This is a genomic window from Bradyrhizobium sp. BR13661 (assembly GCF_029892425.1).
In the GTDB taxonomy this organism is placed as follows: domain Bacteria; phylum Pseudomonadota; class Alphaproteobacteria; order Rhizobiales; family Xanthobacteraceae; genus Bradyrhizobium.
Genome location: NZ_JARXWB010000030.1, coordinates 1 through 100184 on the forward strand (window position 1 = coordinate 1; position 100184 = coordinate 100184).

83 protein-coding genes, 1 tRNA gene and 6 pseudogenes are annotated in these 100184 nt (G+C 62.4%); 40 read left to right on the plus strand and 50 right to left on the minus strand.

The genetic code is table 11. From position 1 onward, the window contains the following. Positions 1–1153 precede the first annotated feature (1153 nt). The 7 genes and pseudogenes from tnpB to M2427_RS33585 form a co-directional block, all read right to left on the minus strand. Positions 1154–1364: pseudogene (gene tnpB / locus M2427_RS33555) on the minus strand (IS66 family insertion sequence element accessory protein TnpB); the annotation flags it as partial. Positions 1365–1416: 52 nt separating this feature from the next. Further along, a complete protein-coding gene (locus M2427_RS33560; RefSeq protein ID WP_280711102.1) occupies positions 1417–1725 on the minus strand; it encodes a transposase in 309 nt (102 codons plus the stop codon). A 419-nt stretch (positions 1726–2144) separates the two neighbouring features. Next, positions 2145–2330 carry a hypothetical protein gene (locus tag M2427_RS33565; RefSeq protein ID WP_280711103.1) on the minus strand — a complete coding sequence of 62 codons (186 nt, stop codon included), beginning with the start codon at positions 2328–2330 and terminating at the stop codon, positions 2145–2147. A gap of 139 nt (positions 2331–2469) precedes the next feature. Further along, positions 2470–2646 (minus strand): annotated as a pseudogene (locus tag M2427_RS33570) (transposase domain-containing protein); the annotation flags it as partial. 175 nt (positions 2647–2821) lie between these two features. Continuing rightward, complete coding sequence (locus M2427_RS33575; protein WP_280711104.1) at positions 2822–3976, minus strand: O-antigen ligase family protein; 1155 nt, start codon at positions 3974–3976, stop codon at positions 2822–2824. 313 nt (positions 3977–4289) lie between these two features. Continuing rightward, a complete protein-coding gene (locus tag M2427_RS33580) occupies positions 4290–5540 on the minus strand; it encodes a polysaccharide biosynthesis/export family protein (protein WP_280711105.1) in 1251 nt (416 codons plus the stop codon). Positions 5541–6418: 878 nt separating this feature from the next. After that, positions 6419–6763 carry a transposase gene (locus tag M2427_RS33585; RefSeq protein ID WP_280711106.1) on the minus strand — a complete coding sequence of 115 codons (345 nt, stop codon included), beginning with the start codon at positions 6761–6763 and terminating at the stop codon, positions 6419–6421. Between the two features lie 193 nt (positions 6764–6956). On the opposite strand from M2427_RS33585, the pseudogene M2427_RS33590 reads away from it, so the two are divergent. After that, positions 6957–7114 (plus strand): annotated as a pseudogene (locus tag M2427_RS33590) (IS3 family transposase); the annotation flags it as partial. 408 nt (positions 7115–7522) lie between these two features. Here the strand turns inward: M2427_RS33590 and M2427_RS33595 are convergent. Together M2427_RS33595 and M2427_RS33600 are read right to left on the minus strand one after the other, a co-directional pair. After that, positions 7523–7693, minus strand: a pseudogene (locus M2427_RS33595) (transposase); the annotation flags it as partial. Between the two features lie 668 nt (positions 7694–8361). Beyond that, positions 8362–8739, minus strand: coding sequence for a hypothetical protein (locus tag M2427_RS33600; RefSeq protein ID WP_280711179.1), 378 nt, complete (start codon positions 8737–8739; stop codon positions 8362–8364). An 801-nt stretch (positions 8740–9540) separates the two neighbouring features. Between M2427_RS33600 and M2427_RS33605 the strand changes: the two genes are divergently transcribed. The 3 genes from M2427_RS33605 (at position 9541) to galE (ending at position 11514) form a co-directional block, all read left to right on the plus strand. Continuing rightward, positions 9541–9714 (plus strand): hypothetical protein, encoded by a 174-nt coding sequence (locus M2427_RS33605; RefSeq protein WP_280711107.1) that lies wholly within the window; start codon positions 9541–9543, stop codon positions 9712–9714. A gap of 230 nt (positions 9715–9944) precedes the next feature. After that, complete coding sequence (locus tag M2427_RS33610; protein WP_280711180.1) at positions 9945–10310, plus strand: VanZ family protein; 366 nt, start codon at positions 9945–9947, stop codon at positions 10308–10310. A 217-nt stretch (positions 10311–10527) separates the two neighbouring features. After that, positions 10528–11514, plus strand: a complete 987-nt coding sequence (gene galE / locus M2427_RS33615) for a UDP-glucose 4-epimerase GalE (RefSeq protein WP_280711108.1) — start codon at positions 10528–10530, stop codon at positions 11512–11514. Positions 11515–11621: 107 nt separating this feature from the next. Here galE and M2427_RS33620 read toward each other — a convergent pair. The 4 genes and pseudogenes from M2427_RS33620 to M2427_RS33635 form a co-directional block, all read right to left on the minus strand. Then, positions 11622–11989 (minus strand): annotated as a pseudogene (locus M2427_RS33620) (hypothetical protein); the annotation flags it as partial. A 64-nt stretch (positions 11990–12053) separates the two neighbouring features. Then, positions 12054–12338, minus strand: coding sequence for a hypothetical protein (locus M2427_RS33625; protein ID WP_280711109.1), 285 nt, complete (start codon positions 12336–12338; stop codon positions 12054–12056). Then, on the minus strand, positions 12331–12456 hold the full coding sequence (locus tag M2427_RS33630) for a hypothetical protein (protein WP_280711110.1): 126 nt from the start codon (positions 12454–12456) through the stop codon (positions 12331–12333). Before M2427_RS33630 ends, M2427_RS33625 begins: the two co-directional genes overlap by 8 nt. 850 nt (positions 12457–13306) lie before the next feature. Beyond that, a complete protein-coding gene (locus M2427_RS33635; protein WP_280711111.1) occupies positions 13307–13870 on the minus strand; it encodes a hypothetical protein in 564 nt (187 codons plus the stop codon). Between the two features lie 188 nt (positions 13871–14058). Here M2427_RS33635 and M2427_RS33640 point away from each other — a divergent pair, with 188 nt between their 5' ends. After that, positions 14059–14232, plus strand: a complete 174-nt coding sequence (locus M2427_RS33640) for a hypothetical protein (protein ID WP_280711112.1) — start codon at positions 14059–14061, stop codon at positions 14230–14232. Between the two features lie 58 nt (positions 14233–14290). On the opposite strand, the gene M2427_RS33645 is transcribed toward M2427_RS33640, so the two are convergent. After that, on the minus strand, positions 14291–14836 hold the full coding sequence (locus M2427_RS33645; protein ID WP_280711113.1) for an NUDIX hydrolase: 546 nt from the start codon (positions 14834–14836) through the stop codon (positions 14291–14293). 444 nt (positions 14837–15280) lie between these two features. On the opposite strand from M2427_RS33645, the gene M2427_RS33650 reads away from it, so the two are divergent. After that, positions 15281–16870: an EAL domain-containing protein gene (locus M2427_RS33650; RefSeq protein WP_280711114.1), complete on the plus strand. Its 1590-nt coding sequence runs from the start codon at positions 15281–15283 to the stop codon at positions 16868–16870. 1032 nt (positions 16871–17902) lie between these two features. Here M2427_RS33650 and M2427_RS33655 read toward each other — a convergent pair. The 14 genes from M2427_RS33655 to M2427_RS33720 form a co-directional block, all read right to left on the minus strand. Next, positions 17903–18349: a CHRD domain-containing protein gene (locus M2427_RS33655; RefSeq protein WP_280711115.1), complete on the minus strand. Its 447-nt coding sequence runs from the start codon at positions 18347–18349 to the stop codon at positions 17903–17905. A gap of 164 nt (positions 18350–18513) precedes the next feature. Beyond that, positions 18514–18798 (minus strand): hypothetical protein, encoded by a 285-nt coding sequence (locus M2427_RS33660; protein WP_280711116.1) that lies wholly within the window; start codon positions 18796–18798, stop codon positions 18514–18516. A 124-nt stretch (positions 18799–18922) separates the two neighbouring features. Further along, positions 18923–19369, minus strand: coding sequence for a hypothetical protein (locus M2427_RS33665; protein WP_280711117.1), 447 nt, complete (start codon positions 19367–19369; stop codon positions 18923–18925). A 148-nt stretch (positions 19370–19517) separates the two neighbouring features. After that, positions 19518–21239, minus strand: a complete 1722-nt coding sequence (locus M2427_RS33670) for a chemotaxis protein (RefSeq protein WP_348521961.1) — start codon at positions 21237–21239, stop codon at positions 19518–19520. A 5-nt stretch (positions 21240–21244) separates the two neighbouring features. Continuing rightward, positions 21245–22336 carry a chemotaxis response regulator protein-glutamate methylesterase gene (locus M2427_RS33675; protein ID WP_280711119.1) on the minus strand — a complete coding sequence of 364 codons (1092 nt, stop codon included), beginning with the start codon at positions 22334–22336 and terminating at the stop codon, positions 21245–21247. An 18-nt stretch (positions 22337–22354) separates the two neighbouring features. After that, a complete protein-coding gene (locus tag M2427_RS33680; protein WP_280711120.1) occupies positions 22355–23209 on the minus strand; it encodes a CheR family methyltransferase in 855 nt (284 codons plus the stop codon). A gap of 134 nt (positions 23210–23343) precedes the next feature. Beyond that, complete coding sequence (locus M2427_RS33685; RefSeq protein WP_280711121.1) at positions 23344–25149, minus strand: methyl-accepting chemotaxis protein; 1806 nt, start codon at positions 25147–25149, stop codon at positions 23344–23346. 61 nt (positions 25150–25210) lie between these two features. Continuing rightward, on the minus strand, positions 25211–25699 hold the full coding sequence (locus M2427_RS33690) for a chemotaxis protein CheW (RefSeq protein WP_280711122.1): 489 nt from the start codon (positions 25697–25699) through the stop codon (positions 25211–25213). Positions 25700–25730: 31 nt separating this feature from the next. After that, positions 25731–27662 (minus strand): methyl-accepting chemotaxis protein, encoded by a 1932-nt coding sequence (locus M2427_RS33695; RefSeq protein ID WP_280711181.1) that lies wholly within the window; start codon positions 27660–27662, stop codon positions 25731–25733. 83 nt (positions 27663–27745) lie between these two features. Beyond that, positions 27746–29443, minus strand: a complete 1698-nt coding sequence (locus M2427_RS33700; protein ID WP_280711123.1) for a methyl-accepting chemotaxis protein — start codon at positions 29441–29443, stop codon at positions 27746–27748. Positions 29444–29483: 40 nt separating this feature from the next. Next, positions 29484–29945 (minus strand): chemotaxis protein CheW, encoded by a 462-nt coding sequence (locus M2427_RS33705; RefSeq protein ID WP_280711124.1) that lies wholly within the window; start codon positions 29943–29945, stop codon positions 29484–29486. Next, a complete protein-coding gene (locus M2427_RS33710) occupies positions 29945–32038 on the minus strand; it encodes a chemotaxis protein CheA (RefSeq protein ID WP_280711125.1) in 2094 nt (697 codons plus the stop codon). The genes M2427_RS33705 and M2427_RS33710 overlap by 1 nt, the downstream gene beginning before the upstream one ends. Then, complete coding sequence (locus M2427_RS33715) at positions 32035–32400, minus strand: response regulator (protein ID WP_092300982.1); 366 nt, start codon at positions 32398–32400, stop codon at positions 32035–32037. The genes M2427_RS33710 and M2427_RS33715 overlap by 4 nt, the downstream gene beginning before the upstream one ends. Next, positions 32400–32723, minus strand: a complete 324-nt coding sequence (locus M2427_RS33720; RefSeq protein ID WP_280711126.1) for an STAS domain-containing protein — start codon at positions 32721–32723, stop codon at positions 32400–32402. Before M2427_RS33720 ends, M2427_RS33715 begins: the two co-directional genes overlap by 1 nt. A gap of 288 nt (positions 32724–33011) precedes the next feature. Here M2427_RS33720 and M2427_RS33725 point away from each other — a divergent pair, with 288 nt between their 5' ends. From M2427_RS33725 to M2427_RS33745, 5 genes are all read left to right on the plus strand, one after another. Further along, positions 33012–34151 carry an HD domain-containing phosphohydrolase gene (locus M2427_RS33725; RefSeq protein ID WP_280711127.1) on the plus strand — a complete coding sequence of 380 codons (1140 nt, stop codon included), beginning with the start codon at positions 33012–33014 and terminating at the stop codon, positions 34149–34151. Positions 34152–34336: 185 nt separating this feature from the next. Beyond that, positions 34337–35008 (plus strand): hypothetical protein, encoded by a 672-nt coding sequence (locus tag M2427_RS33730; RefSeq protein ID WP_280711128.1) that lies wholly within the window; start codon positions 34337–34339, stop codon positions 35006–35008. Positions 35009–35027: 19 nt separating this feature from the next. Further along, positions 35028–37178 (plus strand): adenylate/guanylate cyclase domain-containing protein, encoded by a 2151-nt coding sequence (locus M2427_RS33735; protein WP_280711129.1) that lies wholly within the window; start codon positions 35028–35030, stop codon positions 37176–37178. A gap of 196 nt (positions 37179–37374) precedes the next feature. After that, positions 37375–38523, plus strand: coding sequence for a cyclic nucleotide-gated ion channel (locus tag M2427_RS33740; protein WP_280711130.1), 1149 nt, complete (start codon positions 37375–37377; stop codon positions 38521–38523). A 96-nt stretch (positions 38524–38619) separates the two neighbouring features. Then, complete coding sequence (locus M2427_RS33745; RefSeq protein ID WP_280711131.1) at positions 38620–40539, plus strand: caspase family protein; 1920 nt, start codon at positions 38620–38622, stop codon at positions 40537–40539. Between the two features lie 11 nt (positions 40540–40550). Here M2427_RS33745 and pobA read toward each other — a convergent pair whose 3' ends face one another. Further along, complete coding sequence (gene pobA, locus M2427_RS33750; RefSeq protein WP_280711132.1) at positions 40551–41723, minus strand: 4-hydroxybenzoate 3-monooxygenase; 1173 nt, start codon at positions 41721–41723, stop codon at positions 40551–40553. 50 nt (positions 41724–41773) lie between these two features. On the opposite strand from pobA, the gene M2427_RS33755 reads away from it, so the two are divergent. Next, the gene (locus tag M2427_RS33755) at positions 41774–42676 is read left to right on the plus strand and encodes a helix-turn-helix domain-containing protein (protein WP_280711133.1); all 903 of its coding nucleotides are present in this window, start codon (positions 41774–41776) and stop codon (positions 42674–42676) included. Between the two features lie 9 nt (positions 42677–42685). On the opposite strand, the gene M2427_RS33760 is transcribed toward M2427_RS33755, so the two are convergent. After that, complete coding sequence (locus tag M2427_RS33760; protein WP_280711134.1) at positions 42686–43171, minus strand: winged helix DNA-binding protein; 486 nt, start codon at positions 43169–43171, stop codon at positions 42686–42688. Positions 43172–43283: 112 nt separating this feature from the next. Between M2427_RS33760 and M2427_RS33765 the strand changes: the two genes are divergently transcribed. The 4 genes from M2427_RS33765 (at position 43284) to tuf (ending at position 47309) form a co-directional block, all read left to right on the plus strand. Next, entirely contained in the window at positions 43284–43826 is a 543-nt protein-coding gene (locus tag M2427_RS33765; RefSeq protein WP_280711135.1) for a VOC family protein, read from the plus strand. A gap of 27 nt (positions 43827–43853) precedes the next feature. Continuing rightward, positions 43854–45491 carry an FAD-dependent oxidoreductase gene (locus M2427_RS33770; protein WP_280711136.1) on the plus strand — a complete coding sequence of 546 codons (1638 nt, stop codon included), beginning with the start codon at positions 43854–43856 and terminating at the stop codon, positions 45489–45491. Further along, positions 45488–45682 (plus strand): DUF2783 domain-containing protein, encoded by a 195-nt coding sequence (locus M2427_RS33775; RefSeq protein ID WP_280711137.1) that lies wholly within the window; start codon positions 45488–45490, stop codon positions 45680–45682. The genes M2427_RS33770 and M2427_RS33775 overlap by 4 nt, the downstream gene beginning before the upstream one ends. 421 nt (positions 45683–46103) lie before the next feature. Then, positions 46104–47309: an elongation factor Tu gene (gene tuf, locus M2427_RS33780; RefSeq protein ID WP_280711138.1), complete on the plus strand. Its 1206-nt coding sequence runs from the start codon at positions 46104–46106 to the stop codon at positions 47307–47309. A gap of 30 nt (positions 47310–47339) precedes the next feature. Here tuf and pcaG read toward each other — a convergent pair whose 3' ends face one another. Next, positions 47340–47966: a protocatechuate 3,4-dioxygenase subunit alpha gene (gene pcaG / locus M2427_RS33785; RefSeq protein WP_280711139.1), complete on the minus strand. Its 627-nt coding sequence runs from the start codon at positions 47964–47966 to the stop codon at positions 47340–47342. Between the two features lie 4 nt (positions 47967–47970). Next, positions 47971–48753: a protocatechuate 3,4-dioxygenase subunit beta gene (gene pcaH / locus M2427_RS33790; RefSeq protein ID WP_280711140.1), complete on the minus strand. Its 783-nt coding sequence runs from the start codon at positions 48751–48753 to the stop codon at positions 47971–47973. Positions 48754–48849: 96 nt separating this feature from the next. On the opposite strand from pcaH, the gene M2427_RS33795 reads away from it, so the two are divergent. From M2427_RS33795 to M2427_RS33805, 3 genes are all read left to right on the plus strand, one after another. Further along, on the plus strand, positions 48850–49776 hold the full coding sequence (locus M2427_RS33795; RefSeq protein WP_280711141.1) for a LysR family transcriptional regulator: 927 nt from the start codon (positions 48850–48852) through the stop codon (positions 49774–49776). Between the two features lie 81 nt (positions 49777–49857). After that, complete coding sequence (gene pncB, locus M2427_RS33800) at positions 49858–51162, plus strand: nicotinate phosphoribosyltransferase (protein WP_280711142.1); 1305 nt, start codon at positions 49858–49860, stop codon at positions 51160–51162. Between the two features lie 337 nt (positions 51163–51499). Continuing rightward, entirely contained in the window at positions 51500–52804 is a 1305-nt protein-coding gene (locus tag M2427_RS33805) for a GGDEF domain-containing protein (RefSeq protein ID WP_280711143.1), read from the plus strand. A gap of 15 nt (positions 52805–52819) precedes the next feature. On the opposite strand, the gene M2427_RS33810 is transcribed toward M2427_RS33805, so the two are convergent. Then, positions 52820–53440, minus strand: coding sequence for a TetR/AcrR family transcriptional regulator (locus M2427_RS33810; protein WP_280711144.1), 621 nt, complete (start codon positions 53438–53440; stop codon positions 52820–52822). A 51-nt stretch (positions 53441–53491) separates the two neighbouring features. Here M2427_RS33810 and M2427_RS33815 point away from each other — a divergent pair, with 51 nt between their 5' ends. The 3 genes from M2427_RS33815 (at position 53492) to M2427_RS33825 (ending at position 58242) form a co-directional block, all read left to right on the plus strand. Next, entirely contained in the window at positions 53492–53758 is a 267-nt protein-coding gene (locus M2427_RS33815; RefSeq protein ID WP_280711145.1) for a hypothetical protein, read from the plus strand. 361 nt (positions 53759–54119) lie between these two features. After that, complete coding sequence (locus M2427_RS33820) at positions 54120–57524, plus strand: acyl-[ACP]--phospholipid O-acyltransferase (RefSeq protein WP_280711146.1); 3405 nt, start codon at positions 54120–54122, stop codon at positions 57522–57524. Positions 57525–57534: 10 nt separating this feature from the next. Further along, complete coding sequence (locus M2427_RS33825) at positions 57535–58242, plus strand: alpha/beta fold hydrolase (protein ID WP_280711147.1); 708 nt, start codon at positions 57535–57537, stop codon at positions 58240–58242. Here M2427_RS33825 and tcuB read toward each other — a convergent pair. Together tcuB and tcuA are read right to left on the minus strand one after the other, a co-directional pair. Then, positions 58212–59312, minus strand: coding sequence for a tricarballylate utilization 4Fe-4S protein TcuB (tcuB, locus tag M2427_RS33830; protein ID WP_280711148.1), 1101 nt, complete (start codon positions 59310–59312; stop codon positions 58212–58214). The two genes, M2427_RS33825 and tcuB, sit on opposite strands and share 31 nt — an antisense overlap. Then, positions 59299–60690 (minus strand): FAD-dependent tricarballylate dehydrogenase TcuA, encoded by a 1392-nt coding sequence (gene tcuA / locus M2427_RS33835; protein ID WP_280711149.1) that lies wholly within the window; start codon positions 60688–60690, stop codon positions 59299–59301. The genes tcuB and tcuA overlap by 14 nt, the downstream gene beginning before the upstream one ends. A 156-nt stretch (positions 60691–60846) precedes the next feature. Here tcuA and M2427_RS33840 point away from each other — a divergent pair, with 156 nt between their 5' ends. The 3 genes from M2427_RS33840 to M2427_RS33850 all read left to right on the plus strand — a co-directional run bounded on the left by M2427_RS33840 (position 60847) and on the right by M2427_RS33850 (position 65291). Continuing rightward, complete coding sequence (locus tag M2427_RS33840) at positions 60847–61530, plus strand: GntR family transcriptional regulator (RefSeq protein WP_280711150.1); 684 nt, start codon at positions 60847–60849, stop codon at positions 61528–61530. Between the two features lie 354 nt (positions 61531–61884). Then, complete coding sequence (locus tag M2427_RS33845; RefSeq protein WP_280711151.1) at positions 61885–64899, plus strand: GAF domain-containing protein; 3015 nt, start codon at positions 61885–61887, stop codon at positions 64897–64899. Between the two features lie 2 nt (positions 64900–64901). Next, on the plus strand, positions 64902–65291 hold the full coding sequence (locus M2427_RS33850; RefSeq protein ID WP_280711152.1) for a response regulator: 390 nt from the start codon (positions 64902–64904) through the stop codon (positions 65289–65291). 402 nt (positions 65292–65693) lie between these two features. Here the strand turns inward: M2427_RS33850 and M2427_RS33855 are convergent, their stop codons facing one another. Next, positions 65694–65867 carry a hypothetical protein gene (locus M2427_RS33855; protein WP_280711153.1) on the minus strand — a complete coding sequence of 58 codons (174 nt, stop codon included), beginning with the start codon at positions 65865–65867 and terminating at the stop codon, positions 65694–65696. A gap of 80 nt (positions 65868–65947) precedes the next feature. On the opposite strand from M2427_RS33855, the gene M2427_RS33860 reads away from it, so the two are divergent. After that, positions 65948–66229 (plus strand): helix-turn-helix transcriptional regulator, encoded by a 282-nt coding sequence (locus tag M2427_RS33860; RefSeq protein WP_280711154.1) that lies wholly within the window; start codon positions 65948–65950, stop codon positions 66227–66229. A gap of 1500 nt (positions 66230–67729) precedes the next feature. On the opposite strand, the gene M2427_RS33865 is transcribed toward M2427_RS33860, so the two are convergent. Beyond that, entirely contained in the window at positions 67730–68677 is a 948-nt protein-coding gene (locus M2427_RS33865; RefSeq protein WP_348521960.1) for a LysR substrate-binding domain-containing protein, read from the minus strand. Between the two features lie 92 nt (positions 68678–68769). On the opposite strand from M2427_RS33865, the gene M2427_RS33870 reads away from it, so the two are divergent. The 6 genes from M2427_RS33870 to M2427_RS33895 all read left to right on the plus strand — a co-directional run bounded on the left by M2427_RS33870 (position 68770) and on the right by M2427_RS33895 (position 73422). Then, positions 68770–69516 carry a glucose 1-dehydrogenase gene (locus M2427_RS33870; protein WP_280711155.1) on the plus strand — a complete coding sequence of 249 codons (747 nt, stop codon included), beginning with the start codon at positions 68770–68772 and terminating at the stop codon, positions 69514–69516. 142 nt (positions 69517–69658) lie between these two features. Beyond that, positions 69659–70390, plus strand: coding sequence for an alpha/beta hydrolase (locus M2427_RS33875; protein WP_280711156.1), 732 nt, complete (start codon positions 69659–69661; stop codon positions 70388–70390). 82 nt (positions 70391–70472) lie between these two features. Further along, complete coding sequence (locus tag M2427_RS33880; RefSeq protein ID WP_280711157.1) at positions 70473–71219, plus strand: SDR family oxidoreductase; 747 nt, start codon at positions 70473–70475, stop codon at positions 71217–71219. 28 nt (positions 71220–71247) lie between these two features. Further along, on the plus strand, positions 71248–71418 hold the full coding sequence (locus tag M2427_RS33885; protein ID WP_280711158.1) for a DUF427 domain-containing protein: 171 nt from the start codon (positions 71248–71250) through the stop codon (positions 71416–71418). A gap of 25 nt (positions 71419–71443) precedes the next feature. After that, entirely contained in the window at positions 71444–72190 is a 747-nt protein-coding gene (locus M2427_RS33890; protein WP_280711159.1) for a glucose 1-dehydrogenase, read from the plus strand. Then, positions 72190–73422 (plus strand): MFS transporter, encoded by a 1233-nt coding sequence (locus M2427_RS33895; protein WP_280711160.1) that lies wholly within the window; start codon positions 72190–72192, stop codon positions 73420–73422. The genes M2427_RS33890 and M2427_RS33895 overlap by 1 nt, the downstream gene beginning before the upstream one ends. A 258-nt stretch (positions 73423–73680) precedes the next feature. On the opposite strand, the gene M2427_RS33900 is transcribed toward M2427_RS33895, so the two are convergent. Next, on the minus strand, positions 73681–76545 hold the full coding sequence (locus M2427_RS33900) for a winged helix-turn-helix domain-containing protein (protein WP_280711161.1): 2865 nt from the start codon (positions 76543–76545) through the stop codon (positions 73681–73683). Between the two features lie 183 nt (positions 76546–76728). On the opposite strand from M2427_RS33900, the gene M2427_RS33905 reads away from it, so the two are divergent. Next, entirely contained in the window at positions 76729–77718 is a 990-nt protein-coding gene (locus M2427_RS33905) for an alpha/beta hydrolase (RefSeq protein ID WP_280711162.1), read from the plus strand. A 222-nt stretch (positions 77719–77940) separates the two neighbouring features. Here M2427_RS33905 and M2427_RS33910 read toward each other — a convergent pair. The 9 genes and pseudogenes from M2427_RS33910 to mobB form a co-directional block, all read right to left on the minus strand. Continuing rightward, positions 77941–78817, minus strand: a pseudogene (locus M2427_RS33910) (NAD(P)-dependent oxidoreductase). A 113-nt stretch (positions 78818–78930) separates the two neighbouring features. After that, the gene (gene ybaK / locus M2427_RS33915; protein ID WP_280711163.1) at positions 78931–79404 is read right to left on the minus strand and encodes a Cys-tRNA(Pro) deacylase; all 474 of its coding nucleotides are present in this window, start codon (positions 79402–79404) and stop codon (positions 78931–78933) included. A 352-nt stretch (positions 79405–79756) separates the two neighbouring features. Further along, positions 79757–82525, minus strand: coding sequence for a formate dehydrogenase subunit alpha (fdhF, locus tag M2427_RS33920; protein ID WP_280711164.1), 2769 nt, complete (start codon positions 82523–82525; stop codon positions 79757–79759). Continuing rightward, positions 82522–84231 (minus strand): NADH-ubiquinone oxidoreductase-F iron-sulfur binding region domain-containing protein, encoded by a 1710-nt coding sequence (locus tag M2427_RS33925; protein WP_280711165.1) that lies wholly within the window; start codon positions 84229–84231, stop codon positions 82522–82524. Before M2427_RS33925 ends, fdhF begins: the two co-directional genes overlap by 4 nt. Before the next feature lie 158 nt (positions 84232–84389). Beyond that, the gene (locus M2427_RS33930; protein ID WP_280711166.1) at positions 84390–84677 is read right to left on the minus strand and encodes a hypothetical protein; all 288 of its coding nucleotides are present in this window, start codon (positions 84675–84677) and stop codon (positions 84390–84392) included. A gap of 90 nt (positions 84678–84767) precedes the next feature. After that, positions 84768–86423 carry an OFA family MFS transporter gene (locus M2427_RS33935; protein WP_280711167.1) on the minus strand — a complete coding sequence of 552 codons (1656 nt, stop codon included), beginning with the start codon at positions 86421–86423 and terminating at the stop codon, positions 84768–84770. A 318-nt stretch (positions 86424–86741) separates the two neighbouring features. Then, complete coding sequence (locus M2427_RS33940) at positions 86742–87005, minus strand: sulfurtransferase TusA family protein (protein WP_280711168.1); 264 nt, start codon at positions 87003–87005, stop codon at positions 86742–86744. Positions 87006–87050: 45 nt separating this feature from the next. Beyond that, complete coding sequence (gene glp / locus M2427_RS33945) at positions 87051–88307, minus strand: gephyrin-like molybdotransferase Glp (RefSeq protein WP_280711169.1); 1257 nt, start codon at positions 88305–88307, stop codon at positions 87051–87053. 9 nt (positions 88308–88316) lie between these two features. Continuing rightward, entirely contained in the window at positions 88317–88844 is a 528-nt protein-coding gene (mobB, locus tag M2427_RS33950; protein WP_280711170.1) for a molybdopterin-guanine dinucleotide biosynthesis protein B, read from the minus strand. A gap of 160 nt (positions 88845–89004) precedes the next feature. On the opposite strand from mobB, the gene fdhD reads away from it, so the two are divergent. Then, positions 89005–89895, plus strand: coding sequence for a formate dehydrogenase accessory sulfurtransferase FdhD (gene fdhD, locus M2427_RS33955; protein ID WP_280711171.1), 891 nt, complete (start codon positions 89005–89007; stop codon positions 89893–89895). Continuing rightward, positions 89882–90556, plus strand: coding sequence for a molybdenum cofactor guanylyltransferase MobA (mobA, locus tag M2427_RS33960; RefSeq protein WP_280711172.1), 675 nt, complete (start codon positions 89882–89884; stop codon positions 90554–90556). The genes fdhD and mobA overlap by 14 nt, the downstream gene beginning before the upstream one ends. Before the next feature lie 44 nt (positions 90557–90600). Here mobA and M2427_RS33965 read toward each other — a convergent pair whose 3' ends face one another. Both M2427_RS33965 and M2427_RS33970 read right to left on the minus strand, forming a co-directional pair. Next, a complete protein-coding gene (locus M2427_RS33965; protein WP_280711173.1) occupies positions 90601–92559 on the minus strand; it encodes a molybdopterin biosynthesis protein in 1959 nt (652 codons plus the stop codon). Between the two features lies 1 nt (position 92560). Then, positions 92561–93670, minus strand: a complete 1110-nt coding sequence (locus tag M2427_RS33970) for a molybdopterin-binding protein (protein WP_280711174.1) — start codon at positions 93668–93670, stop codon at positions 92561–92563. Positions 93671–94055: 385 nt separating this feature from the next. On the opposite strand from M2427_RS33970, the gene M2427_RS33975 reads away from it, so the two are divergent. Both M2427_RS33975 and M2427_RS33980 read left to right on the plus strand, forming a co-directional pair. After that, a complete protein-coding gene (locus M2427_RS33975) occupies positions 94056–94949 on the plus strand; it encodes a helix-turn-helix transcriptional regulator (RefSeq protein ID WP_280711175.1) in 894 nt (297 codons plus the stop codon). A 105-nt stretch (positions 94950–95054) separates the two neighbouring features. After that, positions 95055–96269: an ABC transporter substrate-binding protein gene (locus tag M2427_RS33980; protein ID WP_280711176.1), complete on the plus strand. Its 1215-nt coding sequence runs from the start codon at positions 95055–95057 to the stop codon at positions 96267–96269. A gap of 108 nt (positions 96270–96377) precedes the next feature. Here M2427_RS33980 and M2427_RS33985 read toward each other — a convergent pair whose 3' ends face one another. Continuing rightward, on the minus strand, positions 96378–97343 hold the full coding sequence (locus M2427_RS33985) for a TAXI family TRAP transporter solute-binding subunit (RefSeq protein ID WP_280711183.1): 966 nt from the start codon (positions 97341–97343) through the stop codon (positions 96378–96380). A 104-nt stretch (positions 97344–97447) separates the two neighbouring features. On the opposite strand from M2427_RS33985, the gene M2427_RS33990 reads away from it, so the two are divergent. From M2427_RS33990 to M2427_RS34000, 3 genes are all read left to right on the plus strand, one after another. Beyond that, positions 97448–98422 carry a tripartite tricarboxylate transporter substrate binding protein gene (locus M2427_RS33990; protein WP_280711177.1) on the plus strand — a complete coding sequence of 325 codons (975 nt, stop codon included), beginning with the start codon at positions 97448–97450 and terminating at the stop codon, positions 98420–98422. A 336-nt stretch (positions 98423–98758) separates the two neighbouring features. Then, a tRNA-Ile gene (locus M2427_RS33995) sits at positions 98759–98834 on the plus strand. A 484-nt stretch (positions 98835–99318) separates the two neighbouring features. Then, entirely contained in the window at positions 99319–99954 is a 636-nt protein-coding gene (locus tag M2427_RS34000; protein ID WP_280711178.1) for a hypothetical protein, read from the plus strand. Positions 99955–100184 lie beyond the last annotated feature (230 nt).

Genomic DNA, 100184 nt, shown 5'->3' on the forward strand with positions numbered 1-100184 from the left:
CGTACCGCACTAACAGGCCGAACACATGGCTGCTCCGACCAAGCTGCAAAGTGAAGATTCTCCTTGCCAACCAGGAGCCGTCCACACATGGCCCACTGCGTCTCCGGAGAAGGTCCGCGATTAGGCCGCCGTTGGTGGGTGACCGGACATTAGAGGGGCCGGCTGCTCAATGAGTATATGCCCGGCTGGCCTTAGCGATGTAGTCGACAAAGCCACTGATTGTCGCCAAGGCTCCGACGCCAAAGCCGGCCAGCGCAGTTAGTGACAGGTCGGAATTCGATCCGACCTTGGAAATAGCATCGCTAAGGGACTCGACAGAACTTGTCGTGCTGTCGATACCTTCGCCGCTCACTGTAATAGTTACCCGATATCGCCATTGAAATGTGGTGTCTCCCCTGCTAGAAGCCCCGCTCTCAAATTAGGAGCCTCCTCCATACCAAAGAAGACGAAGAAGATTGCCCGCCGCGAATGGACCGCAGCGGACGTGAAAGCGTTGCGTGCCCATTCCGAAGCCCGCACACCTGTTGCAATAATTGCGAAGCTCACGAAGCGAAGCGTGCCCTCTTTACGTATGAAGGCATCAAGCCTTTGTATCGGGCTCGGTCACCAGCGTTGACGCGTCCCGCCTACGACGTCGCCGCCAGAATCGTCCGTTTGTCACCGTTGCGATTCAGTTTAACAAACGTATCGAGGCTGGGAACGGGCTTTCTCGTTTCATAGTCGGCCTCACCGCCCCCGTAAGGCTTCGGCATTCGGGGATCTTGATCGCGGTCGCCATGACGGGGTCCATGGGACTTGTTCGTGCGGCGCCCTTGCCGTTCACGCGGTCCCATTGGGTGCGAAGTTCGGCGCGTCGAGAGAAGTATTCAGTCAAAATGTCACTCCCAAATGAAAAGGACAGCCATACCGGCTGCCCTTGCTGTGCGTGCAATTGCCCGTGCACGCGTCGGGCATTGTCTGCTATAGTGGAGCATGGGGCGCTTCACCGTATCGGTAGATGTCGACACTGACTCAGAATGGTATCTGACGTCGGCGTCGTTTGAAGTTTTTACGGAAGCCCTAGAACACGCAACCGGAATTGCGATATGGCTCCATGGAGAGGCCAGCAATCCACCCGGCATTTGGATTCACGGAAGGGCGTTAGACGAACCAGCATCGTACCCTCGCGAACAGGTGGCCAGGCGAAGCCCCCCTTCTCGAGCCACTTCGTCGCTAGAACCATTCCCGAGCCGTCAAAAACCAGTAGCTTCAAACGATCCGATCGCTTCGGATCGGAAGACATAAACGTCACCGCTGTAGGGCTTGCCGCTTAATCCCTCCGCTACCAGCGCGACCAGGCCATGAACGCCTTTGCGAAAGTCAATCGGCTGCGTCGCGACGAACCGACGAACACACGGACCATTGGACCAAACGAGATCATCGCGTCGACCTCACCGCCGCCAGCACGCGCTCCAGCGTCGCGGCGTCGACGCCGACGGGCACGCGCACCGTCGCGCCCGCGATCATCACCTCGATCCGCTCAGCCGGACTCACCAGAACATGCGCCTTATCGATCGCGTTCGGTTGCGCCTCGACGGCGGCGTCGAGCCTGACTTGCACGAACTGCGGAGCTTCGCTCGACGCGAGCCGCGCCTGGCGCCGCCACACACTTAGCAGTCCCCGGTTGACCCGGTTGCGTCGAGCCACCTCGGAAATGCTCGTCTCCGGATCGGCGCTCTCGGCCACGATCCCGCGCCTTCTCCGCATCGCTCCAACTGCGCCGTCGCCTCTCCCCCGTGATCACCTCAATCCGGAGATACGAGGCGGCATCATGCCTGTCTTGATGTCTGTCTTGATGCATGGAATGAGCGTCCCTCGCGTTGTCAAATCCACGCGCGAGTCTCGCTCATCCCGTCTACCTAAACGAGGTGGGGTCGTCGTACCGTTATCGTTGCAACTACCAAGCATCCGGTGACGACTTCACCGGACGGATACAACAGAGCAGAGACCCACTGCGCGCCAAGAAGTATCCGAGACACTTTCTGAGGCCGCAATGAGCGGTCACGATCTTGTAGAGACGCTTTCTTTGCTGCTGGGCTAGAGGGCGAATTCTCAACTAAGAACTGCTTCAGAAGCCACGAACAACAGCGCAACGCCCGAACGCCCTATTTTAAGTTCAGTTGCCTCAGATAGAAGCCCTGCCTTTCGACAGCAGATCTAATTTCGGCGCTAACGCTTTTGATGCGTTTCCTGCTTTTTCGCCACTTCAATGCCTGACCTAAAATCGAAGGCTTTGATCCGTTGCTTACAACTAGCAGCTCGCGCTTCTGGTTGATGTAGATATCGAACATGCCCCCTCCCCCAGCTGGACTTTGTAACTCCTTTGCGCCGGGAAAGGGTTGCAGATCTGCAACATGTTTGGTGCGGCGCGACGGACGCGTCCGGAGACGGCCCCTGGTTAGGTCATCTTGAGCGGACGGCTGACCGCGCTTATGCGGCGTGAGCCACGTTCTGCGGTCGCCAATTCCAGGGCATGAGTTCGCGGATGCGCTTGGTAGGGTGATCCGATAGGCGCGCCAGCACGCCGGCAAGCCAAGCCTGCGGGTCGATGTCATTGAGCTTGACGGTGGCGATGAGGCTGTAGATGGCAGCAGCACACCGGCCGCCCTCACCCGGCGAAGGTACGACGATTTCCACGTTACGATGGTTCATCGGCGGGTTCATTTTCATTCGTCTCTCGGACGCCTATCCGCTCGGGTATTCCCGGCCGTTAGCTTCAACGCTCACGACCGCGCGTCTTAAGGTAAGCCGCTTGAAGTGATTTGAGACCTCTCTTCTCTTTTCATTTAGAAATGGAAGAGCTTCGGTCGCTGAGCGGGTGGTCTGACTGATTTGGAAAAGCCGCTTCCCGGTCGCGCCGAGCGTTTGACACGGACGAAGAAGAAGCTCTCGCGAGCCCTAGCCCCATCAAAATCGCGAATGGGATGAAATATCCCGGGATCTGAAGAGAGAAATCCACGAGTGAATGAAGAAAACCAAGCACTGCAATGCCGTTGATTGCAGCCAACTTTGGTTCGGCTGATTTCGGCTGTTGAATGGCCGCGCGTGACAGAAGAATTATAGTCGCGAGGGCAGCCAGCGCGACCATCGCAGCAATCGGCACTCCCATTTCAACTGCGATTTCTAGGATGGTCGAGTGAGCATAATCCCAGACTCCCGAGCCAAAAAATGTCGGTGGTCGCAACGACGGAAAAATATCTTCGAAAGTCCCCGCCCCACTGCCAAACAATGGATGCCGTTGAATAGACTGAAAGCATAGCTCGTAGACGGACCACCTCTGCTCATCGATAAGGCCTTGGCTTGCAATTCTTCCGATTTGAAGAAGCCAAGCGAACAATGCGGCAGCGCCCGCCAAAGCGAAGAAGAAAAGCCCCCCTCGACCGATCTTCACTCGGCTGGCAACCATGAGAAGCACAAACGTTAGCAGCCCAGCGCACGAAGAAATAAGGGCGCCGCGAGACCCGCTGGAAAGAAGTGCAAAGAAGCAGACGAGAGCTCCGGCCGTACTGAGAAGCGCATCAAACAAAAGCTTCTCATATCCAGGATTCAGCAATAGCAGCCGGATAGAAGAGGTTCGAATGGCCTGCCAAGAAGACAGGGCGGAACTTGCCCAGAGGATTAGACCAGTGCCCGCAAACGTTCCAGCGGTGTTGTGGTTGATAAATGTCGTTGTGAAGCTGCCAATATAAGCGGACTTCGTCGCCCAGAGGATCGCAGTTGGCGTAAATACGAGCGCAAACAAGCCATAGGCTGCATAAGCTAGGATTGAAATTCGCGCAACCTTTAGTAGCGATACGCTACTCCTATACGATGTTCCTAGCAAAAATCCGCTGATGAAAGCGAGCGCAAAGGCAAAGAAGTGACCAATAGCGAGGTCGGGGATCTTTTCTCGACTAGAGATCCTAGCATTGACGCTAGGCCCGAGGAGCTCGTTCAATCGTCGCCAGCTCGGGTCATTTAGCTCATTCAGTCCAAGAGGGAGAACCTGAATCGCTGAAACAACCGCATAGCAAAGGTAAATGCCAAGCGCAGCTCGAAATATTAGCCGTTGCTGAGCATTAAGTGGAAAGCCAGCTCCCAACACGGCGGCAAACGAAAGGACAATCGTCCAGCAGACCACCCAAACCAGATCTACCGATCCGAAAAATAACGGCGCGAAAGCAAGGACAACTGACGTTGTCCATAGCTGAACCGATCTGAGCGTGACTAGGCCGAAATATCGTCCTGAAGACGATTGAAATATGCGTCCATTAGTTCGCCCCTCTGACAGATATTCGCGCGGCATTCACGTTAGAAACAGCATTCGCGGTGTTAGAGACACTATTAGCCGTATTGTTGATGAGTGCTAGGAGCTTGTAGTAGTCAACGACTTTTGCGTTCGCCACATACAGCACATCCTTCGAGTGCATCTGGAATCCAGCGGCTAGCAACATACCCGACGGATCTCGCAGATTCACCCGATAAATCGTCGGTATCCGATCGTAGACAAACCTCGATGTGTCAACACCAAGCTTCTCAAGAAGAGGGCGATCTTCGAAACGGTAGACGAAGATTTCGCTCGGATCCGATTGATTGTCGTTGAGTCCACCCGCCTTACCAATAGCTTGAGTCAGAGTGAGCGTTTCGACGTCAAAGCTAATATCCGAAATCTGGCCGAAGACGTTCTGGTTGAGAGCACCCAGCGCCGTGAAGGTTGGCGTCTCTCGCGTAATAAAAATAACGTCATTCGGCCGAACAAAGATGTTCTCGCGCGGATCGTGAACCACTCGGCTCATGAGTACTCTGACGCGTTTGCCATCCCTCTGCAGAGTTATGTAGCTCTCGATCGCTTCGAACTTTGGGCCGCCTGCCCGTGCGATTAAAGCGAGAAGCCGCTCTCCAACGCTATTGAGCGCCAAAACTCCCGGCGTGTTAACATCCCCCAACACACTCACGACGCTAGAGTGCTGCTGATTGAGACTAATAACAACTTGTGGCTCGATCGCGCGATTCCTCAAGCGGGCCACAACAGCCTGTTGAATCTCGGGGATCGTCCGTGCAGCTGCTGGAATCTCGCCCGCATAAGGAACGTAAATGCTACCTTTCTGATCGACGGCCTGCGCCGGCAGGTCGACAAAATTACCCGGACGGGCACCAGCTGCCTGGCCAGGCGTAAAAAGACCACCGGGCGCTGCCTCGAAGATAGAGATATTGAGCACATCTCCGACACCAACAACTTGGTTAGGCTTTGGGCGTTTGTCCGGGAACTGGCCCTTGAAACTTATTAAGTTTGGCTGGGACAGAAACCCGATCGTATCCGCGGAGACATCGACCAACGCGTACGGCAGAGATGCCGCCGACTGAAGCTCTGCTGTTGCATCAGCCTTAATGTCATCGCTCCTAGGCCCTGTATTCGGAAGGAGGCTGCAGGATGCCAAACCAACCGCAAAAATAGCAACCAGCAGCGAGGAAAACAGTCGCCCCATAACAGATACGCCCCAAAAAACGCTACGCTTGCTCATTACTCGCAACCCTGCGCACGTGCGCCGCAGCAAAAGCTGAGCGTCATCCGCCGAGGAACCGTCGCGAGTGCAAGCTTCAATTCGACCCCCTTCGCCCATCAATGGCCAAACGCATACAAATTGACCCCAATAGACTCGATCAAGCGGATAGAACCTACACGGCACGTTAAGGGTATCAAAGCTTGATTAGGCTGCTCGGCAGCGTTTTACCCCAATCGTGGCAGTAAGGTCACACTGCCCGCCAGCCACTTAAGTCTTTGAAAAAACTCGTATCTTTGTTTCTTCTCAACTGGCCAATCTCAAGCAATCGGGCAAAGCCGCTACGAGCCTACGCTCGTATGGTTGCTGATTTCCTACTGCGAAACTGAATTACGAGTTTGCATTACCTAACAAAGATCGCTGCCCAGCGGAGGGGTAAAGCTAGGCGGCAACGCTAAAGCGATCCGAACCAGCTATGGAAATAAGGGCCAGTGCCGGGCACACCCAATTGCTTGGCGAAACGATACATAATCATTATTGTGAAGTCGTCTGAGCGCGGCAAGCTGGGAAAGCTGAAGGGGTTAGGAATGTCGGGATTGGTGAAGTTATTGTTGGGGGTCGTTCTTGTCGTTTCCATTGGCGCAATTGCGAATGAAGCCGCCGCTCGAGGACGAGCATATCCTCTCACCCGTTGCGGTCCTGATCTAGCCTATTTGTGTCCAATTCGGGGTTATTTTGATCTCGTACCTTTTCATTATGACTTGGCCATCCATCCGCGCTGCATCCGAGAAGCTCCCATCGAAACAACCGGTGGAATCCGCCGCAGACTGGTTATCTTTTGTGGCTGACGGCGTAATCGTTGCACGAGCACTAACATTTCGAGCTCGACGAGCGACGGTCTAGCTCCCCACCGCAGTCGGCAGATAAAATTGAGCCTGCTCCCAAGTTTTGTCCCGTTCTGAGTTCGCCATTGCCGTTGGATTTGCCTGGTTGGGCGGTGGAAGCAACGGGGGCTGGCGCGTAGCCTTCGGCATAGCGCAGCGCCAGATCCCGGCGCTGGTGGCAGTCATCGCTAACTCGGACGGGGTTCTCCAGCCAAGCTGCGAGTGTGGTCGTGTGTCGTTGTCATCGACCCGCCAACGTCCAAGTGTGACGCGGGCTTGTGCCAGTGGCATGAACATCGTCTCATTCAACAGCTCATCCCGCAGCCGGCGGTTAAAGCTCTCGATGAAGGCGTTCTGCATGGGCTTGCCCGGCGCGATGTAGTGCCTTCGACACGGCTTTGTCGGCCCATACCAGGATTGCGTTGCGTGAGTTCCCTGCCGTTGTCGCTGACCACCACCCTGCGCTTGCCGCACTCGATCATCAGCCGGTCCAGTTCCTGCGTCATACGAACGCCGGAGAGCGAGGTATCGGCCACCACCGCCAGGCACTCACGGGTATCTGGTCAACCAGAAAAGCTCTTCCCGCTCCATCGGGCAGAGGAGCTGACGGTGCGTCGCCGCGGTGGCCGCAAGCCGGCGATCGGGACCACGACGCCGATGCTAGTTCCGATAATGCCGGAAGAACGGTGGTCGCCCGACTTTGTGTCGGACTAGCTGACCGACGGCCGCCGCTTTCCGCATCCTGACCGTCGCCGACGATTGTATCCCTCCCGCCTGAGCAGAAGATGCAGCCGTCGATACCCGAAGCGGCGGCGGGGCTCCTGGGCAATCGCCCTCATGATGGCGAACGCTAGCATCGTGAGCCTGGGTCGTCCGGTGTCTCAGGTTCATGGGGCAGCAGCCGATGGCTTTACACGCCCGCCGCCGTTCGCTCATCTCAAAATGTCTGGCGCAGATGCACGACAGCTTTCCGCTTCCATGCGGGCGTCAACACTTCTTTCCCACGAGGTCCTTCAACGCCGCACTGTCCAGCATAGCCTCATTAGCATAGCCTTGGCCAGGAGCCGCTTCAGCTTCGTGTTCTCATCCTCGAGCCTCTCAGCCGCTTGGCCTCGGCACGTCCATTCCGCCGAACCTCGCCTTCCATTTGTACATGCTGGCATCGCTGACGCCGTGCTCGCGGCATAGATCGGCCACCGAAACCCCGGCCTCGTGCTCCTACAAAATCCCGACGATTTGCTCTTCGCTAAAACGATTGCGCTTCGCGCTCTGGTCTTCGTCTTGGGACAGAACGAAATTCAAGCTGGAATAAGCCCGTGGGGTCACGGGCGCTCACCAATTCGAAGGATATCTCGCGCCGGTGTTGCTCAGATCTAATCGAAATTCCAATGAAAAAGTTCGTCAACGAATGTCTGGAGCCAAGTGCTCGCCTTAGTGGCGCAAGTGCCACACACTAAAGCGATTTCATCAATTAAGCACTTTTGACTCCAAAACACGGCAATTTTCTGCTTTCAAGGTTCCGGCGGGGCCTGGGGAACAGAAAGATGTTTAAGCCTAATCGAAAATCGCCAATCGAGTTGAACCAGCTCGAAGCAGCAATAACTACCGCGGTCCGAAGATCAGGTCCAAATTGTGAAGGATTTGTGGGTGTAGTCGTCGGTGAATGCCGCCCGCAATCTATACAAGATTCAAACTGGACAGTCCGCGGTATAAAGTTCGGAACTGCTGAACGAGATAGCTGCAATTCTGCCCTTTCGCTAATTGTAGATCGCTTAAAGCGCGAATTCGAGATTAAGGGATAATATAAACAGTCAAAAGTGAGTTTGGACCTCACGGCTGTGGCCACGGACATTCACGATGATCGCGCGAGATAACCGTCTCATTTGTTTTTAGGCACGCGATAATCTCGATTTGCTCGTATTGCGTGAGGCGAGTGCCGTTGGCCGCACCGCTGACCTTTAAGTGCTGTGACCGATTCGTAGTTCGGGAAACCGCGTTGAGAATACCGCGGTCAAAAATCGAAGATGGCCGATCGTCGCCTCTAGTTCGATAAGCCGCCGCTGACCGTTCAAGATCTCTTTGTCAAACAAACTTTGATGATGCTCATCCAGAGCTTCCCGGTGCAAATACTCATCATCGCCGTTACCGATTGTTACTGCTGCACGCTCGATCACGTCGCGTACCCTTTCATCGAGACCAGCGTACTCCCTCTCAGCGGCTGCAAGCGCAATCTCGATAGCTTCGATGATAGGGGCAAGACGGGCCCGATCGGTTTCAGCATCCCTCGCCGCTGAACGAGCTCTAAAGTGGGTCCGGCGCGGCCCAAGCTTCGACATCCGATGAATGCTGGCTCTCCAAGAAAACTGAAACATGCATTCATCTTTCGATATATGGCGCGCGATCGAAGCATCGCCAAAGGTAGTTAACAAAGACCTAGCGGCCAAGCCGCGGCTGGCGCGGGCAAGACGGAGGCATGAGACTGCCCGACTGCCAGGGGCGCGACTTTGCGACCGATGCGGCGGATTCAGGACTGGTGGCCAAGCTGCCTCAAGACCTGTCGATGGGCGAGGTCTGCATCGGCTCGACATCCTACCCCTCAGCGGGGTCGGCAACAGTATCACGCGGCAACCAGCGTATGAGGCGCGATGAAGTGAATCTCTCAGAGAACCTTTAACCAACGCTATCGCGACTATAGCCGCTGTCCAAATTTCCGGCTGGTTTTGGCTCAACGAAAGGCCTGGCTGCAATCCACTCATGGACAAAACATGCTGCGAGTTTAGTGACAAGCGGAGCGCGTTGGCGAAATATCTCGATCACTTGAGTATTCGACTACTATGCGCCAATCGCATCTTGCCTGACAAAACCCCTGATACTTGGGACGCGCCTAGGCGTCGGGCGCGTCCCCTAGCCACAACGCACTGCGCATCCTTGGCGTTTTGGGGCATCCCGTTACTCGCAGTAAGGTTGAGAGGTTAGCTTAATCTACGGTCGTTGTTGCGAACCCTCACACAACATCGATAATTCCTTCGCGCGCCGGTTTTTCCCCAAGGCCTGGTCCCACCCAAGCAAAGCCGTCGAGCGAATATGGGTCGCTTGGCGGCTTTGTCGTTGCGTTAATGCGAAAGGAATATTTGGCTATGGCGCGCAAGCCCTGGTCGTTCAAGGAGGACCGCCGACTCATGGAATTGGCGAAGTCTTCCGCTACGCTAGAAGAAGCGGCGAGGCAGCTCGGGCGAACTCCCGATGCGATCAAACGCACGGCTTTACGGCTGGGCCTGTCCTTGAAATCAAAAACCGCCAAGAAGGATTAACCTCCAAGAGTGGACGCCGTCACTACGCGCGAAGCTCAACCGTCGTCCGCCGTCTAAGTTTGCCGAAACGAGATCGCGACGAATAATTCTTTTGTCCTGATTTGGCTCGCCGCAGGGCCTCCTGCTCCCACAAGCGGCTAAACTGAGCAATTGAGCTAGGCCGGCGCAAGTTGTTTAACGATGTTATTCCCTTTCTAAGCCAACCGCCAATTAAAGCGCTACGCTTCCGTATGCGCCAAAAGCACCTCATCGCCGCCGCTGCGATTTGCCTTGCCCTCATCGCCTACGCCACTCTGACGAGGCTAGCAGGCAGGCCCGCCCTCATGGGCCATCACGAGGCCTACTGGGTCGTTGTAATCGAGCGTTTCAGCGCCTATGGGCTGCTTGGACTACTCTTCTCTCTTCTTCTGCCTGGGCGGTTCTTCTCAGCTTGCGCGCTCGTCGTTGCTGTCGCCACGGCGCTCGAAATCCTCCAAGCAATGACGCCCGATCGTGATCCGGGCCTTCTGGATGTGCTGCAAAAAGTGGCAGGAGGTACGGTCGGCGTCATACTAGCCCAAACGATCCTCGCCTTCTTACCCCGGCCGCCCTCCTGAAATCACATCGTTCGTATGGTTTAGACTCAGCATCCCGGTCTCAACCACATCCGTTTCAGTCGAATGAGCGCAGAATTTAGAATGCGATCGCACTGTCATCGAAATTGACTTCGACCTTGCCCGACGCAAATGTTGCGTGCACAATCGAAACTTAGATTTTGGACTCCAATTGTATTTCTCGTGTTGCTGATTGCTAGTTCCATTTGGAGAGCACATTATGACCGCGCCACCGACTGTTCTCGTCACGGGAGGCGCGGGTTATATCGGCTCGCATGCCTGCCGGGCCCTTACTGCGGCCGGCTATCACCCCGTCGTCTATGACAATCTCACGACGGGCCATCGCAGCTTCGTCGCCGGGGAGCTGGTGACGGGCGATCTGCTCGATGGCGCGACGCTGGCGCGCGCCTTTGCCGACCACAAGGTTACGGCGGTGATGCATTTCGCGGCAGCGAGCCTCGTCGGCGAGTCCATGACCGACCCGCAGAAATACTACATCAACAACGTCCAGGGCACGCTGTCGCTGCTCCAGGCGATGCGCAACGCCGCCTGCCACCGCATCGTGTTCTCCTCGACCGGTGCGGTCTATGGCAATGCCGATTCCAAGGCGCTGCCGGAGGATTTTCCCTGTGCGCCGATCAACCCCTACGGGGCTTCGAAGTGGATGATCGAGCGCATGCTCGGCGACTACCGCGCGGCCTACGGCTTCGGTGCATTCTGTCTGCGCTATTTCAACGCCAGCGGCGCCGATCCCGCCGGCGGCATCGGCGAATTGCGCGACAACGAGACGCACCTCATTCCGCGCGCCATGATGGCGTTGCAGGGCCATGTCGAGTTCGCCGTGTTCGGTGACGATTACGACACGCCCGACGGCACCGCGATCCGCGACTACATCCACGTCACCGACCTTGCGGCGGCGCATGTCGCGGCGCTGAAGCTGCTCGAAACCGGACATGCCGGCGGCAGCTTCAATCTCGGCACCGGCGCGGGCTTCTCGGTGCGCGAGATCCTCACCGCGATCAGGCAGGAGACCGGGCGCGAGGTGCCGCACACCGTCAAGCCGCGCCGCGCGGGCGATCCGACCTATCTCGTCGCCGATCCCTCGGCTGCGCGAAAGGTGCTGGACTTCGTGCCGCGCCATTCCGACCTCGCCACGGTGATCCGCACCGCCTGGGCCTGGCACCAGAAGGCACATCCGAACAAGTAGGCACGCCTAAGCCCCACTTTGGCAGACCGATTTGGCTGCCCACAGCAAAGGGGCGTCATGACTATAACTCTAATTTGCCTTAAGGTCGGGAAGCCGACTGAGTAGCCCGCCTTCAAAAACTTGAAGTGCGCGATCGACGGGCCAAGCTCCTTGAGCCGGTGCTGGCCGTTCAGGATTTCCTTGTCGAAGAGATCATGGTGATGACTGTCGAGTGGCTCGCGCTCGAGATATTCGTCATCGCCGTTTCCAAGGGTCACGGCAGCCCTGGCCAATACATCCTCCACCCGGCGGTTCAGGCCTGACTGCTCTCTCTCAGCCGCGTGCAGGGCGTCTTCGATCGCGACCAAGATGGTTTCGATCGGGATTGATCAGTTTCAGCGTCGCGCTCGGGTGAACGGGCACGGAATTCCTGGTCAGCCCGGCTGTGGCCTTTCAGGAAGTTGTGTGTGCGGGCCCGCAAGAACAGCTGAAACATGCGTGCATTTTCCGGTTGAAAGCGTCAAGGCCAAACGAAGACCAGAAAATGGGTCCAGGATGAGTTAATAAAGGCCAAAGCCGGCGGACGGCTCGGCCCGATTTTGGGCCATCCATGCTTTCCAAGCGCCTTCGTGCTTGGCGTACAATTCCTGCCAACGCTGTTCGACGACGACCAGCCGATGGATGCTGCCGTCGCGCACGATCCCGCCGTCTCCCCGGCCAACAAGCGCCTGGCTATCCAGACGTTCGAACTCGAACGTCTCCTCGAACGTCAGACCGATCAGGACCCGCCGCCCACCCGCATCGACGAAATATCGCCGCGGCGCGTTGTTCCTCGGCTCAATCACGACGCGCCGTCTCTCGCCAGATCCAGGAGCCGCTCAGTGCACGAAGACGACGACCATAAGCCCAAATAAACAGCGGCGCTCCAATCACCAGCAACAGCAAAGCAACGAGCCAGATCATGTACACAATCCCAACTTTGTCAGCACAGAAGCAACCAATGGCTTTTAAATCCCTACGCAGCTTAAGCCACCGGCGGTCCGGCACACAACGGTCGCCGCGATTTAACCTAACCGGACATGGTTACCTCGTCACCCCCAGGCGGATGCCATCAGAATGCCCTTCGTGTCGGCGGCCGAGAGCCGGATGACCCGTAGGGTGCGTAGAGTTGACGCATATACTTGCGCTTTTGCGATCGCGACGAACGCACCGCGTAGCCGGACGCGAAGCCGGCGAAGAAGATCAAGAGTACGATCAGGAAAGGCGCCATTGGGAAATCTTTCCATTTGCGGAACGTTTCCTTCTCCCTAGACGCAGCATTCTCATCGCTCAGTTGTGTCGAGATGATGATGAACGCCGCTGATTTCGTCAGCAAGCGCGAGAAATGTTGGGCAGCAATCTGCTTGAGGATTAGCCGTTCTCAATCAGCCGCAGAACCACAGAATCATTCTCACCAGCGACGGCGTGATGAAATAGACCAGCCGGCCATCGCGATCAGCACGACGCTGAAGAACGCACCGTTCTCTGATCTTGGAAAGAGGAAGCGCGGCCCAGGCCTTTTAAAGCATTTGCATATTCGTATCGATTGTTTGCGAGATCATAGACGAACGAATTCGACGATCTCGTGACGCGCCTCGCAGGAACCCAACTCGAGACGATTCACCAAAGCATTGTTTCATGCGTGCATCATGATTGGATTGTGAACCGGAGTTCTTACGTCCTTCACGATCTCGCGCGCAAAGACTCTGGTCGTATGGACAGGAATCAAGCTGCCGGACATCGCGGCAGAGACATCGATGTCTGCGCTCTTAAGCTAGTGCGGAGCTATCGGCACGAGGTCCGGCGTTTGGCTATCCGCTCCCGACCGGCCCCGAAACACGAAGAGGCCCTTATCCGTCGAGACAATGTCGCCTGGCTGCAGTGTGTCGTCGCCGAGCACGCGCTCCGTTGCAATCTTCTCCGGCGGATCCGGCTCGAGCGATCGCAGCGGGACATTGTGCCGCCAATCCCGCCGCGCCTGTTCAGCGCGCTTGCGGGCCTCGTCTACTCGGCGCTTCCACTCCTCGCGCGAAACCAGACTATCCGGGGAAGCAGCCACATCGCTGGTCTGCGCCTCCACGTTTGGAGGCGTCGACACCTCATCGCCGGCCAGCACCTGTCCGCTCCCGAGCTGGAGCGACACGACCAACACGACCACAGTTGCAAGATCTATCCTCATGCTGGTCATTATGCTCACGCGGCAATGCGCGCGCGATTCTATTTCATTGCCGCCGCAATGTCTGCGGGCGTCGAGGATGCCGTGGCGCGCGACGATCTTCGCGCGAATTGGGCTCAGCTTACGGAAACTCCCGTGGTTGTACGGAGCAGTAAGCACCAACTTCGTCGCGGTAAGGTTGAGGGGTTAGCTTAATCGGCGTTGTTTGTTGCGAAGTCTCACCGATCGCATATCCATCTCCGCACCGGGCTCCCCCAAGGCCCGGCCCCACCCAAGCAAAGCCGCTGAGCGAATATGGGTCCGCTTGGCGGCTTTGCCGTTGTGTTGACGCGTAGAGGATCATGTCGGTTATGGCGCGCAAGCCCTGGTCGTTCAAGGAAGACCGCAGGCTGATGGAATTGGCCAAGTCTTCGATTTCGCTGGAAGAGGCAGCAAAGCAACTCGGGCGCACGCCCGATGCCATCAAGCGCATGGCCCTGCGGCTCGGCCTGTCGCTTAAGTCGAAGAGCGGAAGAAAGAGCTAAACCTGGTTGACAACAAGCTCCGTGCCCATCGCTCATTGAGCGGAGGGAAGCGTGAGGTCTAAACCTCAATCAGACCTCTAGCGGCTGCAAGAGCCACTACGCCAACATGTGTTTGTTCGGCGAAGGCACCTTCCAGCAAGTGCGAACGAAGTTCGCCCAATGACGCGAGACTAACGGAAACGCCCGGTTCCTCGGTGAAATTAGAGACTCGCTCTCCCGTCCGAACAAAAAACGAATGAGTTGTATTGCTGATGCGGCAGGAGCAGGTTGCACCTTTCCCGATCAGCTCAATGGTCTTCGTTGGGTAGCCGGTTTCCTCAAGAAGCTCGCGCGCCACTGCAGTACGCGGATCTTCGTTTGGGTCCAACATTCCGGCAGGCAACTCAAGCGAAAACCGCTCAATTGCTGGACGATACTGCCTCACCAATAATACGCGAGAATCGGGTGTGATCGCGAGCGCAACCACATAATCTGGTTGCGCAACAGCGTAATAGGTTTCGGCCGGCGAGCCGCTACCAAACTGCACGTCTCGTGCGACAACTTCGAGCCAAGGGGACACCGGAATTCGGGAGACACCTAGGATTTTCGGGAAAACGTCGGCCATTTGTGCCTCTTCGGTGGTTGAAATTCAGCTACCTGAACAGATTGTTGGCCGTTTCCAAACAACTAGTTTCTAGTTTCGAGGATCTCTACCTGCTCCCCAGGGAACTTTGCAGCCTAAATCGAGCTCGACCACAAGAATTCGGCAGGACGGAGTTTCCGTCGTGGTACATTATTGCGTTATCGGCATATCGACCTGCTTCGCGCTCAGCGTTGCTTTCGTGGCGTTACGCCTCTGGGTGGCCCGCCATCCGCGCGCTACAGGCACACTTCGATCACGGGAAATCCGGGTCCTACGGCTTCAGCGCCGTTAACCACATTGACGTCCCTTGAGCGATCGCGCCGCTGGCTCGCACTCCGTGGGCAAGGCTGCAGGCCCGTTTAAACCTTATCTTAGCGCCGTGATGCTTAGTATCCGGGTCAACCTTCTTTGACCCGCACGGGCCGGATGAAAGCAGCACGGCCGAAACTCTCATTGATGGCGCTCGTGCTTGCGGGTGCGGCCGCGTTCGGCTTTGCGGGTCACTTTGCCGCGACGCGCTTCATCCACGATCAGCAGGTGCGGCAGCTCGACGCGCTCACCGAGGTGGTGCTGCGCCGCTCCGAATTCGCTGTCGACTTTGCCGCCGCAAGCCTCGACGATCTGGCGGGACGCGGGCTTGCCACATGCGATCCAGCCTCGCTCCAGGCGATCCGTCTCCACGTCTATCAGCGCTCCACAGTGAAGGACGTGCGCCTCGTCAATGCGGATGGCTCGGTGATCTGCTCGGCCTATTCCGAAACGCTCGAATTCGACAAGGGCTGGGTCGACCGCACCGACATGCTTGCCTCGCGCGATTCGACGCTGATGCTGTTCCGCGTCGAACAGTTCGGCGGTGACGCACTCGGCGTGCTCAGAGACATCGGCGACAACAAGGCCTTGGTCGCCATCCTCGGGATCAATTCCAGCCTGTTCGACGTCATGCCGGCCGAGTTGCGCGCACATGGCGGGGTATTTCTGGCACTCCAGAACGGCGCACAGCTCGGCGCGTTCATGCCTGACATGGACAAGGCATTCGCGCATCCGGTCGATTTCGAAAGGGACTCAGCGCGCTATCCCCTGCGGACCCACATCCGCGTCGACCAGACGGTTCTGTCGACATGGAACAGCGAAGCTTACTGGCCCGCGATGGCGCTCGCGCTCGCTCTCGGCGCGCTGTTCGGCTTCCTTCTGTCGCGGACCCGGCGCATGGAAGGCCCCGTCGCCGATCTTGACCGTGCGCTCGCGCGTGGTGAGTTCAGGCCGTATTTCCAACCGATCTTCGATTTGCAGACCCGCCAGATCAGGGGCTGCGAGATCCTGGTGCGCTGGCTGCGTGAGGACGGATCGGTCGTCCCGCCGATGAACTTCATTCCGCTAGCGGAGTCCAGCGGACGGATCGAAGCCATGACCTGGCAGTTGCTCGATCGCGCGCTGGCCGATCTCCAGCCGCATTTGAAGGCTGACAAGAACTTCAAGCTGTCGTTCAACGTCGTGCCGAAGCACCTTTTGACCCCAGGCTTCGTCGATACGCTGCGCGCCACCGTCAGCACGGCCAGAGTTTCGGCCCGGCAGGTCGTGGTCGAGGTGACAGAGCGCGGCGAGCTCGAAGACCTCGCGCGCGCCGCGAAAGCGGTGAGCGAGCTGCGCGAATACGGGTTCCGCGTCGCCATCGACGACGTCGGCGTCGGACATAGCGGGCTATCGCGCTTGAAGGGATTGGGCGCAAATACGATCAAGATCGACAAGTTCTTCATCGACACGATCACGGTAGACGCCTCCACCACGACGATCGTGGAAATGCTGGCGGCACTCGCCAGGGATTTCCACATGACCGTCGTGGCCGAGGGAATCGAGACCGAGGAACAGGTCCACGCGCTGATCTCATGCGGCGTTGAGGAGGGACAGGGCTATCTCGTGGCAGCCCCCCTGCCATTCAGGAAGTTCGCCGAGTTGCTCGACAGAGCAAGCCCTGATCCTTCGGCAGGTGTGACAGAGAACGTTGAACTCGTCGCCTAGTCTCTAGCGCAATCAGCGAAGATGGCATGGCAAATGCTTCGCATGCGCCATGTTCGCACTGCTGGTCTTGTTGGCTATTTTTACGGCGGGATTTGCCGCAGGCTCGGCATTCGCGAACTTCGCTCGCGAAGGCGTCGACGTCGGCTGAAGCGAATTTCCTTTTGAGCAGCGAAGGGTTCCGGGCGCGCCCCTCGCAAACTGGGTTATGCCGCTGGCATGTTCCGAAACCCACTTGTCGCTGCGACAGGCCTCTGCCTCGCCCTGATAGTCTACGCCACGCTGGCAACGCTGACCGTCAGGCCAGTGCTCATCGGCCACTCCGAGGCCTACTGGGTCGTGGTTGTCGAGCGGTTCAGCGCCTATTGTTTGCTGGGCGTGCTTTTTTCATTTCTGCTGCCTGGACGATTTGGCCTGGCATGCGCCCTTGTGGTGTCGGTCGCAATTGGTCTCGAGATGTTTTAGGCGTTGACGCCCGATCGCGATCCGGGTCTGCTGGATGTGCTGCAAAAGGCAGCAGGCGGAACCGTAGGCGTTGCCCTGGCCTCGCGTTTTTGCCCCGGCCACCGTCTTGGTTGAGATCGTCACAGCGTTATCTCCGCGAGGCGCTGCACGAGACAGATTGGCAAATGGCTTCCTGCCGTGGAACGTCAACTGCTTCTGGCTGTCGCCCTGATCACAGGGACGAGCTTGTTGGGCACGAGCTTGCCAGCGGCGGCGCAGGGCACTTCCTCGAACGGTGTGCGCAGCGGCTATGCCGGGACGAACTCGTCCAGCTCGACCACCACGTCGACAGGATCGTCCACTGGAGCTTCCTCCACCCAGGCACCTCGGAACCTGGGTACCGGCCAAGGACGAACCGAAGGCGCTATGGGCCTCTCACCCCAGTTGCAGAAAGAGATGGGGATCAGCCGTCAACAATAGCGGCCGTTGGCGGCTCGGAAGCAGCAGCGCGACCTGACGCCAGTGGCGGGGTGTGATCACCGCGCGGGAGTTTGCGACGAAATAGCGGCGCCTCAATTGGCCTCCGCTCCGTTACTTCACCATCTGCCCACGCAGTTCACCACCGGGATTGAGGGCGGTGTGGATGTTCGCGTACCATTTTCCGGCCAGCAGATCCGTCGCCTGATTTTCGGTGAGCGTGGCTGTGCCCTGGATCGGGCTTTGGACCGTCTTGAACGGCAGGGCGATGCCAGCGTTCTTGCCGGCTTCACTGGGGCCATGGAAATGGGCCCCCATCGCAGGCCCCGTCAGGCCGGCAAAGGTGATCGTATAGGTCAGGGTTTTCGTATCGGTGTCAAAGGTGGCTTCTGCCTTACCCGACCCCGATGAGTTGTTGGGTGGCACTTCATTGCTGCCTTTGAGATCGGCCTGTAGTTTCACCACCTCTGCGTTTGCCGCACCAGTCGCAACGATCAGCAGAGCGGACAGCGCCGCCGTCCCCAATAGTGTCACGCAGACCCGATATCTGGCTTTCTTCATGGCACCCCTCCCTGCGGGCTCATTGGCCCGACGCGGATGGAACACCGGCCGCAGCCGGAAATTCCGGATGCGGATTAATGCACGATTCGGGACAATTTTCGCGGGAAACTCAGCGGTCCCGCAGCGGCCGGTCTCACGCGAACGGCCGAGGGGGCAAGGGCGGCTTAGGCCACTCCGCGCTTATTATAGACCTCGTTCGGCGTCAGGAGTTCGGCCATCTGCCGGTGGGTGGCCTGAAGCGCCTCGATGGCACTATCGAAGTCATAATCCGACTCGCGAACGGAGGCGAAGAATTTGGCCGTCAGCGCCAGGTCCAGCTTCACCCGCGTTGCGCCATCCCGGCTTTTCTTACGGTCAAGCGACAAGTGAATGGCTCGCAGTCTCGCCTCGCCGCTGCTGCAGTCGCAGAGCGCGCCGAGTTCGTCATATGTCATCCAGATCTGAGGCATGTCACTTCCACCACGCTTGTTCGGCCGCAGACTAGATCGTGATGTCTAAAGCTTCGTTGTGCAGGGCTCGCTGCGTCGCGCTTTCACCGCAATAGCGTCAACGCAAGACTAAGATACAGGAGGGCTAAGATGCTGGGGGTCTGGCAGGCCCGAACGGAGGCCGCGGCCGCGAGCGGCTATCGAGCCCCTTCGGCAATTTGTCGGCATTGAGCTGCACGACCGCGCATTTGGCCTCGGCCACCGGCGCTTCGCCCTGGCTGTAGATCAGCGTGCACTCGAACTTGATCTCAGGCACCTCTCTCGCCGACCCCGAACATGTTGCCACCGCGCCGTTGCAGGCGCCGACGAGATCGACCACGACCTGATCCGGGCCGAACAAACCCGGGGCGCCCTCGGCATGACGTTCTACGGTCAGCACAGCCGTAAAGCGATGCTGATCGACCTGATAGGAGCCGCCATAGGTGAAGAAGCCGTCACGGCCGGCGATCTGCCCATCAACCAGATCGACAAGGCCTGTGCCCTGGCCACGCGGGGTCCTGAACCAGGCAGCGTATTTGCCGTCTCTCAGCATGAAAAACATCCGTCGTAAAATCGAGAGGTATTTGCGACCAACTCTGGGGCGCGACAATGACCATTGCGACGCGGTTTTCGCCAGGGTTAACGGCCTGCAAAGCCGATTCTTAAAATTGCCGGCGCAGCTGCACACGCCGGCAGCAAATTCAAAACAATTCTAAGCCGTCGTCCGCCGCCTCGACCGCTTCAACCCGCCGGGTGACGGTGCTCGACGACAGCCCGAGGGCTTGCAAGAATTCTCGATGAACGTCGCGCTCGCGCTCCATCGTGTAGCGCGCAAAAAGATCGTCGAGCAGCGCCTCGTCCTGCGGCAGCATGCGATGCGTGCCCGCGCTTGCCGTCTCGAGCCGCGTCGCGACGGTGGGCAGCGTTGCGGAGGTCTCGCCGAGCGAACGCATCAGGCCTTGCGCCGAATTCATCAGGCTCTCGAACTCGGCGCCTTCGTCGACGAGCCGGCTCATCAGCTTGCCGAGACGTTCGTTGCCACCTTCGACCTCACGCAGCGCCTGCAGGATCTGCGGCTCGAGCTTGGCGAGCTGGGTGGGATCGCCCTGGACGCGGAGCTCCTTCAACTCGCCCGCGGATTTCTCGATACCGTCGAGAACGGGGCGCAAGCGCGCGGCGCCGGCCGAGACCTGGTCGGCAGTCGCCTTGAGCTCGTTGGCGATGACGACGAAGGCGCTGCCGCGGCTGCCGAGATGGCTGGCCTTGAGGCCCGCATTCATACCGATCAGCGTGATGTCGACCGTGGCTTCAGCGAGGCCCGCAATGGCCTGACGGAATTTCGCCAGCGTATCCTCGACGACCGCCAGGGCCTCGTCGACCGAGCGGCCGGCGCTCTCGCAGGTCGCAATCAGGGTCGAGGCGTGGGCCAGCGTCTGCTTGATGCGGGTGAGGAACGACGAGGAGGATCCGTTCTCGCCGCCGAACAGCGTCCGGCCGTGACCGACAACGCCGCTTGCGTCATTCAGGATCTCCGTCAGCGCGCGGACGATCTGACCGATGTCGCCGCCGAACTCGCGTTGGGCGTCCCTCAGCTGGGCCGCCTGCAGCGTGCGGATCGCATGGGCGCCGTCTTCGCTTGCGACCGGTCCGGGGACGAGGCTCGGCCCCGAGCCGGACGACAGGCGCAAGCCGTGACAGACATGTTCGAGGCGCTGCCGGGTGCTGTCGCCAGCTTGCAAGGATATGATCGCGCCGCCCACCGCTTCTGCGATCTTCCGCGTGCTGCCGCTGGCGAGATCGGCGAGATGGCTGCTCTTGCTGCGCTGCTCGCGCAGGCCGGAATAGGCCGCACCGAGTTCGGTGCTTTCCGCGACCAACTGACCGCCGTAAGTCTTCTCGAATTCCTTCTGCCGGCCGGATGCAGTGGCGACCGCCTCCGACAGGCGCTGCTGGTCCCGCGCGCAGCCCTCGATCGAGCCTTGCACGGCCTTGCCGAGGTCGTAGGCCTCCTGCGTGAAGGCGAGAAAGCCCTCGCGGTCGCCGTCGAGCGATGCCGCCTCGATCCGGGCGCTGCGCGCGATGATGGTAATCATCCCGATATGCTTGAACAACGGCTTGAGCAACGCAGACGCCTCGGTCGTGCTCTTGCCAATCATCGCAAGCAGCGCGCTCTCGGCCGGCAACGCCCGCGCCAGCTCGCTCAGTCGCGCCGCGATCTCCTGCAGTGCCGTCGCGGCGCCCTCGATCTCGGCGCCGGAGAGCTCTCCGGAGAGAGACGCGAGCCCCTGATTCAGGTCCTTGAAGATGATGTGGCCGCGCCCGAGCTCGCCACCCACGCGTGCAAATATGGTCTCGATGCGCGACGAGACGTCCTCGACCGCTGCAACCGCATCCGTCACATTGCTGGCCGGGTTTGCAGACATCGCAATCAGCCCGCCACCGCCGGGTGCCCGGCCTGAAACCATTGCATGATCTCGCGCGGAATCTGGTTCAGCGAGACCACCTTCTCGACCCCGCCGTGGGCAATGGCTTCCTTGGGCATGCCGAACACCACGCAGCTTTCCTCGTCCTGCGCCCGGGTCGAGGCGCCGAGCTTGCGCATCTCCAGCATGCCGCGCGCGCCATCATCGCCCATGCCGGTCATGATGACACCGAGCGCGTTGGCTCCGGCATGCTGGGCAGCCGAGCGAAACAGCACGTCGACCGAAGGACGATGCCGCGACACCGGCGGCCCGTCCTTGATCGCGACCTGAAAGCGCTGGCCGATGCGCTGAAGCAGCATGTGGCGCGCACCCGGAGCGATATAGGCCCAGCCCGGCAGCACCGGCTCGCCGTCCTCGGCCTCCTTGACGCGGATCTGGCAGACGCTGTCGAGCCGCCTGGCAAAGGCCGCCGTGAAACCCGCCGGCATGTGCTGGACGATCAGGATCGGAGGACAGTTCGCGGGCAGCATCTCAAGCACGTCGTTGAGTGCTTCGGTTCCGCCCGTCGAGGCACCGATGCAGACGATGCGCTCGGTCGTCGGTCGAACCTTGCCCAGCACTGGCGGCGGGATGATGGCGTCCGCCGTCAGCTTCTTCTCGATCACCCGCCGTTCCGCACGTGGCCGCACACGCGCGCGCGCCGCCGACTTCACGGATTCACGCAAGCGCGTCGAGCACTCGAGCAACGCCTGACGCGTGTCGATCTTCGGCTTCGGCACGATATCGACGGCGCCAGCCTCGAACGCCTCGAACATCACGTGCGAGCCTTCTTCGGTGAGCGAGGAGCAGATGATCACCGGAATCGGACGCTGCGCCATGATCTTGCGCAGGAACGTCATGCCGTCCATGCGCGGCATCTCGAGGTCGAGGATCATGACGTCGGGGATTTCGTCCTGGAGGCGCCGTGCGGCAACGAACGGATCGGACGCCGTCGCCATCACCTCGATATCAGGGTCATCGTTGAGGATCGTCTGAAGGATTTGGCGCACCGACGCCGAATCGTCCACGATCAGTACGCGAACTTTCTCCCCCGGCATGTTGCAACGTGCTCCCGATCAAACCTGGAAAATGGTCGGCTGAACCTGCTTCAGGCCCGGAACAGAACTGTGAACCATCGACTCGGAATGTCCGACCAGCAAATACCCGCCGGGCCGCAGATGACTGCAAAGCTGCTCGACCACCTTGCGCTGCGTCGGCTTGTCGAAATAGATTAGCACATTGCGGCAGAAAATCATGTCGACGTCGCGGTCGACCGGATAGGCCGGATCCATCAGGTTCATCCGCATGAAATGCGTCATGCGCCGCAGTTCGGGCACCACCCGCGCTTCGCCGCGCGACTTGTCGCGTGAGGACAGGAAATACCGCTTCACGAACGGCTCCGGCACCGGTGCCAGCACGTCGCGGGTGTAGATCGCGGTCTTGGCGAGGCGCAGCACCGCGGTCGAGATGTCGGTTCCAAGGATGCGATACTGAAACCGCGATCCGCTTCGCGTCATGTCGTCCAGCACCATGGCCACGGTATAGGCTTCCATGCCGGTAGAGCTCGCCGAGCTCCAGACCTTCAGGTTCGCGTCTCTGCGGCCGTGCGCCTTGAGCAGCGCCGGGACGGCGATCTCCCGCATGAAGGTGAAATGCTGCGGCTCGCGGAAGAAGTCGGTCTTGTTGGTCGTCACCACATCGATCAGATGGGTGAGCTCTGCGTCGAAATGTTCCGGCTCGAACAGGTTGTCGACATATTCGTTGAGGTCAGAGAAATTCAACGCCCGCACACGCTTGTGCAGGCGCCCCTCCAGCATCAGCCGCTTGCCCTGCGGCAGCTTGATCCCGACCTGGCCCTCGATCAGTTCGGCAATGGTGCGGAAATGGCGGTCCGACAGATGCACAGCCGTATCCTGCATGGCGGGCATCATCGCCGCCACCCCCGGCCCCGAAGGCCCGCATGCAATGAATGTCGGACCATCAGGGCCATCTGGAATCCTACGCGTTTACGCGACAACCGAAGAAGGCAGGCCCGCCTCAAAGGCGGACCTGCCTTCGAAAAACCTCAGCGTTGAAAATCGGCGTCCCGATCGTCCTCGCCGTCGTTCATATCGAACGCGAAGCCACCTGCACCCGCAGCCTTCATGGCGCGTGCCGGTTTGGCCTGCGGCTTCTTGGCGGGACGCTCGGCTGCTGCCATGGTCGCAGCCTTGGCGCGGAGCTGAGTGACGGCCCGGTCGATCGGTGCCGGGGCATGGCTCTTAGCGCCGTGCTCGATGCGGAAATAAGCAATCGTCGACTGGAGCTGCTCGGCCTGCGAGGCGAGTTCTTCCGAAGTGGACGACACCTGCTCGGACGCGCTTGCATTCTGCTGCCCGACCTTGTCGAGCTGCTGGATCGCCTGGTTGATCTGCGAGGAGCCGACATCCTGCTCGCGGCAGGCCGCAGTGATCTCTTCGACGAGCTCGGCCGTCTTCTTGATATCGGGCACGAGCTTGGACAGCATCGCGCCGGCCTCCTGCGCGACCTTGACGGTCTCCGTCGACAGAGTACCGATCTCGGCTGCGGCCGCCTGGCTGCGCTCGGCAAGCTTGCGCACCTCGGAGGCGACCACCGCAAAGCCCTTGCCGTGCTCGCCGGCGCGCGCGGCCTCGACCGCCGCGTTGAGCGCAAGCAGGTCGGTCTGGCGCGCGATCTCCTGCACGATGGTGATCTTTTCGGCGATGGTCTGCATCGCACTGACGGCGCGGCCGACCGCAGCACCGCTGGCTTCGGCGTCCTTGGCGGACTGCGCGGCGATCTTCTCGGTCTGGTTGGCGTTGTCGGCGTTCTGCTTCACGTTCGAGGCCATCTCCTCCATCGAGGAAGACGCTTCTTCGGCGGACGAGGCCTGCTCCGTCGCCCCCTGCGAGAGCTGCTCGGCGCTGGCCGAGAGCTCCTGGCTGCCGGCCGAGACGTTCTGGGCGGCGGTGAGCGCTTCAGAGACGATCTGACGGAGCTTTTCGACCATGCGCTCGAGCGCGATACCGAGCGTATCCTTCTCCGACAGTGGCTTGGCCTCGACGGTGAGGTCACCCTGCGCAATCTGGTTAGCGACCGCCGCCGTCGCATTCAGGTTCGTCGTCATGGTGCTCAAAGACTTGACGAGATCGCCGACCTCGTCATTGCTGGAAACCTCGATCTTGTAGCTGAGGTCGCCGATCGCAACTGCATCGGCGAGGCCAACGGCACGGGTGAGCCCACGGCTGATGCCGATCGCGATCCAGAACGCCGCCACCAGTGCGATTACGAGGGATACCGCGAGCAGAGCCAGCAAGGTGGTCTGGGCACGAGCGCCTTCTTCCCGCGACTGTTCGGACCGGTCAGCCATCAGCTTGGTGAGGAAGGCCACATATTCATCGGCAACCGCAATCGCTTCGCCTCCTGCCTTCCGTCCCTCCGTCGAGGAACGCTCCGCTGCCTTTGCCCTGTCGACCTTCGCGAGATGGAGCGTCTCATCCTGAACCGCATTCATCTTGCCGTAAGCAGCGGCAAACTTCTCGATCAGCTTTTTCCCCGCCTCTGTAGCGATCGCATAGAGCTCATCCTTCTTCTTGCCGAACTCCGCTCGCATGCCGCCGATCTCGGTGGCGAAGCGATCGGTCTCCGCGTCAGATGTCGCCAGGATTGCGTTCTTTTCTGCGCGGATCTGCAGGATCACGATCTTTTGGAGTTCAGCGGCCCTCTGCAGGCGTCCGCCCGCGGACACCAGCGTCTCGCTGGAGCTCATGAGGTCGCTGAGCTTCATGTAGGAGACGGCGCCAGCGGCGACGAAGAGAAGGAGGATGATGCCGAAAGCGCTCGCAAGCTTGGCTTTGACGGTGAATCTCATGGTGGGCGTTTCCTGGATTGAATTGGGTTGCTACGCTTTACGACGCATCACTGTTACGCGTTCAGGCAGCACAAGAGGCGTCGATCGACGCCTCGCGCCCCTCAGGCAGTTCATCGCTGGCCATCAGCTTGGTCAGATCGAAGATGACGACGAATTTGTCGCCCTTGCGCCCGATACCGGCCGCATAGTCCGACTGCCACCGCCCGCCCACATCAGGCACGGGCTCGATGGCCTGCTCGTCGATGTCAGTCACTTCGAACACGCAGTCGGCCACGAAACCGACGCCGACGAGGCGTCCTTTCATCGGTACGTCAAGAATGATGATGCGGGTCGCCTCGGTGGCCGGCACGGCCGGAAGACCGAGCTTGGTCCGGAGATCCACGATCGGATACCCCGCGCCGCGCACGTCGATCATGCCGAGCAGGAAATTCGGTGCATGCGGCAGGCGCGAGATCGGCCGCATGTCCAGGATTTCCCGCACGTTGCGGATCGAGATGCCGAACGTCTCGCCGGCGAGCCCGAGCGTCAGATATTGCGAGGTTGCGGCCATGCTTGGGTCCCGGTTCAGATGGTTGTTGTTGTCAGCGCTGAAATTCGGCGTCGCGATCGTCTTCGCCGTCATGCATGTCGAACGCGAATCCGCCACCGCCCGCGACCTTCGTCGCGCGCGCCGGCCTGCGGGCGGGCATAGGCTTCCTCGCGCCACGATCCGCTGCCTCCATCTGTCCCGCTTTGCTGCGGAGCTGGGCGACAGCGCGGTCGATTTGCGCGGGCGCGATGTTCTCGCGGCCTGCCTGTTCAATGCGGAAGAACGAGATCGTCGACTGGAGCTGCTCGGCTTGCGAGGCAAGCTCTTCCGAGGTCGATGACACCTGCTCGGAAGCGCTGGCGTTCTGCTGGCCGACCTTGTCGAGCTGCTGGATCGCCTGGTTGATCTGCGAGGAGCCGACATCCTGCTCGCGGCAGGCCGCGGTGATTTCCTGCACCAGCTCGGCGGTCTTCTTGATGTCGGGCACGAGCTTGGCCAGCATGCCGCCGGCCTCTTGCGCGACCTTGACGGTCTCCGTCGACAGGGTGCCGATCTCGGCGGCGGCCGCCTGGCTGCGTTCGGCGAGCTTGCGCACCTCGGAGGCGACCACCGCAAATCCCTTGCCATGCTCTCCGGCGCGCGCGGCTTCGACGGCCGCGTTGAGGGCGAGGAGGTCGGTCTGGCGCGCGATCTCCTGCACGATGGTGATCTTCTCCGCGATGGTCTGCATCGCGTTGACCGCGCGGCCCACGGCGGCTCCGCTGGCTTCCGCGTCCCTGGCCGATTGCGCTGCGATCTGCTCGGTCTGGTTGGCGTTGTCGGCATTCTGCTTCACGTTGGAGGCCATTTCCTCCATCGAGGACGACGCCTCTTCCGCCGACGAAGCCTGCTCGGTCGCGCCTTGCGACAGCTGCTCGGCACTGGCCGACAGCTCCTGGCTGCCGGCGGAGACGTTCTGCGCCGCGGTAATCGCTTCGGTGACGATCTGCCTCAGTCTCTCGACCATGGTCTCCAGCGCGATGCCCAGCTTGTCCTTGTCGGAAATGCGCTTGGCTGTGACCGTGAGATTGCCCCGTGCGATCTCGTTGGCGACCTCCGCGTTGGTGTTCAGGCTGGCAATCATCCGCTCCAGGGCGATGCCCAGCGTATCCTGGTCCGACAGCCGCTTGGCTTCCACGGCGAGATTGCCCTGTGCAATCTCGTTGGCGATTGCGGCTGTCGTATTGAGGTTCGCGGTCATGCCGTTCAGTGCCTTCACGAGATCACCGACCTCGTCGTTGCTCTTGACGTCGATCGTCTGGCTGAGATCGCCGATCGCCACCGCGTTCGCCAAGCCAACCGCCTTCGTCAGTGCACGGCTGATGCTGAGCGCGATCAAGGTCGCAGCGGCAGCGCCGATGATCAGAGACGCAATCAGGATGCTCATGAGCAGCATCTGGGCGTGGCTACTGTCCGCCCGCGACTGTTCCGCCCGCTCGTCCATGAGCTTCTTGAGGAAGCCGACATACTCATCGAGGCTCTTCGATGCCTCGGCGACAGACCTGCGGACCGCTCCGGTCGACTGCTCCAGCGCCTTGGTTTTGTCGGATCGCGCGAACTTGAGCGACTCGTCCTGGGCGGCATTCACGTCGCGATAAAGCGCCGAGAACCGGTCGAGCATCTTCTTTCCGGTTTCGGTCGCCGTCGCGTAGATCTCGTCCCTGGTCTTGACCAGATCCTCGCGGATCTTGCGCACCTCGGCCGTATAGCGCTCGACGTCGCTGTCCGACTGCGCCAGAATGGCATTCTTTTCAGCGCGGATTTGCAGCAGAAGATCCTTCTGCAATTCGTCCGCCTTCGCCGATCGTCCGGCGGCCCCGATCAGGACCTCGGTCGAGCTCGCCAAGTCGCTGAGCTTCAGATAGGCGACGGCGCCTGCAATCATGGAGAGGAGAAGAACCGCACCAAAGGCAGTGGCGAGCTTTGCTTTGACGGTGAAGCGCATTTCAATGAACCTTCGGGCCTGGCCCGGTTTGATGTTGGAAAGTGCGAGCGACATCACCAGCTGCGCCCGTCCAGCAGCAACACTCAGCGTTGGAACTCGGCGTCGCGATCGTCTTCGCCGTCGTTCATATCGAAAGCAAAGCCGCCACCACCCGCGACCTTCATTGCGCGCGCCGGCTTCCGGGCGGGTACAGGCTTCTTCGCGCCGCGTTCTGCCGCCAGCATCTGCCCCGCCTTGCTGCGGAGCTGGGTGACGGCGCGGTCGATCGGCGCGGAGGCGGCACGCTCGGCACGGCCGGCCTGTTCGATGCGGAAGAACGTGATCGTCGCCTGGAGCGCCTCGGCCTGGGAGGCGAGCTCTTCCGAGGTGGACGACACCTGCTCGGACGCGCTGGCGTTCTGCTGGCCGACCTTGTCGAGCTGCTGGATCGCCTGGTTGATTTGCGAGGAGCCGACATCCTGCTCGCGGCAGGCGGCGGTGATTTCCTGCACGAGCTCGGCCGTCTTCTTGATGTCCGGCACCAGCTTCGACAGCATGTCGCCGGCGTCCCGCGCAACCTTCACGGTCTCGGTCGACAGCGTGCCGATATCGGCCGCGGCAGCCTGGCTGCGCTCGGCAAGCTTGCGCACCTCGGAGGCGACCACCGCAAAGCCCTTGCCGTGCTCGCCGGCGCGCGCGGCTTCGACCGCCGCGTTCAGCGCAAGCAGGTCGGTCTGGCGCGCGATCTCCTGTACGATCGTGATCTTCTCGGCGATGGTCTGCATTGCCTGGACGGCACGGCCGACAGCGACGCCGCTGGCTTCCGCATCCTTGGCCGACTGCGCCGCGATCTTCTCGGTCTGGTTGGCGTTGTCGGCGTTCTGCTTCACGTTGGAAGCCATTTCCTCCATCGAGGAGGAAGCTTCCTCCGCCGACGAGGCTTGTTCGGTCGCGCCCTGCGAGAGCTGCTCGGCGCTCGCTGAGAGCTCCTGGCTGCCGGCAGAGACGTTCTGCGCGGCGGTAAGAGCCTCCTCGACCACCTGACGAAGCTTTTCCACCATGATGTTCAGAGATTTCACGAGATCGCCGATCTCGTCATTGCTGGAGACGTTGATCGTCTGGCTGAGATCGCCGCTCGCCACCGCACTGGCAAGGCCGACCGCGCGGTGAAGGCCACGCGAAATGCTCATCGAAATCCAGATCGCAGCGATCAGGCCGATCGTCAGCGAGACCAGCACGGCAAAAATCAGCAACATGTGAGCGCGGTTGCCGTCCTCGTGAGCCATCGCGGTCTGGTCGGCCATGTTCTTCTTGACGTTGGTGACGTAGACGTTGGCGGCGTCCAACGCTTCGCGGGCGGCCTTGCGGACCTCGACCGCAGAGAGCTCGACGGCTTTCGGCCTGTCGGTCCGGGCGGCCTTGAGAGCGCTGTCCTGAACGGCATTCATCCGGGCGTAAGCCGCACCGAAATCCTCGATCAGCTTCTTGCCCTCGGTAGAGGCCTGCGCATGGATTTCCTCCTTCAGCTTCAGAAGCGTCTCGCGCTGCTTGGCGATCTCGGCGACGAAGCCGTCCGCCTCGCTATCGGCCGCCAGAAGGAGATTCTTCTCGGCCCGAACCTGGAGCAGAATGCCCTTCTCGATTTCCGCTGCGCGGTCCATCCGGCCGGCGCGCGATACGAGGTTGTCCGCCGTGTCGATCATCTCGCTCAACTTCACATAAGCGAGACCGCCCGCCGCCATCGAGAGCAACAGGACGACGCCAAACGCGCTGGCAAGCTTTGCCTTGACCGTAAATCTCATATCCAGCCCCTAACCCCGTCTCGCGCCCGGAGACCTCGTTTCAATTCAGAATTCGTTCCATGTTCGGAACGATGACGAACTCTTCACGCCATTTCGCAATGAAGCGAATGAACTCCGGCTTCCAGTGCATGCCGACGCGCGGCGTCTGCTGCACGGCGGCCTGCGAGATCTCCGTGACTTCGTAGACCTTGTCGGCGGTGACGCCGACCAGAACCGGCTCGCCGTCGAGCTCGATCTCGATGACGACGATGCGTGTGTCGGCGGAATCGTCGAGCTGCGGCATGCCGAAGCGGATACGCAGATCCGCCAGCGGAATGACGTTGCCGCGCACGTTGATCACGCTGGGAACGAAAGCCCGCGCGCCCGCCACCTTGGTCACCGGCACGGGATCGATGATCTCGCGAACGAGGCCGGCGTCGAGCGCGAATTTCTCCTCGCCAAGGCCGATCATGACGACCTGCATCGCGTCGGCCTGATGTTGATCCGCCTGTCCACCGGTCATTACGCCGCCTCGCTGATATGCTGTTTCTCGACCTTCGACTGCGCCAGCGCAACGAGCTGCGCGACATCGAGGATCAGCGCCGCCGTGCCGTCACCCAGGATGGTCGCGCCGGAGAAGATGGTGACGTCCGAATGCAGCTTGGAGAGCGATTTGATCACGGTCTGGTGGTTGCCGATGATCTGGTCGGCGACCAGGCCAACGTGAGTCTCGCCGGTCGAGATGATGATCGTCTTCTGGTGCCGATCCGGCGTACCCGACGACGACATGATCTCGCGCAGGCGCAGGAAGGGCACGAGGTTGCCGCGCACGTTGAGGAAGTTGCGGCCGCGCGAGCGTTCGTCCTCGGCGGTCAGCTCGATGCATTCCTCGACGGCCGAGAGCGGAATGATGTAGCGGCCCTCGCCGACGCGGATCAGCAGGCCTTCGATGATCGCGAGCGTCAGCGGCAGGCGCAGGGTCACCGTGGTGCCCTGGCCCGGCCGGGTCGACAGGTCGATCGAGCCGCGCATGTTCTCGATGGTGCGCTTGACCACGTCCATGCCGACGCCGCGGCCGGATAGCGCGGAAATGGTCTGCGCGGTCGAGAAGCCCGGATGGAACAGGAACTGGTGGATCTCGTGATCGGAAAGCACCGCACCGGCGGCGATCAGGCCCTGCTCTTCGGCCTTGGCACGGATGCGGGCGGTGTTGAGGCCACCGCCATTGTCCTTCACCGTGACGAGAACCTGCGCACCGGAATGCACGGCGGCGAGCTCGATGCGGCCCTGCTCGGTCTTGCCGTTGGCCGTGCGGGTCGCGGTGTCCTCGATGCCGTGGTCGATGGCGTTGCGGATCAGGTGCACCAGCGGATCGGCCAGGCACTCGATCATGGTCTTGTCGAGCTCGGTATCCTCGCCCGTCGTGACGAACTCGACCGGCTTCGACAGGTCGCGCGACAGATCGTGGATCAGGCGGCGGAAGCGGCCGAACAGCGAGCCGATCGGCACCATGCGCGCGCCCATCGTGGTGTCGCGCAAGGACGAGGCCAGACGCTCGATTTCCTCGGCGATCATCTTGATCGACAGATCGGAACCGGAGGCAGCGAGCTGGGTTAGCCGCGCCTGGGCGATCACGAGCTCGCCGACGCGGTCCATCAGCTCGTCGAGGCGCTCGGCCTGGACGCGGACCGTGGCGATGCCGCGGTCATCGCGCTTGGCTTCAGCCTTGGCTTCCGGCTTCGCTTCGAGTTTCGCTTCGGGCTTTGCAACCGGCTTCGGCTCCACATTCGCTGCGGGCTCAACGGCAACGGGTGCTGCAACTGCCTCAACCACCGGGGCAGGCGTTTCGGCGACCGGCTCCTCGTCGAGGAGCTGGAACAGCGGCATCGGCGCGGGCGCTTCGACGTGCTCCAGCGGCGAGAGCGTCAGCTTCATCTCGTCCGAGACGAACATGAAAACGTCGTCGATCGCAGCCTTGTCGCAGGCCGCGTGCAGCTTGACGTCCCACTTCAGATAGCAGTCTTCCGGGTCCATCTCGTCGAGGAACGGGATGCCGTCGGTCACGGGAACGACGAAGCAGGGACCGAGCTTGCAGAGATCTTCCAGCAGATCGAGCGGGTTCGATCCGTTGCGCAGGATATGGGACTCGAATTCCAGATAAAGGTGCCAGCCGGCCTGCTTGCTCTCGACGGGCGCGAGCGGCGGGGCTTCAGCGATCTCGGCGACCGCGGCAGCGGGCCGATCCGGCGAAACGAAGCGCTTGAGGTCGTCGAGGATGGCTTCGCCGATGATGTCGTCGGTCGACTGCGGATCCTCGATCAGCGCGCGAATGTAATCCTTGGCGGCGAGCGCGACCGAGATCAGCTCCTGGGTCGGCTTGATCTCGCCCTTGCGGACGCGGTCGAACGCGGTCTCGAATTCGTGGGTGAAGGAAGCGACCTTGTCGAAGCCGAACATCGCACCCGAGCCCTTGATCGTGTGCAGGGCGCGGAAGGCGGAATCGACCAGCTCGCGGTCGTCGGGACGCTGGCCGAGGTCAAGCAGAGCCCCTTCCAGGACCTCGAACAGCTCGCTGGCTTCCTGGCGGAAGACCTCGGTCGGGTCCATCGCACTCATGCGCGCACCAGCTTTGCGACGACGGCGAGCAGTTGCTCGGGCTTGAACGGCTTGGTGATCCACCCCGTGGCGCCGGCGCTCTTGGCTTCCTGCTTCACCGTGTCATTGGATTCGGTGGTCAGGAACACGATGGGCATGCCGACCGCGCTCGGCAATTTGCGCAGCGCCTTGATCAGCTCCAGCCCGTTCATGACCGGCATGTTGAGGTCGGTGATGACGAGATCGAGCTTGCCGGCCTGTGCCTTGGCGAGGCCCTGCGCGCCGTCACCGGCCTCGATCACGCTGTGACCGGCCGGCTCGAGCACGACCTTGATCATCTGCCGGATGCTGGGAGAGTCGTCGACCGTGAGAATCGTGGCCATTAGGTGCCATCTTTCTTTTGCGGGAAGTGCTGATTGATCATCGCCTCGCTGGCGAAACCGGCGCGGCCAAGGGTGTTACGCAGAGACTGGGAAAAGGACGTCAGGACCACCGGGCGGCCCTGGGCATCGCCGGTCTTGGCAGCCGACAGCAGCAGCTGGATCGAGGTCACGTCGGCCTTGTCGACGCTGGAGCAATCGATCTCGAGCCGGTCCTGCCGGCCGAACGCTTCGCGGATCAGGTCGTAGACGCTGCGGATCGCGGCGATGCTGCAATCTGCAGGCAGCCGCAGGGACCACTTCGGCTCAGTGACATCAGACGACATTCGTCCCCCAAATTGCCTGGGACTCACTGCACGCATGGCGAGAATCCCGTAAAATAACTATTCGCGGACGGGAGTGTGGAAACTCCTAACGGAGCCCCCCGTACAACTACGGGTCACAATCCGAAGAATTTCGCGTATGCATGCAAGCGTGTGCACCAGCCGCTCAAATCCCATGCGCAGCGCGCAACGTTGAGGCAGCGTGACGCAGCACGGATGTTTGCTCCGCGTTAAATCGACCGGGCTATTCGTTGAGGTCATGCTTCGCCATCCGAACCAGTCCGGCCGCCGATGCTGACCCAAGCGCTTCTGGTTGATGACAGCCGCTCTGTTCTCAACTACCTGAAACGTCACATTGAAGCGGAGGGCCTCGTCGAGGCCACGACCTTCCTCGATCCCGTCGAGGCGCTGGCCTGCGCGCGGGAGCGCGTGTTCGATTTGGTGCTGGTCGACTACGAAATGCCGCACATGGATGGCATCAGCTTCATCCGCACGCTTCGTACGCTGCCCGGCTGCGTCGACATCCCGATCGCGATGATCACCTCGCGGCAGACCGACGACATCAAGATGGAAGCGCTGCAGGCAGGTGCAACCGATTTCCTGCCCAAGGCGCCGCAAAGTCTCGAGATGACCGTGCGCCTGCGGAATTTAATTCAGCTTGGTGCAGCCGTACGCAAGCTCAACGATCGGGCTGCACATCTGGCGAGCGAAGTCGCAGCCGCAACACGCAAGCTCGGCGAGCGCGAGGAGGAGATCATCCTGCGGCTTGCCCTCGCGGTCGAATATCGCGACAACGACACCGGCGAGCACACGCTACGGGTCGCCCGCTACAGCCGCATCATCGCCGAGCAGCTCGGCCTCCCTCCCCGGCTTTGCCGCGACATCTACCTCGCCGCACCGCTGCACGACGTCGGCAAGGTCGCCATTCCCGACAACATCCTGCTCAAGCCCGGCAAGCTGACCGACGAGGAGATGGCTGTCATCCGCACCCACGCCACGATCGGCGCGAAGATCCTGGCCGACTCCGGCTGCGAGCTGATCCAGCTCGGCGCGCAGATTGCCGCAGGCCATCACGAGCGCTGGGACGGCGGCGGCTATCCGGACCGGCTGAAGGCAGACCAGATCCCGATCGCCGCGCGCGTGGTCGCGGTTGCCGACGTCTTCGACGCCCTGACGACACGGCGTCCATATAAAGAGCCGATGCCGCTGGACGTGGCGCGCGACTATCTGGTGCGGAACCAGGGACGGCAGTTCGACCCGGCCTGTGTCGAAGCCTTCCTCTCGCGCTGGAATGAGGTGGTGGCGATCGCCACCGGGCAAGCTGGGCCGCTGTTGCAGAAATCGGAGCCGATCCTCGCACCCTTCATACTGGGAGCGGCCGGGAACCGCCTTGACCAGGATCGCACACCAGACACCGCGGCGGCGGTCTGACCTCGCGCGTTCCATCAGGGTTGGCCGACCCGCCTTATTCTGCCATCACGGGTTTGAACCTGTTCCTGCTAGGGTGCACCAATACAAAGAGTGATTCTGATCACACTTGGGTGGGTTCATCCCCTGCTAGGCTTGCGGCCGGACAGTGGATCAGCCGGATATCGTTCGAACGGGAAGAGAAAGTCATGAGAACCCTGATCGGCGCCTTCATCGGCGTGTTGTGCCTCGCCGCCCCCGCCTTCGCGGAGACCCCGGCCGCAATCGTCGAGGATGTGCAGGGCAAGGTCGACGGTGTCGAGTTCATGGACTATGTGGCGCCCGGCAAGATCATCAAGCTGGGCCCTAAGGCCGGCATCACGCTCAGCTATCTGAAATCCTGTCTGCGCGAGACCATCACCGAAGGCGTCGTGCTGGTCGGAGCCGAGCAGAGCACGGTACAGCTCGGCAACGTCCAGCGCGTCAAGGTGCCGTGCGATGCCAACGCGGCGCAGCTCTCCGAGCGCGAGGCGAACCAGAGCGCGGCCACCACGTTCCGCACCATGCGCAACGACGTCAAGGGCGGCGCGCCGTCGAAGCTGCCGACCATCTACGGCACAGCCCCACTGATCCAGGCCAAGGGCGGCAGCACGCTCACGATCGAGCGCACCGACGGCAAAGAACCGACAATCAACGTGCCGCTCAAGAACGACATCATGGTCGGCGGCAAATTCTACGATATGACCAAGACCGGAAAGTCGCTGACGCCAGGCGGCAGTTATCTCGCGACGCTCGGCGCCAAGCGTTTCGCCTTCCAGGTCGACGCCAGCGCGACCGCATCGCCGACGCCGATTGTCGGCCGTCTGCTGCGACTCGAATAGAGGACCCGCGACAGCAACGATGCGGCGGATCGGCAGGCGGGACATCGTTGCGGCGATCCTGATTGCGCTCGTTGCGGGCGCCGCCTTCACGTCGTCGCCGCTCCAAGGCCTGCAAGGTCTCTCGCTCGACATTCTCACGGCCTTGCGCTGGAAGCTGATCGGCGACCACCGCGATCCCGCGACATCGCCGGTCGTCGTCGTCGCGATCGATGGCGAGACCTACGAAACGCCGCCCTTCAAGGGATCGCCGACCCAGACCTGGACGCGCGAGATCGGCCGGGTGCTCGGCAGCATCACCGATGGCGGTGCCAAGGTGATCGGATTCGACGTCATCTTTCCGAGCTCGATCGAGCAATCGGAAATTCCTTTTGGTGACGCCTCATTTGGCAGCCGCGTCAAGGGATTTGACCGGGACTATCTGATCGCGCTCAGGCGCCTCTCCGACAGCGGCAAGCTGGTGCTTGGCGAAATTCTCAGCAACGACCATTCCGACAGGCCCGACCGCGCGCAGCAACTGGTGGTGAAAGGCAACATCCGCGCCCTCAACGTCCACACCGACCCCGACGATGTGATACGGCGGATGCCGCTGAGCTTTCCCATCGAGGGGCAGGCGGTGCCCACGATGGCCGTCGAGCTCGCAGCCCGCGCCTTGGGCGCAAAGCTCGAGATCGGACCGACCGGGGTGACGAGCCTGTCCGGCTATGCGATTCCGAGCGCGGTGCCCAATACGCTCACGCTCAACTTCCGCGGCATGGGCCGCGACATCCCGGCCTATTCCTTCGCCGACCTGCGCGCTTGCGTCGAGAAGAAGGACACCGAGTTCTTCCGCCGCGCCTTCGACGGCAAGATCGTGCTGCTCGGAAGCATCCTCAATTTCGAGGACCGTAAGCTCAGCTCGATGCATCTGGCCCATGGATATGACGGAACACCGGGGGCGCGATGCGCCCTTCCTGCGCCTGCGAACGCCGAGCAGAAAGCGCGCAGCCAGATCGCCGGTGTTTTCGTCCATGCCACCGTCGTCCGAAATCTGCTCGAGCATGATGCCGTCACCGAGATCAGCTCTCCGCTGCGGCTGATGCTGACTGTTCTGTTCGCAGCGATCATCGCTGCTGCCGCTTGCCTGCTGGCGCCCACCGGCGCGGCGATCGCCTGGCTCGGCCTCACCGTCGCCTACGCGGCTGTCGCCATCAGCACATTCGCGCATGCCATCGCGCTGCCCTTGACCGAGCCCGCGCTCGCGGGTCTCGCGGCGCTGGGGCTGATGATCGGCTACCGCTTCGTGATCGCCGACCGCGAGGAGCGCTTCCTGCGCAAGAGCTTTGCGTTCTATCTCGCGCCCGAGGTGATCGAGAGCATGGTCGCCTCCGGCAAGATGCCTGTGCTCGGCGGCGAGATGCGCAACATCACCATGTTCTTCTCGGACCTCAGCGGCTTCTCCTCGATCGCCGAGAAGATGACGCCGGGCGAGCTGGTCGCATTGATGAACGACTATCTCTCCGCCATGACCGACATCATCGAAAGCCACGGCGGCTACGTCGACAAATATATCGGCGATTCCGTCGTCGCGATGTTCGGCGCGCCGGCGGACGATCCCGATCACGCGCGGCACGCTGTTGCGGCCGCGCTGGAATGTCGCGACCGGCTGGAAGAGCTCAATGAGAATCATCCCGCGTTCCGCGGACGCGGCCTGGCCCACCGGATCGGGTTGAACAGCGGCGAAGCCGTGGTCGGCAATATCGGCTCGCGCCGCCGCTTCAACTACACGGTCATGAGCGACACTGTGAATCTCGCCTCGCGGCTCGAAGGCGCCAACAAGTATTTTGGTACGACGATCATGGCGTCGGAGGCGACCGTGAACCAGAGCCGGGACGCCTTCACCTGGCGCGAACTCGACACGGTCAGGGTGCAGGGACGCGACGAGCCGATCACCGTGTACGAACCACTCGCCGAAAAGAGCAAGGAGACGCAGGAGCAGGATCTACGCGCAGCGACCTACGCCAAGGGCCTTGCATGCTGGCGTGCGCGCGACTTCGCGAAAGCCGCCGAGCTGTTCGAAACTGCCGCCGGCCACGATCAGCCGTCCCGATACTTTGCCAAGCGGGCGCGGACACTGGCGGCAAGTCCGCCACCGGCGGACTGGACGCCGGTGAACACGCTCGAAGGAAAATAGAAACCGACGTCGACCGGACGGCCTTCGGCCCAGCCGAGCCCTACTGAGTGCGTGATGGCGAAGTGGATGCAGCGCGCAATCGTTGACTCAGGTCAATCCCGTTACGCAAGCCCCCCGCTATCAGGAGAAGTTCGCGGGCTGCCCGCGGAACGTCGAGCTTCGCTTGCCGACTCTGGTCTATCCAGCGTGAACGTCGATGAGATCCGCTTACTGGCCGTCACTGGGCTCCATCCCCTCCAATGGTCTTGCGACCATTGGGCTGCTCGCGATGATCCTCAACACGGCACCGGCGGCGACGACGGCCCAGCGGCTCCTGTTTTCCTCGACCGTCATTGCGGTCTCGGCCGCAATGACCGCCATGCTTGCTTTCCACCTCTGGACGGTCCCGGGATGGCGGAAGCGCTTGAGATATATAGCCTCGACCGAGGGGATGATTGACCTGGCCTCGGCCTGCGCGCTGCCATTCGGGTGGCTCATCATGCCGGACCCGCAAGATGCCCTGCTCTTTGCTTTGATATGGGCCCTGCGTTACATCCGCCACGCTTCAGGCCTCGCGCTGTTCTGGCGCGTGATGCATCGCAGTCGCACCGCGCTGCTCAGCATTCTCAGTCTCTTCATTGCGATCTTCTTCGTCGCCTCCTCGCTCGCCTACATTTTCGAGCGGCATGCTCAGCCGGACGCGTTCGGCAGCATACCGCGGGCCATGTGGTGGGCCATCGTCACCATGACCACAACGGGCTATGGAGACATGTTACCGGTCACGATCTGGGGACGGCTTCTGGCAGGATGGGTCATGGTCGGCGGCGTCGTGATGTTTGCACTGCAGGCGGGCATCATCGCCGCCGCCTTCGCCGCAGAATTGCAGCGTCGGCACTTTCTCCACATCTGGGACCTGGTCACGCGCGTACCGCTATTCCAGAAGCTCGGCGCCGCCACCATCGCCGATATCGTACGGCGGCTGGAGATGCGCGACGTCAGCAAGGGCGCCGTCATCGTCCGCAGGGGCGAGCCAGGCGACACCATGTATTTCGTCGTTTCAGGGGAAGCTGCCGTGCTGCTTGACTCGACGACCATCACGCTCAATCCCGGAAGCTTCTTCGGCGAAATGGCGCTCTTGTTCGGTGCCCCCCGCGCGGCGACCGTCGTCGCCACCAAGCCCAGCGTCCTGCTCGTGCTCGATGTTGCGGATTTGCGCGAATTGGCGGCAAGACGGCCGGAGCTCGTCAATCTCATCGAGGCCGAAGCCCGACGCCGCAAAGATGCCAATGCGACAGGACAAACGCCGCCGTCGCCCCCGTCCAAAGGAACGCCCCGCGAGTTCGCCGCCGCGCCAACCCCGGACTGAATGCCGATCGACGCGCGCCGTTGATGTTCCTCAATGACATCGGATGCTGCTCGAGTCAGATAGACGCTCCGAGAATCCGGACAGGTGCTCGTTGCCATGGCCGTCGTCACTCGTCGCGTTCAACTGATTGCGCTCATCGGCCTTGCCGTACTGGCGACGCTTACCTGTCCTCGCCTGGGCGAGGCCGCGCAGACCGACTACGACGACTGCGTCGCGATGCAATACGACCGCGTCAGAACCGAGGCGGAGATCGCGGCCACCATCGCGACCTGCACGCGCGTGTTGCAGGATCCTTCCGCCTCGGCCGAGCGGCGCGCCTACGCCCTCTATTTCAGGGCCCTCAATCACTTCCTCGAAACGACGCGGCTTTCCCTTGCCGAGATGAAGCCGATCGGATCGGCCGGCGATGCTGCGCAACGCGAGCTCAAATCCGCGCTTGATGACCTCGCCGCATGCATCGCTGTCGCACCCGCGCCGCATCCGCAACCCTTCAGCCTCAGGGCGACGATCCATACGGTGCTGGAGCAGTTCGACTTGGCCCTCGACGATCTCGCGCAAGCCATCCGCGCCGATCCGAAAATCTCCCATCACTTCGTCCAGCGCGCGCTGATCCTGGAGCGGCTCGACCGGTTTTCGGAAGCCCGCGCCGATCTCGACGCAGCCGTCGGGCTCGACCCCGGAAACCAGAACGCGTGGATCAATCGCGCCATGCTGTGGGCCCGGTATGGTGATGTCGAACGGGCGTTTGCCGATTACGGCCGTGCCGAAGCCGTCGGCGGCGCCCAGACCTGGCACGCGCTCAGCGGCCGCGCGCGGCTTGCGGTCAGTCGTGGCGATCCCTCGCGCGGCTTTGCCGACTGGACCCGGGCCGCCGAACTCACGGTGCTGCCCACGCTGGCCGCGCAATTCCACGTTCGCGCCGGAAATCTGGCGCGCGACTACCTGAAGGATCGCGACAAGGCTCTGCAATCCTACGCGCGGGCGCTTGCCGTCGCACCATACCACGCGGACGCCCTCATTCAGCGCGGCATGGCCTTCGAACGCGCCGGCCGGCTCGACGATGCGTCAAACGACTATCGCAAGGCGGGCGAGATGACCCGCGGCAATCCGCTCGAGAAAGGCATCTACGACTACTCGGTCTTCCGACTGGAGGTGCTGCGCGCACGAGCGGCGCGAAAGGCGGGCGATCCGCCGCTGCCGCCAAACGTCAATGTCCTGTCCGGCTCGGCCCAGGCTGCCGGCAAGGATCGCGGCCGGCGCATCGCCCTCGTCGTGGGCAACGCGGCCTATGAGCATGTTCCGGCCCTGATGAACGCCGACCGCGACGCCGAGAGCGTCGGGGCCGCCCTGGGCGAGGCCGGGTTCGCTCGCGTCACGGTGGCGACCGATCTGGACAGGAGCCAGATGGAAGGCGTGCTGCGGCAGTTTGCCGACGAGGCGGCCGGCGCGGACTGGGCGCTGGTCTACTATGCCGGCCATGGCATCGAGATTGACGGGGCCAATTTTGCCATACCGATCGATGCGAGCATAGATACTCTGAGAGAAGCTTCCTCGCACGCAATCTCGATCGATCAGATGGTCTCCGCCGTCGAGCGGGCGAAGACTCTTCGCCTGGTCGTTCTCGACGCCTGCCGCGACGATCCGTTCGTGCAGGAGGCGCATCGGGCGGCCGCCAGCAAGCGAACGTTCAACAAGTCCGCCGATGCCGCGCTTGATCCTCTGATCGCCCGCCGGAAGGAAATCGGGGGAGGCCTCGCCGGCGTACGCCTTGCCCAATTGAACACGATCGCGCTGTTCTCCACGCAACCCGGCCAGATCACGCTCGACGGCGACGAACTGAACAGCCCCTTCACGCGGGCGTTCGTGTCGAACATGGCGACCCCGACCCTCGACCTGCGCCTGTTCTTCGAACGGATTCGCCAGGACGTGTCGAACACCACACAGGGGCGTCAGCGCCCGGCCGTCGACGGGCGCCTCAGGGAAGGCGAGCAGTTCTTCTTCTTTCCGGCGCGGTGACCGGAACCGCTCTAGAACGGCAGCCCCACATAATTCTCCGCGAGCAAACGCTGCGCCGTCTCGGACGAGAGCAAATAGTCCAGTTCCGTCTGCTGCAGCCGGTCCTCATACTCGAGACGATCAGGGAAACGATGCAACATCATCGTCATCCACCACGAGAAGCGCTGTGCTTTCCAGATCCGCGCCAGCGCCTTGGCCGAATAGCCCTTCAGCCCGGAATCGTCGCCGTCCTGATAGTGCGCAAGCATCGCGTGGTAGAGATAATAGATGTCGGAGGCGGCACTGTTCAGCCCGCGCGCGCCGGTCGGCGGCACGATGTGGGCGGCGTCGCCGGCGAGGAACAGGCGGCCGTAGCTCATCGGCTCGGCGACGAAGCTGCGCAGGGGCGCGATGCTCTTCTCGATCGACGGGCCGGTGATCAGCCGTGCGGCGACCTCATCCGGCAGACGAGTTTTCAGCTCGGTCCAGAACGCATCGTCCGACCAGTCCTCGACCTTGTCGGTGAGCGGCACCTGGACGTAATAACGGCTCAACACCTGTGAACGCAGCGAGCACAGCGCAAAGCCACGCTCGTGCTTTGCATAGATCAGCTCCGGCGACACCGGCTTGGTCCGCGACAGCACCCCAAGCCAGCCGAACGGGTAGACCTTCTCATATTCACGGAGCACGTCCCTCGGGATCGACTTGCGGCTGACGCCGTGAAAGCCGTCCGCGCCAACGATGTAGTCGCAATCGACGCGAACCGTCTCGCCGTTCGCGCGATACGTCACATAGGGCCGATCCGAGGTCAGATCATGCGGCGTCACGTCCTCGGCATTGTGAACCACCTTGCCGCCAAGACGGTCGCGCGCCTCGTAGAGATCGCGCGTCAGCTCGGTCTGGCCGTAGACCAGCACCGAATTGCCGCCGGAATGCTTGTGCAGATCGATATGGGAGAGCACGCCATCATGGGCGATCTCGAAACCGTGGTGGATCTCGCCTTCACGGTCCATCCGCTCACCGCATTGCGCCTCGCGCATCAGGCGCGCGAAGCCGTGCTCGAGCACACCGGCGCGGATGCGGGCCAGCACGTGCTCGCGGCTGTATTTCTCCAGCACGATGGTGTCGATGCCCTTCAGGTGAAGGAGCTGGGACAACAATAGCCCAGACGGCCCTCCGCCGATGATGCAGACCTGAACTTTCATTCTTCTGTCCTCCCGTCGGCACTATTTTGCAGATTTCGTAAGCCGGACCGATGGAGGGTTTCGCCATTGTCTTGTACTATTCGAACATGAGAACCGCAGCCCCCACCCCGGCGATCCGGGTCTACAATCTGTTCGGCGAAGCCGGCGACCTGCCCGACGTCGTCCATTGCGAGACGATTGCCTCGCGCTCGGTGCTGCATGACTGGACGCTTGCCGTGCATCGCCACGCCCGGCTGCACCAGGTGCTGCTGATCGAGCGAGGCGGCGGCGAAGCGACGCTCGATGGACGGGTGGTGCCCTTGAAGCCGATGCAGATCGTCAACGTGCCGGTCGGCCATGTCCACGGCTTCAGCTTCGTGCCCGGAACCGAGGGTTGGGTGCTGACGATCGCCGCGGAGATTCTCGACGAGGCGCTGCTCGCAGCCGAAGGCCTGCGCGGCGTCCTGGCGCGCTCGGCCGTGGTGCGCGGCACGCCGCAGATCCGCGCCATCATGAAGCAGATCTTTGCCGAGCACGCCGCGCGCGATTTCGGCCGCGCGCATGTGCTGCGCGCATTGTCGGCGGCCATGATCGGCCTCGTCGCACGTGCGCTGACGGGCGAGAGCGGCACTGGCGGCAGTTCTGAGTCAAATCTGTTCCGCCGCTTCGAGGCTCTGCTCGAACAGCATCATCTGGAGCGCTGGACCGTTGCGGACTATGCGGAAGCGCTGGCGATCACGCCGACCCATCTCAACCGCGTCACGCGCACCGCGACCGGCGACACCGCCTCGCACCTGATCCTGAACCGGCTGATCCGCGAGGCACGGCGCAATCTCGTCTACACCAACCTGCCGGTCTCGACGATCGCCTATGCGCTCGGCTTCGAGGACCCCGCCTATTTCAGCCGGGTCTATGCCGCAGCCACCGGGCTGTCGCCGCGCGCCTTTCGCGCGCAGCTTCATGGCGGCGAGTAGGGCCAGCAGTCAGGCAAGCTTATCCGACAGTTTTCGCATGGCGCGATCGAGGATATTGATCTCCTCGGTCGTCAAGAGACGGAGAAGCTTCGCTTCACGCTCCAGGGCGAGCGGCGCGATCTTACGGTAGAGCATGCGCCCGGCATCCGTCAGGGCGACGATCAGTTCGCGGCGATCATCTGATGCGTGCGTCCGGCGGACGATGCCGCGAGCTTCCAGCCTCTTCATGGCACGGCTGACCTGCATTTTGTCGAGCGTCGTCAGCGGCCCGACTTCCTTGGTCGCGATTTCGCTGCGCGCCCCAAGGATGGCCAACACACGCCATTCCTGCCGCGACAGGGCAAAGCGCTCCAGATAGACCTCGGAGATTGCAAGCGACACCTGCTCGGCAAGTCGCGCCAGGCGGTAGGGAAAATACTGCTGGAGATCGAGGCCGGCGTCGTCCGGCACTCCGATCTTCACTCTCTTTTTTGCGTCGTTGAAACGTCCCGCCATGCCCGCCGCTCCATCGCGCAAGATCGGTCCCCGACATTTGATCCAGATCAAGGCCGAGTAATCGTAACAAATGATACTAATCGATAAAACTGGCTGCAGGGAGCGAAACATCATGCAAATCGAGAAGATCCATCACGTCGCCTACCGCTGTGTCGACGCCAAGGCGACCGTCGAGTTCTACAAGAAAGTCATGAACATGGACCTTCTCGGCGCCATCGCCGAGGACAAGGTGCCGTCCACGAAGGCGCCTGACCCCTACATGCATATCTTCCTCGATGCGGGGAACGGCAACATCCTGGCCTTCTTCGAATTGCCGAACTCGCCGCCGATGGGACGTGATCCCAACACGCCGGACTGGACGCAACACATCGCCTTCCAGGTCAAGGACCTCAACGAACTCGAGGAAGCCAAGACCCGTGCCGAGGCTGCCGGTCTCGATGTGGTCGGCGTCACCGACCACACCATCTTCAAGTCCATCTACTTTCGCGACCCGAGCGGTCACCGTATCGAGGTCGCGGCCTGGACCGCGACGCCCGACCAGCTCGACCGTATGAAATCGGTCGCGCAGGAGATGGTTGAAGAATGGTCGCGCACCAAACGGCCGCCGCGCCACACTGCATGGCTTCACGAGAAGGAATTTGCGGGCGCGCAATAGCGGCTCGCAAACCCGGAGAAGCCGACCATGACCCAATACATCTACCCTCGGTTCGACTATGTACGCTCTGCCGAGCAGGCCGCCGGCATCGTGCGCCGGCACCCGATCGTGGTGATCGGCGCCGGTCCGATCGGCCTGACCGCGGCGCTCGATTTCGCGGCGCGCGGCCAACCCGTCATCGTTCTGGACGACAACGATACCGTCAGCATCGGTTCGCGAGCCGTCTGCTATGCCAAGCGACCGCTCGAGATTTGGGACCGGCTGCAATGCGCGGCGCCCATGGTCGCGCGCGGCGTGAGTTGGAACGTGGGCAAGGTGTTCTTTCGCGATCAGCTTTCCTATCAGTTCGACCTGTTGCCGGAAGCGGACCACCGCTGGCCCGCCATGATCAATCTCCAGCAATACCACCTGGAGGAAATTCTGGTCGCCAAGTGCCGGGACAACCCGCTGATCACGCTCGCCTGGAAGCACCGCCTGATCAGCCTGAAGCAGACACCGGACCATGCCGAGCTTGCCGTCGAGACGCCCGACGGCATCTTCACCATGGAAGCGCAGTGGGTGATCGCCTGTGACGGCGCGAACTCCGATACGCGGCGAATGGTGGGCGCCGAGTTCAAGGGACAGTATTTCCAGGACCGCTTCTTGATCGCCGACGTCGTCATGAAGGCGGATTTTCCGACCGAGCGCTGGTTCTGGTTCGACCCGCCGTTTCATCGCGGCCAGTCAGTCCTGCTGCACCGGCAGTCCGACAACATCTGGCGGATCGACTTCCAGCTCGGCTGGGACGCCGATCCCGACGAGGAGAAAAAGCCCGAACGCGTGATCCCACGCATCAAGGCGATGCTCGGCGACAAGGCGGATTTCCAGCTCGAATGGGTCTCGATCTATCAGTTCGCCTGCCGGCGCATCGACAATTTCCGTCACGGCCGCGTCCTGTTCGCCGGTGACGCGGCGCATCAGGTCTCGCCATTCGGCGCGCGCGGCGCCAACACCGGCGTGCAGGATATCGACAATCTTGCGTGGAAACTCGCGATGGTGCTGCGCGGCGAAGCCTCGGAATCACTGCTCGACACCTACCACACCGAGCGTGCCTTCGCCGCAGACGACAATCTGCTGAATTCGACGCGCGCCACCGATTTCATCACCCCGAAAACCAAGGTCAGCCGCTATTTCCGCGACGCCGCGCTGGAACTCGCGCAGCACCACGATTTCGCCCGACCGCTGGTCAACAGTGGCCGGCTATCGGCTCCGACGCCTTATGTCGCCTCACCTCTGAACACGTCGGATGACAGCGGGATAGTCGGCAACATGCGGCCCGGCACCAACGCCACGGACGCTCCCATCATGATCGGCGACAAGCCTGGCTGGTTCCTCAACTGTCTCGGCGACGGATTTACGGTCGTGACCTTCGGCCATCCGACGAGCAATACGAGGGTGACGGCTGGACAACTCGAAGCGCGGATCATCTGCGTCGGACGCGACATCGAGGACGCGCGCGGCATCCTCGCCACCCGCTATGGTGCTTCGCCGGGCACCACCTATCTGTTCCGGCCCGACCAGTATATCGCTGCGCGCTGGCGAGAATTCGACGAGGCCGCGATCGCCGACGCGCTGTTGCGAGCCGCAGGCTGCACCGAAGCCTGTCAGAAGGAGCTCGCCGCATGACGCTGAACCTTAAACCTGGAATCGTCGATCCCGACGGATTCTATGCCGAGCTGATCGACAGCCAGCGGGATCTCGACGAGGAGCAATCCCTGCGCATGAACGCCCGGCTGATCCTGCTGCTCGCCAATCATATCGGTGATCGGGCGGTGCTCTCCGAGGCGATCCGTTACGCGCGTGATCCTGCGGGCTGATCGGCCAACATGGACAGCAGCGAACCGCTCGGCCCGATGAGGCCGAGCGGTTCTCATTTTGGAGGTTTCCGTCAGCGGGTCTATGCCGCAGCCACCGGGCTGTCGCCGCGCGCCTTTCGCGCGCAGCTTCATGGCGGCGAGTGAAGCGCCCCTTGCAATCGGCGCGGTCATCCCTTATGTACGCGCCTCACTTTGTAATCAGGCAACCGACAATGCGGAAGTCACAGCAAGCATCAGTGCTGATGATGACGGGAGGGCTAATGCCCTCGTCCGCCGTGGATCTGCTTTGCGCCTGAACGAACGTCACACCTGACAATCGAAGCGGCCCGGAGCGGATACGGCTCCGGGTGCCGAACGAGCTCTCGCGGTGCCCCAGAGTCGTGCAAATCCAGCACGGGAGCTCGAGCACCACAGGTGTCCTATGTCCAAAGAGAAGTTCACTCGCCTCAAGCCCAACTGCAACGTGGGTACGATCGGCCATGTGGACCATGGCAAGACGACGCTGACGGCGGCGCTGACGAAGGTCTCGGCCGATTACGGCTGGGGCGCCTTCGTCTCCTATCAGGACGTCGCCAAGGCATCGGCTGCGCAAGGTACGCGTGACGATTCTAAGATCCTGACGATTGCGACGAGCCACGTCGAGTTTTCGACGGCGGCCCGGCACTACTCGCACGTCGACTGTCCCGGCCACGCCGATTATGTGAAGAACATGATCACCGGCGCGGCGCAGATGGACGGTGCGATCCTGGTCGTCTCCGCAACCGACGGGCCGATGCCGCAGACGCGTGAGCATATCTTGCTGGCGCGACAGGTCGGCGTGCCGCGCATCGTGGTGTTCCTGAACAAGTGCGATGTCGCTGATGACCTCGAGCTGGTCGATCTCGTCGAGATCGAGCTGCGCGATCTCCTGTCGAAGTACGGCTACGACGGGGACAACGCGCCGGTCATCCGCGGCTCCGCCATCCAGGCGCTGCGCGGCGAGACCGGCCCGCTCGCGGACCAGGCGATCCTGAAGCTGTTCGAGGCGCTCGATCGCTGGATCGAGATGCCTGAGCGGCCGAATGATCGCCCGTTCCTGATGCCGATCGAAGGCGTGCAGTCGATCTCCGGCCGCGGCACCGTCGTCACCGGGCTGATCGAGCGCGGCACCGTCAAGCTCGGCGACGAGGTCGAGATCGTCGGCCTCGGCGAGACGCGCAGATCGGTGGTGACGGGCATCGAGACCTACCGGAAGATTCTCGAGCAGGGGCAGGCCGGCGACAATGTCGGCTGCCTGCTGCGTGGGATCGACCGGGAGGCGGTGCAGCGGGGCCAGGTGCTATCGCGGCCTGGCGCTGCGAAACCGCACCGGGCGTTCCGGGCGGAAGTGTACGTGCTGACAAAGGACGAAGGCGGGCGGCATACGCCCTTCTTCAAGAACTATCGTCCGCAGTTCTACTTCCGCACGGCCGACGTCACCGGCACGGTCCAGCTCGACGACGGCATCGAGATGGTGATGCCGGGCGATAGCGCCGAGCTCACGGTCGAGCTCAACAAGGCGATCGCGCTCGAAGAGCGGTCGCGCTTCGCGATCCGTGAAGGCAACCGCACCGTCGGTGCGGGTGTCGTGACCGCGATCGTGGAATAAGGAATGGGGGCCGGATCAACCGGCCCCCATTCACACATCGAAGAACACCGTCTCGTCCGGGCCCTGCAGATTGATCGTGAAGGCGTACACGACCTTGCCGGCACGCTCGCTGCGCGTGGCGACCAGCGTCTTGCGACGCACCGGAGGCTCGACCAGGTTGAGCACGGGATCGGCGGCGTTGGCGGCCTCCTCATCCGAAAAGTAGAGTCGGGTATTGAGCCCGATATTGATGCCGCGCGCGACGATCCAGACGTTGACATGCGGCGCGCATTTGCGGCCCGCCTTGTCGGTGATCGCGCCAGGCTTGATGGTCTCGAAGGTCACGAGGCCCGTCTCGAAGTCGGAACCGCCACGGCCCCAGCCGCGGAAATCCTGATCCACAGCGCCAGCGGAGCGATCGGCCGGATGGTTGTAGCGGCCAGCCGCGTTGGCCTGCCAGATCTCGAGCAGCACGTCGCGCAGCGGCGAACCAGTGCCGTCGAGCACCTTGCCTTCCAGCGTGACGCGCTCGCCCTGTGTGTTCGGCGTCACCAGCACGTTCGAGAAGTTCTTCTCGAAGATATCGAAACCGGCCATGGCCGGGATCAGGCCGATATGGACGTAGGGCCCGGCGGTTTGCGAGGCGGTTTCCTTGAGATAGTTGAGCGGCTGCGGCATGTGCTCAGTTCCCTTCGGGACGATTTTCGAAATAGGTGGAGCGCTGGCCGCGCAGCACGATGTCGAAGCGGTAGGCGAGCGAGTCGAACGGCGTCGAGGCGTTGAGGTCGAGCGGCGCGACCAGGCGATCGAGCGCGTCCTTGTCCGGGATCGTCGTCAGGATCGGGCAGATCGGGATCAGCGGATCGCCCTCAAAGTACATCTGGGTAATCAGCCGCTGCGCAAAGCCCGAGCCGAACACCGAGAAGTGGATGTGGGCAGGGCGCCAGCTGTTGACGAAGTTGCGCCAGGGATAGGGGCCTGGCTTCACGGTGCGGAAGTAGTAATAGCCGGTGTCGTCGGTCAGGGCCCGACCGCAGCCGCCGAAATTGGGATCGATCGGCGCCAGATACGTGTCTTTCTTGTGCCGGTAACGGCCGCCGGCATTGGCCTGCCAGAACTCGACCAGCGTATTCGGCACACCGCGCCCGGTCTCGTCGAGCACGCGGCCATGGACGATGATGCGCTCGCCGACGGGATCGCCGTCCTTGGCGTAGTTGCGGATCAGATCGTTGTCGAGCGGGCCGAGATCGTTGTGGCCGAACACCGGCCCCGTGATTTCCGAGACCGAGCCTTCCAGCGACAACAGCGCCTGGCGCGGCGAGCGCAGCACGGAGGATTTGTAGCCGGGGGCGTAGGCCGGCGGATGGATGCTGCGATCGCGCTGGAAGAAGCCGCCGTCGCGCGGCGTGAACGGTTCGGGGCTGTTGAGGCGGGGATCCCTGAAGGCTGGCGCCTGGACATTCATCGGCGTTGTCTCTCCCTGTGGCCGCGGCCGGTCCGGGCGCGGCGTGTTGGCGAGACCATGGGCCGGCCTATTCCACAAATAAATAGATCACTTATAATGCAATGCATGAAAGAAATCGATCATTTAGCCCTCGACGGCCACGCCCTCGAACTGTTCCTCGCGGTGCTGGAGGAAGGCTCGGTGACATCAGCCGCGACGCGTCTCGGCCTGACGCAATCCGCCGTCAGCCACGCCCTGAACAAGCTGCGGCGGATTGCCGGCGATCCATTGTTCGCGAAGTCCGGCCGCGGCATCGTCGCGACCGCCCATGCCCAGGCACTGGCCGCGAAGGCACGCGCACTGATCGACGAGATGCGAAGCTTTGCCGGCGGTGTCACCTTCACGCCGGCGAGCGCGCAGCTGTCGCTGACAATCGCTGCCAACGACTTCCAGCGCGACCTGCTGCTGCCGCGCTTCTTCGGACATGTCGCCGCGCAAGTGAAGAACCTGAACCTGCGCGTGATCCCGTCGCAATCGCCCTCGCCTGCGATGCTGCGCGAGAATCGCTGCGACCTCCTGATCACGCCGTTGCCGCCTGTTGGCATCGACATCGTGCAGAAGCGGCTGCTGAGCGATCATTACGTTTGTTATTACGATCCCAAGACGCGCACGGCGCCGTCGAGCCGCGGCGCCTATCTCGCCGCGCGCCACATCACGGTCGTCTATACCGACAATGAGCGGCTCGACTTCGATCGCCGGCTCGCTGCCAATGGCTTCCACCGTGACATCGCCATCTCCGTGCCGAGCTTTTCCGGCGTGCCGTCGTTCCTGCACGGGACGCAGATGCTGGCGAGCATGCCGAGCCTGCTCGCACAAGGCGTGATGGCTGGCTTCGCGCATGCGCGGATTCCGCTGGCGTCGCGCACGCGCACGCTGGCCGAGCTGCCGATGTTCATGGTCTGGCACCAGCGTTACCAGAAGGACCCGGCGCATCGATGGATTCGCGCGCAACTCGAGTTCGTGGCTGCGACGGCCGCCGGCTGAACCGGTCCGGCGGCCCGGGCGATGGCCAGCCCCTCGCCAAACCCACTGGTTGCGCGCGGGCGGCCACGCTAGAATTCGGCCATGACAGTGACCGATATTGCGAGCCGAACCTACAATCACAGCTGGCGGCTGGATCCCATCATCCGCAGCCTGCTTGATACCGACTTCTATAAGCTATTGATGCTGCAGATGATTCGGGAATCGTACCCGGATCAGCAGGTCACCTTTTCGGTGATCAACCGCTCGCGCCATGTGCGCCTTGCCGAAATCATCGACGAGGCCGAGCTGCGCGCCCAGCTCGACCACGCCCGCACCATCCGCTTCAGCAAGAAGGAACTGATCTGGCTTGCCGGTAACACCTTCTACGGCAAGACCCACATGTTCTCGGCGGACTTCATCCGCTGGCTTGCCGAATTCCGCTTGCCCGAATACGAGCTGCGCAAGGTCGAGGGTCAGTACGAAATTCATTTCCACGGCCCATGGACCCACAGCTCGATGTGGGAGATTCCGGCGCTCGCCATCCTCAACGAGCTGCGCTCGCGCGCGGCGATGAAGGGGCGCGGCCGGTTCGAGCTCGACGTTCTCTATGCCCGCGCCAAGGCCAAGCTGTGGACCAAGGTCGAGCGGCTGCGAAAGCTCGAAAATCTGCGGCTGTCAGATTTCGGCACGCGCCGTCGCCACGGCTTCCTGTGGCAGCGCTGGTGCGTGGAAGCGGTGAAGGAAGGGCTGGGTTCGTCCTTCATCGGCACCTCCAACGTGCTGCTGGCGATGGACAATGATCTCGAAGCGATCGGCACCAATGCGCACGAGCTGCCGATGGTCGCGGCCGCGCTCGCCAGGGACGACGAGGAATTGCGCTGGGCGCCCTATCGCATCCTCGACCAATGGCGCCAGACCTATGGCGGAAATCTCTTGATCGCGCTGCCGGATGCTTTCGGCACCAAGGCATTCCTGCGCGATGCGCCGGAATGGGTCGCCGACTGGACCGGATTCCGTCCCGACAGCGCGCCGCCGATCCAGGCCGGCGATGAGATCATCGCGTGGTGGCAGAAGAAGGGCCGCAACCCCAAGGACAAGCTGCTGGTCTTCTCCGATGCCATGGACGTCGGCTCGATCGAGGAGACCTATCACCACTTCGTCGGCCGCGTGCGGCTCTCCTTCGGCTGGGGCACCAACCTCACCAACGACTTCGTCGGCTGCGCGCCGGACGGCACCTTCAATCTCGATCCGATCTCGCTGGTCTGCAAGGTGTCGTCGGTCGACGGGCATCCCGCGGTCAAGCTCTCCGACAATCCGGAAAAGGCGACCGGCATGCCCTCCGAGATCGAGCGCTATTTGCGCGTGTTCGGCGATGCCGGGCGCGTGCGTCAGCCGGTGCTGGTCTAAAGCATGATCCGGAAAAGTGCGCAGCGGTTTTCCGAAAAGATCATGCTCAAACAAAAATCTAAAGCGCGATGACGATTCATCCCGATCTCATCGCGCTTTAGCGACCGTCCAAATTCTCTCGATCGAGTAAATCGCAAGGGTCGGATTCCGCGGCATCGGTACGCCGCTGCCTCAGAGGTTCCGGCTTGGTCGCATTTGCAATTTCGGTTTCACAGCGCTTTCACCCTGCGAGACGGTCGCGTGACATTTTCAGGGCCAGTTAAGCAGCATTCCCGCCTAGATGGAGTTATCAGCGGAACGCACCGTTGGGATCGTTGAGTGATTTGGGGAACGCAAGGTGTTTCGCAGAACGACAACGTCAAGGAAACGCAGCTTCCTGCACGTCATCAAGCTCGTCTCGCCGTTCATCATGGTCGTCGTGCTCCAGGCGACGATCGCGGGATTCAGCCTCGAGTTGATGTCGTCGGTCCGCGCCTATGTCGCGGGCGAGGCGATGTGGTCGCGCTCGCAGAAGAACGCCGTCTATTTCCTCAATCTCTATCTGCATTCGGGCGAGGCCGGCCAGTTCGCGCAATACCAGACCTCGCTCGCTGTCCCGATCGGCGACGAATATGCCAGATGGGCGCTGGAGCAGGACCCTGTCGACATCGAGACCGCACGCATCGGCTTCCTGCAAGGCGGCAACCATCCGGACGATGTTCCCGGCATGATCTGGTTGTTCCGCTACTTCAGCGGCATCAACTTCTTTCAGAAGGCGATCCGGCAGTGGGCAGCCACCGATCCGATGCTGTTGGAGCTCAGCATCTTCGGTGAAGTCATCCGGAGCGAGCTGAAGGATGGCTCCATCCGCAACGCCGATCGCCTGCAATTCCTGTCGTCGCGGCTTTCGGAGCTGAACGCGCAGTTTACCGGACATGCCGAGCGGTTCTCGATCGCCTTGGGCGAAGGCTCTCGCACCATCAAGCTGACACTGACCTGCGTCAACATCGTTACCGCCCTGGCGCTGATCCTGCTTTTGGTCTGGCACACGCGGCGACTGCTGTTGCAACGACAGGCATTCGAGGATGCCTTGCACGCGGAGAAGGAGCTCCTGGCCTTCCAGGCCTCGCACGACTGGCTCACGGGCCTCTCCAACCGCCGCGCCTTCGAGGCCGGCCTGCAGAGCGAGCTGGACAATCACGCGGCGGATTCGCTCGGTCTGATCCTGCTTGACCTCGACCAGTTCAAGAGCGTCAACGACAGCTGCGGCCATCTCGCCGGCGATCGGCTGCTGTGCCAGGTCGCGCAGCTGCTGCAGCAGAAGCGGCGGCCGCAAGATCTGGTCGCCCGGCTCGGCGGCGACGAATTCGCTCTGATCCTGCCGCAGTGCCTGCCCTACGACGCGGTCGACATCGCCGAGCGGCTGCGGCGGTCGCTCGAGCTGTTCAGTTTCGTCTGGGGCGACCGCTGCTTTGCGGTCACTGGCAGCATCGGCGTCGCCTGCATCACCGACGGCAACACCACACTCGAGGAGGCGATGCGTCGGGCGGATGCCGCCTGCTATCGCGCCAAGGAGAGGGGGCGCAACCGGGTTCAGGTCGACAACGGACAGCAGGATGTCGTTGTCGTCCCCCCGAGGCCGCGCGAAGCCGCTCGGGCCTGACGGCAGCCGTCGCAATCATCGCGCCGGCAGGATCCCGAGCCCGACGAGATGCGCGTCCAGGAACTGCGTGACCTGCTGGCGCAGCATCTGCGGCGGCACCGCGACCATCCGCTCTTCGAGGCCGAGCGAGATGATGCCGTGGACCGCCGAAAACAGCGTCCGCGACAACAGCGCGATCTGCACGTCATCCGCATCAGGCAGCACCCGCACCAGGGGCGGATGCATCAGCGCGAAGGCGTCCATCACCATCTGAAGGATGTCATCGGGATACGGACGATCGTCCTCCATCCGGTGCTCGAACAGCGAGCGCAGCAGATTGGCGTTCTCGGCGAAGAAATCGAGATAGGTCTCGGCTAGACCATAGAGCTGGCCGACCGGATCCTCGACCGGAACCCCGCGCAGCCGCGCCGTCAGGGCCTGAACCGTCTCCCTGTTGACCGTCAGGATCACCCCGTCGAAGTCGCCGAACTCGTTATAGACACTGCCGATGGAGCAGCCGGCAGCGTCCGCCACGTCGCGAACCTTCAATGATCTGAGACCCTTAGCTGCAATAATGTCCCGGGCGATCTCCAGGATCTGGAGCCGCCTCCGATTTTTTTTCTGGTCCCGGAGCGATTCTTCTTGAACATTGTTCATTTTCAAGCTACTCATGTGAACATTGTTCAAATTAACTCGGAGACCTGCAAAATGCAAACCCTCGCTGTTGATATCGCCTCCACCTTCGTCGATGACGCCGCGGCCCTGATCAGCGGCTTCGGCCGGACCATCCTGCGGGCTGCGATGGCGCCGATCGATCGGATCGCAAATGCCTGCGACATCGCCGGCGTGCTCGCTGAGCGCCGTGCGACCTTCCAGATGTGGCGTGCCAACCGCGCTCGGACCCGGCACACGGGCCGCCGCGCCAGCGTGCTCAACCGCCTCAACCCCTTTCGCCATCTGGCTCACCTCACCTGAGGACAAGCCGATGTTGCATGCGGGTCCCTTCGAATGCGAACGCCGGCCGCAACAAAGGACTTACTATGTCCTGATATTGCCGGCCGACTCGGCGAAAGTCAGGGACGCTGTTCAGCTTTTCCTATCGGCCCCGGCGATATCCCCATCATCGCGGCATTTCCGCCCGAAGCTGCGGCCGCGACCGGATATTTGCGAACCTAACGAGACAGGCTGGAGACCAACAGGATCGGAGGGACCGAGGGGAACAGAGCAGGCCGGTGACCACGGTCACGCTGCGATCGCTCCTCGCACACTTTTCCGGTCGTGACCTTCGACCCGCAACACAACAACCTCAGGCTGCCTTTCCAAAACAGGACTAGTCATGATCAGGGAATTGATGTCGTCACGCCGCTTTGCGCCGCTGTTCGGGGCGCAGTTCTTCTCGGCGCTCAATGACAACGTGCTCAAGAACGCACTTGTCATCATCCTGCTTTACAGCGCCGCGACCGGCCACGGTGATGCGCTGGTGACGGTGGCAGGCGCCGTCTTCATCTTCCCCTATTTCATCCTGTCCGGGCTCGGCGGCCAGCTCGCCGACAAATACGTCAAATCGGTCGTCGCACGACGCTTGAAGTTCGCCGAGATTTTTGCCGCTGGCTTCGCCGCGGCCGGCTTCTTCATGCATTCGGTGCCGCTGCTGTTCATCGCGCTCGGGCTGTTCGGCGTCATCGCCGCCCTGTTCGGCCCGGTGAAATACGCCATGCTGCCGGACCAGCTCGAAATCGGTGAACTCGCCACCGGCAACGCGCTGGTCGAAGGCGCGACCTTCATGGCCATCCTGCTCGGCACCGTCGCCGGCGGCCAGTTCGTGGCCGGCTCCACTCACATGGGCTGGGTCGCATCGGCCGTGGTCGTATTGGCTCTGTTGTCCTGGGCCTTCGCCTCGCGCATTCCGCAAACGACGCCCTCCGCGCCCGATCTGCCTGTCGATGCCAATCCCTGGACCTCGACAGTCAGCCTGCTCAAGACACTGCATGCCGACCACCGGCTGTGGGACGGCACCGTGATCGTCTCCTGGTTCTGGCTGGTCGGCGCGATCGTGCTGTCGCTGTTGCCGGCGCTGGTCAAGGACGTCGTCGGTGGAAGCGAAGGCGTGGTGACGCTGTGCCTTGCGATCTTCGCGATCGGCATCGCCATCGGCTCGCTGTTTGCGGCCAGCCTCAGCCATGTTCGCCCGAACCTCGCGCTGGTGCCGATCGGCGCCATCATGATGGGCTTTGCCGGCATCGACCTCGCCTGGGCCATCGGTGTCACGGTGAAGGGCAATGACATCGCCGCGGTCGATTTCGCAACCTCGTTCGCAGGTTTGCGCATGCTGATCGACTTCGTCGCCTTCGCGTTCGGTGGCGGCCTGTTCGTCGTGCCGTCCTTCGCGGCGGTGCAGGCCTGGTCGGCCCCGAACGAGCGCGCCCGCATCATCGCCGCCGGCAACGTGTTGCAGGCCGCTTTCATGGTGGTTGGCTCGCTGTTCGTTGCGCTGCTTCAGGCGGCCGGATTGCATGTCGGCTGGATCTTCTTTGGCCTCGGCGTCGCCAGCTTCGGCGCGGTGTGGTTCGTGCTGACCAAGTGGGGCAAGGAAGGCGTGCGCGATTTCGGCGCCCTCTTGTTCCGCGCGCTGTTCCGCACCGAAGTCCGCGGGCTCGAGAACCTGCCGCCTCCGGGCACGCGCATGCTGATCGCGCCCAATCACGTCAGCCTGATCGACGGCCCGCTGCTGCACGCCGTGCTGCCGATCGACGCGAGCTTTGCCGTGGATACCGGCATCTCGAAGGCGTGGTGGGCCAAGCCGTTCCTGCGTGTGGTCAAGCACTACACGATGGACCCGACCAAGCCGCTCGCCGCGCGCGACCTGATCAAGCTCGTTGCCGCCGGTGAACCCGTCGTGATCTTCCCGGAAGGCCGCATCACCGTCTCCGGATCGCTGATGAAGGTCTATGATGGCACCGCGATGATCGCGGACAAGGCCGACGCGGTGGTCGTTCCGGTTCGCATCGAGGGCGCGCAGCGTTCGCATCTCAGCTACCTCACCTCCAGCCAGATCAAGCGCTCGTGGTTCCCGCGGGTGACGGTGACGATCCTGCCGCCGGTCAAGCTGCCGATCGATGACACGCTGAAGGGCAAGGCGCGCCGCAATGCCGCGGGCGCCGCGCTCCAGGACGTCATGATCGACGCAATGGTCAAGAACGCGATGCTCGATCACACGCTGTTCGAAGCACTCGGCCACGCCTATCGCGACCGCGACACCGGCAAGGTGATCATCGAGGACGCGCTCGGCACCAAGCTGACCTATCGCAAGCTGATCCTCGGCGCGCAGGTTCTGAGCCGCAAGTTAGAAGCCGGCACGATGGCCGGCGAGAATGTCGGCGTGCTGCTGCCGAACTCCGCAGGCGTCGCCGTGGTCTTCATGGCGCTGCAGAGCATCGGACGGGTCCCGGCGATGCTCAACTTCTCCGCCGGCCCGGTCAACGTGACAGCCGCCATGACGGCCGCGCAGGTCAAGACCGTACTGACCTCAAGAGCCTTCATCGAGAAGGGCAAGCTCGACAAGCTGATGGCCGCGATCTCGGCGGAAGCGCGTGTCGTCTATCTCGAGGACATCAGAGCCTCGATTGCGACAGCCGACAAGATCAAGGGCATGCTCGACGGCACCGCGCCGCGCGTTGTCCGCCAGGCCAACGATCCCGCCGTCGTGCTGTTCACATCTGGCTCGGAAGGCACACCCAAGGGCGTCGTGCTGTCCCACCGCAACATCCTCGCCAACGCGGCGCAGGCGCTGGCGCGGGTCGACGCCAACGCGAACGACAAGGTGTTCAACGTGCTGCCGGTGTTCCACTCGTTCGGGCTGACAGGCGGAATGATGATGCCTGTTCTGGCGGGCATTCCGATCTACATGTATCCCTCGCCGCTGCACTACCGCATCGTGCCCGAGCTGATCTACCAGACCGGCGCCACGATCCTGTTCGGCACCGACACGTTCCTGTCCGGCTATGCACGTTCGGCGCACGCCTACGACTTCCGCACCCTGCGCCTGGTGATTGCCGGCGCCGAGGCCGTCAAGGACCGCACACGCCAGGTGTTCATGGAGCGCTACGGCATCCGCATTCTCGAAGGCTATGGCGTCACCGAGACGGCGCCGGTGCTGGCGATGAACACGCCGATGGCCAACCGCCCCGGCACCGTCGGCCGCCTGTCGCCGCTGATGGAAAGCAAGCTCGATCCGGTCCCCGGCATCGAGGAAGGTGGACGCCTCTCGGTGCGCGGACCGAACGTGATGCTCGGTTACCTCAGGGCCGAAAATCCCGGCGTGCTCGAAGTGCTCCCCGAGGGCTGGCACGACACCGGCGACATCGTCGCGATCGACGCCGCCGGCTTCATCACCATCAAGGGCCGCGCCAAGCGCTTTGCCAAGATTGCGGGCGAAATGGTCTCGCTGTCGGCGGTCGAAAGCATCGCGACCACGCTGTGGCCGCAGGCCGCGTCGATCGCCGTGTCGATCCCCGACCAGCGCAAGGGCGAGCGCATCGTGCTGCTGACGACGCAAAAGAACGCCGAACGCAGCGCGATGCAGGCCCAGGCCAAGTCGATCGGCGCCTCCGAGCTGACCGTGCCGGCGGCGATCATGGTGGTCGACAAGGTGCCGCTGCTCGGCACCGGCAAGACCGACTATGTCACGGCGACGACGATGGCCCGCGAGCAGGCCGCCCCGGCGGAGCGCGAAGTTGCGTAAGGTCCAACCCATGGCCGTCGCACCGGCGGATACAAGGTGTGACGGCGTGGTGCTGCTTCACGGCATCGGCGTCGGTTCGTGGACCCTGAAGAAGCTGGAGCGAACTTTGCAGCGCCGCAGTTTTGCGACGCTCAATCTCAACTACGCGAGCCGCAAGAAGCCGCTCGAAGCGCTCGCTGAGGACATCCACGCCCCGATCGCTGCATTCGCGGCGCAATGCGACGGGGCGATCCACTTCGTCGCTCATTCCATGGGCGGGCTGGTGACGCGTGTCTATCTTTCAAGGCACCGGCCGGCACGGCTCGGCCGTGTTGTGATGTTGGGGACGCCCAACGGCGGCAGCGAGATCGCTGATCTGTTGAAGGGCTTCGCCGTCTACCGCGCCGTTTTCGGTCCGGCCGGCTTGCAGCTCACCACCGAGCAAGCCCCCGTGCTCACCGCCCTGCCGTCGCCTGACTACGCCATCGGCATCATTGCGGGCTGCCGCACCATCGCGCCGATCGCCTCGACTTTTGTCTTGCCCCGTCCCAACGACGGCAAGGTTTCAGTCGCAAGTGCGAAGTTGTCTGGCATGGCCGACCACATTGTCGTCAAGGCAGCGCACGCGGGGTTACCGCGACACCCCATCGCAATCGAGCAAACCATCGCATTCCTGCACGATGGCCGTTTCAGCTCCGACGAGGCGGCTCACGCCGATGTGCGCCGCTCCTGCGCGTAACGCACCAGCGCCACGAAACGATAGATGCCATGCACGAACTTGCCATAGGGCATGGTGATGAACAGCGCAAACACCGCGCCAAGATGCAACGCCAGCAGCGGCCCCATGGCGGCGGTTTCGCGCAGGATCAGAACCAGCATGCCGGTCACTCCGGTCAGGAACAGCATGGCGATGAAGCCGACATCCATGCCGTAGCTGTTCTGGTCGAGCAGCTCAGGCGCGCGGCGCGATTTGGCGGCGAACAACCCGATGGGGCCGACGACGAGGCCGATGCCGCCGAGCGTGCCGAGCACGACAGGCAGATCCCACCACGGATATGGCGCCTCGCGGCCGAGCAGATAGTGATAGAGCGTTGCGACCGACGTCGCGGCAAAGCACAGCAGGAAGCCGTAGAACGTCAGATGGTGAAAAAGCCTGCGCCGGTCGGCCGGCTTGTCGTCCTCGTTGTAGCAGCCGACGCCGCCGCCATGGAGATAGCGGAGCTCGCCGGCATCGCGGATCGCCTGAAAAATCGAGCCGCCATCGGCCCGGCCGCCGATCGGTGTGCCGATGTCGCGCCAGAACGCGCGCACGCTCATGACCAGCGCAAGGATCGCATAGAGAAACGCGGCGCTGAACAGTGCGGCCATCGCATTATGCGGCATCAGTCTGTAGAAGGCGCCGGGGCCGGAGTGCACGCCGAACAGCACGCTGCGGTCGTTCAGCGCCACGAAACCGAGGATGAAGCCTGCCATGCTCAGTGCGGCAATAATGCTGATGACAAGGCCGTTGCGCGTGAAGGCGCCGGACAGCGCCTGCGGCCAGGCATAGGCGGCATAGGATTCCGCACGCGCGACCGCGAGCGTTTGGGGAACGTTGACGTTGAACTCGTGCGGCGGCGAGAACTGGCAATCGACGTAGCAGGCGCCGCAGGAATGGCAGAGATTGGCGAGATAGTTGAGATCGCCGTCGGAGAAGGCGCGGCGCATCTCCATGGCCGGAAATACCGCGCAAAGACCCTCGCAGTAGCGGCAGGAATTGCAGACCGTCATCAGACGGTCGGCTTCGTCAAGAATTCTAGTTCCGTGCATGTTTCGCCGCTTCCCGTCCTGCGATCCGCCCGAACACGCTGCCGATGGTCATGCCCATGCCGGCGGCGTAGCCCTTGCCGAGCACATTGCCGGCCATGATCTCGCCGGCCGCAAACATGTTGGCCGACGGTTTTCCGTCAGCCATCAGCATTCGCGCCTCCTTGTTCACGCGCGTGCCGAGATAGGTGAAGGTGATGCCGGGCCGCACCGGGTAAGCAAGATAAGGCGGCGTCTCGATCTTGCGCGCCCAGTGTGTCTTGGGCGGCGTGATGCCTTCGGTCACGCAATCGTCGAGGATGGTGTGGTCGAACGTGCCAGGCCGCACCGCCGCGTTGAACTCGGTGATGGTCTTTTCCAGCGCGGCCGGCTCGAGCTCCAGCTTCCCGGCAAGCTCGGCGATGGTTTGACCGGCGATCGGCGGGAACAGCGTCGGCATGAAGCTGGTGACGACGGTGGAGTCAAAAATGATGTAGGCGATCTGGTCGGGCTGCGCGGCAACCAGACGGCCCCAGATTGCGTAGCGCTTCGGCCAGATGTCTTCGCCCTCATCGTAGAAGCGCTGTGCGTGCTTGTTGACGACGATGCCGAACACCACCGAGTCATGCCGCGTGATGATGCCGCCGTCGAATTTCGGCGCACGAGCATCGATCGCGACCGCATGGCACTGGGTGGGATCGCCAACCTCCTGCACGCCCTTGTCGAGCAGCATTTTCAGGATCGAGCCGCGGTTATAGGGCGTGCCGCGGATCAGGAAATTGTCGGCGGCCTCGCCCCAATATTGCTTCAGCCATTCGATGTTGGCCTCGAACCCGCCGGCCGCTGCGACCAGCGAGGTCGCCCGGATCTCGGTCTCGCCGTCAATCGGCCGCTTGAGGCGGGCGGCGAGGAACATGCCGTCCTCGATGACGAGATCGGTGACCTCGGCGTCGTATTCGACGTCGACGCCAAGCTGTTCGGCGGTGAGATAGAGCGCGTTGAGCATCGCGCGGCCACCGCCGAGGAAGAAGGAGTTGGTGCGGCCGAGGCTCAGCGTGCCGCCGAGCGAAGGTTGCCAGCGCACGCCCTGCTCCACGATCCAGTTGAGGATATCCTTGGACTCGCGGATCATGTGGCGGGCGAGCACCTCGTCGGTCTGCCCGCCGGTGACGCGCAACAGGTCCTCCCAAAACTCGTCCTCGGTGTAGGGACCGGTGAGGATCTCGGTCGCCGCGTCATGGGCGCAGCGCATGTTGCGGGTGTGGCGGGTGTTGCCGCCGCGATAGAATTTTGGCGCGCCTTCGAGCACCAGCACGGAGGCGCCGCCGCGACGGGCGCTGATCGCCGCGCACAGCGCCGCGTTGCCGCCTCCGATCACCAGCACATCATATTTGTTGCCCATGCCGTCTGCCCGATGCGACGAAGTTGGAAACATTCTGCCCGCCGGCGGTCTCGGTCAAGCCGAGAGGCCATTGCGTACTTTTGTATACAAAGATATACAGAAGCGGCGCAAGCGGCATCTGTGCATGGGCCGGATGCGTTACGAGCTTGAGGATTCATGGCCAAGCGCCCGGCTAAAGCAGGCGGATCGATCGCGCGCGGCGGTGGCCTCGCGCTCGGCGAAGCCGTGTTCCGCTCGCTCTGCGAGGCGCTCCAGGCCGGCAACTACCGCGCCGGCGACCGCCTGCGCGAGGAGGAAGTCGCGCAGCGGCTCAAGGTCAGCCGCACGCCGGTGCGTGAGGCCCTCGGCCGCCTCGCGGCGCGCGGCTTCGTCGAGCCCGCCGGCGGCCGCGGGCTGATCGTGCGCAACCTCGACATCTCCGAAGTGCTCGAGCTCTACGCCATGCGCGAGATCATGGAAGGCGCCGCCGCGCGCCTCGCCGCCGAGCACGCATCGGCACCGGAGATCGACGCGCTCAGGGATATCGAACAGGCCTTTGTCGAAGCGCCCGCGACCGACGCCGCCGAGATGGCAAGACTCAACCGTGCCTTCCACGAAGCGATCTGCCGCGCCGCGCGCAACCGCTATCTCGACAATGCCTCGCGCGAGCTGCAGGACTGGATCGCCCTGCTCGGCCCGACCACCTTCACCGTGACGGGTCGACCCTCGACCAGCCACCGCGAGCATCAGGCCATAATCGAGGCCATCGCCGCCCGCGACGGCGACAAGGCCGAGCAGCTTGCGCGCGCCCACATCCGCGAGGCGCTGCGCTGCCGGCTCAAGCTGCTGCAGAAGCAGTAGGGCCTGTACTCATGAACGTCAGCTTCCGCGGGTTACGCGGAAGTCGCTCCGTTTGGCCTGCATCGACTGCTTATGGACCCATAGGCGACGTCAGGCTGTCAGTGGCTGCCTCCAGCCAGGCCAATTCGCCTCTTCCGGAACGATGGCCTAGCCCGATAAGATGCCGTCGAGGACCGGGGGGCAGATATGGCGTGGGCATCAAGGTCAGGCGGCAAAAAGAGAAAGGCGAAAGCCCGCCAGCCAGGTCGGGCCAAAGGCCCAAAGACAGCTAAAACCGCAAAAGTCAGGACCGCGAACGCTACGCGCCGCAATGCCCCAATGGCCACGCCGCGCAAGCGTCCTTTGGTTGCTGATTTGACCAGGGAGCTGGGCGAAGCACGCGAGCAACAGGCGGCGACCGCCGAGATTCTGCGCGTGATCAGCCAGTCGCCGACCGACGTAAAGCCCGTACTCGACGCAATCGTGCTGAGCGCCGCGCGGTTGTTTCGCTGCGACCTGGCGTTCTTCTTGCGGTGCCATGGCCCCACCTTCTCGCAGGCAGCCCTGGTGGGATCGGATGGATCGCACATCCCCCTCGATCCTGCGGCTTTGCGGATCGACCCCGAAATCAACTTCCCGTCACGCACCATCGTCAGCAAGAAAAACCTGCATTTGCCGGACTGGTCGGCGATCGATCTGCCCGAACACGAGCGCCGCATTCACGAGACATATGGCATCAATTCGTCGCTGTTCCTGCCTCTGCTGCTGCGTGGGGGCGAATGTTTTGGCCTACTTGCGCTCGCCAGCAAACACCCCCGCATATTCGGCAACAGCGAGATTTCACTGGCCGAATCCTTCCGCGACCAGGCCGTGATCGCCATCGAGAACGCCCGCCTGTTCGACGAGGTGCAGGCCAAGACGCGCGATCTCACCGAAGCCCTCACCCACCAGACCGGCAGCAGCAATATTTTGCGCGTCATTGCCTCCTCGCCGACCGACGTGCAGCCGGTGCTGCAGGCCATCGTGGAGAGCGCCTGCGAGCTGTGCGAGGCGACCGACGCGACCGTTTGTCTGAGGGACGGCGACAGCCTCGTCTACAACGCTCACCATGGCCCGATCCCGGTGGTGCTCGGGCGACATGTCATCAGCCGCGGCTTTGCCGCAGGCCGCGCAATCGTCGACCGCGCACCGGTCCACGTGCACGACGTGCTCTCCGAGGAAGGCGACGAGTTTCCGGGCGCGAAGGAATGGTCGGTCGCCCAGGGCGTTCGAAGCCTCCTCAGCGTGCCGCTGATGCGCGACGAAGAAAGCATCGGAGCGATTCTGTTGCGCCGGAGGGAGGTGCAACCGTTCACCGACAAGCAAATCACCCTGCTGCAGACCTTCGCCGACCAGGCGGTGATCGCGATCGGCAATGTGCGTCTCTTCGAGGAGGTGCAGGCCAAGACCCGCGATCTCCAGGAATCGCTGCAATTCCAGACCGCGAGCGCCGAGGTGCTCAAGGTCATTAGCCGCTCGCCCGACACCCTGCAGCCGGTGCTCGATTGCATTGCAGAAACCTCGTGCGAGCTGTGCGGCTCCGACGGGGTCACGATTTTCCTGCTGCGGGACGAGATGTTCCATTTCACCGCAGTCTCGGGCGCCGTGCCGAAGCACCTGGAACTCCTGCGGTCCAATCCGGTGCCAAGCGATGATCCGACCTCCGTGTTTGGGCAGCTCGCGCTCAAGAAGCAGACGCTCCACTACCCCAACGTCACGGACGCTCGCGAACTGGATCAGGCTCGCATCAGCCTCGGCGGACCGCGGGCGCTGCTGCTGGTGCCGCTGATACAGGATGGCGACGTCCTCGGCATCATTGTCCTGCGCCAGTCACACGAGCGGCCTTTCACGCCGCGCCAGATTCAGGCGATCGAGACATTCGCCGACCAGGCCGTGATCGCGATCTCGAACGTCAATCTGTTCGACGAGGTGCAGGCCAGGACGCGCGATCTCGAAGAGTCGCTCCAGCAGCAGACCGCCACCGCCGAAGTGCTTCAGGTGATTTCGTCGTCGATGGGCAACGCGCAACCGGTCTTCGAGCAAATGCTGGAAAAGGCAACGCGCGTGTGTGGCGCAGAATTCGGGCTCATGGGCCTCTTCGACGGAGAGGTGTATCGACGGGCCGCGGTGTACAACGTACCGCCGGCGTTTGATGCCGCCGTACCGAAGGAGTTTCGCCCGACCCTCGACAGCGGGCTCGGAGCCGCTCTCCGGACGGCGCAGGTCTTCAAGACCTACGATCTTAGCAAAAGCGAGCAATATCTTTCCAGGAGCCATCCGGCGATAGTTGCGATGGTGGAAGTCGCGGGCGTACGCACCCTCGTCATTGTGCCGATGTTGCGGGACGCAAAGCCGATCGGCGCGATATCGATCTACCGCAAGGAGGTCAGCCCGTTCAGCGATAGACAGATCGAGCTTCTGAAGAATTTTGCAAACCAGGCCGTGATAGCCATCGAGAACGCGCATCTTTTGAACGAGCTGCGCCAACGAACCACAGAACTATCGCAATCCCTCGACGACCTCCGCTCCGCACAGGACCGCCTGATCCAGACCGAGAAGCTCGCCTCCCTCGGCCAGCTCACCGCCGGCATCGCCCACGAGATCAAGAATCCGCTCAATTTCGTCAACAATTTCTCGGCGCTGTCGGTCGAGCTCACCGACGAGCTGAACGATCTCCTGAAAGGCGCAAAAATTTCCGAGGACATCAGCAAGGAGGTCGACGAATTGACCGGCCTTCTGAAGGACAACCTCGGCAAGGTGGTGCAGCACGGCAAGCGTGCCGATTCCATCGTCAAGAACATGCTGTTGCATTCGCGCGAGGGGTCTGGCGAGCACCGGGCGGCCGACATCAACGCGTTGGTGGAGGAAAGCCTCAATCTGGCCTATCACGGCGCGCGCGCCGAAAAGCCGCATTTCAACGTCACGCTGCAGCGCCATTTCGATCCTGATGCGGGCATGCTCGAGGCCTTTCCGCAGGAAATCACCCGGGTCTTGCTGAACCTGATCGCGAACGGCTTTTATGCTGTGAGCAAGCGCAAGGCCGACAACGATGGCGCGGTGTTCGAACCGGTCGTGAGCGCGACGACAAAAGGCTGCAGCGACCATGTCGAAATCCGCATCCGCGACAATGGCACCGGCATTCCGCCCGAGGTGAAGGAGAAGATGTTCAATCCCTTCTTCACGACCAAGCCGGCCGGCGAAGGCACCGGGCTCGGGCTATCCATGTCCCATGACATCATCGTGAAACAGCATGGTGGCACGATCGATGTCGTGACCGAGCCGGGCCAATTTACCGAGTTCACGATCATATTGCCGCGCACCAAAATTCTTTCAGGCAAGTTCAGAGGTTAGAGGTGAGCATTCTCGTTCTCGTGGTGGATGACGAGCCCGACGTCGAGGCCCTGTTCCGCCAGCAATTTCGCCGCGACTTGCGCGCGCAACGTTTTGTCATGGACTTTGCCAATTCGGCGGCGGACGCGCTGTCGCGCATCGCCTCTACCATCGGGCAGTCGCTGATCTTGATCCTGTCCGACATAAACATGCCCGGAATGACCGGCCTCGAGATGCTGCCGAAGGTGAAAGAGATGCGCCCCGAGGTCCCCGTGATCATGATCACGGCGTATGGCGATGCCGACACCATCCGCAGGGCGCTGGAGAGTGGTGCGTCGGGGCTGCTCACCAAGCCGATCGATTTCAAGGTGTTGCGCGAGGAGATTGACACCAGGTTGGCGCAGGTGGAATAGTCCGGTGCCGGCTGTCAGGGGTAGACCGGACCTAACTTAAACCGGGCAAAACCGTCGCGATTGACCCGGAGCCGACCTTTGCCGTTCTTGTTCAGCGCTGGGTCGGCTGTTTAATCCCATTCAACGGGTGGTACTGTCCGTATTCGACCCGGGTGTCCTAAGTTGATCAGCCGCTGTTCCAATTTGATTTTTGGCACGAACTGCATAGGCTTTCGGCCTTAATCCATGTTGATTTTTGGCATGGGCAGGGAACTACTGTTTCGGGTAGTTGCTTTCGCGGCCGGGGCGGTCACAGTCGCCGCCGCAGCGACCCTCTTGTTTGGATTTTGAAAGAGTATGGCCGCCTCATTCAGCCCACGCTGGGTGGACTTCGGCCGCTTGCGAGAAGCAGGCGTTGCCGCGTCAAGGCGCGCTCATTACTTCAAGATGATCGATGCGGCCTTGATTACGGGCCAGCGCAATTAAAAACTGATCCAATGCGACTTCTGATTCAACATCTAAGGCGACCGTCCCGGCAAACAGAATCGCCGGAGCAACGTTGTTGTTGGCCGGTTTCGGCAATTGATTTAGCTGCATAATTCCCCCAATAATTCCACCATTAGCTAGGTCAATATTTATCCGACAAACGGTCGGATTTCATTTTGTATCGAGAAATAATGACTGAACGAGACTCCTCCCTCTTGGCAGCACAAATCAGGGCGGCGCGCGGATTGCTGGGGTGGTCGCAGGCTTACCTAGCTGAAGGCTGCAACATGCACCGCGGCACGCTGGCCGACCTTGAAGGCGGCAAGCGTGAGCCGCACAAAGCGACGCTTTTCGTTCTAATGAACGAGCTAGCGGCAGCAGGAATCGTCTTCACCGAAACCGGTGTGCAATTCCGGAAGTGGCCGCCGAAGAAGGAATACATTCCGATAGGAATCAAGAACCGGAAGAAGTAGCTGCAACAGACTGCTCGGTCGCCAGCCGCACTATCAACGTGAACGTCGCCCCGGGATAGCGCGTCCAAACCTCAATATCTGACGTGACGGTCAGATAGCCTAAGAAGCACCTGTATCGGCCGGCGCATTTAACCCAAAGCTTCCTAGTTAATTTCAATTATATCCTAACTTGCCGTTAAGGGGCATACTCCTCCAATGCCAGGGCCCTTGAAATCTACATGTCCTAACTGTGCGGCTGAATATCGGGTCAAACGCACCGAGATGGAGCCCAGGTTTGACAAGCCGTTGCTTTGCTCTAGTTGCGGCGGCCCTCTCAGAAACCGCGATGGTAGATTTTCGCTAGAATACTTCCGGCTCAAGGGTGCAGGTCTGAACAAGAACGGTCGCCAACCAAGGTTACGATGATGAAGAAAGGCGACGTGACCTGCCCCGATTGCTCTGCTGGTTACCGGCGCATCGAACTGGAATCCAGAACGGGACGCGCCGGTCATTACAGTCATTACAAATGTCTCGTCTGTGATCGCGTACTGGAAGTGTTCGACGGCTCTAGCGAGGTTGCATATCGGCTTACAGTAGTACCGTCAGAGTTGCGGCCTGCAAGGCGATAGGCCGCCCCAGTTGGTAGCTCTCCGAAGCGTACACGACACAAAACTGTGGCACTAAGTTGTGCAGGATATTCTGCACTGGAGATTTGCGTTAGACTCACCGGGGCTGGAAAGCCGCCGCTCGCGCTAACTTTAAATGGGCGGCGTTTTTGTGAAGCTGAATCTCTCAGTTCGCTGGCTTAAAGAAATAGAGAACGACCTCGATTCAGTTACGGCGAAGACAATAACAAACTGCCTGCACAATTGACAGACATACAACTTCTCGCGGGGCGTCATGGTCTTGCAACACTGCGGACAAGTCAGGAGGGCTGCCTGCCTGTTGCCACTGGTATATTTCGGCGGCGGCAAATGACGATATGCTCTCATCCGACGCTCCAACGCGAAAAAGCTCCCCGCCCACCTTGGAACCGCGTGAGCGGGGAATGCGCATTGAGCGACGGCATCGTCGCTCACGAGAAAGCTAGCTGTCGTCAGTGACGATTGGCCAAGTGGAAGGAAGAGCATCCAATCTATCACTCAGACGCTTGGCATATCGAGCGCTACAAGTGCGTGCCGGGGGACTACAAGGTAGTTACCCGTCATAAAGCCTAAAGGACGGGCGCTTACTCACAATCAACTTAAAGACCGTGAAGTCGCTGGGTCTCGAAAATAGCCCAATCTCCTCGCTAAGGCTGACGAGGTGATCGAGAAGGGCTCACTAATGCAGCGCCGCATCAGTCCGTTTCTGGCCCCATCAGCGAAGTTGCGCCGCGTCTGACAGAGGTCCGCTCATCGCGCCGTGGCGGGCAGATTTTCTCAACCTGAGTTCTTCGCATTTTGATAAATGGGGTGGCCTGGTTCAAGCGCCTCCGCCTGAGCGGAGGGACGAGGCCACCGAGGGCGTTGGCCGAGCTAGCTAGGCCGCATTCAAACCGTCTAATCTTGAAAGGAAAGTCCTCAGGATCGGCGAAGCGTTGGCGCGATGATAGCCGACCGTCACGTCGATGGTCGGCGGTTCTCCTTCGAGCGGCAGGCTCACCACAGACCAGGGCAGAAAATTCTTGGCCGACGCCGGCAAGATCGCAACCCCGCGGTTGGATGAGACGAGGGAGATCGCCATCGCATAGTTGTCGATCTCGAATGCCGGTACGATTTCTATCCCCCTTCGCTGGAGGTAACCGGCAATGACGGCGCGCAGCACACGCGGCACTTTCGATATGCCGATATAGGTTTCGCCGACCAAATTCTTCGGATCGAAAGTCTTTCGCTGCGCGAGCCTGTGATCGCTGGGCAGAACCGCGACCAAGGGCTCCTGCGCCACGACCTTGAATTCGATGTCGGGCATGGTTTCTGAGCGGACGAATGCGACGTCCAGCCTGCGGTGCGCGAGTTCCTCCAGTAGCGCCGCCGAGTGATCGCTGGATACACGGATTTCGATGTTGGCCAGTTCGTTGCGCAACAGTCCGGTCGCGCGCGGCAGCCACTCGACCTCCTGTCCGGTGGTGAAGCCGATTGCGAACACTTGCTTGCTTGGCTGGGCCGCGCGGCGAGCGCCTTCGGTGGCGGCTTCGGCCTGCATCAGCGCCAGACGAGCGTGATCGAGAAACACCTTGCCGGCTTCCGTGAGCTCCACGCCGCGGACGCTGCGCCTGAGAAGCGGCACGCCAACCTCATATTCGAGGTCGCGGATCTGGCGGCTCAGGGACGGCTGAGCGGTGTTGAGCCGCTTTTCGGCGGCCACCGTAAGGCTTCCCTCCTCGGCGACGGCGACGAAATAGCGGAGATGGCGAAGCTCCATTCCATGCTCTCCAGGTATGGATGGGAAACTTACAAAGTCTTTTTCAAATGCGCTAGGCGGGTCCAAATAGCTCCCAACAGCAACGAGACATCTGCTTCTGACCATGCCCTTTGGGCAGGGACCGGGTGGCTTGTGCCCAATTTCGAGGAGCTTTCGCCATGTCCGCCCCCGTCGTCCTCATTACCGGAGCTCTGACCGGCATCGGCCGCGCCACCGCCATCGCCTTCGCCAAACAGGGCTCAACCGTGGTCGTTTCCGGCCGCCGAGAGGCCGAAGGCCGGGCACTTCAGGCTGAGCTCCGGAGCCTCGGCGCCCAAGCGGCCTTCATCCGAGCCGACGTGCGACATGAGGATGACATCGGTTTTCTGGTCGACCAGACGGTCGCGCGTTTCGGCCGGCTGGATGTCGCGGTGAATAATGCCGGCACCGAGGGCACGCCGGGGTCGGTGATCGCGACCACGCTGGAAAGCTATGCCGCGATGTTCGACACCAACGTGCTCGGCACCCTGCTCAGCCTGAAGCACGAACTCAGGGTCATGCAGCCTCAGGGGTCGGGCAGTATCGTCAACATTTCGTCCACCATGGGCGAGCGCGGCGCGGCCAACCTGTCGCTCTACGTCGCCAGCAAGCACGCTGTTGAGGGCCTCACCAAATCCGCGGCACTCGAAGCGGCCGCGTTCGGCGTCCGCGTCAACGCGGTGGCGCCGGGGCCGACAGATACCGCGATGCTCGATCGCCTGACCGGCTCGCCCGACAAGAAAGCGGCCTTCTACGCCGCCGTGCCGCTCAAGCGTGGCGCGAGACCAGAGGAGATCGCCGACGCCGTCGTTTTCGTCGCGTCCGAGAAGGCCTCGTTCATCACAGGCCAGATCGTACGGGTCAACGGCGGCAAGACCGCAAGCTGAATCGATCACATCGTCTCGGACACAAAGGAATTCTGCCATGACCACGCATACACACCAAACTGCGCCCACCCAATTCGTCGAAACCAACGGAATCCGCTTCGCCTATCGTCGCTTCGGCAAGACAGGCGGCGTTCCGATCGTCATGAACATCCATTTCCGCGGCACCATGGACCATTGGGATCCGGCCGTGACCGACGGGTTGGCGGCGCAACGTGAGGTCATCCTGTTCGACAATGCGGGCATCGGCGCCAGTTCGGGCGAGACCCCGGCGACCATCCCGGGCATGGCAACAGACGCCATCGCCTTCATCAGGGCGCTCGGGATCGGCAAGACCGACGTCCTCGGCTATTCGGTCGGCGGCAAGGTTGCCCAGGAGATCGCCGTGCAGGCGCCCGACCTGGTGCGCAAGCTGGTGCTCGTGGGCACCGGGCCGCGTGGTGCCGACACCGCCGCCAGCAAATCCGCAGAGATCTTCTCTGCCACCTACGACCCGCCCGAACATCTCTGGATCGCCGCGCATTTCCTGCCCAACGCAGCCGGTCGCGCGGCCGGACGGAAGTACCTCGAGCGCAAGTTCCGCCGCAAGGATCGCAGCCCGGAAGTGAGCGAGACGTCCGCCACGGCGCAGTACGCGGCGATCGTCAAGTCGAACGAGAAGACCGATGGCGTCTGGGATTACCTGGCCGATATCCATCATCCAGCTCTGGTGGTCGACGGCAGCAACGACCTGATCATCCCAACGATCAACGGCTTCACGTTGCAGCAGCGCCTGCCGAACGCGCAACTCATCGTCTATCCGGATTCGAGTCACGGGCCTCAGAACCAGTACCCGGAGATCTTCGTGGCCCACACCGCCATGTTCCTGGATGCGTAGCGAACCCCGAGTGGTCGAGCCGGTCGGTTGCGCTTCCGGCATACCCGACCGGCGCCGCTGATTTCCTAGAAGGAAGATCATCATGAAATCGTGCTGTGGAAAGACCGCGCTCGTCACCGGCGCCTCGCGCGGCATCGGACGCGCCGCCGCCCTGGCACTCGCCAAGGCGGGAGCCCAGGTCCTCGTTCACTACGGACGCGGCGCCGCGGACGCGCGCTCGGTGGTCGACGAAATCAGGGGCGACGGAGGCAAGGCCGAGGCGATCGGCTTCGATCTCTCGGATGCTCAAGGCGCGCATAAGCTCGCCGCCAAGGTCCGCGAGATCGTCGGCGAACGGCTCGATATCCTGGTCGCCAACGCCGGGGTGGCCAAAGCCGCGACGATCGAAGAGACCACGATCGGGGATTTCGACGAGCTTTTCGCCGTCAACGTGCGGGCTCCGTTCTTTCTGGTTCAGCAGTTGCTGCCGATCCTGAAGGAGGGATCCAGCGTCATCTTCACCTCTTCGCTCGCGGCGCACGCGGCCGTGGGAGAGCTCGCCGCCTACGCGGCCACCAAGGGAGCCATCGACACCCTGGTCAAGCACTTCGCCCTGGTCCTTGGAGCGAAGGGCGTGCGGGTCAACGCGGTCGCGCCCGGCGTGGTCGAGACCGACATGTCCAGTTTCGCCAGGACAGAGGCTGGCCGCGATTTCACCCTGTCTCTGCAGGCGCTGAAGCGGGTGGCGCAGCCCGACGACATCGCCGGCGCCATCGCCTTCCTTGCCTCCGACGCCGCGCGCTGGGTGTCAGGAGACACGCTGCGGGTGGATGGCGGATCGAAGCTTTGAACGACAACAGCGATCGAAAGCAAACATCATGACCGAACGAACGATCAGGATTCCCGGCCCCGATCACCCGATCACCATCGAACATTCGACCGATGCGATCTGGACCTATGAAGCGCCCTATGAGGCGGTCGTCGACATCAACAGCCATCTCGCTTTCTACCCCGACCGCGTCGATGCGATCGAGGAACAAGCCGCCTGAGCGGCATCTTCAAGGAGTAGTCGTCATGTCCAAACTCAATGGCAAAGTCGCCATCGTCACCGGAGCGTCGAAAGGCATCGGTGCGGCCGTCGCCAAGACCCTCGCCGCGCGCGGCGCAGCGGTCGTCGTCAACTACGCGTCGAGCAAGGCCGGCGCGGAAGCCGTCGTCAAATCGATCACCGCCTCGGACGGCAAGGCAATCGCCGTCCAAGGCGACGTATCCAAGGCGGCGGAAGCAAAGGCCCTGGTCGACGCTGCCATTGCCGCATACGGCCGCCTCGACATCCTGGTCAACAACTCGGGCGTCTACGAATTTGGCCCTCTGGAGTCGGTCACCGAGCTGCAGTTCCACAAGATGTTCGACGTCAACGTGCTTGGTTTGCTGCTGGTGACGCAGGCCGCGGCTCCCCACCTGCGCGAAGGCGGGAGCGTCATCAACATCGGCTCGGGGGTCACCGCAATCACCCCGCCCCAGACGGCAGTCTATACCGCCAGCAAAGGCGCGGTGGACGCCATCACCGGCGTATTGGCCAACGAACTTGGACCGAGGAAAATCCGGGTCAACACCGTGAGCCCCAGCCTCACCGAGACCGAAGGTACGCAGAGCGCCGGCATGCTTGCCTCCGAGTTCGAAGCCGGCATCGTCGCCCAGACGCCGCTCGGCCGCCTCGGACAGCCGCAGGACATCGCCGACGTCGTCGCCTTCGTGGCCTCGGACGATGCACGCTGGGTCACCGGTGATAAAATTTCGGCCGGCGGCGGTCTGCGCTGATGGGAGAACGTCACGTCGGCCTCCGCTCCTCGGGCGGCCGACGTTTCCCGCCGAAAATGGTCCTGAGCCGCCGAGCCAGTTTTTGGGTCTCGCTCGCCGTCTCGATGCATACGCTTTGGACGAGCGCTGCACCGGCTCTCAGCTATCGGCTCTATGCCGAGGAATGGCAGCTGTCGCCCCTGCAGACGACGAGCGTGTTCGCGATCTATCCGATATTCGTCGTCGCTACGCTGGTTTGCCTGGGCGGCCTGTCGGATCACGTCGGGAGACGCCGGACCATGCTTGCCGCACTCGTCTTTTCCCTGATCGGCGCCTTGACGCTGGCGTGGGCTCTCGATGTCGAATGGCTTCTTGCGGCCCGCGCGGTGATGGGGATCGGGGTTGGCCTTGCGAGCGGCGCATCGACGGCCGCCATCCTCGAGTTCAGTCCGAGCGGCGATCCTGAACGTGCCGCTTCCGCGACCAACCTGGCGCAGGCGATAGGCTTCGCCACTGCGCTCATTCTCGGTGGAGCCCTCATTCAGTACGCGCCTTATCCGCTGCGGCTCGACGTCGTCGTTCTCGCGGTGGTCATCGGCATGCTGATCGTGGCAGTCTGGCTCCTTCCCCGTCAGGTCGCGAGCCTAAAGGCATGGTCTCCCCGAATGCCGCGCGTGCCGGCAAGCATTCGGAAAGAATTCTGCTTGGCAGGGATCGGCGCCGCGACGGCGTTCACCAGCGGCGCCGTCCTCCTCTCGCTCGGAGGTCAAGTGGCGCACGATCTCGTCGGCTCCGCCAACGAGTTGACAAATGGCGCTGTGCTCGCAAGTTTCGCCATCGTATCGGCTGTGGTCACCGGCGCTGCAAGGAAGCTGGCGCCGCGAACTGCCTTCTTCCTGGGTTCGGTCACGACCATGTTCGCCGTCCTCCTCCTGTGGTTGGCGACCAACGGTCATTCGCTAAGCGCTTTGCTCGCTTCGACCTCTTTGGCGGGAATCAGCTATGCGCTTTTGTTTCTTGGCGCGTTGACGTTGCTCAACGCCGTCGCACCGGCAGACAGCCGCGGCGGCGTTCTTTCGACCTTCTATCTCGTCGGCTATCTCTGCATGGGTTTTTGCGTCCTCGCACTGGGTGTGGTCGCCCGGGCGTCGGGACTGGCGACAGCAGTCGCTGCAGCATCGTTTGTACTTGCTTCGCTAGGAGGCGCGACATGCCTTTTCGCCGCGATGCGCTTCCCAACTCTGGCCGAATGACGTCTCATGGGCACGCCGCCCGCGGACCGTCAGCATTTGACCCAAGGCGGGCATCAGACGGAAGCATGCGTCCTCGTGTGCCAGCTCAAAAAACATTCCAAGCAGTACACGACTTGCCGTAGAATGAGGCGGAGCGGCGCTCCGTTCGCACATTTCTCGGGTTCGGATGGAGATTCTTGAAATACACAACTCTATCGTTGCTCGTTGCAACTTTTACGGCTCTGGCTTGCTTCGTAGTGGTCCCCATCATCGGTCTCTTTATGCTGAGCGTGGTTCGCCCCGGTAGCGTAACGTTGTCAGCAGGCGTTCCGCGGCTTTCAGATCGTCCGTTTCCCGGCCTTCGACGAACCATGTGAATACCGGCTCAAGCACGGAACGGGCGTTTTCGCGCCGTCCATGGTCGGTCATCAGCTTCGCCAGATCCGTTGCAGCGCGCAGCTCGCTGGTACGTGCACCCTGCTGACGGCTGAGCTCGATTGACTGGATAAAGAGTATTTCTGCCTCCTCGACGCGAGGCTGAGGCATTGAGAGAAGAAAGGCACCCTTCACGCGCAGCAATTCGGGCATGTAGATTAAATCGCCATTTTCATCGACCTGACGTATGCCATCGTCGATCAGCCCCAAGCCTTCGGTAAATCGGCCGGTCGCGACGAACCCTTCCGCGAGCGAGACATTGAATGGTGCAGTCATCAGCCCGTAGCCTGCCGCGGGAAGCTCCCGCATGCAGCTCTGCAATACATCGACTCCGTTTTGCGGCTCGCCGCGGCGGATCGCCAGGACGGCTTCGAGCCCGCGTCCGACTATCGTATGTGGCGCCATGGAATGCGACTGGGCATTGGAGATGTACCGATCGATGATTTTCTCGACGGTTGTCAGGTCACCGATCCGGAGAAACAGCAGGAAGGCGCGTATCAAGAGAATGCTCAGTGTTGCCGGATGCTCGATGTGCCGAGCATCCTCAAGCACCAGACGCGCCAATTCGGCGGCCTGTTGCGGATAGCCCTGCTGGTACAGCGTATGCGCCAAACCCATGCGAGCCGGCGGCACGATGTCAAAAGCAAAATAGGCCCTGCCGCTATGCCGTGCATGCGATCGATTCTGTAACGTGGCCTCAAACTCCATGCGGGAGCCGTCGAGGTCACCGACCAGATAGAGTGCGGTCGCCAGCATGAAGTGCGCTGACGCAAATGCGGCGGGATCACCAATGACCTTGGCGACGGCTGAGTTGCGCCGTGCGCATTGCAGCGCCATCCGGCAATTCCCGTTTCGAAAGTAAAGGATGTTCAGCGCGCCGAGTAACCAAATTTGATAGAGGACCTCGCCGCAATGCTCTGCAAGGGCAAGCGCCCTATCCAGGGCCGCCTGCGCTGCATCGCCCCCCCGCGTATACATCAGTGAATAGCCCAAGCTGGCCTGCAGGCGCATTTCATCGGCCGTTCCGCGCCTGTTGTTGTTGAGGACCAGCAGCGCCTGCTCCGACCAACGATGACATTCAGGCAGCATGAACGTCGCCAGCAGAACCGGCCCGGCGGCGACGGCAAGTCCGATGGCGATGTCGACTTTCTCGGTACCGCGTGAGAAGGCCCATCCGAGCGCTGCGCGCATATTGTCGAGATCCCGCACGTAACGCGGCAGAAAGTCAACGAAAGGGCCCTCGGCGGCGCGTGCAAACAGATCGCGAAAGAACACCGCGTGCCGGTGAGCCATCTCTTCTGCTTCACCGCTCTCGGCCAGCTTGTCCAGCGCATAGGCCCTGATCGTATCGAGCAATCGCCAGCGACCAAAGGGTGCTAATGCATCCAGGGAAACCAGCGATTTGGCGGCGAGGCTCGCGATTCCCTCGGCAACCGTGGCGGTCGTCATGCCGGCATCGCCCATCACCGCCGCCGCCGCCTCGAGCGTGAACTCGCCCGCGCAGATGGCCAATCGACGCAGCAGGACCCGTTCTGACTCCGGCAACAGCTCGTAGCTCCAGTCCAGCGCCGCGCGCAGGGTTTGATGCCTGGGTAGGGCCGTTCGACGGCCGGCTGTCAGGAGGCTGAAGCGATCACCGAGAAGGTCGGCCGTCTGCCGCAGTCCCAGCATCGCGACGCGCGCCGCCGCAAACTCGATGGCCAGCGGAATGCCGTCGAGGTGCCGGCAGATCGCGGCAATGAGCGGCAGATTTTCCGGGGACGCCGAGTTGCCGGCGTCGAGGGCGACCAGTCTGGCATTGAAAAGCTGAACCGCGCTGTACTCACGAACAATATCCTCGTCATCGTGGCGCGAAGGCGGCACGTCGAGCGGCGCAACGCGATAGGCGTATTCGCCCTCGATCCTGAGGATTTCCCTGCTGGTCGCAAGTATTGACGCATTCGGGCACAGACGAACAATCGTTTCCGCAAGCCTGGCTGCGGCATCGACCAAGTGTTCACAATTGTCGAGCACCAGCAGCAGCTTCTCCCTGTCGAGAGCCCGGGCGACGGATTCGGCCGAAATCACGCTGCCCGCGATCCGCAGTCCGAGTGCGACAGAAACAGCTGCCGGGACCAGAGCAGGGTCCGATAGGGAGGCCAGCTCAACGAGCCAGCAGTCTCCCTCAAGCGTCGGAAAGATGCTGCGAGCGACCTCAAGGGCCAGCACGCTCTTTCCGATTCCGCCCGGTCCGGTCAGCGTAACAACACGATAGGCCGACAGGACATCCAGAAGCTGCTGCCGTGACGCATTCCGGCCGATCAGGGTCGACCCCGCGATCGGCACATTGGTTCGAAATGGCTGCTTTGGCCCGCTTTCCGCGAGACCAGGCCTTTGCCCGGTTACTTCGTGGACGTGCCAGCGCCCAAGCAAGCGATAGCCACGGCCGGATACCGTCTTCAGCAGGCCACGATCAGTGCCGAGCGCTTTGCGAATGGCAGATATATGGAATTGAAGTGTGTTTTCCTGGACCACCGCCCCCGGCCATACTTGCTCCATTAGCTGGTACTTGCCGATCAGGTCGCCGCTGGACCGGACCAGAACCTCGAGGATCTCGAATGCGCGGCTCCCGATCGGCACGGAGGCGCCGCGGGACCGCAGCTCGCGCCGATTGAGATCGATCTCCCAGCCCTTCGACGGCTCAACCGGCCGCGGATTTCGCTCAGTCACTCCAGCACCCTCGCAGATCGAGCCGTCCTCAGAACTTCTCAGCATTCGCTCAGGGAGTTCACCCGCCAAACAAGCTTAAACGCCGGCCGATGCTCTGGATGCGCTCCATCATCGACAAGCTACGGAGGTTTATCCATGCGACGCACCCCTCTTCTTTCAACCGTCATTCTTGGAGCCATGGTTATGACGCAAGCTTCACAGGCCGCTACACCGGATCCTGCAACCGATCCTCGTATCGATCCGCAGGTTCGCATCTTTCTCGGCGAAATCAACAAGGACTCAAGCCCGTTCTGGGAACTGCCTCAACCGAAGCCGCAGGATATGCTCACGGGCCTGCAGAATAAGACCCCGGTTGACATCTCGGGCGTGAAAACGACCGAACAGACGATCACCCAGGATGGTCAGACCGTGAAGATTTATATCATGAAACCCGAGCAGGTCGTCGGCAAGCCCGGCGTGCTGTTGTTCATTCACGGCGGCGTCTGGATCGTCGGAAACTTTCAGAACCATCAGCGCCTGCTGCGCGACCTTGTGGTCGGCTCGGGGCAGATCGGCGTGTTCGTCGAGTACACCTCCTTGCCCGAGGCGCGCTTCCCCACCCAGCTCGATCAATCCTATGCCACGCTGAAATGGGTGGCGACCCACGCCGAAGAGTTTGGCGCGGACGGCAGCCGGATCGCGGTGGCCGGCAATTCAGTCGGCGGCAACATGAGCGCGGCCTTGACGCTGATGGCCAAGGACCGTGGCGGACCGACGATCAGTTACCAGGTGCTGCTGATCCCGGCGACCGACGCCAGCGTGGACACCCAGTCCTATCATGAGTTTGGCACGGGGCGATTTCTTGCCCGCGCCTTCATGAAATATGGCTGGGATTTGTACGCGCCGGACGCCAAGACCCGAGACAATCCCTACGTCTCGCCGCTGCGCGCCAGCTTGCAGGAACTACGCGGGCTTCCGCCGGCCCTGGTGATCACGGCGGAGAACGATCCGCTGCGCGATGAAGGCGAGGCTTACGCCCGCAAGCTCAAGGAAGCCGGAGTTTCTGTCATCGCCACCCGCTACAATGGGATGATCCACGATTTCGTCCTCTTGAACGGCGTCCAGACCGCCCCCGAACCTCAGTCCGCGATCCGTCAGATTTCGGCGGAGATCAAGGTCCATCTGGCACCCTGATCCGGATCTGTGAAACAGGGGTGACAACCGCGTCGCCCCTGATTTCCACTGAGTAGCCCGTTCTTTTGTGGAGACGGCTCGTGCCCGCTTCTGGGCCCATCGACGAAGCTACGCCGCGTCTGACGGAGGTCCGCTCATCGCGGCTGACCGGACCAGTCTGCCTAACTGAGTACTTCCCAGCTCGTAGGATCGGTTGGGCTGTTGCAAAACCAGTAGCAGCGATCATTTCCCGGAATCGAGCAGCCTTGCGATCACGGGGAAATAGGCATCGCCCATCCCGCCTTCGATCGCTTCCTCGAAGATCGAGCGAATGAGCGCAGCGCCACGCATATTGACGCCAGTCTGCTTGCCGAGCTCAAGCGCGTAGCCCAGATCCTTCATCGCGTATTCGGTCGAGAACGCACGCAGTGGAAACTCGTTCGGGACGATCGCTTTCATGCCGTGGTTGCGTAGCGCGAAGCTGTCGGCCGAGCCCTTCGACAAGGTCTCCAGCAACAATTTTGGCTCGACGCCGCTGCGTTTAGCGACCGCTACGGCTTCGGCCAACGCGTTCACGGTTTCGAACAGCACCATGTTGTTGAGGATCTTCGTGATCTGCCCAGCGCCGGTGCCGCCACAGAGGGTGACGTCCGTGGCGAAATGTCGGATAAGCGGCTCGACCTTCGCAAACTGTTCGGGCGCCGCGCCAACCATCACGCTGAGCGTGCCGTCCTGTGCCGCCTGGCGGGTGCGGGCGATCGGCGCGTCGATCCAGAGGGCGCCCTTCTCGGCGAGTTGGCGGGCGAATTCACGCGTCATCCCAACCTCGGACGTGCCGAGATCGATGATGGTCTGGCCGCGCCTGACCGCCGGCAAGATGCCGTCTTCGAATGCCGACAGCACGTGCTTTGCGCTCGGCAGGCAGAGAAAGGGCGACGTCGCTGCCGCCGACGACATCGGCGACGGATTTTGCAGCAACCGCTCCACCGGCCACAATCCGCGCCAGCGGCTCCGCAGCAAGGTCGAAGGCCAGCACCTTGCGCCCGCTCTTGCGCAGCAAATTCCGGCAGATAGGCTCGCCCATGACACCGAGACCGATGAACCCGATTGCGTCAGTCATGCAGGAGCCTCCCCGAGGTCACGCGTCGTTCTTGTGTTTGAGGAAGTAATAGCTGCCGCGAGGGCCGATAGCCAGCGACCGCGCGTAGACCAGCCTTGGGGACCGCACTCACCTCAGGCAAGCACGTCCGCCACGACCGCCTTCACGACATCCCGCACATCGGCTGGCTTCATCCGCACCTGCAGGCCGCGCTGACCGCCATTGAGATAGACAAGGTCATGCGCAAGCGCGCTCTGCTCGATCACGGTGATGACCTGCTTGCGCTGCCCGAACGGGCTGATGCCGCCGACCTTGTAGCCGGTGACGCGCTCGGCCTCCGGCGGCTTCATCATCTGCGCCGACTTGCCGTTCACGGAAGCGGCGAGCTTCTTCATCGAGACTTCCTGGTCGGACGGGACGATGACGCATGTCGGCTTGCCGTCGACCAGCGCCATCAGCGTCTTCAGCACGCGCGCCGGGTCTTCGCCGAGCGCGGCGGCCGCCTGCAGGCCGATGCTTTCGGCGTCAGGATCGTAATCGTAAGAATGGACAGTGAAGGCGACACGGGCGGCTTCAAGCGCGCGAGTGGCTGGGGTGACTTTGGACATGGGTCGCTTCTAGCACCGTGACTGCGAGGGGCGAAGCGACGGTTGTGGAGGCGACATGCCCATCACACCTTCAGTGTCGTCCCGGCGAACGCCGGGACCCATAACCCCAGGGAGAAGTTTGGCGAAGATTCGTGGCCCGGTACTGCTACTGTCCACACACGATGGATCACGCGGTATGGGTCCCGGCGTTCGCCGGGATGACAGCGGTGGATTGGCGACGCCGGGTGCTGCTGGTGATTATGCCCTTATACAGGTGTTTTGCCCGACGCTGCAAGTCATTTTCGGTAAGACCGAAATTCCTTTGGCATTTCAACCACCTTTCTACTGTGCATGGGGTTGTTTTCGCCGATGGCTACTCCGCCGCGTCCTGCATCTCCGCGCGTTCGGCGCGCGCGGCACAGAACTTGAACTCCGGGATCTTGCCGAACGGGTCGAGCGCGGGGTTGGTCAAGAGGTTGGCCGCCGCTTCCGCGTAGCAGAACGGCATGAACACCATGTTTTCAGGCACGTCGCGGTCGGAGCGAACCTTGACCTCGACGGCGCCGCGGCGGGTTTCCAGGCGGATGAAATCGCCGGGCACCAGCTTCTTCTTGCGCATGTCCTTGGGCGACATGAACGCGACCGCCTCGGGCTCGATCTGGTCGAGCACCTGCGCACGGCGGGTCATCGAGCCGGTGTGCCAATGCTCCAGCACGCGGCCGGTCGAGAGCACCATCGGATATTCGTCGTCGGGCAGCTCGTCCGGCGGAATCACCTTGGCCGGCACGATCTTGCCGCGGCCGCTCGCGGTCGGGAAGCCCGTGGTAAAGATGATCTCGTTGCCGGGCTTGTCGGGCGCGTCGGCCGGATAGGTGACGGCGCCTTCGCGCAGCAGCCGCTCCCAGCTGATGTTCCTGAGCGAGGGCATCAGCTCCGCCATCTCGGTGTAGACCTCGCCGGGGCCGGAATAGTTCCAGGGCAGCCCCATGCGCTTGCCGATCTCCTGGATGATCCAGAGATCCTGCCGCGCATCGCCGGGCGGCTTGATCACCTGGCGCGCGAGCTGCACGCGACGGTCCGTGTTGGTGAAGGAGCCGTCCTTCTCGGCAAACGCCGACGCCGGCAGGATCACGTCGGCGTGGAACGCGGTCTCTGTGACGAAGAGATCCTGCACCACGAGATGATCGAGCATCGCGAGCGCCTGGCGCGCGTGCTGCAAATCAGGGTCGGACATCGCGGGATTTTCGCCCTCGATATACATGCCCTTGATCTCGCCGGCATGGATCGCGTTCATGATCTCGACCACGGTCAGGCCGCGGACGGGATCGAGATCCTGCTGCCAGAGCTTCTCGAAGCTGCCGCGCAGATCGTCGCGGCCGACCGGCTGGTAGTCCGGCAGGAACATCGGGATCAGGCCGGCGTCGGACGCTCCTTGCACGTTGTTCTGCCCGCGCAGCGGATGCAGGCCAGTGCCGGGGCGGCCGACCTGGCCGGTGATCAGCGCCAGCGCGATCAGGCAGCGCGCATTGTCGGTGCCGTGAACGTGCTGGCTGATGCCCATGCCCCAGAAGATGATCGACGATTTTGCGCGCGCATAGGTGCGCGCCACCTCGCGCAGCGTCTGCGCCGGGATGCCGCAGATCGGCTCCATCTTCTCCGGCGTGAACTCCTTGATCTTCTCCTTGAGGTCCTCGAACCCCTCGGTGTAGCCGGCGATGTACTGATCGTCGGTCAGGCCTTCGGTGATGATCGTGTTGATCATTGCATTCAGCATGGCGACGTCGGCGCCGGGCTTGAACTGCAGATGCTTGGTCGCGTGACGCGACAGCGACTGGCGGCGCGGATCCATCACGAACAGTTTTGCGCCGTTCTGCTTCACCGCGTTCTTGATGAAGGTCGCGGCGACCGGATGGTTCACCGTCGGGTTGGCGCCGATCACCCAGATCACTTCCGCGTCCATCGCCGCCGAGAACGGCGCCGACACCGCGCCCGAGCTCAGACCCTCGAACAGCGCCGCGACCGACGAGGCGTGACACAGACGGGTGCAGTGGTCGACATTGTTGGAGCCGAAGCCGGTACGCACCAGCTTCTGAAAGAGATAGGCTTCCTCGTTCGAGCCCTTGGCCGAACCGAACCCGGCCAGCGCCTTCACGCCCTTCTCGTCACGGATCTTGACGAGGCCTTTGGCAGCGATGTCCAGCGCTTCGTCCCAGCTGGCCTCGCGGAAATGCGTGAAGGGATTTGCGGGATCGACCTGGTCGTTGGAATCCTTCTTCGCATTCGGCAGCCGCACCAGCGGCTTTGTCAGGCGATGCGGATGGTGGATATAGTCGAAGCCGAAGCGGCCCTTGACGCAAAGACGGTTGTGATTGGCCGGACCATCGCGGCCCTCGGCATAGATCACCTTGTCGTCCTTGACCTCATAGGTCACCTGGCAGCCGACGCCGCAGAACGGGCAGAGTGAATCCACCTTCTTGTCGGCGTAGGTCACGCGGGTCTGCTTGTCGTCGAGCATCACGGCCGGCATCAGCGCGCCGGTCGGGCAAGCCTGCACGCATTCGCCGCAGGCGACGCAGGTGGACTCACCCATGGGATCGTCGAAGTCGAACACGATTTTCGAGCCGTGACTCCGATACGCCATGCCGATGACGTCGTTGACCTGCACCTCGCGGCAGGCGCGCACGCAGAGGCCGCATTGGATGCAGGCATCGAGATTGACACGCATCGCCGGATGGCTGGCGTCGGTCTCCCAGCGCTCGGCGGCAGGAAAACGGCTCTCGGTCACGCCCGTGGTCTCGGCCCAGTGCCAGAACTTCGAATCCGGATCGTGGCTGGTCTCGCGCGCCGGCTGGTCGGCGACCAGCAGCTCCATCACCATCTTCTGCGCCGACACCGCACGCGCGCTCTCGGTCTTCACCTTCATGCCGACCGATGGCGTGCGCTTGCAGGACGCCGCGAGAACGCGCTCGCCCTCGATCTCGACCATGCAGGCGCGGCAATTGCCGTCCGGGCGATAATCGGGCGCGGGCGAATGGCACAGATGCGGGATCTCGCGGCCCTGGCGCTTGGCGACCTGCCAGATCGTCTCGCCGGGCTTGGCCTCGACCTGCTTGCCGTCGAGCTCGAACGTAATCTTCGTCATTCGGCCGCTTCCTTGAACTCGTCAGGGAAATATTTGATCACGGAGGACAGCGGATTCGATGCCGCCTGTCCGAGCCCGCAGATCGAGGCATCGCGCATCGCCTGGCTCAATTCTTCCAGAAGAGCGCGGTTCCAGACCGGCTTCTGCATCAGCTGCGCCGCCTTCTGGGTTCCGACGCGGCACGGCGTGCATTGGCCACAACTCTCGTCCTCGAAGAACTTCATCAGGTTCAACGCGGCCGCGCGCACGCTGTCCTTCTGCGACAGGATCACGATCGCCGCCGAACCGATGAAGCAGCCGTATTTCTCCAGCGTGCCGAAATCGAGCGGGATGTCGTCCATCGTTGCAGGCAGAATGCCGCCGGAGGCGCCCCCCGGCAAGTAAGCGTAGAATTGATGGCCGTCGGCCATGCCGCCGCAATATTCCTCGATCAGTTCGCGCACGGTGATGCCCGCCGGCGCGAGCTTCATGCCGGGGCTCTTGACGCGACCCGACACCGAAAAGCTGCGCAGGCCATGGCGTTCATGCCGGCCATTGCCCTTCCACCAATCAGCACCCTTCTCGACGATGTCGCGCACCCACCACAGCGTCTCGATGTTGTTGATCAGCGTCGGCAGGCCGAACAGGCCGACCTGGAACGGATAAGGCGGCTTGTGCCGCGGCAGGCCGCGCTTGCCCTCGATGCTTTCGAGCAGCGAGGATTCCTCGCCGCAGATATAGGCGCCGGCGCCGCGGCGCATGTGGAGCGTGGGGCCGCCCGCCGGGAGCTTGGCGATCTCGCGCTCCAGGATCTCGCGCGAGGCCGGATATTCGTCACGCAGGTAAATGTAGACGTCGGAGGCCTGCACCACATGCGCGCCGATCAGCATGCCCTCGATGAAGCGATGCGGATCGCTTTCGAGATAATAGCGGTCCTTGAACGTACCGGGCTCGCCCTCATCGCCGTTGATCGCCATCAGCCGCGGACCGGGCTCACCGAGCACCGCGCGCCATTTGCGGCCCGTCGGGAAGCCGGCGCCGCCGAGGCCGCGCAGCGAGGCGTCGTCGAGCCCCTTTAACAAATCGTCCGTCGACATCTCTCCGGAGCGCACGCGACCCAGCAGCTTGTAGCCACCGCCAGCGACATAGGCGTCATAGTCAATGTACTTGGGCAGATGCGCGTGCGTGTCGCCGGCCTTGGCGGCCGCCATGACATTGGCGACGGTCGCGTGATCGACGAAGTTGTGGCCGACTTCCGCTGCAGGCGCCGTGTCGCAACGTCCGACGCAAGGCGCGCGCACCACGCGGATGCCGGGACCTGAGGCGCTCTGCAGATCCTCGAGCAGCTTTTCGCCGCCGAGCATCGCGCAGGTCAGCGAGTCGCAGACGCGGATCGTCAGCGGCGCGATGTCGGGCTCGCCTTCCTTCACCACATCGAAATGCGCGTAAAAGGTCGCGGTCTCGAACACTTCGGCGAAGGCGAGCTTCATCTCGTCGGCAAGCGCGGCGAGATGCGCGGCCGAGATCTGGTGATATTTGTCCTGAATGAGATGCAGATATTCGATCAGCAGATCGCGCCGCCGCGGCCTGTCGCCAAGCAGTTGCTCGATCTCGTGCGAGGCGGTCGGATCGACCTGACGACCCTTGGGCGTGGCCTTGGCGCGCCGGCGCCCCTCGCCCGGATGCTCGAACTCTCTGACCTTGTGAACGTCGTCGTTGCTGCTCATGGAAACGCCGCGTTCTCCTCAAAAGCGCGATGATCGAACCGACTCTAATCTCTGGTATGCCAGAGGCAAGAGAGAATCTAGAACGTCTCCATAGTGCTTTAGGGGGCGGGCAGCCGCCCTGCCACACCCCCTCACGCAGACTGCTCGTAGAACCTCCTTCAGGTCTTGCTCATGCAATCCTGGATGTAGAACCAGCGGTCGTCTCCAATCAGCCCTTTGGCCTTCACCTCGGCGCGACACGCCTTCAGCTTCGGCTTGTTGGCCGCCCAGGTGGCCTTCATTTCTTTCAGCTTCTGCATGGTGAGCTTGATCTTGCCCGGCGGCTTGGCGTCGGTCGTCGTCGCGGCAGGCGCCGGTGTCGCAGGTGCCGTTGCAGTCTGCGCAGACGCGGTATGAAGGCTTGCTGCCAGCAGCATGGCGGCAATGCAGATCCGGGTGCGAAGCATAGGAATCCCCCTAGGTCCCATTCTCAATTTGGTCAGGTGAGCATCGCGGGAGGCCGACATGCAGCTTCCCGCGACGATGTGGGCGTGCAATCAGAAGATCTTGATTGCGCTCTCGAGCGTCTTCCAGACGCCCCAAGCCAAGGGAACACCGACGAAAGCCCAGAACAGCGCCGCCTTGGCATCCAGACCGCCCCTGCCGATACCGAACGAGCCATGCTGAATTCCCGCTTCGCTCTTCGCACTGGCCGCCTGCAATCTGGCGACTTCCTCCTCGCTCATATTCCATTTCGGATCGACGGGCTTGATCAGATAGTTACAGATCAAGCCGGCGATCAGCATGGCGCAGAGGATATACATGGTCGTGTTGTACAACTGATCACGCGGTACGCCGGCGGCGAGCTGGAACTCGCGAATGTAGTTCACCACCACCGGACCGATGATGCCCGCCGTAGACCACGCCGTCAGCAGCCGGCCGTGGATGGCCCCGACGAACTGCGTGCCGAACATGTCGGCGAGATAGGCAGGCACGGTCGCAAAGCCACCGCCATACATCGACAGGATGATGCCGAAGCCGACCACGAACAGCAGCTTCGAGCCCATCGCCGCAAAGGTCGGCGCCAGCGCGTAGAGCGCGATGCCAAGCAGGAAGAACGTGTAGTAGGTATTCTTGCGGCCCATGTAGTCAGACAGCGAGGCCCAGAAGAACCTGCCTGCGATGTTGAACAGCGACAAGAGACCAGCAAATCCCGCCGCGATGCCGGCGATGACGGTCTTCTGTTCGGTCGAGAGCTGGCCGAAGGTCAGATCGGGCAGACCGATCAACTTGCCGGCGAAGATCTCCTGTAACATCGGCGAGGCCATGCCGATCACGCCAATGCCCGCCGATACGTTCAGGCACAGCACCCACCAGATCAACCAGAACTGCGGCGTCTTGTGCGCGTTGTCGAGATGCACGTGATGCTCGGTGATCATCGACTTCTTTTCGCTCGGCGGCGTCCAGCCCTCAGGCTGCCAGCCGACCGGTATCACGCGATAGGCGAAGGCGCCGATCATCATGAAGACGAAGTAGATGACGCCCATCGCGACGAACGTCTCCCAGACGCCGACCGAGGTCGGCGTCTTGAAATAGTTGATCAGGAGGTTGGCGAGCGGTGCGCCGATCATGGCACCGCCGCCAAACCCCATGATGGCCATGCCGGTCGCCATGCCGCGACGGTCGGGGAACCACTTCACCAGTGTCGACACCGGCGAGATATAGCCGAGGCCGAGACCGACACCGCCGATCACGCCGCACCCCAGCCACATGATCCAGAGCTGGTGGATGTAGACGCCGAACGCGCCGATCAGAAGACCGCCACCCCAGCAGCAGGCGGCCACTGCCCCTGCCTTGCGCGGTCCGGCGCGCTCGAGCCAGCCGCCCCAGATTGCGGCGGAGACACCCAGCAGCACGAAGAACAACGTGTACATCCACCCCAGGCTCGCGACCTTCCAGTCGCAGGTCGTGGTGAACAGTTCCTGCCACAGCGACATGTCCGGGCACGCCTTGCTCTGCGTGATGCCGATCGCGCGCGATAGCGGCAGCCAGAACACCGAGAAGCCGTAGGCCATGCCAATGCAGAGATGGATGCAGAGCGCGGCTGGCGGCACCAGCCAGCGATTGAAGCCGGCCTTCGCCACCGTATGCTCGCGATCGAAAATTCCTGCACCAGCGCCCGAAATCCTTCCAGCGCTCTCAATTGTCGTCATGCACTCCTCCCCTGCAGTCGCCCTTCTGAGCGAGCCTGCCGCTACGATCCTGTTTCTCAGCCCATTGCAGCGCAGCTGTTGTCCCTGCTGCTCCGCACAATCACCCGACACGCGCCAGGACCGTCACGCGCGTCTGAAAAGTTAACCCCTCGACTGGGGCACTACGCCCGATGCGATTTGCAGGCTTCGTGCGTGGCCCGCTGATCCGCGCATCGCAGACGAGACTCAACCTCCGCGCCCGCGCGGACAAAGTCAATTGGGGCAGAAGCCGTGATCGATGTCGATAGATAAAAGGTCGGTATCGGCGCGGTCACGCGCCTAAGAACGCAGCGCACCATTAGCGCTTCCTATCGTACCATTCGTCTTTTCTATCAAGAACACGATGCGCGCGTCGTTGCGCTCGGTGATCTCCACCGTGTCGCCCGTCTCGCGGATCAGGTTCGGAATGTCAATCACCGACAACGGATCGGTGCAGTGGACTTCGAGCTGGTCACCCGGCTGCAATGGTTTCAGCGCCTTGCGCGTTTTAAGGGCTGGCAAAGGGCATTTGAGCCCCGTGAGATCGAGTGTCGTTCTAGTCATGAGCGCAACATGGCGGGCGGGATCGATGGCGTCAACGCGAGGACCTCAGAGCAGGTCTGCGTAGGACAGGAAACCTACGCTGTCGCCCGGTTCGACGCGCGTGATGTCTTCGCCCAGTTCGATCAGGCCGTTGGTCTCGATCAGTGACGACAGCAGGCCTGCCCCCTCGCGCGGGAACTTGATCACCTCCAGCGCGCCATCCTGTGCGCGGCGCAAGGACGCACGAACGTATTCGCGTCGACCGGTCTTCTTCTTATAGGTGAAGGCGGCACGCAGCGGGATCGGCGTCAGCGGTTCGGGCAGACTGCCGGCGAGCGCCAGAACGGTCGGCCGCACGACATGGACGAAGGTCACGAAGGTCGCGACGGGATTGCCCGGCAGTCCGATCAACGGCGTGCCGCCGATGATGCCCATCGCCACGGGCCGGCCGGGTTTGATCGCCATCCGCCACAGCACCAGCGAGCCGACGCTCTCGACCGCCGCCTTGACGTGGTCCTCCTCGCCGGTCGAGACCCCACCGGTGGTGAGGATCAGATCATGCCGGCCGGCAACCAGCTTCAATGCGTTTGCGAGCGAGGTGCGATCGTCGCGCAGAATGCCGAGATCGGAGACCGCGCAGCCGAGCCGGCGCAACATCGCCATCAGCATGAAGCGGTTGGAATCGAACAACTGCGACGCCGCACGCGGCTCGCCGGGCGAGGCCAGTTCGTCGCCGGTCGAGAACACCGCGACGCGGATGCGCCTGACGACATCGAGTTGCGTCAGGCCAAACGCCGCGGCAAGCGCGACATGTTGCGGCCGCAGCCGCTGGCCGGCACGCAGCGCGACGTGCCCGACAGGGATGTCCTCTCCTGCCGGGCGGACATTGGCGCCAGGCTTCAGCCCGGGTGGAAGCACGACCTTGCCTGATACGTCGATGCGGACGTCTTCCTGCATGAAGACGGTCTCGGCGCCCGGCGGCATCGGCGCGCCCGTGAAGATGCGCGCGGTATGGCCGGGCTTGATCGGCGCTTGCGCAAGGCCGCCGGCCTGGATGCGCCCATCAAGCGGAAAAGCCTGCTCTGCGTTGTGCGGAAGGTCGGCGTTCCCGACGGCGTAGCCATCAACAGCGGAGTTGGTGAAGGGCGGCAACGGCAAGGTAGCGGCGATATCGCGCGCCAGAACACGTCCGTCGGCATCAACCAACGCCACCGTCTCGAGATCGGCAATCGCATTGACGCGGGCCGAGATCAAGCCAACGGCCTCGTCGACCGACATCATCGGTCCACCGAAAGCAAAGCAATCGTCAGACAGTTGCGCCATGATGCCTCGTCAGCGCATCGCCACGCTTCTTGCAACCACTTCCTCGAACGGCATCGCCGCACGCAGCAGCAGTGAAGCCGCAGCCTCGATATCATCGAGATGGACAGTCGGCAGCCGGGTTTCAACCGCAGCGTCGGTCGCAATCCCGGCAATGCCGGGATCATCAGGAAACAGCAGCGGCTTGCCATTGGCGGTCCGATGGACCTCAATCTTGCGATGCGGCTCGCGCTTGAAACCCTCGACCACGACGAGATCGACCGGGGACAGCTTGCTCAGGAGTTCCGGCAGCCGCGGCTCCGCCGCGCCGCGCAATTCGTGCATCAAGGCCCAGCGATTCGACGACGCCACCAGCACCTCGGCGGCGCCGGCCTCGCGGTGGCGCCAGGAATCCTTGCCGGGCACGTCCACGTCGAACTGGTGATGCGCATGCTTGATCACCGAAACTCGTAGACCCATCGCGTTGAAATGCGGGATCAGCCGCGTCAACAGCGTGGTCTTGCCCGCACCGCTCCAGCCCGCAAGGCCGATGACTTTCATAACAGCTCAATCTCCGCCAACGGCTCGCAGGCCGATGGAACCTCCGGCCTCTCCCCGTCATTGCGAGCGAAGCGAAGCAATGACGAGCGCGGAGGCATTTTGCCCATTCCTAGGCATGCTTATATCGGCTTGACCCGAATGTCATGCTAACCTCGCCGCCATGATGAAGATCGATAAAGCCCCGGTGCCGCTAATCGTCCCTGACACGGACGACCCGCGCCTGACCCAGAGCGTGACCGGGACCGACCAGACCGGCGCCAAGGTCGAGATCAAGGTGCCGATGGAGCGGCCACTGACGCTCTACCTGAATTCCCAGGAGATCGTCACGATGATGACGATCGGCGACTATCCGGAATATCTGGCACTCGGCTATCTGCTGAACCAGAACATGCTGAAATACAATGACGCGGTCACCGAGGTCGAATACGACGACGACCTCCAGGTCGTGGTGGTGCGCACCGAGCACCACACCAATTTCGAAGCCAAGCTGAAGAAACGAACCCAGACCTCGGGCTGCGCACAGGGCACCGCTTTCGGCGACCTGCTCGAGGCGGTCGAGAGCGTCGCGCTGCCGAAGGCCGAGCTGCGCACCTCCTGGCTCTACCAGATGACGCAGACCATCAACACCATGCCCTCGCTCTATCTCGAGGCCGGTGCGATCCATGGCTGCGTGCTGTGCAAGGAGGGCGAGCCGCTCTGCTACACCGAGGACGTCGGCCGCCATAACGCCGTCGACAAGATCGCAGGCTGGATGTACCGCCATGGCGTCGATGCCTCCGACAAGATCCTCTACACCACCGGGCGCCTGACTTCGGAGATGGTGATCAAGACAGTGCGGATGGGGATTCCTATCCTGGTGTCACGCTCGGGCTTCACGGCATGGGGTGTCGATCTCGCGCGGCAAGTCGGCCTCACGCTGGTCGGCCGCGCGCGCGGCAAGCGCTTCATCGCGCTCGCCGGCGAAGAACGGATCGTCTACGACCAGAACCTCGACTACGTCGAAGAGGAATCCGCGAAGCACAAGCGCAAGGGCGAAGGTGGTGACGACTAGAATTCCGATAACGCAAGGCGTGCTGCTCGCCGGCGGCCTCGCGCGCCGTATGGGCGGAGGCGACAAGCCGATGCGAACCATCGGTGGCCGCACCATTTTGGAGCGCGTGATCGCACGCCTGTCGCCCCAGTGCGACGGGTTGATCCTCAATGCCAACGGCGATCCCGCGCGTTTCGCGTCGTTCGGCCTGCAGGTCATCGCCGACGACGTGCCCGGCTTTCCAGGTCCGCTCGCGGGCATCCTCGCGGCGCTCGACTGGACCGCGGCGAACCGGCCGGAGATCGAATGGGTGCTCAGCGCCGCCGGCGACTGCCCATTCCTGCCGCGCGATCTCGTCGCGCGGCTACATGAGGCGCGCCAGCGCGAGAACGCGCAGCTTGCGGTCGCCGCATCCGGCAACCAGTCGCATCCAGTGATCGGCCTGTGGCGCGTCGCCTTGCGCGACGAGCTGCGTCACGCGCTGGTCGACGAAGATCTCCGCAAGATCGATCGCTGGACCGCGCGCTATTCGCTGGCGACGGTGAGATGGCCGGCCGAGCCGCTCGATCCGTTCTTCAATGCCAACACAGTCGAAGACATTGCCGAAGCCGAGCGGCTCGCGGAAGCCGAAGAACGAGAGCGCGCCGCTCAAGCCGCCAGCGGCACTAACCAGACGTCGTAGCCGTAGACCCCAACAACCTATGTCGCGCGCGGCTTGGCGGTCGTCTACGAGGGCCGAAATCCCGCTCGTTCCAGTGCAGCCCGCGCCTCGTCTGTGCCGAGTGCGGCGAGGAACGCCTGCACGGCCGACCGCGGCTTGCGCGCTGTTACGAGCGCAAAGTCATAGTGCTCTTCCGCGAGCGGAATGAAACCGAGGCCGACCGCATGGGCGACCGGCGCAATGGTCATGCCCCAATCGGCGCGATTTTGCGCGACGGCGGTTGCGACCGCATTATGCGAGCGTGGCTGATTCCAATAGCCGTCCGGACGGGCGCCGGCGAGCAATCGGTCGATCAGAATGCGCGTGCCCGCACCCTGGTTGCGGTTGACCATGATGCAGTCGCGATCGGCGAGCGCGAATGCGATCGCTTCCTTCGCCCCGCGCCCTTCGAAACGCTTGTCGCCCTTGCGGAAGACAATTCCCTGCATCCGCCGCCAGCCCGGCACGAGCTCGAGCCCCTCGGCAAGATAAGGCGTGTTGTAGGTTTCGCTCTTGTCGTCGAACAAATGGATCGGCGCGAGATCGCATTCACCGCGCTTTGCGGCAGCAAGTCCGCCGAGGCTGCCGACCGCGATCGAGCGCACAGTCAGGCCCGCATGGGCTAAGCGGGCGGTAACGAGGTCGAGGCCGGTGCAATGGCTGCCGACGATGACGAGATCGGGCACGCGGACATGCGGCGTGAACAGCGTCACCTCGGCCTCGGTCCCCGCCGGCATCTGGTCGGCAAGCGCGTCGATCCGCAGAAAACCGTCGGCCTGCGCGAACGACGTGATTGCGCCCGAGCCCTTACCGGAGGGGTAGGCGATCAGGCCGTCCCTGCCCTCGACCAGCGAGACCATGACGAATTCGGCGCGGCCGAGCTCGGAGGCGATGCGCACCGGCACGGTCGCGCTCACCTTGGCATCGGAGCGCGGTGGCAGTCCGGCCATTTGGCGCAGCGCCGGCACGATCATGTCGTGGAAGGTGAACATCGCCGAGGTCGGAAAGCCCGGCAGGATCACCACCGGCTTGCCGTCGCAAACCGCGAGACACAGCGGCTTGCCCGGCTTGAGCGCAACGCCATGCGCGATGATACCGGGCTGGCCAAGCCGGCCGATGATGCGATGAGACAGGTCGCCAGCGCCTTTCGACGTGCCGCCTGACAGCACCAGCATGTCGGCATCTTTGAGAGCGCCGCGCATGGCGGCCTCGAGCTTGGCTTCATCATCGGGAATGGCGCCGAGGAAAACCGCCTCGCCGCCGTTCTCGTCGATCGCGGCTGCGACGATCGCACCGTTCGTATCGTAAATCGCGGCGGGCGCAAGCGCGCCGCCGGGCTGTACGAGTTCATCGCCGGTCGAAATCACCGCAACGCGCGGCTTGCGGGCAACTTTCACTTCGGCGACGCCACAAGCTGCCAGCATACCGATCTCGCGCGAGCCGATGATCGTGCCCGCGCGCAGCAACGCTTCGCCGCGCGCAATATCTGAGCCGGCGTAGGACACGAATTGCCCGGGAGACACCGCGCGGCGAACCTCGATCGCATCGGAGCCGCTCGGCTGGGTATGCTCGACCATAACGACGGCGTCGGCGCCCCGCGGCAAAGGTCCTCCAGTCGCAATTGGTGTTGCGGTTCCCGTTGCGACCTGCAGCGTCGGAGCGATGCCGCAGCGAATGGTCTCGCCGTTCAGCACGAGATTCACGGGCGCGCCTTCTCCGGCGGCTGAAATGTCCGACGAGCGCACCGCAAAGCCGTCGACATTGGAACGGTCGAACGGCGGCACGTCGATCGGCGCGGTAATGTCTTCAGCGAGTGCTGCGCCAAGCGCATCGACAAGCTTGCGCCGCTCGCTTGGGATTGCACGCGGGAACAGCGCCGTCTCGAAGCGAGCCAAGGCCTCCTCGCGCGAGAGGATCTTGAGAAATTGCTCCTGCTCGAGCGCGCGGTGTGGCGGCTTTGGGATCATCGTCATGCCGGAACTCATATCATTCCCGCATCAAGTAAGCATCGACCGGCTCGCCCGCCGCAAATCCCTCGTCACTGGCGGGAATGAGCAGCCATGCATCGGCGCGGGCGATGGCCTGGAGCGGCCATTCGCCGACGGCAAGCGGCATCCACGCTTTATGGTCCTCGGCCAGCAGAGCGATCTCCGCAAGACCGACGCTCGATGCGATCTTGCGCGCGAGCGGGAAAGTGACCGTGCGGCGGGACAGACGTGCGGACAATTTGTCGATGAGAGGGAGCACCAACGCAAGCCAGGCCGCGAGCGCCGAACCGGGCGAGCCCGGCAAGGCGACAACGGGAACCTTTCCAAGCCGCCCAACGGCTGCAGTGCGCCCAGGCTGGAGCGCAAGGCCATGGGCGAGTTCCGCTCCGCACTCAGTCAGTGCCGTCACCGCAAAATCCGCGCGACCGACGCCGCTGCCGCCGATCGTCAGCAGGATATCGCAGGCGGAAACGTCGAGTGTCTCCGCGATCGATACCGCATCTCGCGCGCCCGCGTCATGCGCGCTCGCATCCAATCCTGCCGCACATGCGAGGTCGGCGATCATCTGCATCGTCGCGGTCGAGTCGCAGGGTACATTCACGATACGCAAACGCGGCCGCCTGACGCTCAACTTTTCGTAACCGGCAACGCGTGCCGGCAAAAGCGCTGCTGCTCCTACAGGATATCCCTCGACAGTCGCGGGCGAGTTGTCTGCGACGTCGCTGCCGGCGCGCCCAACGCCCTGCCCCGGAACGCCCTCCGCCAGCACCTGGGCGAGCGGACCCGACACCTCGACCGCGTCGGCGTCGAGCACGCAATCGCATCCCATGGGCATAACGTCGCCGGCATCGACCCAGGACGGAAGCTCGGTCAGAGGCAGCGGCGAATAGGAGGACGCACCGACGAGATCGTTGGCGCTGAGCGCCCAGCCATCCACGGCGGCGATGTCGCGCGGCGGTCGGGCAGGCAGCAACGGCATCCCCGCCGAGATACAGCCAACCGCTTCTCGCAGCGGCAATTCGATCGGCACGACCGGATCAACGTCTCGCAGGAGCGCGGCAAGCGCAGTGCCGAGCGGCGTCAGCGATGGCGGCAGGCGCTGGGTCATGCCTCATGGTGGACCATGCACCGCGCGGTTTGGCAACCGCTCGTGCCTCCGCCGTCATCCCGCCCCGGACATGGCACCTGACCTTGCCCGCTACTGAAAGGCAAGTTCGCGACGCGCCTGTGACCGCGCAAAGACGAGCCGGTCGGGATATTTCGGCAATGAACCAATCGGTACGCTGATTGAAACCGCGCCCATCATGGTGGGCCGCAAGGTCCGCAACCATTCGAGCCTCACAGGAATCCTCAACCAAAATCGAAACACGCGTCAGGATGTGTTGCAAAGCAACGAGATCATCAGGCATGGTCCGCGCGGACAAAAATCGAAGTGCAGAATTCCACCTGCGTTGAACGTCAAAAAGAAGCAAGAATTTGCATAGGAATGCAGGATGGAATTCCTGACGACCAGCGAAGCCGCTGACTATCTCCGTCTCGGCGAACGCAAGCTCTACGAACTCGTCACCAACGGCGCGATCCCCTGCACCAAGGTAACAGGCAAGTGGCTCTTCCCGCGGCACGAGCTCGATCTCTGGGTGCTCTCGGGCATGGCGCGCCCGGCCGGCATGCGGACGGCGGAGCCGCCGCCGGTGGTCGGCGGCAGCCAGGATGAACTGCTGGACTGGAGCCTGCGTGAATCCGGCTCGGGCCTTGGCTTCATGACCGAGGGCAGTGCACGCGGGCTCGAACGGCTGCAGCGCGACGAGGTGATGGCGGTCGCGATGCACTTCCACGGCCTCGATGCCGAAGGCAACCTCGCCGCTGATGCCAGCGTGGCGGCACTGCGGGACGCGCCGGACCTGCATGATGCGCTGCTGGTCGCCTTCGTGCGCCGCGAGCAGGGTCTGGTGCTGCCGCCGGGTAATCCGAAGCGGCTGCGCGGTCTCGCCGACGTACTGGCACTCGGCGCCAAAGTCGCGATGCGACAGCAGGGCACGGGCGCCCAGATGCTGCTCGATACGCTGCTGGCGCGCGCGGGCGCCTCGGTGCGTGATCTGCGACGGGTCGAGACGCCTGCTCTCACCGGGCCTGATCTTGCCGAGGTAGTCCGTGCCGGCCAAGCCGATTGCGGCGTCGCGACGCGCGCGGCGGCGCGCTCGGCTGGGCTCGATTTTGTGCCGCTGGTCTGGGAAAATTTTGACCTCGCGATGCGGCAGCGCAGCTATTTCCGCCCGGCCATGCAGGCCCTGATCCGGTTCCTCAGCGAACGGCGGTTGCGCCAGCGCGCCGAGGAACTCACCGGCTACGATCCCTCGCCTGCCGGCCAGATCCGCTTCGCGGCCTGAGATTGACGCCCACCCCGAAATAGTTGCAAAAGAAACCAATTCAGCCGGGCCTATACCCGGCATGGGCAACTTTCGGCCAACGCGCCGAACCACGGGAGGACAAGCGTGAATCCAATGAAATTTGGACTGCCGGTCGCGGCCGCCTTGGCGGCGGTGTTGCTGTCGGGCACCGCTTCGGCGCAGGTGTCCGACGACGTCGTCAAGATCGGCGTGCTCACCGACATGAACGGCCCGGCCTCCGCGCCGACCGGCCAGGGCTCGGTGACGGCGGCGCAGATGGCGATCGACGATTTCGGCGGGACCGTGCTCGGCAAGCCGATCAGCATCGTGATCGGGGACCACCAGCTCAAGGCCGATGTCGGCGGCGCCATCGCGCGGCGCTGGTACGACGTCGACCAGGTCGATTTGATCGTCGACGTGCCGGTCTCCGCCGTGGGTCTCGCCGTGCAGAACATCGCCAACGAGAAGAAGAAGCTGTTCATCACCCACTCGACCGGCACGGCCGATTTCCACGGCAAGTTCTGCTCGCCCTACGCCATGCAATGGGTGTTCGACACCCGCGCGCTCGCGGTCGGCACCGCGGACGCGGTGATCAAGCGCGGCGGCGACAGCTGGTTCTTCATCACCGACGACTATGCGTTCGGCCACTCGCTGGAACGCGACGCATCGAGCGTCATCACCGCCAGTGGCGGCAAGGTGCTGGGCTCGGTGAAGCCGCCGCTGGCAACGCCCGACCTCTCCTCCTTCGTGCTGCAGGCGCAGGCCTCCAAGGCCAAGATCATCGGCATTGCGGCAGGTCCCCCGAACAACATGAACGAGATCAAGACCGGATCGGAGTTCGGCGTGTTCAAGGGCGGCCAGCAGATGGCGGCGCTGCTCGCGCTGATCACCGACATCCACGGCCTTGGCCTGCAGGCAGCCCAGGGCCTGTTGCTGACGACCTCGTTCTATTGGGACATGGACGACAAGACCCGCGAATGGTCGAAGCGCTATTTCGCCAAGATGAACAAGATGCCGACGATGTGGCAGGCCGGCGTCTATTCGTCAGTGATCCACTATCTCAACGCCATCAAGGAAACCGGCACCGACGATCCGCTCAAGGTCGCCGCCGCCATGCGTGCCAAGCCGGTCGAGGATTTCTTCGCCCGCAACGGCAAGCTTCGCGACGACAATCTGATGGTGCACGACCTCTGGCTGGTGCAGGTGAAGACGCCGGAGGAAAGCAAATATCCGTGGGACTATTACAAGATCCTCACCACGATTTCCGGCGACAAGGCGTTTGGGCCGCCGGACCCGGCCTGTCCGCTGGTGAAGAAGTGACGATCGCTTAGAGCGATCGTCATTCCGGGATGGTCCGAAGGACCAGACCCGGAATCTCGAGATTCCGGGCTCGGTGCTGCGCACCGCCCCGGAATGACCGCTACGCGGTCACTTCACCACCCCGATCTCGCGAAAATACTTCGTCACGCCGGGATGAATCAGCTCCGGCCTCAGTGCGGCGGCGACGGTGTTCGCCGCTGTGGTCTCGCAGGCCTGCGCGAGCTTCTTGCAGAAATCCGCCTCGACGCCGTGCAGCGCCTTCGCCAGACGATAGGCGACATCGTCAGGCAGATCCTCGCGCGTCAGCACAAAGCTCCAGGAGCCGAGCGAGGCGATCGGCTCGCTCTGTTTCGGGTAGCTGCCGGCCGGCACCGTCAGGGGTTTCAGGAATGCATGCTTGGCGCGGATGCGGGTGATCTCCTCTGCGCTCGGCGCGATGAAGCGCGCGCCTGAAGCGCTCGAGGCCACCGCGGCAAAGCCGGGCCAGCCGATGCCCGCGCCCCAGAGCGCGGCCACGCGGCCGTCCTCGACCATCGCGGGGCCGTCGCCGGCACGGTCGAGATAGATGGCCTTGAAGTCCTCGTCCTGCTTCAGGCCGAGACCGTCGAGCACATAGCGCGCGAGGATCGGCAGGCCTGAACCCTTGGCGCCGAACGCGACCGGCTGCCCCACGAGATCGTCGATGGTCTTGTAGGGACTGTCCGCGCGCACCACGAACATGCCGGGATTGGAATAGATCGCGGTGAGGATCTTCAGCGCCACCTTCGCGCGGCCGATGCTGGCGAAGGCCTCGTAGGCCGGCTCGCCGGCAACGAGCGCGAGATCGAGCTCGCCCTTCTCCAGCAGCGGAATGTTTTCGTTGCTGCCCTTGGTGTTGCGCGGGGCAATGATGAGCGTGCTGTCTGCCGCATTCATCACCTCCGCAAAGGCGTTGCCATAAAGCGGGAACCCGCCGCCCGGCGTCGCGGTCCCCAAGCTGATCGTTGTGGCGGAAATGACCTTGCCTCCGGTTTGGGCAGCAGCGGGGCTCGCAAGCAGCGCCATGCTGAGAAGGATAGTCCTTACGAATTTCATCATCGGTCCGGCTGCGCCTGCGTCAACATCGACTTGAGGCGATGTAGGCAGCGGGCGGTTTTTGTGAAAGCATGGCTCTCAACAATAAAGCAATGGGAGGCGACATGTTGCGAATTTTACGGGGCGCTGTTTGCGGGCTGGTTTTTCTTCTCACGCTTTTCAGCGCTTCGCCTCCCGCCTCCGCCGCCTACCCCGACCGTCCCGTGCACTGGCTGATCGGCTTTGCCGCCGGCGGCCCGGTCGACATCGTCGCACGCATCATGGCGCAGGCGCTGTCGGACCGGCTCGGCCAGCAATTCATCGTCGAGAACCGCACCGGCTCCGGCGGCAACATCGCGGCCGCGGCTGCGATCAACTCAGCCCCCGACGGCTACACGCTGTTGTTCGTCGCGCCCAACAACGCGATCTCGACCTCGCTCTACAAGAAGCTGCCGTTCGACTTCCTGCGCGACACCACGCCGGTCGCGAGCATCATGCAGCTCACCAACATGCTGGTCGTCTCCAACGCGATGCCGGTGAAGACGGTCCAGGAGTTCATCGACTATTGCAAGGCCAACCCCGGCAAGATCTCGTTCGCCTCGTCGGGCAACGGCACTTCGGTGCACATGTCGGCGGAGCTGTTCAAGGCGATGACCAAGTGCGACATGGTGCACGTGCCTTATCGGGGATCGGCGATCGCCTTCCCCGACATCATCTCCAACAAGGTGCAGCTGATCTTCGACAACCTGCCTTCCGCGCTCGAGCAGTCGCGCGGCGGCACTGTCCGCGCACTCGGCGTGACCTCGCCGCAGCGCTGGCCCGCATTGCCCGACGTGCCGGCGATCGCCGAGACCGTGCCGGGCTTCGAATCGGTCGGCTTCTACGGCATCTCCGCGCCGAAGGGCACGCCGGGCGACATCGTCGAGCTCCTCAACAAGACGGTCAACGAGGCGCTGAAGGACCCCAAGGTGGTGGCGCGGCTGACCGAGAATGGCGGCATCCCCAAGCCGATGACACCGGCCGAGTTCGGCAAGCTCGTCGCAGACGAGACCGACAAGTGGCGCAAGGTCGTGGAGTTCGCCGGGGTCTCGGTGGACTGAGCGGCGGCCACGGCCCATCGCGAGCCGGCGAGACATGAGGGGGCCTTGCGGGCCCCTTCCGTCAGACGCGAAAACAACCCCATGCACAGTAGAAAAGTCACGCGATTCCAGCGGGTTACGGCATCGAAATTGAACACCACCCAAAAAGCGTTTGTTCCGTCGGGCAAAACAGGCGTATAAGGGCATCATCGCAAAATTCGGAAATTTGAAAATCATCGACGTCATCGCGCCGGCGGTTTCACGTCACCCGTCCCGGCATTGCACCCCCGCCTCCATCCCTGTAAACGAACCGCGCACCGTTGCCGGCCCCGCGTTCCCGCGAGCCGTCCCGCGGCGGGGCCTGTAGCTCAATGGTTAGAGCCGGCCGCTCATAACGGTCTGGTTGCAGGTTCGAGTCCTGCCGGGCCCACCAGCCTTCGCTCGCTTCGCGAGCTTCGGCTCGGCAAGCCAGTGCCACACATCAGAAGCGAAGCGAGTGAAGGCTGCCGCGCCGAAGCCCTGAGGGCGAAGGCGGGCTGGACCGATAAGGGCGAAGCGTGTCCGGCATAGCTGGAGCGGAGCGGAAGCGAAGACGGACTGTTGCTGCGAGCTTCGGCTCGGCGAGCCAGCCGCTACACGTCAGAAGCGAAGCACGCGAAGGCTACCGTGCCGAAGCCCTGGGAACGAAAGCGTAGGGCCCGCGTCACCACGAGCAGGACCGCTCTGCTGGCACGGTCATCCTCGGTGAGGTGCGCTACGTCACTCAAACTCGCAATGACCACACTTGCTATCAACCAAATGCGCTGTCACCCACTACCTCGCCCCCAGAGCCAATTGAATGCACCGTCATCGGAACTCCGTCCGCCTGGCTGCACGCTTGAATTGAACTGATACTCTAGTCTTTTTTTGGGGGGATTATGACGCTGGACAAGTCCAAAGCTCGACTCGATTCAAGCGAATATCTGACCGGCTCAGTGGCCGAACGCTTTCGAATCCTACTTCGTACCGGCCACTTCTCGATTGTCGCCCTTTCCGGCGCCGCTCTTGTTATTGCTTACCTTGCCTTCGTCATGGTCGCCGCCTCGAATTGCCGTAACCTCAATCCACGAGAGACAAAGATTTCAAGCCTTGCTCAAGCTGCATCGGATCAACTCGGCGAGGCCGACAACTACGTACTGAAACTGAAGAGTCAGAATGCAACGATCGATCCAACCTTACAAAAGGTTTGGCAACTCGTGACATCGTCGCGATCGGTCGTGCGGAATATCCAAGGACAGTTGAACGGCTGCCATTGGGAAGACGCCCTGAGCCAATTCAATTTGATTGCATCCGCATACGCAGATTCGCCGACAGACAATCGAGTCTTGGGCATTCAAGGGAAGCAGTGGGTACTAGGCGTTATGCTTCTCGCTCTAACCGCGGCGTTCATCGTGTCGATATGCGCGATCTTTAAGACCACGAATCCTGACGTTTTACGCTTCGCTTTTGACACCGTTAAAACGCTGCTCGGCTTCTTTATCGGCGTTGCGACGACACTAATCGGATCGACCTAGCAGCCATGAGAGCGCTCCATGGCGTAGACCATACATTCTTTTGGTTTCGGTGACTGCGCACTCAATAGCGACGACCGGGGAGATACAATTGGTGCAGCGGCCAAGCCCTAGGTTGTTACTGGGTTGTTACGGTGACAGTGCTGGACTGCACCCCTGAACTGAGACACGATAATTACAGTGACAGCGGGGTTGTCACGATGCGTTACCGCGCATTGTTTTGCGCGAAGGCG

What these genes read in the sequence shown, in the direction of transcription:
- M2427_RS33565 (WP_280711103.1), bottom strand. Translation starts at nt 2,330, where the DNA reads ATGTTCGATATCTACATCAACCAGAAGCGCGAGCTGCTAGTTGTAAGC.
- M2427_RS33580 (WP_280711105.1), bottom strand. Translation starts at nt 5,540, where the DNA reads ATGAGCAAGCGTAGCGTTTTTTGGGGCGTATCTGTTATGGGGCGACTG.
- M2427_RS33585 (WP_280711106.1), bottom strand. Translation starts at nt 6,763, where the DNA reads ATGCAGAACGCCTTCATCGAGAGCTTTAACCGCCGGCTGCGGGATGAG.
- M2427_RS33600 (WP_280711179.1), bottom strand. Translation starts at nt 8,739, where the DNA reads ATGTCGAAGCTTGGGCCGCGCCGGACCCACTTTAGAGCTCGTTCAGCG.
- M2427_RS33605 (WP_280711107.1), top strand. Translation starts at nt 9,541, where the DNA reads ATGGCGCGCAAGCCCTGGTCGTTCAAGGAGGACCGCCGACTCATGGAA.
- M2427_RS33610 (WP_280711180.1), top strand. Translation starts at nt 9,945, where the DNA reads ATGCGCCAAAAGCACCTCATCGCCGCCGCTGCGATTTGCCTTGCCCTC.
- galE (WP_280711108.1), top strand. Translation starts at nt 10,528, where the DNA reads ATGACCGCGCCACCGACTGTTCTCGTCACGGGAGGCGCGGGTTATATC.
- M2427_RS33630 (WP_280711110.1), bottom strand. Translation starts at nt 12,456, where the DNA reads ATGATCTGGCTCGTTGCTTTGCTGTTGCTGGTGATTGGAGCGCCGCTG.
- M2427_RS33640 (WP_280711112.1), top strand. Translation starts at nt 14,059, where the DNA reads ATGGCGCGCAAGCCCTGGTCGTTCAAGGAAGACCGCAGGCTGATGGAA.
- M2427_RS33645 (WP_280711113.1), bottom strand. Translation starts at nt 14,836, where the DNA reads ATGGCCGACGTTTTCCCGAAAATCCTAGGTGTCTCCCGAATTCCGGTG.
- M2427_RS33650 (WP_280711114.1), top strand. Translation starts at nt 15,281, where the DNA reads ATGAAAGCAGCACGGCCGAAACTCTCATTGATGGCGCTCGTGCTTGCG.
- M2427_RS33655 (WP_280711115.1), bottom strand. Translation starts at nt 18,349, where the DNA reads ATGAAGAAAGCCAGATATCGGGTCTGCGTGACACTATTGGGGACGGCG.
- M2427_RS33660 (WP_280711116.1), bottom strand. Translation starts at nt 18,798, where the DNA reads ATGCCTCAGATCTGGATGACATATGACGAACTCGGCGCGCTCTGCGAC.
- M2427_RS33665 (WP_280711117.1), bottom strand. Translation starts at nt 19,369, where the DNA reads ATGCTGAGAGACGGCAAATACGCTGCCTGGTTCAGGACCCCGCGTGGC.
- M2427_RS33670 (WP_348521961.1), bottom strand. Translation starts at nt 21,239, where the DNA reads ATGTCTGCAAACCCGGCCAGCAATGTGACGGATGCGGTTGCAGCGGTC.
- M2427_RS33675 (WP_280711119.1), bottom strand. Translation starts at nt 22,336, where the DNA reads ATGCCGGGGGAGAAAGTTCGCGTACTGATCGTGGACGATTCGGCGTCG.
- M2427_RS33680 (WP_280711120.1), bottom strand. Translation starts at nt 23,209, where the DNA reads ATGATGCCCGCCATGCAGGATACGGCTGTGCATCTGTCGGACCGCCAT.
- M2427_RS33685 (WP_280711121.1), bottom strand. Translation starts at nt 25,149, where the DNA reads ATGAGATTCACCGTCAAAGCCAAGCTTGCGAGCGCTTTCGGCATCATC.
- M2427_RS33690 (WP_280711122.1), bottom strand. Translation starts at nt 25,699, where the DNA reads ATGGCCGCAACCTCGCAATATCTGACGCTCGGGCTCGCCGGCGAGACG.
- M2427_RS33695 (WP_280711181.1), bottom strand. Translation starts at nt 27,662, where the DNA reads ATGCGCTTCACCGTCAAAGCAAAGCTCGCCACTGCCTTTGGTGCGGTT.
- M2427_RS33700 (WP_280711123.1), bottom strand. Translation starts at nt 29,443, where the DNA reads ATGAGATTTACGGTCAAGGCAAAGCTTGCCAGCGCGTTTGGCGTCGTC.
- M2427_RS33705 (WP_280711124.1), bottom strand. Translation starts at nt 29,945, where the DNA reads ATGACCGGTGGACAGGCGGATCAACATCAGGCCGACGCGATGCAGGTC.
- M2427_RS33710 (WP_280711125.1), bottom strand. Translation starts at nt 32,038, where the DNA reads ATGAGTGCGATGGACCCGACCGAGGTCTTCCGCCAGGAAGCCAGCGAG.
- M2427_RS33715 (WP_092300982.1), bottom strand. Translation starts at nt 32,400, where the DNA reads ATGGCCACGATTCTCACGGTCGACGACTCTCCCAGCATCCGGCAGATG.
- M2427_RS33720 (WP_280711126.1), bottom strand. Translation starts at nt 32,723, where the DNA reads ATGTCGTCTGATGTCACTGAGCCGAAGTGGTCCCTGCGGCTGCCTGCA.
- M2427_RS33725 (WP_280711127.1), top strand. Translation starts at nt 33,012, where the DNA reads ATGCTGACCCAAGCGCTTCTGGTTGATGACAGCCGCTCTGTTCTCAAC.
- M2427_RS33730 (WP_280711128.1), top strand. Translation starts at nt 34,337, where the DNA reads ATGAGAACCCTGATCGGCGCCTTCATCGGCGTGTTGTGCCTCGCCGCC.
- M2427_RS33735 (WP_280711129.1), top strand. Translation starts at nt 35,028, where the DNA reads ATGCGGCGGATCGGCAGGCGGGACATCGTTGCGGCGATCCTGATTGCG.
- M2427_RS33740 (WP_280711130.1), top strand. Translation starts at nt 37,375, where the DNA reads ATGAGATCCGCTTACTGGCCGTCACTGGGCTCCATCCCCTCCAATGGT.
- M2427_RS33745 (WP_280711131.1), top strand. Translation starts at nt 38,620, where the DNA reads ATGGCCGTCGTCACTCGTCGCGTTCAACTGATTGCGCTCATCGGCCTT.
- pobA (WP_280711132.1), bottom strand. Translation starts at nt 41,723, where the DNA reads ATGAAAGTTCAGGTCTGCATCATCGGCGGAGGGCCGTCTGGGCTATTG.
- M2427_RS33755 (WP_280711133.1), top strand. Translation starts at nt 41,774, where the DNA reads ATGGAGGGTTTCGCCATTGTCTTGTACTATTCGAACATGAGAACCGCA.
- M2427_RS33760 (WP_280711134.1), bottom strand. Translation starts at nt 43,171, where the DNA reads ATGGCGGGACGTTTCAACGACGCAAAAAAGAGAGTGAAGATCGGAGTG.
- M2427_RS33765 (WP_280711135.1), top strand. Translation starts at nt 43,284, where the DNA reads ATGCAAATCGAGAAGATCCATCACGTCGCCTACCGCTGTGTCGACGCC.
- M2427_RS33770 (WP_280711136.1), top strand. Translation starts at nt 43,854, where the DNA reads ATGACCCAATACATCTACCCTCGGTTCGACTATGTACGCTCTGCCGAG.
- M2427_RS33775 (WP_280711137.1), top strand. Translation starts at nt 45,488, where the DNA reads ATGACGCTGAACCTTAAACCTGGAATCGTCGATCCCGACGGATTCTAT.
- tuf (WP_280711138.1), top strand. Translation starts at nt 46,104, where the DNA reads ATGTCCAAAGAGAAGTTCACTCGCCTCAAGCCCAACTGCAACGTGGGT.
- pcaG (WP_280711139.1), bottom strand. Translation starts at nt 47,966, where the DNA reads ATGCCGCAGCCGCTCAACTATCTCAAGGAAACCGCCTCGCAAACCGCC.
- pcaH (WP_280711140.1), bottom strand. Translation starts at nt 48,753, where the DNA reads ATGAATGTCCAGGCGCCAGCCTTCAGGGATCCCCGCCTCAACAGCCCC.
- M2427_RS33795 (WP_280711141.1), top strand. Translation starts at nt 48,850, where the DNA reads ATGCAATGCATGAAAGAAATCGATCATTTAGCCCTCGACGGCCACGCC.
- pncB (WP_280711142.1), top strand. Translation starts at nt 49,858, where the DNA reads ATGACAGTGACCGATATTGCGAGCCGAACCTACAATCACAGCTGGCGG.
- M2427_RS33810 (WP_280711144.1), bottom strand. Translation starts at nt 53,440, where the DNA reads ATGAACAATGTTCAAGAAGAATCGCTCCGGGACCAGAAAAAAAATCGG.
- M2427_RS33815 (WP_280711145.1), top strand. Translation starts at nt 53,492, where the DNA reads ATGCAAACCCTCGCTGTTGATATCGCCTCCACCTTCGTCGATGACGCC.
- M2427_RS33820 (WP_280711146.1), top strand. Translation starts at nt 54,120, where the DNA reads ATGATCAGGGAATTGATGTCGTCACGCCGCTTTGCGCCGCTGTTCGGG.
- M2427_RS33825 (WP_280711147.1), top strand. Translation starts at nt 57,535, where the DNA reads ATGGCCGTCGCACCGGCGGATACAAGGTGTGACGGCGTGGTGCTGCTT.
- tcuB (WP_280711148.1), bottom strand. Translation starts at nt 59,312, where the DNA reads ATGCACGGAACTAGAATTCTTGACGAAGCCGACCGTCTGATGACGGTC.
- tcuA (WP_280711149.1), bottom strand. Translation starts at nt 60,690, where the DNA reads ATGGGCAACAAATATGATGTGCTGGTGATCGGAGGCGGCAACGCGGCG.
- M2427_RS33840 (WP_280711150.1), top strand. Translation starts at nt 60,847, where the DNA reads ATGGCCAAGCGCCCGGCTAAAGCAGGCGGATCGATCGCGCGCGGCGGT.
- M2427_RS33855 (WP_280711153.1), bottom strand. Translation starts at nt 65,867, where the DNA reads ATGCAGCTAAATCAATTGCCGAAACCGGCCAACAACAACGTTGCTCCG.
- M2427_RS33860 (WP_280711154.1), top strand. Translation starts at nt 65,948, where the DNA reads ATGACTGAACGAGACTCCTCCCTCTTGGCAGCACAAATCAGGGCGGCG.
- M2427_RS33870 (WP_280711155.1), top strand. Translation starts at nt 68,770, where the DNA reads ATGTCCGCCCCCGTCGTCCTCATTACCGGAGCTCTGACCGGCATCGGC.
- M2427_RS33875 (WP_280711156.1), top strand. Translation starts at nt 69,659, where the DNA reads ATGAACATCCATTTCCGCGGCACCATGGACCATTGGGATCCGGCCGTG.
- M2427_RS33880 (WP_280711157.1), top strand. Translation starts at nt 70,473, where the DNA reads ATGAAATCGTGCTGTGGAAAGACCGCGCTCGTCACCGGCGCCTCGCGC.
- M2427_RS33885 (WP_280711158.1), top strand. Translation starts at nt 71,248, where the DNA reads ATGACCGAACGAACGATCAGGATTCCCGGCCCCGATCACCCGATCACC.
- M2427_RS33890 (WP_280711159.1), top strand. Translation starts at nt 71,444, where the DNA reads ATGTCCAAACTCAATGGCAAAGTCGCCATCGTCACCGGAGCGTCGAAA.
- M2427_RS33895 (WP_280711160.1), top strand. Translation starts at nt 72,190, where the DNA reads ATGGGAGAACGTCACGTCGGCCTCCGCTCCTCGGGCGGCCGACGTTTC.
- M2427_RS33905 (WP_280711162.1), top strand. Translation starts at nt 76,729, where the DNA reads ATGACGCAAGCTTCACAGGCCGCTACACCGGATCCTGCAACCGATCCT.
- ybaK (WP_280711163.1), bottom strand. Translation starts at nt 79,404, where the DNA reads ATGTCCAAAGTCACCCCAGCCACTCGCGCGCTTGAAGCCGCCCGTGTC.
- fdhF (WP_280711164.1), bottom strand. Translation starts at nt 82,525, where the DNA reads ATGACGAAGATTACGTTCGAGCTCGACGGCAAGCAGGTCGAGGCCAAG.
- M2427_RS33925 (WP_280711165.1), bottom strand. Translation starts at nt 84,231, where the DNA reads ATGAGCAGCAACGACGACGTTCACAAGGTCAGAGAGTTCGAGCATCCG.
- M2427_RS33930 (WP_280711166.1), bottom strand. Translation starts at nt 84,677, where the DNA reads ATGCTTCGCACCCGGATCTGCATTGCCGCCATGCTGCTGGCAGCAAGC.
- M2427_RS33935 (WP_280711167.1), bottom strand. Translation starts at nt 86,423, where the DNA reads ATGACGACAATTGAGAGCGCTGGAAGGATTTCGGGCGCTGGTGCAGGA.
- M2427_RS33940 (WP_280711168.1), bottom strand. Translation starts at nt 87,005, where the DNA reads ATGACTAGAACGACACTCGATCTCACGGGGCTCAAATGCCCTTTGCCA.
- glp (WP_280711169.1), bottom strand. Translation starts at nt 88,307, where the DNA reads ATGGCGCAACTGTCTGACGATTGCTTTGCTTTCGGTGGACCGATGATG.
- mobB (WP_280711170.1), bottom strand. Translation starts at nt 88,844, where the DNA reads ATGAAAGTCATCGGCCTTGCGGGCTGGAGCGGTGCGGGCAAGACCACG.
- fdhD (WP_280711171.1), top strand. Translation starts at nt 89,005, where the DNA reads ATGATGAAGATCGATAAAGCCCCGGTGCCGCTAATCGTCCCTGACACG.
- M2427_RS33965 (WP_280711173.1), bottom strand. Translation starts at nt 92,559, where the DNA reads ATGAGTTCCGGCATGACGATGATCCCAAAGCCGCCACACCGCGCGCTC.
- M2427_RS33970 (WP_280711174.1), bottom strand. Translation starts at nt 93,670, where the DNA reads ATGACCCAGCGCCTGCCGCCATCGCTGACGCCGCTCGGCACTGCGCTT.
- M2427_RS33975 (WP_280711175.1), top strand. Translation starts at nt 94,056, where the DNA reads ATGGAATTCCTGACGACCAGCGAAGCCGCTGACTATCTCCGTCTCGGC.
- M2427_RS33985 (WP_280711183.1), bottom strand. Translation starts at nt 97,343, where the DNA reads ATGAAATTCGTAAGGACTATCCTTCTCAGCATGGCGCTGCTTGCGAGC.
- M2427_RS33990 (WP_280711177.1), top strand. Translation starts at nt 97,448, where the DNA reads ATGTTGCGAATTTTACGGGGCGCTGTTTGCGGGCTGGTTTTTCTTCTC.
- M2427_RS34000 (WP_280711178.1), top strand. Translation starts at nt 99,319, where the DNA reads ATGACGCTGGACAAGTCCAAAGCTCGACTCGATTCAAGCGAATATCTG.